Source organism: Streptomyces sp. NPDC085944 (assembly GCF_040686295.1).
In the GTDB taxonomy this organism is placed as follows: Bacteria; Actinomycetota; Actinomycetes; order Streptomycetales; family Streptomycetaceae; genus Streptomyces; species Streptomyces salinarius.
The window spans coordinates 1-115343 of the sequence record NZ_JBFBJX010000007.1; the positions used below are offsets into that span (position 1 = coordinate 1).

Annotated in this window: 102 protein-coding genes, 3 pseudogenes and 2 riboswitches (1 of these 107 running past the window's edge); of the genes and pseudogenes, 69 read left to right on the plus strand and 36 right to left on the minus strand. The window is 72.1% G+C overall.

The genetic code is table 11. The features are described 5' to 3' along the window. Positions 1–459: 459 nt before the first annotated feature. Positions 460–1533, minus strand: a complete 1074-nt coding sequence (gene cobT / locus AB0P07_RS15395) for a nicotinate-nucleotide--dimethylbenzimidazole phosphoribosyltransferase (protein WP_365550360.1) — start codon at positions 1531–1533, stop codon at positions 460–462. 173 nt (positions 1534–1706) lie between these two features. Between cobT and AB0P07_RS15400 the strand changes: the two genes are divergently transcribed. After that, positions 1707–2432, plus strand: coding sequence for a class I SAM-dependent methyltransferase (locus tag AB0P07_RS15400; protein WP_365550362.1), 726 nt, complete (start codon positions 1707–1709; stop codon positions 2430–2432). Here the strand turns inward: AB0P07_RS15400 and AB0P07_RS15405 are convergent. Then, complete coding sequence (locus AB0P07_RS15405) at positions 2421–3620, minus strand: bifunctional adenosylcobinamide kinase/adenosylcobinamide-phosphate guanylyltransferase (protein ID WP_365550365.1); 1200 nt, start codon at positions 3618–3620, stop codon at positions 2421–2423. The genes AB0P07_RS15400 and AB0P07_RS15405 overlap by 12 nt on opposite strands. Before the next feature lie 161 nt (positions 3621–3781). Between AB0P07_RS15405 and AB0P07_RS15410 the strand changes: the two genes are divergently transcribed. Next, on the plus strand, positions 3782–4018 hold the full coding sequence (locus AB0P07_RS15410) for a hypothetical protein (protein ID WP_365550368.1): 237 nt from the start codon (positions 3782–3784) through the stop codon (positions 4016–4018). 53 nt (positions 4019–4071) lie between these two features. On the opposite strand, the gene AB0P07_RS15415 is transcribed toward AB0P07_RS15410, so the two are convergent. The 3 genes from AB0P07_RS15415 to AB0P07_RS15425 all read right to left on the minus strand — a co-directional run bounded on the left by AB0P07_RS15415 (position 4072) and on the right by AB0P07_RS15425 (position 6904). Beyond that, positions 4072–5160 (minus strand): trypsin-like peptidase domain-containing protein, encoded by a 1089-nt coding sequence (locus tag AB0P07_RS15415; RefSeq protein ID WP_365550370.1) that lies wholly within the window; start codon positions 5158–5160, stop codon positions 4072–4074. Between the two features lie 320 nt (positions 5161–5480). Next, positions 5481–6182 carry a methyltransferase domain-containing protein gene (locus AB0P07_RS15420; protein WP_365550373.1) on the minus strand — a complete coding sequence of 234 codons (702 nt, stop codon included), beginning with the start codon at positions 6180–6182 and terminating at the stop codon, positions 5481–5483. A gap of 83 nt (positions 6183–6265) precedes the next feature. Further along, positions 6266–6904 carry a DUF3043 domain-containing protein gene (locus AB0P07_RS15425; RefSeq protein ID WP_365551263.1) on the minus strand — a complete coding sequence of 213 codons (639 nt, stop codon included), beginning with the start codon at positions 6902–6904 and terminating at the stop codon, positions 6266–6268. Positions 6905–7188: 284 nt separating this feature from the next. Between AB0P07_RS15425 and AB0P07_RS15430 the strand changes: the two genes are divergently transcribed. The 6 genes from AB0P07_RS15430 to AB0P07_RS15455 all read left to right on the plus strand — a co-directional run bounded on the left by AB0P07_RS15430 (position 7189) and on the right by AB0P07_RS15455 (position 14463). Further along, entirely contained in the window at positions 7189–7986 is a 798-nt protein-coding gene (locus AB0P07_RS15430; protein WP_365550376.1) for a PspA/IM30 family protein, read from the plus strand. A gap of 21 nt (positions 7987–8007) precedes the next feature. After that, the gene (locus AB0P07_RS15435) at positions 8008–8292 is read left to right on the plus strand and encodes a hypothetical protein (RefSeq protein WP_061445182.1); all 285 of its coding nucleotides are present in this window, start codon (positions 8008–8010) and stop codon (positions 8290–8292) included. Between the two features lie 233 nt (positions 8293–8525). Beyond that, positions 8526–9767, plus strand: a complete 1242-nt coding sequence (locus tag AB0P07_RS15440; RefSeq protein WP_365550378.1) for a sensor histidine kinase — start codon at positions 8526–8528, stop codon at positions 9765–9767. Further along, positions 9764–10447 carry a response regulator transcription factor gene (locus tag AB0P07_RS15445; RefSeq protein WP_102931935.1) on the plus strand — a complete coding sequence of 228 codons (684 nt, stop codon included), beginning with the start codon at positions 9764–9766 and terminating at the stop codon, positions 10445–10447. Before AB0P07_RS15440 ends, AB0P07_RS15445 begins: the two co-directional genes overlap by 4 nt. A 180-nt stretch (positions 10448–10627) precedes the next feature. After that, positions 10628–13753 carry an efflux RND transporter permease subunit gene (locus AB0P07_RS15450; protein ID WP_365550380.1) on the plus strand — a complete coding sequence of 1042 codons (3126 nt, stop codon included), beginning with the start codon at positions 10628–10630 and terminating at the stop codon, positions 13751–13753. Between the two features lie 311 nt (positions 13754–14064). After that, the gene (locus AB0P07_RS15455) at positions 14065–14463 is read left to right on the plus strand and encodes a hypothetical protein (protein ID WP_365550383.1); all 399 of its coding nucleotides are present in this window, start codon (positions 14065–14067) and stop codon (positions 14461–14463) included. 61 nt (positions 14464–14524) lie between these two features. Here the strand turns inward: AB0P07_RS15455 and nadA are convergent, their stop codons facing one another. After that, positions 14525–15709, minus strand: a complete 1185-nt coding sequence (gene nadA / locus AB0P07_RS15460; protein WP_365550386.1) for a quinolinate synthase NadA — start codon at positions 15707–15709, stop codon at positions 14525–14527. A gap of 324 nt (positions 15710–16033) precedes the next feature. Here nadA and AB0P07_RS15465 point away from each other — a divergent pair, with 324 nt between their 5' ends. Then, complete coding sequence (locus AB0P07_RS15465; protein ID WP_030405042.1) at positions 16034–16390, plus strand: iron-sulfur cluster assembly accessory protein; 357 nt, start codon at positions 16034–16036, stop codon at positions 16388–16390. A gap of 140 nt (positions 16391–16530) precedes the next feature. Here the strand turns inward: AB0P07_RS15465 and AB0P07_RS15470 are convergent, their stop codons facing one another. Beyond that, on the minus strand, positions 16531–18075 hold the full coding sequence (locus AB0P07_RS15470; protein ID WP_365550390.1) for a hypothetical protein: 1545 nt from the start codon (positions 18073–18075) through the stop codon (positions 16531–16533). Positions 18076–18271: 196 nt separating this feature from the next. Then, positions 18272–18481 (minus strand): hypothetical protein, encoded by a 210-nt coding sequence (locus tag AB0P07_RS15475; protein ID WP_365550392.1) that lies wholly within the window; start codon positions 18479–18481, stop codon positions 18272–18274. 132 nt (positions 18482–18613) lie between these two features. Between AB0P07_RS15475 and AB0P07_RS15480 the strand changes: the two genes are divergently transcribed. Further along, positions 18614–19588: a carbohydrate kinase family protein gene (locus tag AB0P07_RS15480; protein WP_365550395.1), complete on the plus strand. Its 975-nt coding sequence runs from the start codon at positions 18614–18616 to the stop codon at positions 19586–19588. A gap of 121 nt (positions 19589–19709) precedes the next feature. Here the strand turns inward: AB0P07_RS15480 and AB0P07_RS15485 are convergent, their stop codons facing one another. Then, complete coding sequence (locus AB0P07_RS15485; RefSeq protein WP_365550397.1) at positions 19710–21092, minus strand: aminotransferase class V-fold PLP-dependent enzyme; 1383 nt, start codon at positions 21090–21092, stop codon at positions 19710–19712. Between the two features lie 331 nt (positions 21093–21423). Between AB0P07_RS15485 and coxB the strand changes: the two genes are divergently transcribed. From coxB to AB0P07_RS15505, 4 genes are all read left to right on the plus strand, one after another. Then, positions 21424–22383, plus strand: coding sequence for a cytochrome c oxidase subunit II (gene coxB, locus AB0P07_RS15490; RefSeq protein WP_061445190.1), 960 nt, complete (start codon positions 21424–21426; stop codon positions 22381–22383). Further along, positions 22380–24116 (plus strand): cytochrome c oxidase subunit I, encoded by a 1737-nt coding sequence (gene ctaD / locus AB0P07_RS15495; RefSeq protein WP_365550402.1) that lies wholly within the window; start codon positions 22380–22382, stop codon positions 24114–24116. The genes coxB and ctaD overlap by 4 nt, the downstream gene beginning before the upstream one ends. Further along, the gene (locus AB0P07_RS15500; RefSeq protein WP_102927414.1) at positions 24113–24511 is read left to right on the plus strand and encodes a cytochrome c oxidase subunit 4; all 399 of its coding nucleotides are present in this window, start codon (positions 24113–24115) and stop codon (positions 24509–24511) included. The genes ctaD and AB0P07_RS15500 overlap by 4 nt, the downstream gene beginning before the upstream one ends. Before the next feature lie 131 nt (positions 24512–24642). Continuing rightward, the gene (locus tag AB0P07_RS15505) at positions 24643–25920 is read left to right on the plus strand and encodes an Ig-like domain-containing protein (RefSeq protein WP_365550405.1); all 1278 of its coding nucleotides are present in this window, start codon (positions 24643–24645) and stop codon (positions 25918–25920) included. 108 nt (positions 25921–26028) lie between these two features. On the opposite strand, the gene AB0P07_RS15510 is transcribed toward AB0P07_RS15505, so the two are convergent. Continuing rightward, positions 26029–26430, minus strand: a complete 402-nt coding sequence (locus tag AB0P07_RS15510) for a hypothetical protein (RefSeq protein WP_365550408.1) — start codon at positions 26428–26430, stop codon at positions 26029–26031. Positions 26431–26639: 209 nt separating this feature from the next. On the opposite strand from AB0P07_RS15510, the gene AB0P07_RS15515 reads away from it, so the two are divergent. From AB0P07_RS15515 to AB0P07_RS15540, 6 genes are all read left to right on the plus strand, one after another. Beyond that, on the plus strand, positions 26640–27260 hold the full coding sequence (locus AB0P07_RS15515; protein ID WP_003976664.1) for a heme-copper oxidase subunit III: 621 nt from the start codon (positions 26640–26642) through the stop codon (positions 27258–27260). A 65-nt stretch (positions 27261–27325) separates the two neighbouring features. Further along, positions 27326–28135 carry a c-type cytochrome gene (locus AB0P07_RS15520; RefSeq protein ID WP_365550411.1) on the plus strand — a complete coding sequence of 270 codons (810 nt, stop codon included), beginning with the start codon at positions 27326–27328 and terminating at the stop codon, positions 28133–28135. Then, entirely contained in the window at positions 28132–29187 is a 1056-nt protein-coding gene (locus AB0P07_RS15525) for a Rieske 2Fe-2S domain-containing protein (protein WP_365550414.1), read from the plus strand. The genes AB0P07_RS15520 and AB0P07_RS15525 overlap by 4 nt, the downstream gene beginning before the upstream one ends. Continuing rightward, a complete protein-coding gene (locus AB0P07_RS15530; RefSeq protein ID WP_365550417.1) occupies positions 29184–30821 on the plus strand; it encodes a cytochrome bc complex cytochrome b subunit in 1638 nt (545 codons plus the stop codon). Before AB0P07_RS15525 ends, AB0P07_RS15530 begins: the two co-directional genes overlap by 4 nt. 142 nt (positions 30822–30963) lie before the next feature. Further along, the gene (gene trpD, locus AB0P07_RS15535) at positions 30964–32028 is read left to right on the plus strand and encodes an anthranilate phosphoribosyltransferase (protein ID WP_365550420.1); all 1065 of its coding nucleotides are present in this window, start codon (positions 30964–30966) and stop codon (positions 32026–32028) included. An 89-nt stretch (positions 32029–32117) separates the two neighbouring features. After that, positions 32118–32234, plus strand: a riboswitch (SAM riboswitch). Positions 32235–32466: 232 nt separating this feature from the next. Beyond that, positions 32467–33855 carry an aminotransferase class V-fold PLP-dependent enzyme gene (locus AB0P07_RS15540; protein WP_365550423.1) on the plus strand — a complete coding sequence of 463 codons (1389 nt, stop codon included), beginning with the start codon at positions 32467–32469 and terminating at the stop codon, positions 33853–33855. On the opposite strand, the pseudogene AB0P07_RS15545 reads toward AB0P07_RS15540, so the two are convergent. The 5 genes and pseudogenes from AB0P07_RS15545 to AB0P07_RS15565 all read right to left on the minus strand — a co-directional run. Further along, positions 33798–34496, minus strand: a pseudogene (locus AB0P07_RS15545) (glycerate kinase); the annotation flags it as partial. The gene AB0P07_RS15540 and the pseudogene AB0P07_RS15545 sit on opposite strands and share 58 nt — an antisense overlap. Continuing rightward, a pseudogene (locus AB0P07_RS15550) lies at positions 34492–34755 on the minus strand (two-component sensor histidine kinase); the annotation flags it as partial. The pseudogenes AB0P07_RS15545 and AB0P07_RS15550, both read right to left, overlap by 5 nt. Further along, positions 34694–34987, minus strand: coding sequence for a small secreted hydrophilic protein (locus AB0P07_RS15555; protein WP_365550426.1), 294 nt, complete (start codon positions 34985–34987; stop codon positions 34694–34696). The pseudogene AB0P07_RS15550 and the gene AB0P07_RS15555, both read right to left, overlap by 62 nt. Before the next feature lie 164 nt (positions 34988–35151). Then, complete coding sequence (locus AB0P07_RS15560; RefSeq protein ID WP_031035777.1) at positions 35152–35433, minus strand: Lrp/AsnC ligand binding domain-containing protein; 282 nt, start codon at positions 35431–35433, stop codon at positions 35152–35154. After that, positions 35430–36200, minus strand: coding sequence for a rhomboid family intramembrane serine protease (locus tag AB0P07_RS15565; protein WP_365550430.1), 771 nt, complete (start codon positions 36198–36200; stop codon positions 35430–35432). Before AB0P07_RS15565 ends, AB0P07_RS15560 begins: the two co-directional genes overlap by 4 nt. Before the next feature lie 156 nt (positions 36201–36356). On the opposite strand from AB0P07_RS15565, the gene AB0P07_RS15570 reads away from it, so the two are divergent. The 5 genes from AB0P07_RS15570 (at position 36357) to AB0P07_RS15590 (ending at position 41948) form a co-directional block, all read left to right on the plus strand. Beyond that, the gene (locus AB0P07_RS15570; protein ID WP_164413536.1) at positions 36357–36596 is read left to right on the plus strand and encodes a hypothetical protein; all 240 of its coding nucleotides are present in this window, start codon (positions 36357–36359) and stop codon (positions 36594–36596) included. 62 nt (positions 36597–36658) lie between these two features. Further along, positions 36659–38002, plus strand: coding sequence for an NYN domain-containing protein (locus AB0P07_RS15575; protein WP_365550433.1), 1344 nt, complete (start codon positions 36659–36661; stop codon positions 38000–38002). Positions 38003–38232: 230 nt separating this feature from the next. After that, positions 38233–39273: an NlpC/P60 family protein gene (locus AB0P07_RS15580; protein WP_365551265.1), complete on the plus strand. Its 1041-nt coding sequence runs from the start codon at positions 38233–38235 to the stop codon at positions 39271–39273. A gap of 226 nt (positions 39274–39499) precedes the next feature. Further along, positions 39500–40516 (plus strand): NlpC/P60 family protein, encoded by a 1017-nt coding sequence (locus AB0P07_RS15585; protein WP_365550436.1) that lies wholly within the window; start codon positions 39500–39502, stop codon positions 40514–40516. A 241-nt stretch (positions 40517–40757) separates the two neighbouring features. Continuing rightward, positions 40758–41948 carry a hypothetical protein gene (locus tag AB0P07_RS15590; RefSeq protein WP_365550439.1) on the plus strand — a complete coding sequence of 397 codons (1191 nt, stop codon included), beginning with the start codon at positions 40758–40760 and terminating at the stop codon, positions 41946–41948. Here AB0P07_RS15590 and AB0P07_RS15595 read toward each other — a convergent pair. Continuing rightward, positions 41905–43176 (minus strand): glycosyltransferase family 87 protein, encoded by a 1272-nt coding sequence (locus AB0P07_RS15595; RefSeq protein WP_365551268.1) that lies wholly within the window; start codon positions 43174–43176, stop codon positions 41905–41907. The genes AB0P07_RS15590 and AB0P07_RS15595 overlap by 44 nt on opposite strands. Before the next feature lie 134 nt (positions 43177–43310). On the opposite strand from AB0P07_RS15595, the gene AB0P07_RS15600 reads away from it, so the two are divergent. Then, positions 43311–44453 carry a glycosyltransferase family 4 protein gene (locus AB0P07_RS15600; protein ID WP_365550442.1) on the plus strand — a complete coding sequence of 381 codons (1143 nt, stop codon included), beginning with the start codon at positions 43311–43313 and terminating at the stop codon, positions 44451–44453. A gap of 119 nt (positions 44454–44572) precedes the next feature. On the opposite strand, the gene AB0P07_RS15605 is transcribed toward AB0P07_RS15600, so the two are convergent. After that, positions 44573–46369, minus strand: a complete 1797-nt coding sequence (locus AB0P07_RS15605; protein WP_365550445.1) for an AMP-dependent synthetase/ligase — start codon at positions 46367–46369, stop codon at positions 44573–44575. A gap of 309 nt (positions 46370–46678) precedes the next feature. Between AB0P07_RS15605 and AB0P07_RS15610 the strand changes: the two genes are divergently transcribed. The 6 genes from AB0P07_RS15610 to AB0P07_RS15635 all read left to right on the plus strand — a co-directional run bounded on the left by AB0P07_RS15610 (position 46679) and on the right by AB0P07_RS15635 (position 52179). After that, on the plus strand, positions 46679–47476 hold the full coding sequence (locus AB0P07_RS15610; protein WP_365550448.1) for a metallophosphoesterase: 798 nt from the start codon (positions 46679–46681) through the stop codon (positions 47474–47476). A gap of 137 nt (positions 47477–47613) precedes the next feature. Further along, the gene (locus AB0P07_RS15615; RefSeq protein WP_061445209.1) at positions 47614–48051 is read left to right on the plus strand and encodes an SRPBCC family protein; all 438 of its coding nucleotides are present in this window, start codon (positions 47614–47616) and stop codon (positions 48049–48051) included. Between the two features lie 329 nt (positions 48052–48380). Beyond that, positions 48381–49553, plus strand: a complete 1173-nt coding sequence (locus AB0P07_RS15620) for an ArsA-related P-loop ATPase (protein WP_365550452.1) — start codon at positions 48381–48383, stop codon at positions 49551–49553. Between the two features lie 63 nt (positions 49554–49616). Continuing rightward, a complete protein-coding gene (locus AB0P07_RS15625; RefSeq protein ID WP_365550455.1) occupies positions 49617–50261 on the plus strand; it encodes a DUF5304 domain-containing protein in 645 nt (214 codons plus the stop codon). 54 nt (positions 50262–50315) lie between these two features. Beyond that, positions 50316–51269, plus strand: a complete 954-nt coding sequence (locus AB0P07_RS15630) for an ROK family glucokinase (protein ID WP_102930948.1) — start codon at positions 50316–50318, stop codon at positions 51267–51269. A 145-nt stretch (positions 51270–51414) separates the two neighbouring features. Continuing rightward, positions 51415–52179: an endonuclease/exonuclease/phosphatase family protein gene (locus AB0P07_RS15635; RefSeq protein WP_365550458.1), complete on the plus strand. Its 765-nt coding sequence runs from the start codon at positions 51415–51417 to the stop codon at positions 52177–52179. 11 nt (positions 52180–52190) lie between these two features. Here AB0P07_RS15635 and AB0P07_RS15640 read toward each other — a convergent pair whose 3' ends face one another. Continuing rightward, positions 52191–52808 (minus strand): hypothetical protein, encoded by a 618-nt coding sequence (locus AB0P07_RS15640; protein WP_365550461.1) that lies wholly within the window; start codon positions 52806–52808, stop codon positions 52191–52193. After that, on the minus strand, positions 52801–53604 hold the full coding sequence (locus AB0P07_RS15645; RefSeq protein WP_365550463.1) for an alpha/beta fold hydrolase: 804 nt from the start codon (positions 53602–53604) through the stop codon (positions 52801–52803). The genes AB0P07_RS15640 and AB0P07_RS15645 overlap by 8 nt, the downstream gene beginning before the upstream one ends. Before the next feature lie 152 nt (positions 53605–53756). On the opposite strand from AB0P07_RS15645, the gene AB0P07_RS15650 reads away from it, so the two are divergent. The 5 genes and pseudogenes from AB0P07_RS15650 to AB0P07_RS15670 all read left to right on the plus strand — a co-directional run bounded on the left by AB0P07_RS15650 (position 53757) and on the right by AB0P07_RS15670 (position 57878). Then, positions 53757–54488 carry a lysophospholipid acyltransferase family protein gene (locus AB0P07_RS15650; protein WP_180989103.1) on the plus strand — a complete coding sequence of 244 codons (732 nt, stop codon included), beginning with the start codon at positions 53757–53759 and terminating at the stop codon, positions 54486–54488. A 27-nt stretch (positions 54489–54515) separates the two neighbouring features. After that, the gene (locus tag AB0P07_RS15655) at positions 54516–55766 is read left to right on the plus strand and encodes a DUF5931 domain-containing protein (RefSeq protein ID WP_365550467.1); all 1251 of its coding nucleotides are present in this window, start codon (positions 54516–54518) and stop codon (positions 55764–55766) included. A 112-nt stretch (positions 55767–55878) separates the two neighbouring features. Beyond that, positions 55879–56526 carry a response regulator transcription factor gene (locus AB0P07_RS15660; RefSeq protein ID WP_365550470.1) on the plus strand — a complete coding sequence of 216 codons (648 nt, stop codon included), beginning with the start codon at positions 55879–55881 and terminating at the stop codon, positions 56524–56526. Between the two features lie 123 nt (positions 56527–56649). Further along, positions 56650–56799: pseudogene (locus AB0P07_RS15665) on the plus strand (6-phosphofructokinase); the annotation flags it as partial. An 83-nt stretch (positions 56800–56882) separates the two neighbouring features. Further along, positions 56883–57878 carry a 2-hydroxyacid dehydrogenase gene (locus tag AB0P07_RS15670; RefSeq protein ID WP_365550473.1) on the plus strand — a complete coding sequence of 332 codons (996 nt, stop codon included), beginning with the start codon at positions 56883–56885 and terminating at the stop codon, positions 57876–57878. Here the strand turns inward: AB0P07_RS15670 and AB0P07_RS15675 are convergent. The 3 genes from AB0P07_RS15675 to AB0P07_RS15685 form a co-directional block, all read right to left on the minus strand. Then, the gene (locus tag AB0P07_RS15675; protein WP_365550476.1) at positions 57830–59737 is read right to left on the minus strand and encodes an anthranilate synthase family protein; all 1908 of its coding nucleotides are present in this window, start codon (positions 59735–59737) and stop codon (positions 57830–57832) included. The genes AB0P07_RS15670 and AB0P07_RS15675 overlap by 49 nt on opposite strands. A gap of 106 nt (positions 59738–59843) precedes the next feature. Further along, entirely contained in the window at positions 59844–59975 is a 132-nt protein-coding gene (locus tag AB0P07_RS15680; RefSeq protein ID WP_125632419.1) for a trp operon leader peptide, read from the minus strand. After that, the gene (locus AB0P07_RS15685) at positions 59975–62803 is read right to left on the minus strand and encodes an N-acetylmuramoyl-L-alanine amidase (protein WP_365550479.1); all 2829 of its coding nucleotides are present in this window, start codon (positions 62801–62803) and stop codon (positions 59975–59977) included. The genes AB0P07_RS15680 and AB0P07_RS15685 overlap by 1 nt, the downstream gene beginning before the upstream one ends. A gap of 338 nt (positions 62804–63141) precedes the next feature. Between AB0P07_RS15685 and AB0P07_RS15690 the strand changes: the two genes are divergently transcribed. Both AB0P07_RS15690 and AB0P07_RS15695 read left to right on the plus strand, forming a co-directional pair. Continuing rightward, entirely contained in the window at positions 63142–64497 is a 1356-nt protein-coding gene (locus tag AB0P07_RS15690; protein ID WP_365550481.1) for a class II 3-deoxy-7-phosphoheptulonate synthase, read from the plus strand. Positions 64498–64662: 165 nt separating this feature from the next. Beyond that, on the plus strand, positions 64663–64896 hold the full coding sequence (locus AB0P07_RS15695) for a bacterioferritin-associated ferredoxin (RefSeq protein ID WP_030869393.1): 234 nt from the start codon (positions 64663–64665) through the stop codon (positions 64894–64896). A 10-nt stretch (positions 64897–64906) separates the two neighbouring features. Here the strand turns inward: AB0P07_RS15695 and bfr are convergent, their stop codons facing one another. Then, on the minus strand, positions 64907–65410 hold the full coding sequence (gene bfr / locus AB0P07_RS15700) for a bacterioferritin (protein WP_030402138.1): 504 nt from the start codon (positions 65408–65410) through the stop codon (positions 64907–64909). Positions 65411–65602: 192 nt separating this feature from the next. Between bfr and AB0P07_RS15705 the strand changes: the two genes are divergently transcribed. Further along, positions 65603–66250 carry a sulfite oxidase-like oxidoreductase gene (locus AB0P07_RS15705; RefSeq protein ID WP_365550485.1) on the plus strand — a complete coding sequence of 216 codons (648 nt, stop codon included), beginning with the start codon at positions 65603–65605 and terminating at the stop codon, positions 66248–66250. 31 nt (positions 66251–66281) lie between these two features. On the opposite strand, the gene AB0P07_RS15710 is transcribed toward AB0P07_RS15705, so the two are convergent. The 5 genes from AB0P07_RS15710 to thiO all read right to left on the minus strand — a co-directional run bounded on the left by AB0P07_RS15710 (position 66282) and on the right by thiO (position 71622). Beyond that, a complete protein-coding gene (locus AB0P07_RS15710) occupies positions 66282–67205 on the minus strand; it encodes a deoxyribonuclease IV (RefSeq protein ID WP_365550487.1) in 924 nt (307 codons plus the stop codon). Between the two features lie 34 nt (positions 67206–67239). Then, positions 67240–69183 carry a Stk1 family PASTA domain-containing Ser/Thr kinase gene (gene pknB / locus AB0P07_RS15715; RefSeq protein WP_365550490.1) on the minus strand — a complete coding sequence of 648 codons (1944 nt, stop codon included), beginning with the start codon at positions 69181–69183 and terminating at the stop codon, positions 67240–67242. Positions 69184–69404: 221 nt separating this feature from the next. After that, positions 69405–70199, minus strand: coding sequence for a thiazole synthase (locus AB0P07_RS15720; RefSeq protein ID WP_102931051.1), 795 nt, complete (start codon positions 70197–70199; stop codon positions 69405–69407). A 2-nt stretch (positions 70200–70201) separates the two neighbouring features. After that, positions 70202–70402: a sulfur carrier protein ThiS gene (thiS, locus tag AB0P07_RS15725; RefSeq protein WP_030402143.1), complete on the minus strand. Its 201-nt coding sequence runs from the start codon at positions 70400–70402 to the stop codon at positions 70202–70204. Continuing rightward, positions 70399–71622: a glycine oxidase ThiO gene (gene thiO, locus AB0P07_RS15730; RefSeq protein WP_365550494.1), complete on the minus strand. Its 1224-nt coding sequence runs from the start codon at positions 71620–71622 to the stop codon at positions 70399–70401. The genes thiS and thiO overlap by 4 nt, the downstream gene beginning before the upstream one ends. Next, positions 71620–71731: riboswitch (TPP riboswitch) on the minus strand. It overlaps the preceding gene by 3 nt. 147 nt (positions 71732–71878) lie before the next feature. On the opposite strand from thiO, the gene AB0P07_RS15735 reads away from it, so the two are divergent. The 5 genes from AB0P07_RS15735 (at position 71879) to AB0P07_RS15755 (ending at position 76577) form a co-directional block, all read left to right on the plus strand. After that, the gene (locus AB0P07_RS15735) at positions 71879–73159 is read left to right on the plus strand and encodes an FAD-dependent oxidoreductase (protein ID WP_365550496.1); all 1281 of its coding nucleotides are present in this window, start codon (positions 71879–71881) and stop codon (positions 73157–73159) included. A gap of 51 nt (positions 73160–73210) precedes the next feature. Beyond that, positions 73211–73576: an Rv2175c family DNA-binding protein gene (locus tag AB0P07_RS15740; RefSeq protein ID WP_102930715.1), complete on the plus strand. Its 366-nt coding sequence runs from the start codon at positions 73211–73213 to the stop codon at positions 73574–73576. A 232-nt stretch (positions 73577–73808) separates the two neighbouring features. Then, a complete protein-coding gene (gene thiE, locus AB0P07_RS15745) occupies positions 73809–74483 on the plus strand; it encodes a thiamine phosphate synthase (protein ID WP_365550499.1) in 675 nt (224 codons plus the stop codon). Positions 74484–74598: 115 nt separating this feature from the next. Beyond that, positions 74599–75522: a methylenetetrahydrofolate reductase [NAD(P)H] gene (metF, locus tag AB0P07_RS15750; RefSeq protein WP_365550501.1), complete on the plus strand. Its 924-nt coding sequence runs from the start codon at positions 74599–74601 to the stop codon at positions 75520–75522. A 56-nt stretch (positions 75523–75578) separates the two neighbouring features. Then, positions 75579–76577 carry a hypothetical protein gene (locus AB0P07_RS15755; RefSeq protein ID WP_365550504.1) on the plus strand — a complete coding sequence of 333 codons (999 nt, stop codon included), beginning with the start codon at positions 75579–75581 and terminating at the stop codon, positions 76575–76577. A 38-nt stretch (positions 76578–76615) separates the two neighbouring features. Here AB0P07_RS15755 and AB0P07_RS15760 read toward each other — a convergent pair whose 3' ends face one another. Both AB0P07_RS15760 and AB0P07_RS15765 read right to left on the minus strand, forming a co-directional pair. Continuing rightward, positions 76616–78136, minus strand: coding sequence for an NAD(P)/FAD-dependent oxidoreductase (locus AB0P07_RS15760; RefSeq protein WP_365550507.1), 1521 nt, complete (start codon positions 78134–78136; stop codon positions 76616–76618). A 494-nt stretch (positions 78137–78630) separates the two neighbouring features. Then, positions 78631–79260: a TetR family transcriptional regulator gene (locus tag AB0P07_RS15765; RefSeq protein ID WP_365550510.1), complete on the minus strand. Its 630-nt coding sequence runs from the start codon at positions 79258–79260 to the stop codon at positions 78631–78633. Positions 79261–79457: 197 nt separating this feature from the next. Between AB0P07_RS15765 and AB0P07_RS15770 the strand changes: the two genes are divergently transcribed. From AB0P07_RS15770 to AB0P07_RS15780, 3 genes are all read left to right on the plus strand, one after another. Then, the gene (locus tag AB0P07_RS15770) at positions 79458–80045 is read left to right on the plus strand and encodes an SAV_6107 family HEPN domain-containing protein (RefSeq protein WP_365550513.1); all 588 of its coding nucleotides are present in this window, start codon (positions 79458–79460) and stop codon (positions 80043–80045) included. Between the two features lie 168 nt (positions 80046–80213). Then, positions 80214–81041: a methyltransferase gene (locus AB0P07_RS15775; RefSeq protein WP_365550516.1), complete on the plus strand. Its 828-nt coding sequence runs from the start codon at positions 80214–80216 to the stop codon at positions 81039–81041. 276 nt (positions 81042–81317) lie between these two features. Further along, complete coding sequence (locus AB0P07_RS15780; RefSeq protein WP_365550519.1) at positions 81318–81725, plus strand: spore wall synthesis complex protein; 408 nt, start codon at positions 81318–81320, stop codon at positions 81723–81725. Positions 81726–81985: 260 nt separating this feature from the next. Here the strand turns inward: AB0P07_RS15780 and AB0P07_RS15785 are convergent, their stop codons facing one another. From AB0P07_RS15785 to AB0P07_RS15800, 4 genes are all read right to left on the minus strand, one after another. Then, positions 81986–84376 (minus strand): DUF3488 and transglutaminase-like domain-containing protein, encoded by a 2391-nt coding sequence (locus AB0P07_RS15785; protein WP_365550522.1) that lies wholly within the window; start codon positions 84374–84376, stop codon positions 81986–81988. Beyond that, positions 84373–85737: a DUF58 domain-containing protein gene (locus AB0P07_RS15790; protein ID WP_365550524.1), complete on the minus strand. Its 1365-nt coding sequence runs from the start codon at positions 85735–85737 to the stop codon at positions 84373–84375. The genes AB0P07_RS15785 and AB0P07_RS15790 overlap by 4 nt, the downstream gene beginning before the upstream one ends. Then, a complete protein-coding gene (locus AB0P07_RS15795; RefSeq protein ID WP_365550527.1) occupies positions 85737–86750 on the minus strand; it encodes a MoxR family ATPase in 1014 nt (337 codons plus the stop codon). Before AB0P07_RS15795 ends, AB0P07_RS15790 begins: the two co-directional genes overlap by 1 nt. Positions 86751–87077: 327 nt before the next feature. Then, a complete protein-coding gene (locus AB0P07_RS15800) occupies positions 87078–87629 on the minus strand; it encodes a carbonic anhydrase (RefSeq protein WP_365550529.1) in 552 nt (183 codons plus the stop codon). 422 nt (positions 87630–88051) lie between these two features. On the opposite strand from AB0P07_RS15800, the gene rsmH reads away from it, so the two are divergent. The 16 genes from rsmH to divIVA all read left to right on the plus strand — a co-directional run bounded on the left by rsmH (position 88052) and on the right by divIVA (position 106037). Continuing rightward, entirely contained in the window at positions 88052–89008 is a 957-nt protein-coding gene (rsmH, locus tag AB0P07_RS15805) for a 16S rRNA (cytosine(1402)-N(4))-methyltransferase RsmH (protein ID WP_365550532.1), read from the plus strand. A gap of 82 nt (positions 89009–89090) precedes the next feature. Then, positions 89091–89645, plus strand: coding sequence for a septum formation initiator family protein (locus AB0P07_RS15810; RefSeq protein WP_365550535.1), 555 nt, complete (start codon positions 89091–89093; stop codon positions 89643–89645). Further along, positions 89642–91606 carry a cell division protein FtsI gene (gene ftsI / locus AB0P07_RS15815; RefSeq protein ID WP_365550538.1) on the plus strand — a complete coding sequence of 655 codons (1965 nt, stop codon included), beginning with the start codon at positions 89642–89644 and terminating at the stop codon, positions 91604–91606. Before AB0P07_RS15810 ends, ftsI begins: the two co-directional genes overlap by 4 nt. Before the next feature lie 223 nt (positions 91607–91829). Beyond that, positions 91830–93350 (plus strand): UDP-N-acetylmuramoyl-L-alanyl-D-glutamate--2,6-diaminopimelate ligase, encoded by a 1521-nt coding sequence (locus tag AB0P07_RS15820; RefSeq protein ID WP_365550540.1) that lies wholly within the window; start codon positions 91830–91832, stop codon positions 93348–93350. Between the two features lie 43 nt (positions 93351–93393). Next, positions 93394–94824 (plus strand): UDP-N-acetylmuramoyl-tripeptide--D-alanyl-D-alanine ligase, encoded by a 1431-nt coding sequence (murF, locus tag AB0P07_RS15825; RefSeq protein ID WP_365550543.1) that lies wholly within the window; start codon positions 93394–93396, stop codon positions 94822–94824. Then, positions 94824–95915, plus strand: coding sequence for a phospho-N-acetylmuramoyl-pentapeptide-transferase (gene mraY, locus AB0P07_RS15830; protein ID WP_362344023.1), 1092 nt, complete (start codon positions 94824–94826; stop codon positions 95913–95915). Before murF ends, mraY begins: the two co-directional genes overlap by 1 nt. Positions 95916–95923: 8 nt before the next feature. After that, positions 95924–97339: a UDP-N-acetylmuramoyl-L-alanine--D-glutamate ligase gene (gene murD, locus AB0P07_RS15835; RefSeq protein WP_365550545.1), complete on the plus strand. Its 1416-nt coding sequence runs from the start codon at positions 95924–95926 to the stop codon at positions 97337–97339. A 77-nt stretch (positions 97340–97416) separates the two neighbouring features. Beyond that, positions 97417–98787: a putative lipid II flippase FtsW gene (gene ftsW, locus AB0P07_RS15840; protein ID WP_365550547.1), complete on the plus strand. Its 1371-nt coding sequence runs from the start codon at positions 97417–97419 to the stop codon at positions 98785–98787. A 6-nt stretch (positions 98788–98793) separates the two neighbouring features. Continuing rightward, positions 98794–99888 (plus strand): undecaprenyldiphospho-muramoylpentapeptide beta-N-acetylglucosaminyltransferase, encoded by a 1095-nt coding sequence (gene murG, locus AB0P07_RS15845; protein ID WP_365550550.1) that lies wholly within the window; start codon positions 98794–98796, stop codon positions 99886–99888. Between the two features lie 23 nt (positions 99889–99911). Next, positions 99912–100706 carry a cell division protein FtsQ gene (ftsQ, locus tag AB0P07_RS15850; protein WP_365550552.1) on the plus strand — a complete coding sequence of 265 codons (795 nt, stop codon included), beginning with the start codon at positions 99912–99914 and terminating at the stop codon, positions 100704–100706. 288 nt (positions 100707–100994) lie between these two features. Further along, positions 100995–102203, plus strand: coding sequence for a cell division protein FtsZ (gene ftsZ / locus AB0P07_RS15855; RefSeq protein ID WP_061445250.1), 1209 nt, complete (start codon positions 100995–100997; stop codon positions 102201–102203). Beyond that, positions 102200–102928: a peptidoglycan editing factor PgeF gene (pgeF, locus tag AB0P07_RS15860; RefSeq protein WP_365550555.1), complete on the plus strand. Its 729-nt coding sequence runs from the start codon at positions 102200–102202 to the stop codon at positions 102926–102928. Before ftsZ ends, pgeF begins: the two co-directional genes overlap by 4 nt. Before the next feature lie 6 nt (positions 102929–102934). Next, a complete protein-coding gene (locus AB0P07_RS15865; RefSeq protein ID WP_365550558.1) occupies positions 102935–103654 on the plus strand; it encodes a YggS family pyridoxal phosphate-dependent enzyme in 720 nt (239 codons plus the stop codon). 128 nt (positions 103655–103782) lie between these two features. After that, entirely contained in the window at positions 103783–104424 is a 642-nt protein-coding gene (gene sepF / locus AB0P07_RS15870; protein WP_102930922.1) for a cell division protein SepF, read from the plus strand. 82 nt (positions 104425–104506) lie between these two features. Continuing rightward, positions 104507–104791: a YggT family protein gene (locus tag AB0P07_RS15875; protein ID WP_007448661.1), complete on the plus strand. Its 285-nt coding sequence runs from the start codon at positions 104507–104509 to the stop codon at positions 104789–104791. Positions 104792–104846: 55 nt separating this feature from the next. Continuing rightward, complete coding sequence (divIVA, locus tag AB0P07_RS15880; protein ID WP_365550561.1) at positions 104847–106037, plus strand: apical growth/hyphal branching protein DivIVA; 1191 nt, start codon at positions 104847–104849, stop codon at positions 106035–106037. Positions 106038–106320: 283 nt separating this feature from the next. Here the strand turns inward: divIVA and ileS are convergent, their stop codons facing one another. Further along, positions 106321–109464, minus strand: a complete 3144-nt coding sequence (ileS, locus tag AB0P07_RS15885; RefSeq protein WP_365550564.1) for an isoleucine--tRNA ligase — start codon at positions 109462–109464, stop codon at positions 106321–106323. A 553-nt stretch (positions 109465–110017) separates the two neighbouring features. On the opposite strand from ileS, the gene AB0P07_RS15890 reads away from it, so the two are divergent. The 5 genes from AB0P07_RS15890 to AB0P07_RS15910 all read left to right on the plus strand — a co-directional run bounded on the left by AB0P07_RS15890 (position 110018) and on the right by AB0P07_RS15910 (position 114633). Further along, positions 110018–110749 (plus strand): TraR/DksA family transcriptional regulator, encoded by a 732-nt coding sequence (locus AB0P07_RS15890; protein ID WP_365550567.1) that lies wholly within the window; start codon positions 110018–110020, stop codon positions 110747–110749. 79 nt (positions 110750–110828) lie between these two features. Then, on the plus strand, positions 110829–111422 hold the full coding sequence (lspA, locus tag AB0P07_RS15895; protein ID WP_365550570.1) for a signal peptidase II: 594 nt from the start codon (positions 110829–110831) through the stop codon (positions 111420–111422). A gap of 96 nt (positions 111423–111518) precedes the next feature. Beyond that, positions 111519–112463, plus strand: a complete 945-nt coding sequence (locus AB0P07_RS15900) for an RluA family pseudouridine synthase (RefSeq protein WP_365550573.1) — start codon at positions 111519–111521, stop codon at positions 112461–112463. Then, positions 112460–112945, plus strand: coding sequence for a GNAT family N-acetyltransferase (locus AB0P07_RS15905; protein ID WP_365550576.1), 486 nt, complete (start codon positions 112460–112462; stop codon positions 112943–112945). The genes AB0P07_RS15900 and AB0P07_RS15905 overlap by 4 nt, the downstream gene beginning before the upstream one ends. Before the next feature lie 101 nt (positions 112946–113046). Continuing rightward, the gene (locus tag AB0P07_RS15910; RefSeq protein ID WP_365550578.1) at positions 113047–114633 is read left to right on the plus strand and encodes a Na+/H+ antiporter; all 1587 of its coding nucleotides are present in this window, start codon (positions 113047–113049) and stop codon (positions 114631–114633) included. Positions 114634–114657: 24 nt separating this feature from the next. On the opposite strand, the gene AB0P07_RS15915 is transcribed toward AB0P07_RS15910, so the two are convergent. Further along, positions 114658–115343: the 3' portion of a mechanosensitive ion channel domain-containing protein gene (locus tag AB0P07_RS15915; protein ID WP_365550581.1), read on the minus strand. It continues 520 nt past the right edge of the window; the window shows 686 of its 1206 coding nt (coding positions 521–1206); the start codon falls outside the window, past its right edge — the gene reads right to left on this strand; its stop codon occupies positions 114658–114660.

Consider the following 115343-nt stretch of genomic DNA (forward strand, 5'->3'; position numbering starts at 1 on the left):
GGCGGACACCCCCCGACCCGACCCCTCCTCGCCGTACGCGGCTGCCGGCCGCCCCACGTCACTGCCCCGTCCCCGCCGTACGCGGCTCCCCGCCGATGCCGTCGCCGCTGCGGGCAGTCGTGCCGCTGGGGCGGCACGGGTGGGCGGTGGGGGTACCTCCCAGGCCGTTCAGGTACTGGGGGAGGCACCCCGCCAGCGCCGGGCCGCGCTCCCCACCGCCCCTGCACCCGTGCCGGGTGACCGGGCACCCCGTGCCGGTGGCCCGCCCCGTACCCGTGCCGGGTGACCGGGCGACCCCGGGTCGGTGGGCCCGCCCCTGCACCCGTGTCGGGTGACCGGGCACCCCGTGCCGGTGGCCCGCCCCGTACCCGTGCCGGGTGACCGGGCGACCCCGGGTCGGTGGGCCCGCCCCCGTACCCGTGCCGGGTGACCGGGCGACCCCGGCGAACGGCGCCGCGTTCACTCGCCGGCGTTCACGGCCCCACCGTCGGAGACCTCCGGCAGCTCCGCCGCCAAGGACGCCGCCGCCTGCACCAGAGGCAGCGCCAGCAATCCGCCCACCCCCTCGCCCACCTTCACGCCCTGGGACAGCAGCGGCTCCAGGGCCATCCGGTCCAGAGCCTTCGCCTGCCCCGGCTCCCCGCTGTCGTGCGCGGCCAGCCACCAGTCCGGCGCCCGGAAGGCGACCCGCTGCCCGACCAGCGCGCACGCCGCCGTCACGACGCCGTCCAGGATCACCGGCATCTTCCGCACCGCGCTCTGCAGCAGGAAGCCCGTCATGGCGGTGAGGTCCGCGCCGCCGACCGTGGCGAGCAACTGCAGCTGGTCGCCGAGGACGGGCCGCGCCCGGCGCAACGCGTCACGGATCGCGGCGCACTTGCGCATCCAGGCCAGGTCGTCGATCGGCAGCCCGCCCCGGCCGGTGACGACCGACGCGTCCGTCCCGCACAGCGCCGCCACCAGAACGCCCGCCGCCGTCGTACCACCCACGCTGACGTCACCTAGCACCACCAGGTCCGTGCCCGAGTCGGCCTCCTCGTCGGCCACCGCCATCCCGGCCCGGAAGGCGGCCTCCGCCTCGTCCGGGGTCAGCGCGTCCTCGATGTCGATGCGTCCGCCGCCGCGCCGCACCCGGTGTCCCGCCACCTCGGCCGGCAGCGTCTCGGGGTCGCAGTCCAGGGCCATGTCGACGACGCGCACGGGGACGTCCAGACGCCGGGCGAGCACCGACACCGGCCGGGTCCCCTCCAGCACCTCGCGCACCAGTTCGCCGGCGCCGCCCGCGGGCCGCGCCGAGACGTCGAGCTCGGCGACCTTGTGGTCACCGGCGAAGAGCACCACCCGGGGCCGTACGACGGGGCGAACCGGTACGGCGGACTGCGCGGCCGCCAGCCACTCGCCGAGGTCGTCCAGGCGGCCCAGGGAGCCGGGCGGGACGGCCTGACGTTCCCGGCGCGCCTCCGCGTCGCGGCGTACCCCGCCGTCGGGGCGCTCGATCAGGTCGGTGAAGTCGTCGAGATTCAGCGAGCTCATTCGCCGAACAGTACCGGCCCCGGTCGAACGCGGTGGAAGGCCCGTGGGCGGCAGACCCGGGCTGCGTCGTTGCGCCTCGGAGCGCGATCACCTACGTAACGTTTTGCCTGGATTGTCGTATGTCCCTCGCGTACGTCCCCTCGTACGCCCTCGTCTCGTGTCGGGAGCCGCCCGTGTCCGGACCCCCCGCCCCCTCGGTGCCTCCCGTCCCCTCGTACGGGCCCTACCGCCGGGACTGCCCCTGGTGCGGTTCGCGGCGGCTGCGGGCCCGGCTGCGCGGAGACGGGCCGCGGCAGGGCGCACCCAACCGGTCGCCGGTCCAGCGGTGTGCGGACTGTCGGCACGTCTTCCGGAACCCGCCGCTCCCGCCCGGCACCGAACACCCCGTGATCCGGGCCGGCGTGCGGGTGCGGCACGGTCTGGCCGCGCGTGCGATGTTCCGCCGCTGTCCCGAGCCCGAGAGCTGGCTGGACGTCGGCACCGGGGACGCCGACTTCCCGCTGACCGCCCGCGCGCACTTTCCGTACACCTCGTTCGACGGCCTCGATCCCACCCATCGGGTGCTGCGGGCCCGCGCGGTGGAGCGGGTGGAGGAGGCGTTCGTCGGGCGGCTGACCGATCATCACATCGCGGTCCGGCTGCAGGAGCGCTACGACGTCGTCAGCCTCTTCCAGTACCTGGAGCGGGTCGCGGACCCGCGCGCCGAACTGCGCGGCGCGCTGCGGGTGCTGCGGCCCGGCGGGCATCTGCTCGTCGACGTGGCCGACCCGCGCCGGCTGTTCCCGGTCCACGCGGTCGGACTGAACGCCGAACTCGTGGCCCAGGGCTGCACCGTCCTCACCGGCGCCCGCGTCCACCGCGTCATCGCGCGCAAGGACGCCTCGGCCTCAGCCGCGTAGCACCAGCGCCTGGCCCGCCACCACGAGCAGCACCTGCTCGCACTCGGCGGCGAACGCCGCGTTCAGGCGGCCGAGTTCGTCGCGGTAGCGGCGGCCCGAGGCGGTGGCCGGGACGATGCCCGAGCCAACCTCGTTAGACACCGCCACCAGCGTGCGCCGGGTGGTGCGGACCGCCTCCGTCAGCTCCCGCACCCGGTCCCGCAGCGCCCGTTCGCCGCCGTCGGCCCACTCCGCGTCGTCCCACGCGCCGACCGCGTCCATCGCGTCCGTCAGCCACAGGGACAGGCAGTCGACGAGGAGGGGCGGGCCCTCGTCCTTCAGGAGGGGGACCAGGTCGCACGTCTCGGCGGTCCGCCATGAGACGGGGCGGCGCTCCCGGTGCGCGCCGACCCGGGCCGCCCATTCGGTGTCGCCGGCCCGGGAGCCGCCGGTGGCCACGTAGAGGACGTCGGGGAAGGGCTCCAGGCGGCGTTCCGCCTCCACCGACTTGCCCGACCGGGCGCCGCCCAGCACGAGGGTGCGCCGCGGTACGTCGGGCACGTCCTCGTACGAGCCCACCGCCAGCGTCGTGCCGTCCGGCACCGCCCGCGCGCCGGCCGCCGCGAGCCGCCGTCCCAGCTCCCGGCCCGGCGGTACGCCGTGGTCCAGGTGGACGGCGACGACGTCCGTCGTCGGGCCCGCCGCGCCCACCGCCCGCAGCCTCGCCAGCGCGTCCGGCCGCCCCACGACGTCCGCGAGGACCAGATCGTACGGCTCGGACGGCGCCTCCAGACCCGCCGGCGCGCCGCCCGGCGGCACGTACAGGAGCCGCCCGCCGTCCGGTCCCGTCACCGCGTACCCGGTACCCGGCGCGTCCAGCGCCACCGCCCGCACCCGGTGCCCGGTCAGCAGCGCCAGCTCCCGCCCGTCCGGCACCCGGCCCGGCTGCGGCAGCCCGGCCGGCACCTCCACGGCGGGACCGTCGTGCGGGTGGGAGAGCAGCACCTGCCGTACGCCGGCCAGGGAGCGCCCCGCCCGGGCCGCGGCGAACGCGGCGCCCGGCGTCAGGTCGAGCAGCAGCGCGCCGTCCACCAGCAGGGCGGTCGCCGCACGCGCGTCCGCGCCCTGCGCCGCGGCACAGGCCGCGCAGGGACAGTCGGGGCGGGGCAGTCCCGCGGGGGCACCGGTGCCGAGCAGAGTCACGTCCACGCACCGATTTTCCCCGGTCGCCCGGCGACGTGCGCGCCCGAGTCCCCCGAGGGGCGTGCGACGCCTTCTACGGTGCGCCCGCGTCAGCGCATAGGCTGCGGGCGGGGGCCGGACCGTGATCCGGCTTCCGCACTGCATGTGCTCACATCTGGGAGGCGTACATGGCGGCATGGACGTGGCGGTTCGAGACGGCCGACGGGACGGAGGTCCAGCCCGCGGTGGAGCCGGAGGAGTTCACCACGCAAGGGGACGCCGAGTCCTGGATCGGGGAGCACTGGAAGGACCTCCAGGAGGGCGGCACCGACCAGGTGCGGCTCTTCGAGGACTCCACGGAGATCTACGGCCCGATGAGCCTGCACGCCGAGGAGGCGGAGGTCGAGGCCGGGTCCGAGGCCTGAGGGGCCGGGGCCCGGGATCCGGGGCTCCTGGGCGGGCGGGGGCGGGCTCCCCGTCACTGCTCGCCCAGCGTCACCTCGGCGGTGTGCTCGTCGCCGTCCCGGGTGTACGTCACCTTCGTCCGGTCGCCCGGCCGCATCGACGCCAGCGCCTCGGACAGCGAGGTGATGGTGGTGATGTCCGTGTCCCCGAGCTTCACGATGACGTCCCCGGGCCGCAGCCCCGCCTTGTCGGCGGCCCCGCCGTCGCTCACCTCGACGACCGCCACACCGGCCGGCCGGTAGTTGTCGTCGACGACCGTCCGGGCGGTGATGCCCAGCGCGGCCCGGCCCGAGTCGGTGACCTTGCCGTCCTCGACGATCTGATCGGCCACCGTCGTCACCATCGACGCCGGGATCGCGAACCCGATGCCGGGCGCCGCGCTGTCGCCGAGCCCCGGGTCGGTCGCCGCCAGCGTCGGGATGCCGATCACCTGCCCGTCCAGGTTCACCAGGGCGCCCCCGCTGTTGCCCGGGTTGATGGCCGCCGACGTCTGCACCATGTTGCCGATCGTCGCGCCCGTGCCGCCCCCGCTGCTGCCCTCGGTGACGGTCCGCCCCGTCGCCGACACGATGCCCTGCGTCACGCTGGAGGACAGGCCGAGCGGCGAACCCATCGCAAGCACGAGCTGCCCGACCTCGACCTTCGAGGAGTCCCCGAAGCGGGCCGCCTTCATGCCGTCGGGCACCCGGTCCAGCTTGATCACGGCCAGGTCCTGCTCCGGGTAGGAGGAGACGAGCTTCGCGCCCAGGGCGCCCTCGGTGCGGGCCGTCGTCACCCGGAAGGACTTGCCGCTCCCCACGACGTGCGCGTTGGTGACGACGTGCCCCTTGTCGTCGTACACGATCCCGGAGCCCAGCGAGTCGCCCGCCTGGATCTGGACCACCGACGGCAGGACGTCCCTGATCACCCGGGTGTAGTCGGCCTGCAGATCGTTGGCCGCGCTCTGCGCCGCGGCCTGCGCCGTGTCGCCCTCCCGTGTGCTCCCCGAGCCCCGTTCCGTCCCCGAACCGGCGTCGGAACAGCCGCCCAGCAGCAGCGCGGAGCAGGCCAGGACGGTGATCGGAGCGAGCAGCCGGGACGGGCGGGCGCGGGAAGTGTCCATGGCCCGAGTCTCAGCGCGCCCCGGGCGCCCGGCCCCCGGTGCACACCCGAACGGGCGAAGCCGGGGCGGTGCCCCTGACCCGGGGGCGTCGTTTCGATCTTGTCGGGGTCGCGGGGTCCGGCACGCGCTCCCCCACTGCCTGAAGGGCGTGGGCGGTGCCCCCAGCGGCGTTGTCGTCGGTTGCCAGGGATCCGCCCTCGCGCCCGCTGCACGCTCCCCCACGCTCGGCTTCGCTCGCGCGGGAGGGGCCCCCATCGCCCCCGCTCGGGTCGGCCACACGGCACCGTTGCCTGGAGCCGACCCGATCCGAACGACGCCCCTTAGCCCCGCACCCCGCACAGGTGGAGCAGCGCCGCGATGGCGCGGTACGGGTCGGTCCGGCCGGCCCGCTCCTCGGCGGCCAGCAGCGTCTCCAGGTCGTCGGGCGGCGCGGCCCCGTCGGGTGCCGTGTCCGTGAAGACCCGTACGCCGTACCAGGTGTGCAGCGGCGCGCCGATACCCGCGAGCTTCGCCGTCAGCGTCGCCAGCCGGTCCGCGCGGACGTCGAGGCCCAGGCGATTGCGGTAGTTGACGGTGTCGAAGGCGGCCAGCGCGCCCGCCCAGTCACCGTGCAGGCCGGGGCGCAGCGCGAGCGCGTCGCCGTTGCGCACCACCAGCGACAGCAGACCGCCGGGCGCCAGCATCCGGGCCAGTCCCGCGAGCAGCGGGTCGGGCTCCTCGACGTACATGAGCACGCCGTGGCACAGCACCACGTCGAAGCTGCCCGGCAGGAAGTGCACGCCGGTGTCCCGGCCGTCGCCCTCCACGATCCGCATCCGCTCCCGGATGCCCTCCGGTTGCCCGGCCAGCGCCTCCCGGGCGGCCGCGATCATCGTCGCGTCCCGCTCCACGCCGGTCACCTGGTGCCCGGCCCGGGCCAGCCGCAGCGCCTGGGTGCCCTGGCCCATTCCGACGTCGAGCACGCGCAGCCGCCGCCCCACGGCGAAACGCCCTGCTATCTGCTCGTCCAGCTGCCGGGCCACCAGCTCCTGCCGTACGACGTTGCGAAGCCCGGACAGACCCGCTGTCCAGACCTCGGCCGCGCCCCCGGTGAACGGCGTCGTGCTCAGGGCCGCTCCCCGCGCTTGACCTGAGGCTTGGGCAGCCGGAGCCGGCGCATCTGCAGGGACCGCATCAGGGCGTAGGCGACCGCGCCGCGCCTGCGCTCGTCCGGGAAGCGCTCGGCGAGCCGCTTCTTCAGCCGGAAGCCGGTGACGATCGAGTCCAGCACGATCAGCACGATCACGATCAGCCACAGCAGCAGCGCGATGTTCTGCAGCGAGGCCACCCGGATCATGCTCAGCACGAGGATGATCACGGCCATCGGCAGGAAGTACTCCGCGATGTTGAACCGCGAGTCGACGAAGTCGCGCGCGAACCTGCGGACCGGACCCTTGTCACGGGCCGGCAGGTACCGCTCGTCGCCCTTGGCCAGCGCCTCGCGCTGCCGCGCCATCGCGGTCCGCCGCTCCTCGCGCTGCCGCTTGGCGGCGTCCTTGCGCGTCATCGGCGTATTGGCGACGCTGCGGCGCTGGGACTGGGCCGCACTGCGCTTGGGCGTGGGCCTTCCCTTGGGGGCCTGCGGGTCACGGGGCTGCTTGGAGTCGGTCACCGGCGCACTGACGGCGCTCTGGGCCTTCTCATCCTTGGCACGGCTACGGAACACAAAACCCAAGGGTACGGGGTACCGGGGTGTGGACCCCAGCCCGGTGGGGAACGATCCGGCAACGCCGGACGTCTGTAAGTGGACAGAGCGGAAGTACGGAGCGGATGGTGCGTACGCGCCCGGACACCTGGACTTTCCGGACAACCCCGGGAAGCACCTACTCCCTGCGCCGGACGGGGAACGTACGCAGTCGTCCTTGGGGATGAGCGCATCCGTCCCCGAACAGTGCGGTAATGGATGCAGGGCCCGTACTGTGGGTTCTGTTGCAGTCGCTGGAGCTGGAGTCGGTCAGAAGGGGGCGCGCGAAGCCCATGAGCGGTGTCATGAAGCGTATGGGGATGATCTTCCGCGCGAAGGCCAACAAGGCCCTTGACCGGGCCGAGGACCCGCGCGAGACCCTCGATTACTCGTACCAGAAACAGCTGGAGCTGCTGCAGAAGGTGCGCCGCGGCGTCGCCGACGTGGCCACCAGCCGCAAGCGCCTGGAGCTGCAGCTCAACCAGCTCCAGTCCCAGTCGGGCAAGCTGGAGGACCAGGGCCGCAAGGCGCTCGCGCTCGGCCGTGAGGACCTGGCCCGCGAGGCGCTCTCCCGCCGCGCCGCGCTCCAGCAACAGGTCACCGACCTGGAGACGCAGCACGCCACACTGCAGGGCGAGGAGGAGAAGCTCACCCTCGCGGCCCAACGCCTCCAGGCCAAGGTGGACGCCTTCCGCACGAAGAAGGAGACCATCAAGGCCACCTACACGGCGGCCCAGGCGCAGACCCGCATCGGCGAGGCGTTCTCCGGCATCTCCGAGGAGATGGGCGACGTCGGCCTGGCGATCCAGCGGGCCGAGGACAAGACCGCCCAGCTCCAGGCACGGGCCGGCGCCATCGACGAGCTGCTCGCCTCCGGCGCCCTCGACGACCAGTCGGGCATGCACAAGGACGACATCCAGGCCGAGCTGGACCGCCTCTCCGGTGGTACGGATGTAGAGCTGGAACTGCAGCGCATGAAGGCCGAGCTGGCCGGCGGCTCCACCGCCGACCGCCAGGCCATCGAGGGCGGCCAGAGTCAGGGCCAGGCCCCGTCGCAGTCCCAGCAGCAGCCGCAGGACACCCCGCGCTTCGACAAGCAGTAGCCCACGCCTAGGAGGGCCGACATGATCGTACGGATCATGGGGGAGGGACAGCTGAAGCTGGCCGACGGCCGGCTCACCCAGCTCAACGAGCTGGACGACGAACTCCTCGCCGAGATGGAGAACGGCGACGGGCCCGGCTTCCGCGCGACCCTCCAGGCCCTCCTGGCCAAGGTCCGCGAACTGGGCGACCCGCTCCCCGACGACGCCCTCGAGCCCTCCGACCTCATCCTCCCGTCCCCGGACGCCACCTTGGAGGAGGTCCGGGAGCTCCTGAGCGACGACGGGCTCATTCCGGGCGGGGCCTGACGAACGCGGGTGGCGTGTGCCGCGGCTCGTACGGTGCCTTGCTGACGCGGGTCTCGGTGCGTCCAGCCCGTCCGGTGCCTTCGCGACGTCGATCGGTGCATCCAGCCCGTCGGGCGTTTGAGGTCGGGGCCCGTCCAGGCCCGAAGGGGGCCGGGGGCACAGCCCCCAGCACGACGCCCCCTGCATGCGGGCCCCCTCATGAGGCACCCCCACTCCGGCTACCGTAAAAAAACGTGAGCACCCTCGCCCGCGCCCGCTGCACCATCGGCGCCCACCCCTCCCTCCTGGACGCCACCCTCGCCGCGGCCGTCCTGATCTGCATGGTCGCCGGCTCCTTCGTGGAACCGCACGGCCCGGAGGGCGTCAGCTGGGGCCTGCGCACCCCCGACGCGCTCAGTCTCGTCCTCATGACCGTCGGCGCCGCCGCCCTCGCCTTCCGCCGTCGGGCGCCGATGGCGGTGCTCGCCGTCACCGGCTGCGTCTCCGTCGTCGAGAGCGTCACCGGCGAGCCACGCGCCCCCGTCGTCATGTCCGCCGTGGTCGCCCTCTACACCGTCGCCGCCTCCACCGACCGGCCCACCACCTGGCGGGTCGGCCTGCTCACCATGACGGTGCTCACCGGCGCCGCCATGCTGGCCGGTCCGCTGCCCTGGTACGCGCAGGAAAACCTCGCCGTCTTCGCCTGGACCGGCATCGGTGCCACCGCCGGGGACGCCGTCCGCAGCCGCCGTGCCTTCGTGCAGGCCATCCGGGACCGGGCGGAGAAGGCCGAGCGCACCCGCGAGGAGGAGGCACGCCGCCGCGTCGCCGAGGAACGGCTGCGCATCGCCCGCGACCTGCACGACGTCGTCGCCCACCACATCGCCCTGGTCAACGTGCAGGCCGGGGTCGCCTCGCACGTCATGGACAAGCGGCCCGACCAGGCCAAGGAGGCGCTCGCCCACGTCCGCGAGGCCAGCCGCTCCGCGCTGGACGAGCTGCGGGCCACCGTCGGCCTGCTCCGCCAGTCCGGCGACCCGGAGGCACCGACCGAGCCCGCCCCGGGCCTGGCCCGCCTCGACGAACTCGTCGGCACCTTCCACCACGCCGGGCTGCGGGTCGAGGTGGCCCGCACCGACCAGGGCACCGAGCTGCCCGCCGCCGTCGACCTGGCCGCGTACCGGATCATCCAGGAGGCGCTGACCAACGTGCAGAAGCACGCGGGCCGGCAGGCGAAGGCCGAGGTCAGCGTCGTACGGGTGGGGCCGAACATCGAGGTGACCGTGCTCGACGACGGAACGGGCGACGGCGATGCCCCGGACGCCCCCGTCGAGGGCGGCGGGCACGGGCTGCTCGGCATGCGCGAGCGCGTCACCGCCGTGCGCGGCACCCTCACCACCGGCCCCCGCTACGGAGGGGGTTTCCGCGTGCATGCGATCCTTCCGGTCATGAGCCGCACCGACGCCGCCACCCAAGCCACGGGGGACCCCGTATGACCATCCGTGTCCTGCTCGCCGACGACCAGGCGCTGCTGCGCAGCGCCTTCCGGGTGCTGGTCGACTCCGAGCCCGACATGGAGGTGGTGGGGGAGGCGTCCGACGGCGCGGAGGCGGCCCGACTGGCCGCCGAACGGCGGGCCGACGTGGTGCTGATGGACATCCGGATGCCGGGCACCGACGGCCTCGCCGCCACCCGGATGATCAGCGCCGACCCGGCCCTCGCCCATGTCCGCGTGGTCATACTGACCACCTTCGAGGTCGACGACTACGTGGTGCAGTCGCTGCGGGCCGGCGCCTCCGGCTTCCTCGGCAAGGGCTCGGAGCCCGACGAACTGCTCAGCGCGATCCGCGTCGCGGCCGGCGGCGAGGCGCTGCTGTCGCCGACCGCGACCAAGGGGCTGATCGCCCGCTTCCTCGCCCAGCAGGGCACGGACGACGAGGACCGCGACCCGGCCCGCGCCGAGCGTCTCGAGTCGCTGACCGTGCGGGAGCGCGAGGTGCTGGTCCAGGTGGCCGGCGGGCACTCCAACGACGAGATCGCCGAGCGCCTCGAGGTCAGCCCGCTCACCGTGAAGACCCACGTGAACCGGGCCATGGCCAAGCTGGGCGCCCGCGACCGGGCGCAATTGGTCGTCATCGCGTACGAATCCGGGCTGGTACGTCCAAGGGTGGAGTGAGTACCGCCCGCGTGTACTGCGGAGGGAGTAGGCGCGGGATAAGGAAATGGACCTGGGGCCTAGGGATGCGGGGCCCCGCATGGCTCAGGGTGTTGGAGTGGGCGCTCACGTGTGTCGCCCGCGCCCGGCGCTGCCATGTGCCCCGTCCCCCGCTCGGCCACAGAAGAGAGACCCTGATCCATGTCCTGGCTGTCGAGGTTCAGCCTCGCGCAACGGGCCCTGATAGGGCTGATGTCGATCGTCGCGCTCGTCTTCGGGGCGATCGCGATCCCGCAGCTCAAACAGCAGCTGCTGCCCACCATCGAACTGCCCATGGTGTCGGTGCTGGCCCCGTACCAGGGTGCCTCGCCGGACGTGGTCGAGAAGCAGGTCGTCGAGCCGATCGAGGACAGCCTCGAAGCCGTCGACGGGATCTCGGGCGTCACCTCCACGGCCAGTGAGGGCAACGCCGTCATCATGGCGTCCTTCGACTACGGCCCGGACACCCAGCAGCTCGTCGCCGATGTCCAGCAGGCCGTGAACCGGGCCCGCGCCCAGCTCCCGGACGACGTGGACCCGCAGGTCATCTCCGGCTCGACCGACGACATCCCGACCGTCGTCCTCGCCGTCACCTCGGACAAGGACCAGCAGGCGCTGGCCGACCAGCTCGACAAGACCGTCGTCTCCGAGCTGAAGGACATCGAGGGCGTCGCCCAGGTCGTGGTGGACGGCGTCCGCGACGTCCAGGTCACGGTCACGCCGGACCCGGCGAAGCTGGCCGCGGCCAAGGTGAGCCCGCAGGCGCTGGCCCAGTCCCTCCAGGCGGGCGGCGCGACCGTCCCCGCCGGTTCCTTCGACGAGGCGGGTGCCAACCGCACCGTCCAGGTCGGCGGCGGCTTCACCTCGGTCCAGCAGATCCAGGACCTCATGGTCACCGGTGAGGGCGTCGACAAGCCGGTCCGCCTCGGCGACGTCGCCACCGTCAAGGAGGAGGAGGCCAAGGCCGACACCCTCACCCGTACCAACGGCAAGCCGTCCCTCGCGGTCGCCGTGACGATGGACCACGACGGCAGCGCGGTCTCCATCTCGAACGCCGTCGAGGACAAGCTCCCCGACCTGCGCGAGCAGCTCGGCTCCGGCGCGACCCTCACCGTCGTCAGCGACCAGGGACCGGCGGTCTCCAAGGCCATCTCCGGCCTGACCACCGAGGGCGGGCTCGGCCTGCTCTTCGCCGTGCTGGTCATCCTGGTCTTCCTGGCGTCCATCCGCTCCACCCTGGTCACCGCGGTCTCCATCCCGCTGTCGGTGGTGCTGGCCCTGATCGTCCTGTGGACGCGCGACCTGTCACTCAACATGCTGACGCTGGGCGCGCTGACCATCGCCATCGGCCGCGTCGTCGACGACTCGATCGTGGTCCTGGAGAACATCAAGCGGCACCTCGGCTACGGCGAGGAGCGGGGGAACGCCATCCTGGGCGCCGTCCGCGAGGTCGCCGGGGCGGTCACCTCGTCCACGCTCACCACGGTCGCCGTGTTCCTGCCGATCGGCCTGGTCGGCGGCATGGTCGGCGAGCTGTTCGGCTCCTTCAGCCTCACCGTCACCGCGGCGCTGCTCGCGTCCCTGCTGGTGTCCCTGACGGTCGTCCCGGTGCTGTCGTACTGGTTCCTGCGGCCCCCGAAGGGCACGCCGGAAGACGCGGCCGAGGCACGCAGGCTGGCCGAGGAGAAGGAGGCCAGGAGCCGCCTGCAGCGCTTCTACGTCCCCGTCCTGCGCTTCGCCACCCGCCGCCGGCTGATCAGCGTGGCCCTCGCGGTCGTCGTGCTGCTCGGCACCTTCGGCATGGCGCCGCTGCTGAAGACCAACTTCTTCGACCAGGGCGAGCAGGAGGTCCTCAGCGTCAAACAGGAGCTGAAGCCCGGCACCAGCCTCGGCGCGACCGACGAGCAGGCCAAGAAGGTCGAGAAGCTGCTCGGCGAGACCGAGGGCGTCAAGGACTACCAGGTCACCATCGGCTCGTCCGGCTTCCTGGCCGCCTTCGGCGGCGGCACCGACAGCAACCAGGCCTCGTACCAGATCATGCTGGAGGACTCGGCGTCCTCCGAGGACGTCCAGGACCACATCGAGGACGGGCTGGCCGAGCTCGGCGACGGCATCGGCACCACCACGGTGGCCGCCGGTGACGGCTTCGGCAGCCAGGACCTGAGCGTCGTCGTCAAGGCGGCCGACGCGCAGGTGCTCCGGGAGGCCTCCGAGCAGGTCCGCAAGGCCGTCGCCGGCCTCGACGACGTCTCCGACGTCACCAGCGACCTGGCGCAGAGCGTGCCGCGCATCTCGGTCAAGGCCAACGCGAAGGCGGCCGAGGCAGGCTTCACCGACCAGACCCTCGGCGCGGCCGTCGCCCAGGCGGTGCGCGGCACCCCGGCGGCCAAGGCGACGCTGGACGACACCGAGCGCGACGTCGTCATCAGGTCGGCCCGGCCGGCCACCACGATGGCCGAGCTGAAGGCCCTGAGCCTGGGCGCGGTGAAGCTCGGCGACATCGCCACCGTGCGGCTGGTGGACGGCCCGGTCTCGATGACCCGCATCGACGGTCAGCGCGCGGCGACCATCACCGCCAAGCCGACCGGCGACAACACCGGCGCGGTCAGCGCGGACCTCCAGTCGAAGATCGACGGCCTGGACCTGCCGGCCGGCGCCACCGCCGAGATCGGCGGCGTCACGGCGGACCAGGACGAGGCCTTCGTCAACCTGGGCCTCGCCATGCTCGCGGCGATCGCCATCGTCTTCATGCTGCTGGTCGGCACCTTCCGGTCGCTGGCCCAGCCGCTGATCCTGCTGGTGTCCATCCCGTTCGCGGCGACCGGCGCGATCGGCCTGCTGATCGCCACGGGCACCCCGATGGGCGTCCCCGCGATGATCGGCATGCTGATGCTGATCGGCATCGTGGTCACCAACGCCATCGTGCTGATCGACCTGATCAACCAGTACCGCAAGCAGGGCTACGGCGTCGTCGAGGCCGTCGTCGAGGGCGGCCGCCACCGCCTGCGCCCCATCCTCATGACGGCCCTGGCGACGATCTTCGCCCTCCTCCCGATGGCGCTGGGCGTCACCGGAGAGGGCGGCTTCATCGCCCAGCCGCTGGCAGTGGTCGTCATCGGCGGCCTGATCACCTCGACCCTGCTGACCCTCCTCCTGGTCCCGACCCTCTACGCGATGCTGGAACTCCGCAAGGAGCGCCGTGCGAAGAAGCGGGCCGCGAAGAAGGGCGGCGGCGACGTGCCGCCGCAGGAGGCAGCCTCGGACGAGCCGGAGCCGGCGCAGGTCTGAGCGACGCAGAGCGCCGTAGGGGTGCTCCCGCCGAGTCGCGGGAGCACCCGGCACCCGAACGGCCCGTCCCGGGCAGCCCCCTGGGACGGGCCGTTCGTCGTTCGACATCGCGGGCGGACGCTCCACCGAGGAAAAGGTTGTAACGGGAGTCGGGGGGAGTCGTATGGGATTAGGCACATCGTGAAGCCGTGACGGCTGCGGAGCGGCATCCGCTTGGTGGTGGGGAGGGGGGAGGGCCTCCGCCTCAGCATCGAGTGGAGGGGGTTGAACCCATGGCCGACGTGGGTGAACGCATGCCGAAAGCTCAGGAGATGCGGACGAGGGCAGCGATGTTCGTCCAGCGCGTCGGCAGGCGCGGCAGACTTCCGCTCGACTACTCCGTGGCCAGTCTCCGGGTCGCCGACTTCCTTCTCGACGGACTGCGCAGGAGCGGTGCCGAAGAGGCGCGAGGTGGTGAGGTGCTGCTCGATCTGGGGGCGTACGTGGGCGAGGTGCTCGTCCGCCGGGCGGGCGCGAGGTGGATCGACTTCGACGCGGACCAGCAGGCGTACTTCGGGCAGTCGGTCGGCGTGCGGATGCCGGACGGGCGGGTGTGGAACCCCCTGGGCAAGGTCCGCAACTGCTTCGCGGCGGGCAGTGCCCAGGAGTCGTTGCGCACCTTCTACTTGACGTTGCACGGCAGGGCGCGTGGTCGTCGGCCTGTCGCCTGACAGGGCGCCCCGCCCGGCACAGGTGTCGTGGCGGGGCGGGGCGTACACGCGCGGGGGCCGGTTACGGCAGTGCCAGCATCCGTTCCAGGGCCAGCTTCGCGAAGGCCTCCGTCTCCTTGTCGACCTCGATCCGGTTGACCAGGGTGCCCTCGGCCAGCGACTCCAGCGCCCAGACCAGGTGCGGGAGGTCGATGCGGTTCATGGTCGAGCAGAAGCAGACCGTCTTGTCGAGGAAGACGATCTCCTTGTCCTCGGCGGCGAAACGGTTCGCCAGCCGGCGGACCAGGTTCAGCTCGGTGCCGATGGCCCACTTGGAACCGGCCGGGGCCGCCTCCAGGGCCTTGATGATGTACTCGGTCGAGCCGACGTAGTCCGCCGCCGCCACGACCTCGTGCCTGCACTCGGGGTGCACCAGGACGTTCACGCCCGGGATGCGCTCGCGCACGTCGTTGACCGAGTCGAGGCTGAAGCGGCCGTGCACCGAGCAGTGGCCCCGCCACAGGATCATCTTCGCGGCGCGCAGCTCCTCGGCCGTCAGCCCGCCGTTCGGCCGGTGCGGGTTGTAGACGACGCAGTCCTCCAGAGACATGCCCAGGTCCCGCACCGCGGTGTTGCGGCCGAGGTGCTGGTCGGGCAGGAAGAGGACCTTCTCCCCCTGCTCGAAGGCCCAGTTGAGGGCGCGCTCGGCGTTGGAGGAGGTGCAGATGGTGCCGCCGTGCCGGCCGGTGAACGCCTTGATGTCCGCCGACGAGTTCATGTAGGACACGGGCACGACCTGCTCGGCGATCCCGGCCTCGGTCAGCACGTCCCAGCACTCGGCGACCTGCTCGGCGGTGGCCATGTCCGCCATGGAACAGCCGGCCGCCAGGTCGGGCAGGACCACCTTCTGGTCGTCCGAGGTCAGGATGTCGGCCGACTCCGCCATGAAGTGCACACCGCAGAAGACGATGTACTCCGCCTGCGGACGCGCCGCCGCGTCCCGGGCCAGCTTGAAGGAGTCGCCCGTGACGTCGGCGAACTGGATGACCTCGTCGCGCTGGTAGTGGTGACCGAGCACGAAGACCTTGTCGCCGAGCTTCTCCTTGGCCGCACGGGCACGCGCGACCAGGTCCGGGTCGGAGGGCGAGGGCAGGTCGCCGGGGCACTCCACACCGCGCTCGCTCCTCGGGTCGGCCTCGCGGCCGAGCAGCAGCAGGGCGAGGGGCGTCGGCTGAACGTCGAGCTCCTGGGGTTGGGCGGTGGTCACGACACGCACCCTTTCTACTTTTCGGTCGACCCTTTTCGTCGAATTGACGTTATCTATCATAACCGGTTCACGTCACTTTGACGATGCCCATAGTGTCGGTGTGACGTGAATCCCGGCGCCCGAGCCGCCGTCCCTGAGCCGTTCCCAGCCGCCGGACCCGCGCCGTTCCCGGCCGCCGTCCACAGCCGCTGACCGTCGGCGGGGGCGTGTGCGAGCATGAAGGGGACGCCGAGGCAAAGACTCGGCCGTGCCCGGAATGAATCCGCGGCTCCGTCGGTTGACACCGTCGGCAAGCAGTCTCCGTACAACCCGGGAGAGATGTAGATGTCCGTATCGGACGAGACCACCACCGTCACCGACGGCATCATCCTGACCGACGCCGCCGCGGCCAAGGTCAAGGCCCTGCTCGACCAGGAAGGCCGCGACGACCTGGCCCTGCGCGTCGCCGTCCAGCCCGGCGGCTGCTCCGGCCTGCGTTACCAGCTCTTCTTCGACGAGCGCTCGCTCGACGGTGACGTGGTGAAGGACTTCGGCGGCGTCAAGGTCACCACCGACCGCATGAGCGCCCCCTACCTCGGCGGCGCCACCATCGACTTCGTGGACACGATCGAGAAGCAGGGCTTCACGATCGACAACCCGAACGCGACGGGCTCCTGCGCCTGCGGCGACTCCTTCAGCTGACAGCCGACAGCCAACAGCCGAAAGGCGGCAGCCGACGGCTGACGGCTGAGGCGCGCGGCACCGAAGTGCGAGAAGGGCGGCGGCCCGGGATGCGTCCCGGGCCGCCGCCCTTCTGCCGCGCCCGTGTTCCGCCGTGGGCGTCACCGGCCCCCGGACGGGGCGGGCAGCCGCGCGCCCGGCTTGTGCACCGGGACATCCTTGCCGTCCGAGCCCACGACCGTCCGGTCGCCGAGCGGCTTGTCGAGCCGCACCGTCCGCTCGTACTCCTTGGCGATCAGGATGCAGACCTTGTCCGGATGCGGGGTCTCGGTCACCGTGACGGTCACCTTCCCGTCGCTCTCCTTCGCCTTCGCGTCGTAGTCGGAGCACACGCCGCCGGTGAAGTGCACGGTCAGCTCGCCGTCGGCGGCCGTGTAACCGCTCACCCGCACGTCCCGCGGCTCCCCGGGCTCCCCGGGCTTCGCGGTCGGCTCGTCGGACGGGGCCGGGGAGGCGGGGGACGCCGTCGTCAGGTACTTCGGGTCGATCGCCGGGTACGTGACCGTGACCGCGTCGTCCGCGCCCGGTGCCCGCACCTCGAAGAGCCAGGACGGCACCAGCGTCGGCCGCCCCCGTACCGGATGCGCGGCCAGTCCGAACACCGCGTCCTCGACGGTGGCGACCGGTTTCTTCCCCGCCCCGGGCTTCTCCGGCGCGCCCGTCGGCGGCGCGCAGGGCAGGTCCGCCCCGTCCTGATGCGGTACGGGACCCGTGCAGCCGCCGATGCCCCCGACGCCCCCGGCTCCGGTACCGGCGCCCGGCGCGTTCAGCAGCGCCAGCGTCTGCCCGGCGTCCAGGACGGGATACGTGTCCCCCTTGACCGGCGCCTTCACCTGGCCGCTGCCGCCGACCACCTCGCCCAGCGCACTGACGACCACCCCGGTCGTCCAGCCGGACGTGGGCAGCCCGCCCACCTCCGGCGCCGCGTTCACGGCCCGCCGGGCACCCATGACCTGGCTCGCGTCCAGCTTGGCGTCGTCCTGGCCCAGCGCCTTCAGCACCGGTGCCGCCGCCTTCTTCGCGGCCGCCTCGCCCACCGGGTCCCCGTCGGCCGACGGGGTCTTGCACTCGGCGCCCTTCTTGCAGTTGTCCGTGCGGGGCGTGTACCGGTGGAAGGTCCAGGTGCCCGGTGCCTGCCGGTCCACCGTGAGCAGCGGCCCCGAACCGTCCTTCGCGTTGCCGACCTTCCAGGCCCCGCCCTGGACCCGGGGCGCGCCCTCCAGTCCCAGTGCCTGGGCCAGCCGCGCCACCTCGGCCTCGGTGACGTCGCCCTTCGCCCGGTACACGGGCGCCGAACCGGGGCCCTCGGGGAGCGGCCCGTCGGCGCGGTAGGTGACGCCGTACGGGTTGGGCTCACCGGGCGCGATGCCGTTCGAGCCGTCCTCGGGGGACGCCGCGGCGTAGTCGTCGAGGGGGAGCGGCGGGGGAGTGTCGTCGCCCGGAGCCGGGTCCGCGCCGGACGAGGTAGCGCCGTCCGGGTCGTCCCCGGCGGCCGAGGTGGCCAGGTAGGCGCCGCCACCCCCCATGATCAGCACGGCGGCGGCGACCGACGCGACCGCGACCGCCCTGGGGCGCCGCCGCGCGGGACGCCCGGTGCCCGCCTCGTCGTCGGCGGCGTCGTCGTTGTCGGGTCGCTCGGTGTTCACCGCATCGCTCCTTCGGCTGTTGCTGGGGACAGCGATGGGACGCGGTGGACCGGGATCCGGTTCCCGGTGACGGAACACGTCGCCCGGACGGCCCCCGCGGAGTCACTCGAACGGTCCACGCGCCGCCCGAACGGTCCACGAGCGGCCCGAGCGGGGCCTCGCATCCCCGGAACGTGCCGGAGCCGCCCCGCGGTGCTCAGTCGCCGTAGTCCGACATCGCCTCCAGCAATCGGGCCGACGCCGGCGGCACCCGGACGCCGTGGATGAGGGCGAGCGGCACCGGCCGGACGGAGGCGTCGCCAGGCGCCGACCAGCGCGGAGTCATCCGGGCGCAGTCGCCGCGCAGCGACGCCAGGTCGCCGTCCAGGTCGGCCGGGGCGGGGTCGGCGGTCCTCTGGTTCGTCATGACAGAACCGTAGGCACGTCCCGTCCCGCGGAGAAAGTCGTACTACCGGGTAGTTTCGCCTGCTTCAGCCTGGGGGCGCCGCCGGGTAGCGTGAACCGTCAACCCGCCTCCCCTCAGGAGAGAGTCCACGCCGTGCGCATCGCAGTCACCGGCTCCATCGCCACCGACCACCTCATGACCTTCCCCGGCCGCTTCTCCGACCAGCTCATGGCGGACCAGTTGCACACGGTCTCGCTCTCCTTCCTGGTCGACCAGCTGGACGTACGCCGGGGCGGCGTCGCCGCGAACATCGCCTTCGGCATGGGGCAGCTCGGCACCCGGCCGATCCTGGTCGGCGCGGCCGGCGCGGACTTCGACGAGTACCGGGCCTGGCTGGACCGGCACGGAGTCGACACCGGCTCGGTCCGCATCTCCGAGACCCTGCACACCGCCCGCTTCGTGTGCACCACCGACGCCGACCACAACCAGATCGGCTCCTTCTACACGGGTGCGATGAGCGAGGCCCGCCTCATCGAGCTCAAGACCGTCGCCGACCGCGTGGGCGGCCTGGACCTGGTCTCCATCGGCGCCGACGACCCGGAGGCGATGCTCCGGCACACCGAGGAGTGCCGGACCCGGTCCATCCCCTTCGCCGCCGACTTCTCCCAGCAGATCGCCCGGATGAACGGCGACGAGATCCGCATACTGCTGGACGGGGCGACCTACCTCTTCTCCAACGAGTACGAGAAGGGGCTCATCGAGACCAAGACCGGCTGGACGGACGAGGAGATCCTCGGCCGCGTCGGCCACCGCGTCACCACCCTCGGAGCGCGGGGCGTGCGCATCGAGCGGGCCGGCGAGGAGACCATCGAGGTCGGTGTCCCCGACGAGGAGCGCAAGGCCGACCCCACCGGCGTCGGCGACGCCTTCCGTGCGGGGTTCCTGTCGGGGCTGGCCTGGGGCGTCTCGCTGGAGCGGGCGGCGCAGGTCGGCTGCATGCTGGCGACGCTCGTCATCGAGACGGTGGGGACGCAGGAGTACCAGTTGCGGCGCGGGCACTTCATGGAGCGGTTCACGAAGGCGTACGGGGACGAGGCGGCGGGGGAGGTCCAGGCGCACCTGGGCTGATGTTCGGGGGCGACTGTTCGGTTGCCTCGCGGGGACCGGTGTCGGTGCGGGTGGGTCGTGGTTGTTCGCGCCCACGCGGCGGAGCCGCACACGGATACAGCCCCGCGCCCCCTTCTCGGCGTCAGCCGGCCCGGCGGATCAAGTAGGCCGTTCCCTGTTCCGCCGGCTCCTCGCCCACGTACTCCTGGCCCCGCATCTCGCACCATGCCGGGATGTCCAGGCGGGCCGCCTCGTCGTCGGAGAGGACGCGGACGGTGCCGCCGACCGGGACGTCGCCGATGACCTTGGCCAGTTCGATCACCGGAACGGGGCAGCGCCGGCCCAGCGCGTCCACGACGAGGTCGGGGCCGGCCGTGCGGACGGTCTCCGTCGCGGCCGGCGCCCCCAGCTTCTCGCGCACCGCGGCCACCGTGCCCGGCAGCACCTCGAGGAACCGTTCGACGTCCTCGGCCGCGGTCCCCGGCGGCAGCGACACCCGGACGTTGCCCTCGCTCAGGACGCCCATCGCCTTCAGGACGTGGCTCGGTGTCAGCGTGCTGCTCGTGCAGGACGATCCGGACGAGACGGAGAAACCGGCACGGTCCAGCTCGTGCAGCAGGGTCTCTCCGTCGACATAGAGACACGAGAAGGTGACGACTCCGGGCAGCCGGCGCGCCGGATCGCCGACCACCTCCACCTCCGGCACCAGGGCCGGCACCCGGGTCCGGATCCGCTCCGTCAGCTCCCGCAGCCGGGCCGCCTCCGCCGCCGCCTCGGCCCGCACCGCCCGCAGCGACGCCGCCGCGGCCACGATCGCCGGCAGGTTCTCGAAGCCGGGTGCCCGCCCCGACTCCCGCTCGTCCCCGGGTCCTTGCGGCGCGAACCGGACACCCTTGCGTACGGCGAGCAGCCCCACCCCCGAAGGTCCGCCCCACTTGTGGGCGCTGCCCGTCAGCAACGACCAGTCGCCCTCGACCCGCCCCCAGCCCAGCGACTGGGCCGCGTCCACCAGCAGCGGTACGCCTGCCGCCCGGCAGGCCTGCGCCACCTCCGTCACCGGCTGTTCCGTGCCCACCTCGTGGTTGGCCGACTGGAGACAGGCCAGCGCGGTGTCCTCGCGCAGGGCCGCCGCGTACGCCGCCGGGTCCACCGCACCCGTGCGGTCCACACCCACGTGCGTGAGACCCCCGCCCTCGGCCTCGTGCGCCTCGGCCGCGTGCAGTACGGAGGAGTGTTCGACCGCTGACACGATCAGGTGCGATCCGACGCGCCGACGCCCGGCCAGCGCCCCCGCCACCCCTGAATGCACCGCCCGCGTCCCCGAAGGAGTGAACACCAACTCGTCCGGCCGACACCCCACGCATTCGGCCATCGCCTCCCGGGCGGCATCGAGCAGCAACCGGGCCCGCCGCCCCTCCCGGTACAGCCGAGCGGGATCGGCCCACCCCTCGTCAAGAGACGCCAACAGCGCCTGCCGGGCAACGGGATGAAGGGGAGCGGCGGAAGCAGCATCGAAGTAGGCCACGGGCCAACGCTAGAACGCCGGGGGCTGCGGCGCCCCGCCAGGGGCGCGGGGCTGTGACATGTGCGGGGCTCCGCCGCGCGGGCGCGACAAGCCACGACACACCGTCAGCCGCCAACGAAACCGCACCTCGCCGTCCCGCAGGCGCCCCCATCGCACCCTTAAGGAGTGACCCCCGGCGCGTATGCCACCCTCCCCGCGACCCCCCGGAGGGCGTCGGCTAGGGTTTGGTCCGCATAAACATCAAACCCCTGCCCGACGCAGGGCGGCGACCGACCAGCGAGAAGGCAGGCCGCAGCCAACCGCGCGGGCGAGACTCTCGGGAAGGCGCTACGTGAGTCCCAACGGCTCCGACCGCTCGCCGCGGCGCCCGATGCGGCGGAAGCTGCTGCAGGCACTGACCGCGGGCCTGGTCCTGGCGACCGCCACCGGTTGCACATACGAGGACTTCCCCCGCCTCGGCATGCCCACCCCAACCACGGAAGAGGCTCCGCGGATCCTCTCCCTGTGGCAGGGCTCCTGGGCTGCCGCGCTGGCCACCGGCGTGCTGGTGTGGGGCCTGATCCTGTGGAGTGTCTTCTTCCACCGGCGCAGCCGCACCAAGGTCGAGGTCCCTCCGCAGACCAGGTACAACCTGCCCATCGAGGCGCTGTACACCATGGTTCCGCTCGTCATCGTCTCGGTGTTGTTCTACTTCACCGCGCGTGACGAGTCCGATCTCATGAGCCTCAACAAGAAGCCCGACCTCACGGTCAACGTGGTCGGCTTCCAGTGGAGCTGGTGCTTCAACCACATCGAGGACGTCCCGGGCTCCACCGGCGACGCCAAGACCTCCAAGGAACTGGCCGGCATCCCGGACCGGTTCGTCGAGGACTTCCCGGCGAACGCCGGCGGTGTCTACGACTGCGGTACCCCCGGCACCCGGAACCCGCAGACCAACAACCCGGGCCCGACCCTCTGGCTCCCCAAGGGCAAGACGGTCCGCTTCGTTCTGACCTCGCGTGACGTCATCCACTCCTTCTGGGTGGTGCCGTTCCTCATGAAGCAGGACGTGATTCCGGGCCACACCAACGCCTTCGAGGTGACCCCCAACAAGGAGGGGACCTTCCTGGGCAAGTGCGCCGAGCTGTGCGGCGTGGACCACTCCCGGATGCTGTTCAACGTCAAGGTCGTCTCCCCGGAGCGCTACGAGCAGCACCTCCAGGACCTCGCGAAGAAGGGGCAGACCGGTTACGTTCCCGCGGGCATCGCTCAGACGAGCCACGAGAAGAACCGGGAGACGAACAACCTGTGAGCATCCTCAACGAACCCCAGGGTGCCTCGGCAGCGGAGGACTCGTACGAGAACGAGCTGCCGGTACGGCGCAAGCAGCCCGGCAACGTCGTGGTCAAGTGGTTGACGACCACCGACCACAAGACGATCGGCACGATGTACCTGGTGACGTCGTTCGCGTTCTTCGTGATCGGCGGCGTGATGGCGCTCTTCATGCGCGCCGAGCTGGCCCGGCCGGGTCTGCAGATCATGTCGAACGAGCAGTTCAACCAGGCGTTCACGATGCACGGCACGATCATGCTGCTGATGTTCGCGACGCCGCTGTTCGCCGGCTTCGCGAACTGGATCATGCCGCTGCAGATCGGCGCGCCGGACGTGGCGTTCCCCCGGCTGAACATGTTCGCCTACTGGCTGTACCTGTTCGGCTCGACGATCGCGGTGGGCGGGTTCCTGACCCCGCAGGGCGCGGCCGACTTCGGCTGGTTCGCGTACTCGCCGCTGTCGGACGCGGTGCACTCGCCGGGTATCGGCGGTGACCTGTGGATCATGGGTCTGGCCTTCTCCGGCTTCGGCACCATCCTCGGCTCGGTCAACTTCATCACCACGATCATCTGCATGCGTGCGCCGGGCATGACCATGTTCCGCATGCCGATCTTCACCTGGAACGTGCTGCTGACCGGTGTGCTGGTCCTGCTGGCCTTCCCGGTGCTGGCCGCGGCCCTGTTCGCGCTGGAGGCCGACCGGAAGTTCGGTGCCCACATCTTCGACTCGTCCAACGGCGGAGCGTTGCTGTGGCAGCACCTGTTCTGGTTCTTCGGGCATCCGGAGGTGTACATCATCGCGCTGCCGTTCTTCGGCATCGTCAGTGAGATCATCCCGGTCTTCTCCCGCAAGCCCATCTTCGGCTACATGGGTCTGATCGGCGCGACGATCGCGATCGCGGGTCTGTCGGTGACGGTGTGGGCCCACCACATGTACGTCACGGGCGGCGTGCTGCTGCCGTTCTTCTCCTTCATGACCTTCCTGATCGCGGTCCCGACCGGTGTGAAGTTCTTCAACTGGATCGGCACCATGTGGAAGGGCTCGCTGTCCTTCGAGACACCGATGCTGTGGTCCACCGGCTTCCTGATCACCTTCCTCTTCGGTGGTCTGACCGGTGTCATCCTGGCCTCGCCGCCGCTGGACTTCCACGTCTCGGACTCGTACTTCGTGGTGGCGCACTTCCACTACGTGGTGTTCGGCACCGTGGTGTTCGCGATGTTCGCCGGCTTCCACTTCTGGTGGCCGAAGTTCACCGGCAAGATGCTCGACGAGCGCCTCGGCAAGATCACGTTCTGGACGCTGTTCGTCGGCTTCCACGGCACCTTCCTGGTCCAGCACTGGCTGGGCGCCGAGGGCATGCCGCGCCGTTACGCGGACTACCTGGCGGCCGACGGCTTCACCGCCCTGAACACCATCTCGACGATCAGCTCGTTCCTGCTCGGCATGTCGCTGCTGCCGTTCTTCTACAACATCTGGAAGACCGCCAAGTACGGCAAGAAGATCGAGGTGGACGACCCCTGGGGCTACGGCCGTTCGCTGGAGTGGGCGACCTCCTGCCCGCCGCCGCGGCACAACTTCCTCACGCTGCCGCGCATCCGCAGTGAATCCCCGGCCTTCGACCTGCACCACCCCGAGATCTCCGCGCTGGACCAGCTGGAGAACGTCGGGCACGGTGAGAAGGCCCTCGCCGGCGGCAAGGAGGCCGGGAAGTGAAGATCCAGGGCAAGATTTTCATCTGGCTGAGCGTCTTCCTGCTCGCCGTGGCGATCGTCTACGGCTACTGGTCGAAGGAGCCCGCGGGCACCACGGCGCTGTTCCTGGCCTTCGGCCTGGCCATCATGGTCGGCTTCTACCTCGCCTTCACGGCGCGGCGGGTCGACGTGGGCGCGCAGGACAACACGGAGGCGGACGTCGCGGACGACGCCGGCGAGGTCGGGTTCTTCAGCCCGCACAGCTGGCAGCCGCTGGCGCTCGCCATCGGTGGAGCCTTCGCCTTCATGGGCATCGCCCTCGGCTGGTGGCTGATGTACTTCTCGGCACCGATCCTGCTGATCGGCCTGTTCGGCTGGGTCTTCGAGTACTACCGCGGTGAGAACCGCACCCAGTAGCACGCGCCGAGCCCGAAGGGGCCCGGACACTCCGTCAGGGGCGTCCGGGCCCCTTCGTCTGTCGTAACCGCCGCTCACTCGTCCGGCTTATCCACCGTGCCGCCGTTGACGTCTCTCCTTAGCGTGAGTCCATGAGCAACACGGTTCACTTCCAGGCGCGGGGGCGTACGGTCGTCGGCTGCACTCTGCTGGTGATCGCCCTCGGCGCGAGCGTCACCGCCTGCAGCGGCGACGCCGACGACCCGCTGTCCGCCACCCCCTACGACGCGGCCGGCCAGATCTCCTTCAACGGCCCCACGGACGCCGGGAAGAAGGCCGACCCGGACAGACCCCTTGAGGTGGTCGCCGAGGGCGCCGACGGGCGCATCACGGACGTCACAGCCGTGGACGCGACCGGACGCTACGTCGCGGGGGAGCTGTCCGCCGACGGCGCCCGCTGGCACAGCACCTCGCCCCTGGCCGCCAACGCCAGCTACACGGTGCGCGTCAGCACCGAGGACGGCGACGGGGCGCCGGGCCGCAAGGTGCTCACCTTCGAGACCGGGAAGCCCGGCGCCAAGAAGGCCCTGGACGTCGTCTTCGGGCCCAAGGCGGGCGCGTACGGCGTCGGCCAGCCCATCACGGCGGAACTCAGCCAGCCGGTCAAGGACCCGGCCCAGCGGGCCATAGTGGAGCGCGCCCTGAAGGTGGACTCCACACCCGCGGTGAGGGGCGCCTGGTACTGGGTGGACGACAAGAAGCTCCACTACCGGCCCGAGGACTACTGGCCCGCCCACGCCACCATCCAGGTCCACAGCACCCTCGACGGCATCAAGATCGGCGACCGGATGTGGGGCGGCAAGGCCAAACCCCTGAAGATCACCACCGACGACCGCGTCGTCGCCGTCACCGACGCCGCCGCGCACACGCTGACCGTCTACCAGGACGGCGAGGCGGTCCGGGAGATCCCGGTCACCACCGGCAAGCCCGGCTTCGAGACCCGCAACGGCGTCAAGGTCGTCCTCGGCAAGGAATCCTTCGTACGCATGCGCAGCAGCACGGTCGGCATCGCCGAGGGCTCCTCGGAGTCGTACGACCTGCCGGTCTACTGGGCCACCCGGGTGACCTGGAGCGGCGAGTACGTGCACGCCGCCCCCTGGTCCGTCGGCTCCCAGGGCATCGCCAACGTCAGCCACGGCTGCGTCGGAATGAGCACCGACAGCGCGGAGTGGTTCTTCAACACGGTCCAGGAGGGCGACCTCGTCGAGGTCGTCAACTCCGGCGGCGAAACGATGGAACCTTTCGGCAACGGCTTCGGCGACTGGAACATGGACTGGGCGAAATGGCGCACCGGCAGCGCCCTGACGGGCACCGCGGGGAACGCGTCCGGCACGGCAGAACAGGCCAGGCTGAGACCGGAGAGCGTCTAGAGAGGCGCCAAGGGGCAGCGGACCTCAGGGGCGCGGGGAACTGCGCGAAGGGCCACGATGGCGCCGCACCCGCCGAAACAACCCGCACCCCCGAGCTGGAAGGCGCCCTTAAACCCCCTGCAGCCGCTTCTCCCGCAGCAGCGCGGCCAGCGCACCCGCGAACTCCACCGGTTCCACCGGCGCCGTCACCGCCGCCTCCGCCCGGCTCCAGGTCGCCAGCCACGCGTCCTGCGGCCGTGCGATGAGCAGCAGCACCGGCGGGCACTGGAAGACCTCGTCCTTGATCTGGCGGCACATGCCCATGCCGCCCATGGGCACGGCCTCGCCGTCCAGGACGCAGACGTCGATCCCGCCCTTGTCCAGCTCCTTGAGCACGGCGGCCGGGGTGGCGCACTCCACGAACTCGACCACGGGCACGTCCGGAGCCGGCCGGCGGCCGGTCGCGAGCCGCACCTGTTCGCGGGTGTTGGAGTCGTCGCTGTAGACCAGCACCGTGGCGGTCGCCTGCATGCTTCCTCCGATACGCGGTGAGACCGGTGAAGGCTGTCGTAGCCCGTTGGGGCGGATGCTACTCCCTCGAACGTCCCGTCAGCACTGGTTCGGACAGGCCTTCGACAGGCCTCCGACGGGCCGTTCGATGGGCCATCCGGGCCGTACAAGCAGGGGGAACACACCGAACGGCACCCCCCGGGGTGAGGGCGGGATAAGCGACCGACATAATGTCGGTCGTGGCGACAGCAACGACAGTAGAAACCGGGCACGCGCACCCGTCGGTCAACCGGCCGAACCTCACCAGCGTCGGAACCATCATCTGGTTGAGTTCCGAGCTGATGTTCTTCGCGGCCCTCTTCGCGATGTACTTCACCCTGCGATCGGTGACCGGCCCGGACTTCTGGTCCGAGAAGGCCGACGCGCTGAACATCCCGTTCTCCGCGACGAACACCACGATCCTGGTGCTCTCCTCGCTCACCTGCCAGCTCGGCGTGTTCGCGGCCGAGCGCGGGGACGTGAAGAAGCTCCGGATGTGGTTCATCGTCACCTTCGTGATGGGTGCGATCTTCATCGGCGGTCAGGTGTTCGAGTACACCGAGCTGGTCAAGCACGAGGGCATCTCGCTCTCGTCGGACCCGTACGGCTCGGCGTTCTACCTGACCACCGGCTTCCACGGACTGCACGTGACGGGCGGACTGATCGCCTTCCTGCTGGTCCTCGGCCGCACCTACGCGGCCCGGAGGTTCACCCACGAGCAGGCGACCGCCGCCATCGTCGTGTCCTACTACTGGCACTTCGTCGATGTGGTCTGGATCGGCCTGTTCGCCACGATCTACCTGATCAAGTAGTCGCGGCACGCACCCGCGCAATACCAGAAGCATCGACGCAGAAGATCCTGACACCGGGGTAATCCGTGAAAAAGCTCTCCGCACGACGACGCCATCCGCTGGCGGCACTCGTCGTCCTACTCCTCGCGCTGGCATGCACAGGGGGGCTGTACGCCGCGTTCGCACCCGCGAGCAAGGCGCAGGCCGATGAAACCGCCCAGTCCCTCGCCATCGACGAGGGCAAGAAGCTCTACGCCGTCGGCTGTGCCAGTTGCCACGGCACCGGAGGGCAGGGCACCACCGACGGTCCGAGCCTGGTCGGCGTGGGCGCCGCGGCCGTCGACTTCCAGGTGGGCACCGGCCGCATGCCGGCCCAGCAGCCGGGCGCGCAGGTTCCGAAGAAGAAGGTCATCTACTCCCAGGCGGAGATCGACCAGCTCGCGGCCTACATCGCCTCGCTGGGTGCCGGTCCGGCCATCCCCTCGGAGGAGAAGTACGGCCCCGAGGGCGCGGACATCGCCAAGGGCGGTGAGCTGTTCCGCACCAACTGCGCGCAGTGCCACAACTTCACCGGCAAGGGTGGCGCCCTGACGCACGGCAAGTACGCGCCGAGCCTCGAGGGTGTCGACCCGAAGCACATCTACGAGGCCATGCAGACCGGCCCGCAGAACATGCCCTCCTTCCCCGACACCACGCTGTCGGAGCAGAACAAGAAGGACATCATCGCCTACCTGGACGCGGTCAACGGTGACGACACCGTGGACCCGGGCGGTCTGTCGCTCGGCGGCCTCGGGCCGGTCAGCGAGGGCCTGTTCGGCTGGATCTTCGGCCTGGGAGCCTGCATCGCCGTCGCCGTGTGGGTCGCCGCTCGGACCGCAAAGGCCAAGAAGTCATGAGTAGCCAAGACATTCCAGAAGAGAACCTGCCGGCTGAGCAGGGCAGCAGGCACGTGCCGAAGCCCGCGGACGACAAGCACCCGTTCGCGGACCCGGGGCTGCCGCCCCACGAGCACCGGATCCAGGACATCGACGAGCGGGCCGCCAAGCGGTCCGAGCGCACGGTCGCCCTGCTGTTCACGGTGTCCATGCTGGCCACCATCGGCTTCATCGCCTCGTTCGTCGCGATCCCGCAGGACAAGTCGATCTACGTCTTCCCGATCGGGCACATCAGCGCGATGAACTTCGCGCTGGGCCTGACACTGGGCGTGGCGCTGTTCACCATCGGCGCGGGCGCCGTCCACTGGGCGCGCACCCTGATGTCCGACGAGGAGGTCGCCGACGAGCGGCACCCGATCGAGGCCGACCCCGAGACCCGTGCGAAGGTCCACGCGGACTTCAAGCAGGGCGCCAAGGAGTCGGTGATCGGCCGGCGCAAGCTGATCCGCAACACGATGATGGGCGCGCTCACGCTGGTGCCGCTCTCCGGCGTCGTCCTGCTGCGCGACCTCGGTCCGCTGCCCGGGACGAAGCTCCGCCACACGCTGTGGTCCAAGGGCAAGCTGCTCGTCAACATGAACACCAACGAGCCGATGCGCCCGTCGGACATCGGGGTCGGTTCCCTCACCTTCGCCAAGCCCGAGGGCCTGGAGGAGCACGACCACGACTTCCAGAACGAGATCGCCAAGGCCGCCCTGATGATCATCCGGCTGGAGCCGGACTCCATCAAGGACAAGCGCGAGCTCGAGTGGTCGCACGAGGGCATCGTGGCGTACTCGAAGATCTGCACCCACGTCGGTTGCCCGATCTCCCTGTACGAGCAGCAGACGCACCACGCGCTCTGCCCCTGCCACCAGTCCACCTTCGACCTTGCCGACGGCGCCCGGGTCATCTTCGGTCCCGCCGGTCACCCGCTGCCGCAGCTGCGCATCGGTGTGAACGACGAGGGGTATCTCGAGGCGCTCAGCGACTTCGAGGAGCCCGTCGGTCCTGCATTCTGGGAGCGCGGATGAGTACTGCAGACAACGACGCACCCCGCTCTCGCGGGAAGGCACCGGCCGGCGAACGCGTCGCCGACTGGGCCGACGGCCGGCTGGGGATCTACTCCCTGGCCAAGGCCAACATGCGCAAGATCTTCCCCGACCACTGGTCGTTCATGCTGGGTGAGGTCTGCCTCTACAGCTTCATCATCATCATCCTCACGGGTGTGTACCTGACGCTGTTCTTCCACCCGTCGATGAACGAGGTCACGTACCACGGCTCGTACGTCCCGATGCAGGGACAGCTGATGAGCGAGGCGTACAAGTCGACGCTCGACATCAGTTTCGACGTGCGCGGCGGTCTGCTGATCCGGCAGATCCACCACTGGGCGGCGATCATCTTCCTCGCCGGCATGTTCGTGCACATGATGCGCGTCTTCTTCACCGGCGCGTTCCGCAAGCCGCGCGAGATCAACTGGCTGTTCGGCTTCCTGCTGTTCGTCCTCGGCATGTTCACCGGTTTCACCGGCTACTCGCTCCCGGACGACCTGCTCTCCGGCACCGGTGTCCGCTTCACCCAGGGCGCGATCCTGTCCGTGCCGATCGTCGGCACGTACATCTCGATGTTCCTGTTCGGCGGAGAGTTCCCCGGGACCGACTTCGTCGCCCGGTTCTACTCGATCCACATCCTGCTGCTGCCGGGCATCATGCTCGGGCTCGTGGTCGGCCACCTGATCCTGGTCTTCTACCACAAGCACACGCAGTTCGCGGGTCCCGGCAAGACCAACAAGAACGTCGTCGGCATGCCGCTGCTGCCGGTGTACATGGCGAAGGCGGGAGGCTTCTTCTTCCTGGTCTTCGGTGTCATCGCGGTGGTCGCCGGCATCGCCTCGGTCAACCCGATCTGGAGCATCGGCCCCTACCGCCCGGACCAGGTGTCGACCGGCGCCCAGCCCGACTGGTACATGGGCTTCGCCGAGGGACTGGTCCGCGCCATGCCGGGCTGGGAGATCAACCTCTGGGGTCACACACTGGTCCTCGGCGTGTTCATCCCACTGGTGATCTTCGGAATCTTCCTGGCGCTCATCGCCCTCTACCCGTTCATCGAGTCGTGGGTGACCGGGGACAAGCGCGAGCACCACATCCTGGACCGGCCGCGCAACGCCCCGACCCGTACTGCCTTCGGCGTCGCCTGGGTCACCGCGTACATGATCATGCTGATCGGTGGTGGCAACGACATCGTCGCCACGCACTTCCACCTGTCGATCAACGCGGTCACCTGGTTCGTGCGGATCGGGTTCTTCGTCGGACCGGTCATCGCGTTCGTCGTCACCAAGCGGATCTGCCTCGGCCTCCAGCGCCGGGACAAGGACAAGGTGCTGCACGGCCGCGAGTCGGGCATCATCAAGCGCCTGCCGCACGGTGAGTTCATCGAGGTGCACGAGCCGCTCAGCCAGGGCGCGCTGCACACGCTCACGGCGCACGAGCAGTACAAGCCGGCCGAGATCGGCCCCACGGTCGACGAGAACGGCGTCGAGCGCAAGGTCAAGGGCAGCGAGAAGCTCCGCGCCAAGCTCAGCGAGGCCTACTACGGCGAGGAGTCGCAGATTCCGAAGCCGACCGTCGAGGAGTACAAGGAGATCACGAGCGGCCACGGCCACCACTGACCCTCCAGCGTCGCCACACCACGATCGAAGGGCCCCGTCCGTTCCGCGGACGGGGCCCTTCGACCGTGTCCGGGCTGGATAGGGTGGAAGCGCAATCTCCCGTCCACGACTTTCCCCACGACACACGATGCAGGAGCGGCTCATGAGCGCTGTGACCCCCGCTGGAGGCGACACCGCGGCGGGCCGCTCCTGGCCCGCCCTGCTGAACGGACTGCTGGACGGCCGCGACCTGTCCGCGGACGACACCGCCTGGGCACTGGACGTGATCATGCGCGGCGAGGCGACCGACGCGCAGATCGCCGCCTTCGCGGTCGGCCTGCGGTACAAGGGGGAGACGGTCGAGGAGATCTCCGGCCTCGTCCGCACCATGTACGAGCACGCCAACGTGATCGAGGTGCCGGGGGAGACCGTCGACATCGTCGGCACCGGCGGCGACGGCGCCAAGACGGTCAACATCTCCACCATGTCCGCGATCGTCGTGGCCGGCACGGGTGCGAAGGTCGTCAAGCACGGCAACCGGGCCGCCTCCTCCGCGTCCGGTGCCTCCGACGTTCTGGAGAAGCTCGGGGTCAACCTGGAGCTGACGCCGAAGCGCGTGGCCGAGGTCGCCGAGGAGGCCGGCATCACCTTCTGCTTCGCGGTGAAGTTCCACCCGGCGCTGCGCCATGTGGCGGCGGCCCGCGGCCAGCTCGGCATTCGCACGGTGTTCAACTTCCTGGGCCCGCTGACCAATCCGGCCCGGGTGAAGGCCCAGGCGATCGGCGTCGCCCACGCCCGGATGGCACCGATCATCGCCGGCGTCTTCGCCGAGCGCGGCAACTCCTCCCTGGTCTTCCGCGGCGACGACGGCCTCGACGAGCTGACCACGACCGCCACCTCCCGGGTCTGGATCGTGCGCGACGGCCAGGTGACCGAGGAAACCTTCGACCCGCGCGACGTCGGCGTCGAGCTGGTGCCGGTCGAGGCGCTGCGCGGCGCCGACGCCTCCTACAACGCCGACGTCGCCCGCCGGCTGCTGGCCGGCGAGACGGGCCCCGTACGGGACGCGGTGCTGCTGAACTCGGCGGCGGCCCTGGTGGCCCTGGAGCCGGGTGCGGGACCGCTGGCCGAACAGATCCGGGCCGGGATGGACCGGGCCGCGGAGTCGATCGACTCGGGCGCGGCCAGGCGCGCCCTGGAGCGCTGGGTGGCGGCGACCCACGCGTAGTCGCCTCCTTGGCCCCCGCGTGTGACGTGCGTCCCGCGATCCGGACTCGGGTTGCGGGACGCCGATCACTTCCCCTAGGTTTTTCGACAGGTCATGAGTGACAGTCATGAGGCCCCGGCCGACTGTCCGGCAACCCTCCGTCCGTGGCGGGGTGCCCCGGGTGAAGACCAGGTCGTGGACAGCAAGGTCCACGGCAAGCGCGGACCCCTCGCGAAACCAGGGGTCCTGGGTCGTCCGAGGGAGTCTTCCGTGAACCGGCGAATGCGATAGGGCCTGTCCTTCGGACCGGCCCGACGCCCCCGAAGCGGTGCGTTCATGCCCCCGCGGCCCCGGCCGGGCCGAAGGAACAGGCCCTCGGCCGCAGAGCCCCGCCTCCGCACACACCCTTCTTGTCTTTCACAGCGCCCTGCCGCGCGCTGGTTCTCACGGGAGTCCGTCATGTCCGCAGCCGCCCCCGCCTCCGTCACCGCTGCCTCCGCCGTCGCCGCCCCGCTGCCCGTCCTCGGCCGGGACGTCACCGTCCCGCTGGTCACCGGCGGGGAGGTCACCTACGCCGCGCTCGACTACGCCGCCAGCGCGCCCGCGCTCCAGCGGGTCTGGGACGACGTCGCCGCCTACGCCCCGTACTACGGCAGCGTCCACCGGGGCGCCGGGTACCTGTCGCAGCTGTCGACCGACCTGTTCGAGAACGCCCGCCGGACCGTGGCCGACTTCCTCGGCTGCCGGGACGACGACCAGGTGGTGTTCACCCGGTCCACCACCGACTCCCTCAACCTGCTCGCCGCCGCGCTGCCCGCCGGGAGCCGGGTCTTCGTCTTCGAGACCGAGCACCACGCCTCGCTGCTGCCCTGGCGCGAGGCCGACGTGACGTACCTGGACGCCCCGCGCACCCCCGCGCAGGCCGTCGAGACGCTGGAGCGGGCCCTGGCCGCCCGCGAGCCGTACGGGCCCGCCCTGGTCTGCGTGACCGGTGCCTCCAACGTCACCGGCGAGCTGTGGCCGGTGCGCGAACTGGCCGCCGCCGCGCACGCGCACGGCGCCCGGATCGTGCTGGACGCCGCCCAGCTCGCCCCGCACCACCCGGTGTCGGTGACCGACCTGGACGTCGACTGGGTCGCCTTCTCCGGGCACAAGCTGTACGCCCCCTTCGGCTCCGGTGTGCTGGCCGGGCGGGCCGACTGGCTGCGCGAGGCCGAGCCGTACCTCGCCGGCGGCGGCGCCAGCCGCACGGTGAGCCGGCGTGCCGACGGCGGCGTGGACGTCCAGTGGCACGACAGCGCCGCCCGGCACGAGGCCGGGTCGCCCAACGTCATCGGTGCCTACGCGATCGCCTCCGCCTGCAAGGCGCTCACCGAGGCCGGCTTCGACACGCTGGTCGCCCGCGAGGAGTACCTGATCCGCAAGGTGCGCGAGGGCCTCGCCGACGTCCCAGAGGTCCGTGTCCTCTCGCTCTTCGGCGACGACGCGCCGCGTGTCGGGGTGCTCTCCTTCGTCGTCGAGGGCTGGAACAGCTCGCACTTCGCCGCGGCCCTCTCGGCCGAGTACGGCATCGGCGTGCGCGACGGCCTCTTCTGCGCCCACCCGCTGCTGCGCACCCTGCTCGGCAGCGACCCGCAGGCGCAGGGCGAGTGCGGCGCCCCCGAGGCGGCACCCGGGGAGAAGTCCCTCAACGCCGTCCGCGTGAGCTTCGGCGCGGGCACTGCGGACGAGCACGTCGAGCGGTTCGTGAACGCCGTCAAGGAGCTGGTGAGCGACGGCGCCCGGTGGAACTACCGCACCGAGGACGGCCGTTGCGTGCCCGACACCGGCTCGGCCGTCGACGCCTGAGCGGGCGGACCCGCCAGGCCCGCTCGATCCGCCCGACCCGGCAACCGCGAGCCCAGCAGGATCTTCCGCAGCGCCCGTTCCGTGGCGTCCGTCAGGAGTTCCGAGGCCCGCAGCAGCGCGTCCGCGAGGGCCATCGGCGCGGGCAGGACGCCGTGGCAGGCGTCCACCCCCGGCACGTCGTGCGCACCCTCGCCGAGCGTGCCGGCCAGGGCGAGGACGGGACGGCCGTACAGGGTGGCGCGGCGGGCCACCTCGGCCGGGACCTTGCCGCGCGGCGTCTGGTGGTCCAGCGCGCCCTCCGCGGTCAGGACCAGGTCGGCGCGGGCGAGCCGGACGTCCAGGTCGAGATGGTCGAGCAGCACGTCGAAGCGGGGCAGCAGCCGGGCCCCGACCGCGGCGAGTCCCGCGCCGGGACCGTCGGAGGCGCCGGTGCACAGGTCGGTGCCGACGACGCCGAGGTCGCGGACGACGACGCGCGCCCGGTTCTCCAGGCCGGTCGACAACTCCTCGACCTGTGCGGGCGTCGCCCCCTTCTGCGGTCCGAACACCCGGGCCACGCCGCGCTCTTCGCACAGCACGTTGAACGGGTCGCAGGCGACGAGCAGTTCGGTGTCCTTCAGCCGGGCGTCCAGGCCGGCCGGTCTCCGGGTCGAAGCCCTGTTCCTCGAAGTCGGCGAACTCGCCGGCCTCCTGGGCGAGCAGGCCGCTGATCCGCTGGTCGGTGTCGCGCAGCAGGATCGAACGGGTGGTCGTCGCGACCGGGGCCAGCGCGACGGCCGTCACGAGCAGCAGCCACAGCAGGATACGGACCCGGGCCGAGATCCGGCGGCGCTCGCGCTCACCCGTCGCCGGATCCGTCCCCGGGTCCGTCGTCGGCGTCGCCGCCCCGGTCGTCGTCATCGTCGTCGTCCGAAGGGCCGTCGGTGACCGGCGGCCGCGTCACCACCTGGGCGCTGGGCGTCGGCTCGGGCGAGGAGGTCGGATTCGGGCCGAGGGAGCCGCTCTCCAGCTCCACCTTGGCCGGGGCCCGGGGCTCCTGCGGGCTGTCGGTCAGGGCGAAACTGGGCGCGGCGATGCCGAGGGGAATCAGGACGACGGCCGCGAGGGCCGCCATGCGGCGGGAGAAGACCATGCGGTGGATTCTGCGCGAGGTTTTCGGCGGGCCGGATGAGCCCTGGATGAAGGCCCCTTCATGTCCATCGGCGGATTGCTGCGGGTCCGCTGTGGCTGGTCGCGCAGTTCCCCGCGCCCCTTGGGGCGCGCCCCCCTCCGGGGCGCTTCCCACTCGCCGGCGTCTCAGTTGTCCAGGCCGATGGCGAAGGCCGCTTCCAGGTCGTGCTGGGAGTAGGTGCGGAAGGCCACGTGGGTGTCCGTGCCCTCCACGCCCGGGATCTTGCTGATGCGGCCGGGGATGACCTCGGCCAGGTCCTCGTGCCGGCTCACCCGCACCATGGCGATCAGGTCGTAGGTGCCGGTGACGGAGAAGACCTCGCTGACGCTCTCCAGCGCGGCGATCTGCTCCGCGATCTCCGGAATGCGGTCCACGCTGGTCTTGATGAGGACGATCGCGCTGATCACGGCTGGTTCTCTCCCTCGGGCGCCGCCACTGGAACGCTCTTCACTCTAGCCGCAGGCCCGAACCGCACCCAGGCGAAGGCGAAGCCCAGACCGAAGCCCACCAGGTGCGCCAGGTAGGCCACCCCCGGACCGTCGCCGGCCCGCCCCGCCGCAATCCACTGCAGGGTCACCCAGAACGGCAGCACGACCCAGGCCGGGAAGCGCAGCGGCAGGAAGAAGAGGAAGGGCAGGAGGCTGGTCACACGGGCCCGCGGGAAGAGGAACAGGAACGCGCCGAGGACCGCGGAGATCGCCCCCGAGGCGCCGACCAGGGACTCCTGGGAGTGGGCGTTGGCGCCCGCGTAGCCCAGCAGGGCCAGGTAGCCGCAGCCGAGGTAGAACAGGGCGAACTGGAGCCGGCCCATCCGTTCCTCGGTCATCGCGCCGAAGACGTAGAGGAAGAGCATGTTGCCCAGCAGGTGCACCCAGCTGCCGTGGACGAACAGCGCCGTGGCCGGGGTGAGCGCCGACCCGGGGGAGTCCTCGAACAGTTCTGCGGGAATCACGCCCCAGCGCCGGAAGTAGGCGCGCTGCGCGGCCAGCAGCTCCTCCCCGGTGCCGTACACCGGATTGAGGCCGGCCGCCGGGCTGATCAGGAAGAGCAGGCAGCACAGGGTGATCAGCGTGTACGTCACCGGTGCCGCCCGTCGCCGGGACGGGCCGGCCGGGGCGAGCCTCCTGACCGCCGCGAGCGTGGTGCGGGCCGCCGTGCTCCAGTTGCGGATCATGAACACAGAGCATGACGCAACGGGCGCAAGGGGTCATAGTGCCTCGCCGCCGTGGACACGCGGGCGTCGGGTACCCGCCAGGCCGTAGGGTTACGAGCCACACGCACCGGGGGAGCTCGGCGCGTCACCGACACTGGAAGAGAGCGAACAGCCACGATGACGGTTCCCCTGCCGACCGGCACGACGCGATGGCGCTGCACCCTCTGCGGCAACCTCACCCGCTTCGACGTGACCCGGGCCTCGAAGGTCGTCGAGTACGTGCACCTCGATCTGGCCGGCGAGCCGACGGTGGAGGAGCGCGAGGTGCTCAGTGAGACCATCGAGTCGGTGCGGTGCCGCTGGTGCAACGCCGTGGACCAGGTGGAACTCGTGGACAGGCCGGATGCCGCCTCCTGAGCGGAGCGGCCCCGCACAAGGCGATTCCGGCCCGGGATCGCCCTGAGACATTGGGGTGACGGATGGTGGAGACACACGGCGGGGGGCCGGGCGACGGCGCCGCTGAGGTGCTCGACCGCCCGCTGCCCGACGGCGTGCGCCGCCGGGTCGTGCAGATCGTGTCCGACGGCTTCGGCTCGCTCACCCTCGGCGAGCTGCCCGCACAGCTGAGGCAGTACGCCAGGTTCGCGCCGAACCGCCGGGTCAAGTTCGCCGGCAACGCCATGGCCGCCGCCGTGGAGACCGACGCGCTCTTCCGGCAGCGCATCGGCGAGAAGCTCCGCGACGCCCAGCCCGAACTGGCCGGCGCCCTGGACGGCGGGTCAGCGCTCCCGGCCGCCGACCCCCTCGACGTGGCCGCCGCCGCCTACGTACTGCGCCCGCACGGCTGGGTGAAGCTGGTGACCGCCGCCGGTGAGGAGGCGCAGCGGGCGGACGCCGAGCGCGCCGACGAGGAGAGCCGCGCGGAGCTGGAACGGCTGCGCGAGGAGCTGTCCCGGGCCCGGGAACACACCAAGGACGAGACCGAGCGGCTGCGGGCCGAGCTGGACGCGGCGAAGCGGGAGACCGAGTCGCTGCACCGCAAGCTGCGCTCCGCCCTCAGCGACGTCAAACGAGGCGAGGCGGCCCTGCGCAAGCTCCGGGCCGAGACGGACGCCCTGCGCGCCGAGGCGCACACCCAGGTGTCCGCCGCCGAGAGCGAGACCCGGCGGCTCAAAACCCGTCTCGGGGAGGCGGAGGCAGCCCTGGAGGCCACCCGCAAGGCCGCCCGCGAGGGACGCAGCGTCGAGGACATGCGCGTACGGCTGCTGCTCGACACCCTCCTCGACGCCACCCAGGGGCTGCGCCGCGAGCTGGCGCTGCCCCCGGTGTCCGTGCGGCCCGCCGAGACCGTGGACGCGGTCGAGCCGGGTCGGATGACGCCCAAGGACATCGCCAACCGGGCCCTGTCCGAGAACGACCCGGCGATCCTGAACCAGTTGCTGGCGCTGCCCCAGGCCCATCTGGTCGTCGACGGCTACAACGTCACCAAGACCGGCTATCCGCAGATGCCGTTGGAGAAGCAGCGGCTGCGGCTGCTCGGCCAGCTCTCCCAGCTCGCCGCGCAGACCGGCGCCGAGATGACCTGTGTCTTCGACGGGGCCGAACTGGTGGCGCCCGTGCTGCTCGCGCCGCCGCGCGGGGTGCGGGTGCTGTTCTCCAAGCCCGGTGTCACCGCCGACGAGCTGATCCGCCAACTGGTGCGGGCCGAGCCGCCGGGCCGGCCGGTCATCGTCGTCTCCACCGACCGCGAGGTCGCCGACGGCGTGGCGCGCGCGGGCGCACGCCCGGTGGCGTCCGCGGTGCTCCTCAAACGGCTTTCCTAGCCTCTCACCACTTCCGTAACAACCGTAACGTAGGCGCTCTATGCCCGAATTGACGGAACCGTCACGCAACGTAGCGTCAGAGGGGCGTCACTGCAGGTGAGTTGCGGCAGATATCGCGGTGCGCAACCGTGATTTTTCGGCGGAGGATTTGAACTGATCACGAGTGGGTCACTAGGGTCACCCTTCGAACCCTCGAACGGGTGATCCCTCTCAAGAAGGAGCTCGTCTCCGTGGCGTCCCACCGTCGTCCCAAGCAGCCGAGCCGCACGCGTGTGACCGTGCTCACCACCGCTGCCGCCGCCGCTGTCGCTCTCAGCTCCCAGGCCGCCAACGCCGCCCCGAGCGAGAAGCCGAGCAAGGACGAGGTCAAGGCCAAGGTCGACAAGCTCTACGAGGAGGCCGAGCAGGCCACCGAGAAGTACAACGGCGCCAAGGAGAAGCAGGAGAAGCTCCAGAAGGAGATCTCCACCCTCCAGGACAACGTCGCCCGCGGCCAGGAGGAGCTCAACGAGCTGCGCGACGGCCTCGGTTCGATGGCCAGCGCCCAGTACCGCTCCGGCGGCATCGACCCCTCCCTCCAGCTCTTCCTGTCCGCCGACCCGGACAACTACCTGGACAAGGCCTCCACCCTGGACCAGCTGAGCGGTCAGCAGGTCGAGGCGCTGAAGAAGATCCAGGAGAAGCAGCGCGACCTCGCCCAGCAGCGCTCCGAGGCCTCCGAGAAGCTCAAGGACCTCTCCGCCACCCGCACCGAACTGGGCAAGAAGAAGAAGGAAGTCCAGGGCAAGCTCTCCTCCGCGCAGAAGCTGCTCAACACGCTGACCGCGCAGGAGAAGGCCGCCCTCCAGCAGGAGGAGCAGCGCGCCAACCGCACCAGCGAGCGCCAGGTGCTCTCCGGCAAGACGACCCCCGCCTCCGGCCGCGCGGGTGCCGCCTTCGCCGCCGCGCAGAGCAAGATAGGCACGCCGTACGTCTACGGCGCCACCGGCCCGTCCTCCTTCGACTGCTCGGGCCTGACCTCCTGGGCGTACGCGCAGGCCGGCGTCGGCATCCCGCGGACCTCGCAGGCGCAGGCCAACTACGGCACGCGGATCTCCTCGATGAGCCAGCTGCAGGTCGGCGACCTCGTCTTCTTCTTCAGCGACCTGCACCACGTCGGCCTCTACGCCGGCAACGGCCAGGTCCTGCACGCGCCGCGTACCGGCACGAACGTCCGCTACGAGTCGATGAGCACCATCGGCGGCCCGTTCATGTTCGGCGTACGGGTCTGACCCGAGGGCCCGAGAGCCCGAGGCCCGCGCCACCCGAAGTCACCCCTGCCGTACCGCCCGTTCGGGCGAATCGCGTCCGGGACCTGTGACCCCCGCCCCGCCGGTGACCTGCGTCAGCGGCGGGGCGTCGCGCTGCGCGGCCCCGGAGGTCGTTGGCCGGTGCCCCCCAGCGGGGTTACTGTCTGCCGCGTTTCCCCGTCCGCCAGCGGAAGGAGTGCGGCTTCCCGTGGGGTCCCATCGCCGCCTTGCACCATCCGGGTTCGACCGCGGCTCCACCGCCGCCGTCGGCCTGCTCTCCGTCGCCGCCGCACTCCTGGGCGCCGTACCGGCCACGGCCGCCCCGCACGACGACCGGCGGGCGGAGGTGGACCGGCTGCACGCCGAGGCGGAGCGGGCGACCGAGGCCTACAACAAGGCCGACGCGCGCACCGACCGGCTGCGCGAGGAGGTCGCGACCGCGCAGGACTCCATCGCCCGGCAGCAGCAGCACGTCAACACCCTGCGGGACGCGCTCGGTTCGCTGGCCGGTGCCCAGTACCGCTCCGGCGGCGTCGACCCGTCGCTGGCGCTGCTGCTCTCGGCCGAGCCGGACGACTACCTCGACCGGGCCTCGGTGCTGGACCGGATCACCACCCGCCAGGCCGGCGAGCTGAAGGAGCTTCAGCAGGCGATGCGCGACCTCGCCCAGGACCGTGCGGAGGCGGCCGCCAAGCTGACCGAGCTGGAGAAGGGCCGCAAGGCCGTCGCCGCCCACAAGAAGACCGTGGAGCGCAAGCTCGCCAAGGCCCGCACCCTGCTCGCCGCCCTGCCGGACGACGAACGCGCCGCCTACCGGCGCGGCTCCCGCTCCGGCCGCGAGGACCTGACCGCCCTCGCCGGTGCCGCCGTCCCCGCCTCCGGCCGGGCCGCCGCCGCCTTCGCCGCCGCCCGCTCCGCCCTCGGCAAGCCGTACGTCTGGGGCGCCAACGGCCCCTCCGGCTTCGACTGCTCGGGCCTGACCCAGTGGGCGTACGCGCAGGCCGGCGTCGGCATCCCGCGCACCTCGCAGGCGCAGACCGGCGCCGGACGGCACGTGTCCCTGGCCGAGGCGCGCCCCGGCGACCTGGTCGCCTACCGCGACGACGCCAGTCACATCGCCATGTACGCAGGCAACGGCCAGGTGATCCACGCCCCCTACCCCGGCGCACCGGTGCGCTACGACCCGGTCGGCATGATGCCGATCTCCTCGGTCACCCGGGTGTGACCGGCGCGGGCCCGCGGGCCGCCCGCCGAGGCCTCTCGCAGCCCGTGCCGCCTCTCGGCCTCCGGCGAGTGGCCGGGCCGCTCCCGGCGTCTTCGCCCCCGCCGCCGGTGTGGTTCCCCTGCGGCCCGGGCGGCGGCCCGCGCGAACCGCCCGGTGCCCGCTCCGCACGCCCGCCGCGTCCGCGGCCCCCACGCACCCTCGCCCGGTGCCTTCCACCGCCCCCGCCCGTACGATCGGGAAGGTGGCTGGTCGCAGGCGGGTGTCGGGGTCCTCGGTGGTGGTGCTGTGCCTGCTGCTGGCAGGGCTCGTGGGCTGCGGCGGCCGGAGCACGACCGACTCCGACCGGACCGACGTCCAGCGGGTGCTGGACCGGCGCGCGGCGGCCGTCCTCGCCCGCGACGCGACCGCCTACGCGCGCACCGGCACCGGCACCGGCTTCGGCAACCTGAGCGCGATCCCGCTGGCCGCCTGGTCCTACCGGGTGCGGGACGTGGAGCGCACCGTCGACCGGGCCACCGCCGACGTCGAGCTGCGCTACCGCGTCGAGGGCTACGACCGGGGCGCCGTCGCCACCGGCCGCACGGTCCGGCTGAGCCGGGACGGCGGCGGACGGTGGTCCGTCGACTCCGACCGACCCGCGAAGAAGTCCGGCCAGCAGCCCTGGGACCAGGGCGCGGTCCAGGTCGTCCGCGGGACGCACAGCCTCGTCCTCGGCGTCGGGCAGCCCACCGGCACTCTGCGTCGCTTCGCCGGCCTGGCCGACCGGGCGGTGCCCGCCGTCTCGGACGCCTGGGACGGCGACTGGGCCCGCCGGGTCGTCGTGGTCGTCCCCCGGTCCCTGGAGGGCATGGCGGGCCTGCTCGGTTCCCCCGCCTCCTCCTACCGGGGCATCGCCGCCGTCACCACCGGGGAGACGGGCGGCCGGGAGCGTGCCCCCGCGGACCGGATCATCGTCAACCCCGACGCCTACGGGCTCCTCGGCGACCTCGGCAGGCAGGTGGTGCTCACCCACGAGACCACCCACGTCGCCACCCGAGCCGACACGACCTCCGCCACTCCGCTGTGGCTCTCCGAGGGATACGCAGACTGGGCCGGCTACCGCGACAGCGGCCGCACTCCCGCCCAGGCCGCCCCCGAACTGGCCGGCGCGGTCGCCCGGGGTGAGCTGCCCGCGCGGCTGCCGACCGACGACGACTTCGGCTTCACCGCCGACGCCGAGGAACTGGCCCGGGCGTACGAGGGCGGCTGGCTGGCCTGCCGGATGATCGCCGAACAGTGGGGCGAGGACCGGCTCGACGCCTTCTACCGCTCCGTGGGCGCCCACGACGAGCGCGCCGGCGCCGTGGAGGACGCGATGAAGAAGGTGCTCGGGACGGTCCCGGACGACTTCACGGCGCGCTGGCGGGAGTATCTGCGGACGCGGCTCGGCTGAGCGGCTCCGGCTCCCCGCCCCCGGCCGGGGTCCCGCGCCGCCGCACCGTGTCCCGCCACAGGGCCCGGGCGCCGAGCACGGAGGCGGCCACCAGCAGGCCGTTGCGGACGGCCAGCAGCGCGATGCCGAGCGGGGTGCTCGTCACGACGTCGCCGAACAGGAGCGGGAACTCCAACACCGTCACCAGGCTCGCCACCAGCACCAGGGTGACCGGCACCCGCATCCGGCTCGCCCGGAAGCACCAGCAGACCGCACCGAGGCCGATCAGCCACACCAGATACTGAGGGCTGATCACCCGGCTGGTCACCGTGAACATCAGCACCGCCACGAAGGCCGCGTCCGCCGCCGTGTGCGCCGCGGACCGCGCGGCCACCGGCCGCCGGGCGGCCGCCAGCCGCCACAGCAGCAGCCAGCCGAACGCCACCGCGCTCAGCCCCAGCGAGACCGTGCCCACCGTGCCCACGTGCGGACCCAGGAACTCCATCGAGCCGTAGTTCAGCAGCACCCCGCCCTCCCAGCCGAAGTGGCGGGCGACGTGGAAGGCCAGCGAGCCCAGCGACTCGACCTCGATGCCCCGCTCGCGCTGGAACGTCAGGAACGCGAACCCGCCGGGCATCGACACGGCGAACAGCGCGGCGAGCCCCGCGCCGCTCAGCACGGCGGCGACCCACGGCGCCCGCCCCCGCATCCCGAGCAGCACCAGCGCCGGCCACACCTTCAGCAGCGCCCCCAACGCCGCCAGGCCCCCCGCCACGCGCGGATGCCGGGCGGCGGCGAGCAGCGCGGCCACCGCGACGGCGGTGACCATCACGTCGTAGCGGGCGTACACCGTGGGACCGAGCAGCGGCACGCCCACCACCCACACCCACGCACCGCGCGGCGAGCGCCCCGCCCCCCGCCCCGCGTGCCACAGCAGCGCGAGGACGGCGGCGTCCGTGACGCAGACGAGGACGAAGAACGCCGTCGGGTACGTCAGGAAGGGCAGCAGGGCGGGGGAGAGGATCGCGAGGGCCGCGGCCGGCGGGTACTGCCAGGTGACGTCGTCCAGCGGAAACGTTCCGGTGCCCAGGACGTCGTACCAGCCCCGGTAGATGACGGACACGTCGCTCGTGACGTCCGGGCCGGGGAAGACCAGCACCTTCAGCACGAACAGCAGCAGCACCAGCCGCGAGGCGCCCCAGGTCGACAGCAGCCACACCGGTGACCGCCTCGCGTCCTTCGTCTTCACGTGCTCCCTGCCCGTCCGTGCCCGCCGGTCCGTGCCGCCTTCTGGTGCGGACATGATGACCCGGACACCTGTGCGCGTGCCACAGGAGGCGGCCCCGCCCGGCACCCGGCGGCCCGTTCGGTAGGGTCGGCGACGTGCGCAAGACCTTGATCGTAACGAACGACTTTCCGCCCCGTCCGGGCGGCATCCAGGCCTTCCTGCACAACATGGCGCTACGCCTGGACCCCGAGCGGCTCGTCGTCTACGCCTCCACCTGGAAGCGCGGCCGCGAGGGCGTCGAGGCCACCGCCGCCTTCGACGCCGAGCAGCCCTTCACCGTCGTACGGGACCGTACGACCATGCTGCTGCCGACGCCGGGCGCCACCCGGCGGGCGGTGGGCCTGCTGCGCGAGCACGGCTGCACCTCGGTGTGGTTCGGGGCGGCCGCGCCCCTCGGCCTCATGGCCCCGGCCCTGCGCAGGGCGGGCGCCGAGCGCCTCGTCGCCACCACCCACGGCCACGAGGCGGGCTGGGCCCAGCTGCCCGCCGCCCGCCAACTGCTGCGCCGGATCGGGGAGTCGACGGACACGGTCACCTACCTCGGCGAGTACACCCGCTCCCGCATCGCGGGCGCGCTCACGCCCGAGGCCGCCGCCCGGATGGTGCAACTGCCGCCCGGCGTCGACGAGAAGACCTTCCACCCGGCCGGCGGCGGTGACGAAGTACGCGCCCGCCTGGGCCTGACCGAACGCCCCGTCGTCGTCTGCGTCTCCCGCCTGGTCCCGCGCAAGGGCCAGGACACCCTGATCCGGGCCATGCCCCGCATCCTCGCCGCGGAGCCGGACGCCGTCCTGCTCGTCGTCGGCGGCGGCCCCTACGAGAGGGACCTGCGCCGCCTCGCCGCCGAGACCGGCGTGGCCGACTCCGTCCACTTCACCGGCCCCGTGCCCTGGTCCGAACTGCCCGCCCACTACGGCGCCGGCGACGTCTTCGCCATGCCCTGCCGCACCCGCCGCGGCGGCCTCGACGTGGAGGGCCTGGGCATCGTCTACCTGGAGGCCTCGGCCACCGGTCTCCCCGTCGTCGCCGGCGACTCGGGCGGCGCCCCCGACGCCGTACTCGACGGCGAGACCGGCTGGGTGGTCCACGGCAACGACCCGGACGAGTCCGCCGACCGCATCACCACCCTCCTCGCCGACCCGGAACTCCGCCGCAGGATGGGCGAGCGGGGCCGGACGTGGGTGGAGGAAAAGTGGCGCTGGGACTTGCTGGCGGAGCACCTGAAGGCGTTGCTGTAACGCGGTCGCCTTCGCAGCACCGCGGACTGAAGACACCCGGGGGCGCGGGGAACCGCGCGAGCAACCACGACGCACGCGAAGCCGCCGACGAACCGAACCCGGCACCCCGGAAGGCGCCCCTACTTGGCGTAGATCGCCTCGATCTCGTCCGCGTAGTCCTTGGCGACAACATTCCGCTTCAGCTTCAACGACGGCGTCAAATGCCCCGAGTCCTCGGTGAACTGCGCCCCCAGCACCCGGAACTTCCGCACCGACTCCGCCTTCGACACCGCAGCGTTCCCGTCGTCGATCGCGTCCTGGATCGCCGCGAGCAGCTCCGGGTCCTCCCGCAACGACACCGCACTCGCGCCGGCCGGCTTCCCGTGCTCCGCGCACCAGCGGCCCAGGAACTCCTCGTCGAGGGTGACCAGCGCACCCACGAAGGGCCGCCCGTCGCCGACCACCATGCACTCCGCGACCAGCGCGTGCGCGCGGATGCGGTCCTCCATGACGGCCGGGGCGACGTTCTTGCCGCCGGCGGTGACGATGATCTCCTTCTTGCGGCCGGTGATCCGCAGGTAGCCGTCCTCGTCGAGGGTGCCGATGTCGCCGGTGTGGAACCAGCCGTCGGCCAGCGCCTCGGCGGTCGCGCCTGGGTTGTTCCAGTACTCCTTGAACAGGTGCTCCCCGTGCAGCAGCACCTCGCCGTCGTCCGCGATGCGCACCACGGAGCCGGGCAGCGGCTGGCCGACCGTGCCGATCTTCTGCCGGTCCCACGGGTTGAAGGCGGTGGCCGCGCAGGACTCGGTCAGGCCGTAGCCCTCCAGGACCGTGAAGCCGATGCCGCGGAAGAAGTGGCCGAGCCGCTCGCCGAGTGGCGCACCGCCGGAGATGGCGTACTCGCCGCGCCCGCCGAGGACCGTGCGGAGCTTGCTGTAGACCAGCTTGTCGAAGACCTTGTGCTTGATCTTCAGGCCGACGGACGGGCCCGACGGGGTGTCCAGAGCCTTGCTGTACGCGATCGCGGTGTCGGCGGCGCGGTCGAAGATCTTGCCCTTGCCGTCGGCCTGCGCCTTGGCGCGCGCCGAGTTGTACACCTTCTCGAAGACGCGCGGCACGCCGAGGATCAGCGTGGGCCGGAAGGCGGCCAGCTCGTCGGTGAGGTTCTTGATGTCCGGGACGCAGCCCAGCTTGATCGGCGCGATCATCGGTGCGACCTGCACCAGCCGTCCGAAGACGTGCGCGAGGGGCAGGAAGAGGAGGACCGAGCACTCACCGGTGCGAAAGAGCGGCCGCAGCCGTTCCACCACGTTCCCGCACTCGGCGAAGAAGCTGCGGTGGGTGAGGACACAGCCCTTGGGGCGGCCCGTGGTGCCCGAGGTGTAGACGATGGTCGCGGGGTCGTCGGCCTTCGCGATCGAGCCCCGCTCCTCGACGGTGCGGTCCGTGACGTCCTGGCCCAGGCGCCCCAGTTCCGCCACGCCGCCCGCGTCGATCTGCCAGACGTTCTTGAGGGCGGGCAGCTGCTCGCGCACCGACTCGACGGCGGCGGCGTGCCCGGCCGACTCCACGACGCACGCCGTGGCTCCCGAGTCGCTGAGGATCCACTGCACCTGCTCCGGCGAGCTGGTCTCGTACACCGGCACGGTGATCGCGCCCGCGCTCCAGATGGCGAAGTCCAGCAGGGTCCACTCGTACCGCGTACGGGACATCAGGCCGACCCGGTCGCCCGGCTGGACACCGGAGGCGATCAGGCCCTTGGCGGCGGAGTGCACCTCGGCGAGGAAGGCGCGCGCGGTCACGTCCTGCCAGGCGCCTCCCGCCTTCCGGGCGATGACGGCGACGTCGGGATGCTGCGCGGCGTTTCTGCGGACGATGTCGGTCAGGTTTCCGTCCGCGGGGACCTCGTACAAGGCCGGAAGGCTGAACTCGCGCAAGACTGCTGCTCCTCATAGGGCGCCGGCGCCACGACACTGTGTGATGCGACGGTGCGGTCCAAGGCTCGGGCAAGTGCTCGGGAAACTCATGCGGAATTCACATGTTGAAACCCAGAGCACGACTGGACTGCCCGGACGTTACCCGTCGGTATGCGTTCTCCGACAGGGGGTCCCTACGAGATGTTCGCTGCGTCACACGGATGGGGTTTGCTTTGCGCACAGTAGTCGACGGATCAACCGACCAGCCAGTAACCGCAGGTCCGGTCGCGACTGTTCACACCGGGCACGCGCTGCTTACGCTTGATCGCCATGGCACCCACACCGCCCCGTAACACGACCACGCGCGTCCACGTGGTCAGCGACGTCCATGGCAACGCTCGCGACCTGGCCAGGGCCGGCGAGGGCGCCGACGCCCTGATCTGCCTCGGGGACCTGGTCCTCTTCCTCGACTACGCCGACCACTCGCGCGGCATCTTCCCCGACCTGTTCGGCGTCGCCAACGCCGACCGCATCGTCGCGCTGCGCACCGCCCGCCGCTTCGACGAGGCCCGCGAGTTCGGGGCGCGGTTGTGGGCCGGGGTCGACGGGGACCGGCGGGAGCTGATCGAGCGGGCGGTGCGCAAGCAGTACGCCGAGCTGTTCGCCGCCTTCCCCACCCCCACCTACGCCACCTACGGCAACGTCGACGTGCCGCCGCTGTGGCCCGAGTACGCCGGTCCCGGCACCACCGTGCTCGACGGGCAGCGGGTGGAGATCGGCGGCCGAGTCTTCGGCTTCGTCGGCGGCGGGCTGCGCACCGCGATGAACACGCCGTACGAGATCAGCGACGAGGCGTACGCCGCGAAGATCGAGGCCGTCGGCGAGGTGGACGTGCTGTGCACGCACATCCCGCCCCAGGTGCCGGAACTGGTCTACGACACGGTGGCCCGGCGCTTCGAGCGGGGCAGCCTGGCGCTCCTCGACGCGATCCGCCGCACCCGCCCCCGGTACGCCCTGTTCGGGCACGTCCACCAGCCGCTGGCCCGGCGCATGCGCATCGGGGCGACCGAGTGCGTCAACGTCGGCCACTTCGCGTCGACGGGACGGCCGTGGGTGCTGGAGTGGTGAACGTGTGCGGCGAACCCGCGCAGGTGGGTGGTGGCATCCGCCGTCCCGGTGCGCGATAGCCTTCACGCGGCACACACGTGCGCGTCATGGGCGCACGACGACCTCAGTAGCGGCCCGCATCCGGAGGAGCCACGGCGATGGCGGAACACACCAGCTCGAGCATCACCATCGAGGCGGCACCCGCCGACGTCATGGCGGTGATCGCCGACTTCGCGCGCTACCCGGACTGGACGGGCGAGGTGAAGGAGGCCGAGGTCCTCGCGACCGACGCGCAGGGGCGTGCCGAGCAGGTCCGACTCGTCATGGACGCCGGCGCGATCAAGGACGACCAGACGCTGGGCTACACCTGGACCGGCGAGCACGAGGTCTCCTGGACGCTGGTGAAGTCCCAGATGCTGCGTTCCCTCGACGGTTCCTACCTCCTCCGCCCGGCGGGCACCGGCACGGAGGTCACCTACCGCCTCACGGTGGACGTCAAGATCCCCATGCTCGGCATGATCAAGCGCAAGGCGGAAAAGGTCATCATCGACCGGGCCCTGGCCGGCCTGAAGAAGCGCGTGGAGTCGGGAAAGTAACGTAGCTGCGGTCAGTCGCCACGCCGCCCGCGCCGCGGTCAGTCGCCACGCCGCCCGCGCTGCGGTCAGTCGCCACGCCGCCGTAGCTGCGGGCATTCGTGCCTCCCCCAGTGCCTGAACGGCCCGGGAGGTACCCCCAGGGCGGCACGGGTGGGCGGTGGGGGCACCTCCCGCTCACGGGGGTCCCTCCCGCGCGAGCGAAGCCGAGCGTGGGGGAGAAGCCGAGAGTGGGGGAGGCACCCCGCAACGCCGGGCTGCGAACTCCCCGGCCGGTCGTCCCAGCGCCGGTCACCAGCCAACCGGCGGAGCCCCAGGTACCGTTCACCCCCATGCGCACCCTCCTGCTCACAGGCCCCGGCGGCACCGGCCGTACCACCGTCGCCGCCGCCACCGCGCTCAAGGCCGCCCGTGAGGGCACCCGCACCCTCCTCCTCGGCACCGACCGCGACGACACCCTCGGCGCGGTACTCGGCGTGCCCACCGGCCCCGCGCCCACCCCCGTCGAACCCGGCCTCACCGCGTGGCGCCCCGACGCCGCCCAGGGCTTCCGGGACGCCCTCGCCGCCCTCCAGGACCGCGCCGCCTCCGCGCTCGACCTGCTCGGCGCCTCCCGCCTCGACCCCGAAGAGCTGACCCCGCTGCCCGGCGCCGACGACCTCGCCCTGCTGCGCGCCCTGCGCGAGGCCGCCCTCGCCGAGGCGCACGACCTCCTCGTCGTGGACCTGCCGCCGGCCCCCCGCGCCCTCGCCCTGCTCGCCGCGCCCGAGGAACTGCGCCGCAGCCTGCGCCGCCTGCTCCCGCCCGAGCGGCAGGCCGCCCGGGCCCTGCGCCCCGTCCTCGGCCGGCTCGCCGGCGTCCCCATGCCCGCCGAGGCGCTGTACGCGGCGGCCGCCCGCTGGGAGCTGGAACTGGCAGCCGCGGAGGCCGTCCTGGCCGACCGGAACACCACCGTCCGGCTGGTCGCCGAACCGGGGCCGGCCGGAGCCGACGCCGTCCGCGCCACCGCCCTCGGTCTCGCCCTGCGCGGCCTGCGCACCGACCTGCTGGTCGCCAACCGCGTCCTGCCCGAGGACGTCCCGGCGGACAGCTGGCTCGGCGGCCCCCTCGCCCAGCAGCGCAAGACGCTGGAGGAGTGGCACGGGACGCACGACGTCCACGCCGTCGCCCACCTCGGCCGCGACCCGCGCGGCACGGACGACCTCGCCGCCCTCGACGTGCCCGGCGTCAACCCGGCCGCCTCCCCGGTCGAGTGGCCCGTCACCGACCGGCTGGCCGAGGACGGCGTCCTGGTCTGGCGCATCCCGCTGCCCGGCGCCGTACGCGAGGAGCTCGACCTGGTCCGCCGCGGGGACGAACTGGTCGTCGCGGCGGGTCCGTTCCGCCGCGCCGTCCCGCTGCCCTCCGCGCTGCGCCGCTGCACCGTGGACGGGGCCGCACTGCGGGAGGACACCCTCGCCGTCCGGTTCGCGCCGGACCCGGGGCTGTGGCCGCGGGGACGATGACCCGACGGGGGCCGGGGCCGTTCGGGTAACGTCGTAAGGACGAACCGTAGTCAGGAGTCCGTCATGAGCGAAGAGCTCCCCCCGTCCGAGGCACCCCGCCCCGACGAGGCCGACACGGTCGACGAGACACGTGCGGCCGACGAGACACGTGTGACCGGTGAGACACGTGCGACCGGTGAGACGCGAGCGACCGGTGAGACGCGAGCGACCGGTGAGACGCGAGCGACCGCCGAGGCCCATGCCACCGACGCCGACGCCTGGGCGACGGCGTGCGCCGAGGACCTGGAGGCCGAGAAGGTCCGCCGCCGGGCCGAGTACGGGCCGCCGCCCGGCTCCGCCGCCGAGGAGCTGCGCCGGCTCGTCGACACCGTCGCCGACAAGCTGGCCGGCCTCCAGTCCCCGCTGCTCGGCCAGGTCGCCGGCCCCGCCGCCCAGCAAGTGGTCCGGCAGGTCGTCCAGCAGGCGAAGGCCGCCGTCGAACCGGTCATCGAGCGCAACCCGGACGTGTTCGACCACCTCGCTGCCGCCGGCGGCGAACTCCTCGCCGCCTACCGCTCCGCCGTCCAGAACCAGGAACGCCGCTGGACCACCGGCGACACCCCCGCCAAAGATCCGAGCGACCCCCGCGACCAGGGCGAACGCGGCACCGACGGCCGGGACGAGGACGACGGCGGCACCGGCCCGGGCCAGCGCATCGACCTGGACTGAGCCCCGCCTCGGGTACGGTTGCCCTTAGCGGGGCTCGACCGAACTGAGGGATTCATGGGACTCACCATCGGCGTCGACATCGGCGGCACGAAGATCGCGGCCGGCGTGGTCGACGAGGAAGGCAACATCCTCTCGACCCACAAGGTGCCGACCCCCACCACACCCGAGGCCATCGTGGACGCCATCGCCACCGCGGTGGAGGGCGCGCGCGTGGGGCACGAGATCGTCGGCGTCGGCATCGGTGCCGCCGGATACGTCAACCGCCAGCGCTCCACGGTCTACTTCGCGCCCAACATCGACTGGCGTCAGGAGCCGCTCAAGGAGAAGGTCGAGGCGCGCGTCGGCCTCCCCGTCGTCGTGGAGAACGACGCCAACGCCGCGGCCTGGGGAGAGTACAAGTTCGGCGGCGGCAAGGGCCACCGCAACGTCATCTGCATCACCCTGGGTACCGGCCTCGGCGGCGGCATCATCATCGGCAACAAGCTGCGCCGCGGTCACTTCGGCGTGGCCGCGGAGTTCGGCCACATCCGCATGGTGCCCGACGGCCTGCTGTGCGGCTGCGGCTCGCAGGGCTGCTGGGAGCAGTACGCGTCGGGCCGGGCGCTGGTGCGGTACGCCAAGCAGCGTGCCAACGCCACCCCCGAGCGGGCCGAGGTACTGCTCGCGCTCGGCGACGGCACCCCCGACGGCATCGAGGGCAAGCACATCTCCGTCGCCGCCCGCCAGGGCTGCCCGGTCGCCGTCGACTCCTACCGGGAACTGGCCCGCTGGGCCGGTGCCGGCCTCGCCGACCTGGCCTCGCTCTTCGACCCGTCCGCGTTCATCGTCGGCGGCGGCCTCTCGGACGAGGGCGACCTGGTCCTCGACCCGATCCGCAAGTCGTACAAGCGCTGGCTGGTCGGCGGCAACTGGCGCCCGGTCGCCGACGTGATCGCCGCCCAACTCGGCAACAAGGCCGGCCTGGTGGGCGCGGCCGACCTGGCGAGGGAACCCGACCCGATCATGTAAGGGCCGTCTTTCCGGAGACGGGACCCGTCCCACCCCAAGGGGCGCGGGGAACTGCGCGACAGGCCACGACGAACGGTCGGTCGCCCACGATCCCCGCGTCCCGAGCCATGAGGCGTCCGATCATGCGGTCCCGTAAATTGACGGCATGGCAACATCCCTCCCGGCGCTGCCCAACTCCCGCACCGAACCCGACGGTTCCGCAGTCGTCCGCGTCCTGAGCTACAACATCCGCTCGCTGCGCGACGACACCGACGCCCTCGCCCGCGTCATCAAGGCCTGCGCGCCCGACCTCGTCCTCCTGCAGGAGGCCCCCCGCTTCTTCCGCTGGCGCAAGAAGCTCGCCCGCCTGGCCCGCGCGGCGGACTTGGTGATCCTCTCCGGGGGCGGAACCGCCGCCGGTCCCGCGCTGCTCTGCTCCCTGCGGGCCACGGTGGAGCGCACCGCGGACGTGCTGCTTCCGCTCACCCCCGGTCAGCACCGCAGAGGCCTGGCCACCGCCGTGGTCCGGATCGGCGGGGCCCGTCTCGGCGTCCTCAGCACCCACCTGTCGCTGCGGCCGGAAGAGCGCCACGAGCAGGCCGGCCTGCTCCTCGACCACCTGGCCGGTCTCGGCGTGACGCACGCCGTGGCGGGCGGCGACCTGAACGAACGCCCCGGCGGCCGCACCTTCCGGCGGCTCGGCGACGGACTGCGCGACTGCTGGACCGCCGCACCCTGGGGCGGGGAGTACACCTTCCCCGCCACCGCCCCGGACCGCCGTATCGACGCGGTCTTCGTCACCGAGGGCGTCGAGGTGCTGGGCTGCGGGGTGCCCTCTGGACTGCCCGGAGTGGCCGAGGACGACCTGAGGGCGGCCACGGACCACCTCCCGGTCCTGACCGCCCTCCGCGTACCCTCGACCCCCGCCTGACCCGGGCCCGGCTACACCACCGCGCCCCGCCCCGGATCGTCGTCGTCCTCGTCGCCCGTCCGCATCCGCACGACCAGGGTGGCGAAGCCGCCGAGGAAGCCGCCGATGCTCAGGGTCGTCAGCCACCAGGTCATGTCCCAGCCGAGCAGGACCGCCAGCAGGAGCAGCACGGGGCCGCCGATCACACCCAGCCAGGCGAACTTCGCGGTGGGGTCGGCATCGGGCAGCGGCGGCGGCTCGGGCGGCACGAAGTGGCCCTCGTCGTCCGCGTCGAAGTCGTCGTCGGACGGCTCGGCGGGCGTGTGGTCGCGGGGACCGACACCGGGCGCGAACGCGACGGAGCTGCCCAGCGGCCGGTCCGAGGCGGGCCGGTCCGCCGACGGCTTCTCGTCGTTCACCTCCGGCTCCAGCAGCGCCAGGTCCTCGACCGACTTGAACGGCTTCGCGCCCGGCGGATCCGGGGGCTCCTCCCCGTACCCGGCGACGATCGCGTCCCAGGCGGCGTCCTCGTCGAAGGGCCCGTCCTGCGCCCCGGGCCCGCCGTCCGCGGCTCGCTCCCGCCCCTCGCGGTGCTCCCGCTCCAGGTCCCGCTCCTCGCGGTCCTCGCGGTCGGAGTCGTGCTCAGCCACCTGCGGCCGTCCCTTCCTTGCCGAGACCGGGCTCCGGTTCCCCGACGGAACCGGGCGCGAGCCGGCCGATGAACGCGACGCTCTCCGCGAAGATCCGGTCCGCATCGTGGTCCAACGTCGCCACGTGGTAGCTCTGTTCCAGCAGGATCTCCGTCACGTCCGTCGAGGACACCCGGCCCAGGATCCGCGCCGAGTCGGCGGGCGGCACCACATGGTCCTGCGGGCTGCGCAGCAACAGCAGGGGCTGGGTCACCTGGGGCAGGTCGCCGTCGGCCAGCCGGAAGAAGGCGCGCAGCGAGTGCGCCGAGTGCAGCGGCACCCTGTCGTACCCCAGCTCCGAGCTGAGCGGCTTGGCGATGTCGCTGGCGATGCCCTTCGTGGCCGGCACCAGATGGCGCAGGACCGGCAGGGCGTGCTGGGCGACGCCGTGCATGCGGTTCGCCGGGTTCACGACGACGACGCCCGCCACCGCGTCCCCGTGCTTCGCGGCCAGCCGCAGCGCCAGCGCGCCGCCCATGGACAGGCCGGCCACGAAGACCCGGGCGCAGCGCTCGCGCAGGGCGCGCAGCTCGCGGTCCACCTCCGCGTACCAGTCCTGCCAGCCCGTGACCTGCATGTCCTGCCAGCGGGTGCCGTGCCCGGGCAGCAGCGGCAGCGTCACCGTCAGGCCGCGCTCGGCCAGATACCGGGCCCAGGGGCGCAGCGACTGCGGGGAACCCGTGAAACCGTGACAGAGGAGGACGCCGACCTCCCCGCCCTCGTGGCGGAACGGCTCGGCTCCGGGCAGCACCGGCACGTCTCGGTCTCCTGTCGTCGGGGGGGGACTCGCGGGTCTTTCACCGTACGCGACCGCACTGACACCGACCAGGGCCGTCGGGGCCATTGACGGCGTCCCGGGATAGGGTCTGACCCACGGACACGGGAGGCACTGGGTTGTTGTACGGCACGATGAAGCTCACCATCGGAGGGTCGCTGAAGCTTGCCTTCCGGCCCTGGGTGGAGGGCCTGGAGTACATCCCGGCCGACGGCCCCGCCATTCTGGCGAGCAACCACCTGTCGTTCTCCGACTCGTTCTTCCTGCCCGCCGTCCTCGACCGCAAGGTGACCTTCATCGCCAAGGCCGAGTACTTCAACACGCCCGGGGTCAAGGGCAGACTGACCGCCGCCTTCTTCAAGGGCGTGGGCCAGCTCCCCGTGGACCGCTCCGGCGCGCGCGGCGCGGGGGAGGCCGCCATCAAGAGCGGCATAGAGGTCCTGGAGCGCGGCGAGCTGTTCGGCATCTACCCCGAGGGCACCCGCTCCCCGGACGGCCGCCTCTACCGCGGCAAGCCGGGCGGCCTCGCGCGCGTGGCCCTCGCCACCGGCGCGCCCGTGATCCCGGTCGCCATGATCGACACCGAGAAGATCCAGCCGCCCGGCCAGGTGATGCCGAAGCTGATGCGCCCCGGCATCCGCATCGGCAAGCCGCTGGACTTCTCCCGCTACCAGGGCATGGAGCACGACCGCTTCGTGCTCCGCGCGGTGACCGACGAGGTCATGTACGAGATCATGAAGCTCTCCGGCCAGGAGTACGTCGACATGTACGCGACCGCCATGAAGCGGCAGCTCGCGGAGGCGGCGAAGGCCGAGAAGGAAGCGGGCAAGGCGGCCAAGGCCGGGAAGGACCGGGCCGGGACGTAGCCCGGGGAAGGCTCGGGGAGGGGGGACATGGCCAGGCGCGAGAGAGTCATGAGGATGTCGGTCGAGCTGCCGCTGTGGCGCGCGCTCGCCGGCTACCGCGTGCTCACCATGCTGTACGCGATCGGGTTCTTCGCCACCGCCTACTCCGGCTTCGCCCGGCCCTGGCTCGCCGTCGCCTACTACGCGGTCCTGTTCGTGTGGACCCTGGTCACCCTCCCCAAGGTCACGAACGCCGCGAACTGCACCAAGCGGTTCCTCGCCGCCGACCTCACCGTCGCGCTCACCGGCATCCTGCTCACGCCCTTCGCCGACGCCCACGAGCGCGTCATGGACGGCGGTCCGACCCTGCCCTCGATATGGACCGCCGGTTCCGTGCTGGCCTTCGCCATCAAGGGCGGCTGGCGCTGGGCCGCCGTCGCCTCCACCCTCGTCGCCGTCGCCAACCTGGTCGAACGCGGCACCCCGGCCCGCGACACCGTCCACAACGTCGTCCTCGTCTGGGTCGCCTCCATCGCCATCGGCTACGTCGTCGAGGTCGCCCGCGCCTCCGAGCGCACCCTCGCCCGCGCCCTGGAGATCGAGGCGGCGACCAGGGAGCGCGAACGGCTCGCCCGGGACATCCACGACAGCGTCCTCCAGGTGCTGGCGATGGTGCAGCGCCGGGGCGCCGTCATCGGCGGCGAGGCGGCCGAACTGGGCCGGCTGGCCGGTGAGCAGGAGGTGGCCCTGCGCACCCTGGTCTCCGGGGGCCTGGTGCCCGTCTCCCGCGTCTCGGAGGACGCCGCGGAGGGCGCCGTCGTCCGGATGGTCGAGGAACCGGAGAGGGCCGACCCGGACGGTCCCGTCGACCTGCGCGCCCTGCTGGCCCCGTACGCCGGCTCGCTGGTGAACCTCGCCGAGCCGGGCGCCCCGGTCCTCCTCGCCCCGGCGGCCGCACGGGAGCTGGCGGCCGCGGTGGGCGCCGCGCTGGACAATGTCCGCGAGCACGTGGGCGAGCAGGCCCGCGCGTGGATCCTGGTCGAGGACGAACCGGACGAGGTGATCGTCACCGTCCGCGACGAGGGACCCGGCATCCCGGACGGGCGCCTCGCCGAGGCCGAGGGCGAGGGCCGGCTCGGCGTGGCCCTGTCGATCCGCGGCCGGCTGCGCGACCTCGGGGGCTCGGCCGAACTGATCTCGGTGCCCGGCCAGGGCACCGAAGTCGAACTGAAGGCACCGAAGAAGACCGCCGGTACCCGCGGTACCGGCGCACGGGGGAAGGCAGCGGACCATGAGTGAACGACAGGACCCGGGCCGGCGCGACCCGGGCCGACAGGATTCGGAGCGGCAGGAATCGGGTCGGCAGGAATCGGGTCGGCAGAATCCGGAACGGCAGAGCCCGATCAGGGTCATGGTGGTCGACGACCACCCGATGTGGCGCGACGCCGTGGCCCGCGACCTGGCCGAGTCCGGCTTCGACGTGGTCGCCACCGCCGGCGACGGCGACCAGGCGGTGCGCCGGGCCGCCGCCGCCGCGCCCCACGTCCTCGTGCTCGACCTCAACCTGCCCGGCAAGCCCGGCGTGCAGGTCTGCAAGGAGGTCGTCGGCACCGACCCGAAGCTGCGCGTCCTCGTGCTCTCGGCGAGCGGGGAGCACGCCGACGTGCTGGAGGCGGTCAAGTCCGGCGCGACCGGCTACCTGCTGAAGTCGGCCTCCACCGAGGAACTGCGGGACGCGGTGCGCCGTACGGCCGCCGGCGACCCGGTCTTCACCCCGGGACTCGCCGGACTCGTCCTCGGCGAGTACCGCCGCCTCGCCTCCGAGCCCGCGCCCGCCGCGGGCACCGACGACCCCGGCGCGCCCCGGCTCACCGACCGGGAGACCGAGGTGCTGCGCCTGGTCGCCAAGGGCCTGAGCTACAAGCAGATCGCCGAACGCCTCGTCATCTCCCACCGCACCGTGCAGAACCACGTCCAGAACACCCTCGGCAAGCTCCAGCTGCACAACCGCGTGGAGCTGGTGCGGTACGCGATAGAACGGGGTCTGGACGACGCGTGACCCGCGCGGGACAGTGGCCTGGCCTCAACCACCCACTGTGGCAAGGGGATTACGCGATGGAGGTCGGAGTGCTGACCGGAGGCGGCGACTGCCCCGGGCCCAACGCCGTCATCCGGGCCGTCGTCCATCGACTGCGTGCACGACGGGGACTTCGGCAAGATGGTCGCCCTGCGCGGCACGGCCATCGTCCGCGTCCCGATCGCAGCGGCCACCGCCCGGCTGAAGATCGTCGACCCGGCGCTGTACGACGAGGTCGGCGTCTTCTTCGGCTGACCGGCGAGGTACCTGCCGCTGACCGGCGGGGGCGGGCCGAGGGCCGTATATTCGGCCCGGAGCCCACCACCACGGGAGCGGTCATGGAGATCCTTGCCTTCGGCGTCCAGGCCGACGAGAAGCCCCTGATCGAGCGGGCCTTCGGCGACCACGAGGACGTCCGCTGCCTGGACGTCTTCCTCAACGAGGACACCGCCCCCATCGCGGCGGGCCACGAGATCGTCTCCACGTCCGTCAACGCCGAACTCGGCGCGGAGGTCCTGGAGATCCTCGCGGCCGGCGGCACCCGGATGGTGGCCCAGCGCTCCACCGGCTTCAACAACGTCGACCTGGCCACCGCCGAGCGGCTCGGCATGACCGTGGCCCGGGTGTCGCACTACTCGCCGTACTCGGTCGCCGAGTTCGCCTGGGCCCTCGCCATGGCCGTCAACCGGCGGATCGTGCGCGCCTCCATCCGCACCCGCGACTTCGACTTCCGCCTCGACGGCCTGATGGGTCGCGACCTGCACGGCCGCACCGCCGGCGTCCTCGGCACCGGCAAGATCGGCGAGGCCTTCGCCCGGATCGCCCACGGCTTCGGCATGCGGCTGCTGGGCTGGGACGTCGCCGAGAACCCGGCCTGCGCGGAGCTGGGCATGCGCTACGTCCCCAAGGACGAGCTGCTCACCCGCTCCGACCTGATCACCCTGCACGTCCCGCTGATGGCCGAGACCCGGCACCTGATCGACGCCGCCGCTCTGAAGGCGATGCGCGACGACGCCATCCTGATCAACTCCAGCCGCGGCGGACTGATCGACACCGCGGCCCTCGTCGGCGAACTGCGCGCGGGCCGGTTCTCGGGCGTGGGCCTGGACGTGTACGAGGCGGAGGCGGGCCTGTTCTTCCTCGACAAGTCCCTGCAGGCCGTCGAGGACGACACCCTGGCCCGCCTCGTCACCTTCCCGAACGTGCTGGTCACCTCGCACCAGGCGTACTACACCGAGGACGCCGTCGGCCAGATCGTCGACACGACCGTGCGCAACGTCCTCGACTACCGGGCGGGCCGCCGCTCGGAGAACGTGCTCGTCCCGCGCAGCTGACCGGCCAGCTCCCGCACGATCGCCGTGCCGTTCAGCGTCAGCACCGACTCCGGGTGGAACTGCACCCCCGCGAAGCCGTCGCCCCGCAGCGCGTGCACCTCGCCGCCCGCCGAGCGGCTCACCTCGACGCCGTGGGCGGCCAGCTCCAGAGCGGCCTCGTCGTCGCAGCGCGCCGTGAAGCTGTTGTAGAAGCCGACCGTCTCCCGCCGCCCGAACAGGTCGATCTCCGTCTGCGCTCCCTGGTACGGCACCTCCTTGCGGACGATGTCGAGCCCCAGCTCGGCCGCGATCAGCTCGTGCCCGAGGCAGACGCCGAGGACGCCGTGCCGGTGCGTCCCGAGCACCTCGGCGGTCAGGGAGCGCAGGAGACGCATCTTCCGGTCGGCCCGGTCCGAGGGGTCACCGGGTCCCGGCCCCAGCACCACCGGGCCGCCCTCGTGCCCCAGCACCGCCTCGCGCAGCCCCGGCTCGTCGTACCGCCGTACGCTCACCGTGAGCCCCGAGGAGCGCAGCACGTGCGCGAGCATCGCCGTGAAGGTGTCCTCCGCGTCGACGACCAGCGCGTGCCCGGTCAGCGCGGCCGACGGCTCCTGCATCCGCAGCCAGAACGGCGCCAGCGAGGCGCGGCGCCCGTCCAGCGCGGCCCGCACCCGGGGATCGTCGGCCAGCCTCGGCCGCCCGGCCTCCGCCCGCGGCCGGGACGGACGTACGCCCAGCGCCGCCAGTACGCCGGCCGCCTTGGCGTGGGTCTCGGCGACCTCACCCGCCGGGTCCGAACCCCGCACCAGCGTGGCGCCGACCGGCACCCGCAGCCGGCCCTCCGCGTCGATGTCGGCGGTGCGGATCAGGATGGGGGAGTCGAGCGTCTGGGGGCCGGCGAAACGCCCGGGGCCGTCTCCCGGGTCCCGCCCGAGCAGGGCCAGCGCGCCCGCGTAGTAGCCCCGCCCGCCGGTCTCGTGCCGCTCGATCACCCGGCAGGCGTTCTGCACCGGCGAGCCGGTGACCGTCGCCGCGAACATCGTCTCCCGCAGCACCTCCCGCGCGTCCAGGGAGGACTTGCCGCGCAGCTCGTACTCGGTGTGCGCGAGGTGCGCCATCTCCTTCAGCCGCGGGCCGACCACCACGCCGCCCATGTCGCCGACGGTGCACATCATCTTCAGTTCCTCGTCGACGACCATCGACAGCTCCTCGATCTCCTTGCCGTCGGCGAGGAAGCCGAGCAGGTGCTCGGGGGTCGGCCCCTCGGCGGGGTAGCGGTACGTGCCGCTGATCGGGTTCATGACGACCGTGCCCCCGGACATCCGCACGTGCACCTCCGGGCTGGCCCCGACCAGCGTGCGGTCCCCGGTGTGCACCACGAACGTCCAGTACGCGCCCCGCTCACCCTCCAGCAGCCGCCGGAACAGGGCCAGCGCGTCGGCCCGCCCGAACCCGGGGATCCGCCCCTGGTACGTCCGCCGGATCACGAAGTTGGCGCCCTCGCCGCGCCCGATCTCCTCGTCCAGGACCCGGCCGACGGTCCGCGCGTACTCCTCGTCGCCTACGTCGAAGCCGCCGCCCTCCACCCGCACCTCGTGCGCGGGCAGCTGCGCCAGCGCCTCGGCGAGCGGGATGCCGTACCGCTCGTCGGGGGTGAGCATCAGCAGCGGTGTGCCGTCGTCGCGGACGTCGAAGCCGCGTTCGCGGATCTGCCGGAACGGGACGAGCGCCAGGCCTTCGTCGGGCAGGCCGGCGAGTGTGTCGTGCTCCGTGACCGGGCCCAGCAGTAGTTCCACGAGGTCGTGGTCGTGGCCCGGGGCGCGGCGGCGCAGCAGGGCGAAGGGGCGGGGGTCGGTCAGGAGGCTGTCGAGCGGTGTCATGGTCCGTGTCCTTCTCGGTTCGTCGGAGAGGAGGAACGGACCCGGACTCTGAAACGCCGAAGGCCGCCCCTCGGGCGGCCTTCGCGGAGTCTTGCGTCGCGCGCAGTCAGTGGGCCGCCGGATGAGCGGTCCACCACCAGTTCTGGGTCGAGTGCGCGAACATGGCGTCGACCCTAGCGCATCCGCGCGCGGCGCCGCGGCACGTCCCGCGATGCGGGACGGCCGCGGCGCACCGCATCAGATGATCATGCCGTACGTGTTCCAGCCGCCGCCGATCCTGGTGCGGCCCTTGAACGGCGCCGAGGCGCTGCCGGTGCCCTGGTAGAACCAGAGCACGCCGTCCTTGTCGCGGGCGATCAGGTCCGGCACCCCGTCGCGGTTCAGGTCGCTCGGCCCGTTCAGCATGTCGTACACGTACCAGCCGCCGCCGACCCGGGTGCGGGCCTCGAACACGGCCGACGCGTCGCCCGTGCCCTTGTACAGCCACAGCACGCCGCTCTTGTCGCGGGCGACCAGGTCCGGCTTGCCGTCGCCGGTGAGGTCGCCGGTGTCGGTCAGCATGTTGTAGACGTACCAGCCGCCGCCGATCCTGGACTTGGTCTCGAAGGGCGCGGCGGTGTTGCCGGTGCCCTTGTAGAGCCAGAGCACGCCGCTCTTGTCGCGGGCGATCAGATCCGGCCTGCCGTCACCCGTGAGGTCCCGGGCGCCGGTGATCGTGTCGTAGACGGACCAGCCGCCGCCGACCCGGGTGCGGGACTCGAACGGCTCCGTCATGTCGCCGCTGCCCTTGTAGTACCAGAGCACGCCGCTCTTGTCGCGGGCCACCGCGTCGCCGGTGCCGTCGGCGCGCAGCGCCGTGAGCGTCGTCACCGCGTTGTAGGTGTTCCAGCCGCCGCCGATGCGGAAGCGGCCGAAGAACGGCGAGGACGCGCTGCCGGTGCCCTGGTACTGCCACAGCACGCCCGAGGAGTCCCGGCCGAGGATGTCGTAGCGGTCGGTGCCCGGGTCGGGCGTGGTGCCCTTGACCAGCTGGACGTCGGCCGTGCGGACGTAGCCGATGCGGTGGTTGAAGCGGATCGGGTAGTACGTGGTGTCGCCCACGACCACCGTGCGCGAGCCCTCGCCCGAGCCGTCGATGTTGCCGCTGTTGTAGTACGAGCCCTTCATGGCGCCGCCGGCCAGGGCGTACTTCTGTCCGGAGAGGACGCCGTACTTGCTCAGCGACTCGTTGTTCTTGTTCTGGACCGGCACTCCGGTGCCCGTGTACGCGCTGTCCTCGGGGTAGGCGCGCCCGTACACCGGTATGGAGCTCGCCCCGGCCTTGGCCGTGACCACGTCCGGCGTGCCGACGGCGGCGGCGAACTGGCCGCCCCGGTTGTAGAACCAGGCCTTCTTGCCGCCGTACCAGATGGCCGTCCAGTCCTGCCGTGCCTCGGCGACCACGAACTCGCCGCCGGCCAGGACCTTGTTGCCCCAGTTCCAGCCCTCGGACCAGGACTGGCTGCCCAGGTAGGGGTCGGTGAGCATGGCCGAGGAGGTGGACGGCGAGGAGTAGAGGTAGACGAAGTTCGCCGGCTGCTTGGGGACCGAGGAGCCGCCGTTGGTGATCTTCGGCTGGTTCGCCGTGGTGAACGGCGGGACGACGCGGATCACCTGGCCGGGCTTGTACGGGCCGCCCGGGCCCTCGGCGCCGGTCGGGGCGCCCAGCAGGTCCATGTAGTGGTTCCAGTCCCAGAACGGGCCCGGGTCCCAGTGCTGGGACCTCACGTTGCCGTCCAGGACGCCCGGGACCTCGTCGTGGCCGAGGATGTGCTCACGGTCCAGCGGGATGTCGTACTTGCCGGCCAGGTACTTCACCAGCGCGGCCGACGACTCGTACTGCGGCTCGGTGTACCAGCTGCCGTCCTTGATCGCGTAACCCTCGTGCTCGATGCCGATCGAGTGCATGTTGAGGGTCTTGTTGGCCGCGTGCCACGCCTCGTTCTTCGTCTCGACCATCTGGGTGACCAGACCGTCGGAGGCGCGGATCAGGTAGTGGGCGCTGGCGTACGAGTACGAGTTCTGGAAGACGCCCAGGGCGCTGCTGTAGCTGCCCTCGGTGTCGTGGATCACGATCGAGGTGATCTCGTGGCCGGCCGTGGGGCGGCTCGCGATGTTGTAGTTGCCCCAGTCGTCGATGCCGCCGTTCTGCTTGTAGGCGGCCGGACGGAAGTCGCAGTTCAGACCGGACGGGCACTCGGGGGCGGGGGCGGCGGAGGCCGCCGCCAGCTCCAGGTCCGTCGTCTTCTTCGGCTCGACCGCCGGGTCGGCCGGCAGCGTCAGGGACTGGCCGTCGGCGGTGACGCGCTTCTCACCGGTCTTGATCGACTCGAACACGCGCTTCGCGAAGAGCTGGGCGCCCTTGTGGTCCGGGGCCTGGCTGGCGCGGGCCACCGCCGGATACCAGGCGCCGGGGTCCTCGGGCAGCGAACCGGTCGCGTCCTTCTGGTACTTGGCCAGCAGCGCGGCGCCCGCCCGGATGCTCTCGCCGGTGTCGCTCTGCACCTTCTCGGCCGACGCGTCGATGAGGTCGGCCGCCTCGTCCAGGGTGTGCAGCCGCGGGTCCTCGGTGTCGACGGGCTTCTCGTCGAGGCTCTTGAGGGCCTTGTCGGCGTCGAAGTGCTTCTCGACGACGGGGTCGCCGCTGCGGTTCATGTGCTCGAGCCGGTGCTCGCGCTCCTCGGCGGCGCTGCCGTTCTCGAGGCTGTCCGCGTCGACGTCCGTGAGCCCCATGACGTTGTACGCGCCGGTGGTGCTCGGCAGGCCGTCGTGGTCCTCCCAGCGCGTCTGGCGGTACGAGACCGCCATCAGCACGCTCTGCGGGACGTCGAACTCCTCGGCGGCCTGCTCGAACTCGCTCTGCAGCCGGGCCCCCGGGGCCACGGCGGCCTGCGCCGGGTCCGAGCCGAGCAGGCCGGGCGAGGCCAGGGCCAGGCCGCCGGCGGTGGCGGCGACGGCCACTGCCGAGGCGACGCCGTAGACGAGCATTCTCTTCTTCTTGCGGTCTCTTCGATGGTCCGCGCTCAAAACCCCACCCCGGTATGCCCTCGATTATGTATATGTGTGTGAGTCCGCTGTGATCCGAACTACAGAGGCGCGTGAGGCTACCAACCCGGGCGCGGGCGCCTGCAGGGGGGGTCCCGTCGAGCCGTGTGGAGCCGTGTCCCAGACCCTGCCGCGTCGTTGACCCTTTCATGCTCCCCGCGCGCGGGGATGGCCCGAAGCTCAAGACGCTGCTTCGGACGGGCGCAGCTTGCTCCCCGCACTCGCGGGGCTGACGGGCGCACTCCGCACGACGGGGTACGCCCGTCTCACGGACTGAGCGTGGCGATGGACGGTCTGACCGACCGCGTACTGTTGGGCGCGTGACCGTGAACGCTGATTCCCGAAACGTCGCCGCTCAGGCGACATGGCGAAGCCTGCCCGCGGCGCAGCAGCCCGAGTACCCGGATGCCGAGGCTCTGCGCGATGTGATCGCCGAGCTCGAATCGTATCCGCCGCTCGTGTTCGCCGGAGAGTGCGACCAGCTGCGTGCTCGGATGGCCGCGGTCGCCCGGGGGGAGGCGTTCGTCCTCCAGGGCGGCGACTGCGCCGAGTCGTTCGACGCGGTGTCCGCCGAGCACATCAGGGCGAAACTCAAGACCCTCCTCCAGATGGGCGCCGTCCTCACCTACGCCGCCTCCGTGCCCGTGGTGAAGGTCGGGCGGATCGCCGGCCAGTACTCCAAGCCGCGCTCCAAGCCGACCGAGACCCGCGACGGCGTGACGCTGCCGACCTACCGCGGCGACTCCGTCAACGGCTTCGACTTCACCGAGGCGGCCCGGGTCCCCGACCCCGAGCGGCTCAAGCGCATGTACCACGCCTCGGCGTCCACGCTGAACCTGGTGCGCGCCTTCACCACCGGCGGCTACGCCGACCTGCGCCAGGTGCACGCCTGGAACCAGGACTTCGTGAAGTCCTCCCCCTCCGGCCAGCGCTACGAGCAGCTCGCCCGGGAGATCGACAACGCGCTGAACTTCATGCGGGCCTGCGGCACGGACCCGGCCGAGTTCCAGACCGTCGAGTTCTTCTCCTCGCACGAGGCGCTGCTGCTGGACTACGAGTCGGCCCTCACCCGCGTCGACTCGCGCACCGGGCAGCTGTACGACGTCTCCGGGCACATGGTGTGGATCGGTGAGCGCACCCGGCAGCTGGACCACGCGCACATCGAGTTCGCCTCGCGGATCCGCAACCCGATCGGCATCAAGCTCGGCCCGTCCACGACGGCCGAGGAGGCGCTGCAGTACATCGAGCGGCTGGACCCGGAGCGCGAGCCCGGGCGGCTGACCTTCATCGTCCGGATGGGTGCGGACAAGATCCGCGACAAGCTCCCGGAGCTGGTGGAGAAGGTCACCGCGTCCGGCGCGACCGTCGCCTGGATCACCGACCCGATGCACGGCAACACCTACGAGGCGGCCTCCGGTCACAAGACCCGCCGCTTCGACGACGTGCTCGACGAGGTCAAGGGCTTCTTCGAGGTGCACAAGTCGCTCGGCACCCACCCGGGCGGCATCCACGTGGAGCTGACCGGCGACGACGTCACCGAGTGCGTGGGCGGCGGCGACGAGATCTTCGTCGACGACCTGCACCAGCGCTACGAGACGGCCTGCGACCCGCGGCTGAACCGCAGCCAGTCGCTCGACCTGGCGTTCCTGGTGGCGGAGATGTACCGGGACCAGTGACGGTCCGCCCCGTGGCGGGCGGGTGAAATGGGGCGCGGGTCACACGGGATCCGCGCCCCTCCCACTTTTGCCGGCCTTGCGCGATGGGTAAGGTTAGGTTTGCCTCACCGATCAGTCGGGTCCTCCGGTCGTCGGTATGGCGCGACCTTGTACCCCGCTCGGGAGGTGAACCGCGTGTTCGTCTGCAGCTGCTTCGGTGTCACCGAGGAACAGGTGAAGAGTCACGCGGAGGCCGGCGCGTGCACGCCCCGGCAGATCGCCTCCGCCTGCAAGGCGGGCACCGACTGCGGCGGCTGCGTACGGCGCATCCAGGCCCTGCTCGGGCGCGGTGCCTGCCCCCGCCGGCAGCTGGCCGACCAGGGTGCCCCGGTGCTCGCGGAGCTTCCCGAGGCGGCCTAACCCCACCGCTCTAGAGGGAGCCCGGTCCCGACGGGTCCGGCTGGGTCTGCTCGATCACCGTCGACAGGTACAGCGACTCGCCCAGCTTCTCGACCAGGTCGAGCTGGGTCTCCAGGTAGTCGATGTGGTGCTCCTCGTCGGCGAGGATCGCCTCGAAGACGTTGGCCGACGTGATGTCGTGCTTGGCCCGCATCACCTCGATGCCCCGGCGCAGCCGGTCGATCGCCTCCAGCTCGATCTCCCGGTCGGCCTGGAACATCTCGGTCACGCTCTGGCCGACCCGCACGTGGAAGAGGCGCTGGTAGTTGGGCAGGCCGTCCAGGAGCAGGATGCGGTCGGTGAGTACCTCGGCGTGGCGCATCTCGTCGAAGGACTCCGCGCGCGTGTACTTCGCGAGCTTGTGCCAGCCCTTGTGGTCCTGCAGCTTCGCGTGCAGGAAGTACTGGTTGATGGCCGTGAGCTCGGCGGTCAGCTGCTCATTGAGGAACTCGATGACTTCCGGGTCGCCCTGCATCGCTTGACGCTCCTTCGAACGGGAACAGGCGTGTTGCGCGGCATGATTGCACCGGCGTCGAAGATCGTCCAGTAAGTCTTGACTTAGTAAGTAAGTACAGGCTCAGTAGCCTTGATGGCGATTGCGGGTGGTTTGCCCGAATGTAAGTGGGGTGGGTCAGGGGTATCGGTCCGGGTCTGTCAGGATGGAGGCATGGGTCAGCCGCTGGAACACGGATCGGGAGAAGACGGTTCGCAAGGAGCGTCGCGGTTCGAGCTCCCGCCCGGGCAGCGACTGCAGCGCGGCTGGCCCGTCACCCACTACGGACCGGTCCCCAAGTTCCGGCCGGAGCGCTGGGAGTTCCGGGTCTTCGGCGTCACCACCGACGACGAGAAGCACGGCTGGACCCACGACGAGTTCACCGCCCTGCCGTACACCACGGTCGTCGCCGACCTGCACTGCGTCACGAAGTTCAGCATGCTCGGCTCCGAGTGGGGCGGCGTCCCGGCCGCCACGATCCTGGAGCTGGCCCCGCCCGCGCCCGCCGTCACCCATGTGATGGTCTGGGCCGAGTACGGCTTCAGCTCCAACCTCAGGCTGTCCGACTTCGCCGCCGAACGCACCCTCTTCGCCACCCACAAGGACGGCGAGCTGCTCACCGCCGAGCACGGCTTCCCGCTGCGGCTGATCGTCCCGCACCTGTACGCCTGGAAGGGCCCGAAGTGGGTCCGCGGCATCGAGTACATGACCGCCGACCGGCGCGGTTTCTGGGAGGAGCGCGGCTACCACAACATCGGCGACCCGTGGCGCGAGCAGCGCTACTCCTACCAGGAGGAGCCCGGGGACGGCCCCGGGCTGTGAACCGGCGCGGCCCTCTCGGGGGCCTCGGGGGTCAGCCGTCGCGCAGCTTCTTCAGCCGCTCCACGTCCGCCGCGTGCCCCTCCTTGCCGCCGGGCGTCTCGATGACCAGCGGCACGCCCTCGGTCGCGGGGTGGGTCATCAGCGCGCGGAAGGGGTCCTCGCCGATGTGACCGGCGCCGATGTTCTCGTGCCGGTCCTTGTGCGCTCCCGCCACGTCCTTGGAGTCGTTGGCGTGGATCAGCTTCAGCCGGCCCTCGCCGACCGTGTCCACCAGCAGGTCGAGGGTCTGGTGCATGCCGGAAGGGCCGGTCAGGTCGTGGCCCGCCGCGAAGATGTGGCACGTGTCCAGGCACACTCCGAGCTTCGGATGGGCGTCCAGCGCCTCGAAGTACGGCCCGAAGTCCCAGGTCCGCGAGCACAGGGAGGCACCCTGCCCGGCGGTCGACTCCAGCAGCAGGTACGGGTCGTCGTCGTGGGTCAGCTCGTCGAGCAGCGGAAGCATGTGTTCCCGGACCTGCTTCAGCGCCACCGCCCGGTCCCGTCCGCCGGTCGCGCTCCCGGTGTGCACGACGACGCCGAGCGCCCCGATGGCCCGCCCGCGCCGCAGCGAGTGCCGCAGCGACTCCACCGACCGCTCCACCGTCGCCTCGGTGTGCGAGCCGAAGTTGATCAGGTACGGCGCGTGCACGTACGCCGGGATCGACTCGGCCGCGCAGGCCTCGCGGAAGGCCTCGTCCTGCTTCGGGTTGCCGACCGGGGTGGCCCAGCCGCGCGGGTTGGCGACGAAGACCTGCACGGTCTCCGCCTTCAGCTCACGGGCGTAGGTCAGCCCCACGGAGTGCAGCCCGCCGGCCACCGGGATGTGGCCGCCGACGGGGTTGCGGGGGAGGGCGGTGGGTGCGGGGGCCCCGGGGGAGGACGCCGTGGGTGAGGGGGCGGACCGTTGACTCTTCACCCGTCCAGGGTGTCATGCGGCCGACGGTGCCCCGTCACCTGATGGTGATCTTGATGGTGGACCCCTCGGGAGCCGTGTCCCCGCCGTCCACGGACTGCTTCTCGACGGTGTCGCCGAACAGTCCGAGCAGGCCGCGGTCCTCGTCCACGTCGAAGCCGGCGTCCCCGAGCTTCCTCTTGGCGTCGTCCACGCTGTCGCCGACCACGTCCGGGACCTCGATCATCCGGGGACCCTTGGACAGCGTGAGCGTCACCGTGTCGCCCTCGGCGGCACGCCCGCCCGCGTCCGGCGTCTGCCGGGCCACCTGGCCGCTGTCGTACTCCGAGTTCACCCGCTCGTCGGCGACCTTCACCTTCAGGCCGGCCTCCGTCAGCTCGCTCTTCGCGTCCTCCAGGTCGTCGCCGGTGACGTCCGGGACGTCGATCGGGCTGCCCTTGCTGACCACCAGGGCGACCGCGGAGCCCGCGCGCACGGTGGTGCCCGACCGCGGCTTGGAGGAGATCACGAAGCCCTTGGCCACCTCGCCGCTGAAGGCCTCGGTGACCATGCCGGGCTCCAGACCCTCGTCCTCCAGCAGCTTGCGCGCCTTGTCCAGCCTGTAGCCGGACACGTCCGGCAGCTTCACGGTGTCGGGGCCGTCGGAGACGGTGAGCGACACGGAGTCGTTCTTCCGGATGCGGTCGCCCACTCCGGGATCGGTGCTGATGACCTTGCCGCGCTCCACGGTGTCGCTGTAGGCGTGCTGCACCTTGCCGACGTCGAGACCGGCCTCGTCCAGCCGGTCCCGGGCCTGCGCCTCGGTCTTGGACAGCAGCGGCGGCACCTTGGTGAACTGGCCGGAGTTGATGTACCAGACGCCGGTGCCGACCCCGAGCACCAGCAGGACGGCCACGACGATTCCCAGCGGGCCGGGTCGCGGCCGCAGCAGGCGGGACCGGGGCGGGGCCGGCGGGGGAGCGGAGAGCCGACTGGTGCGGTCGACCCCGTCCGCGCCGAGCCCGCCGTCGCCCTCGTCCTCGTTGACGGGCAGCGGTCGGGGCATCGTCAGCGCGCGCGGGATGACGCTCGTACGGTCCTCGGCGTTGTCGTGTTCCGCGGCGAGGGCCTGCGGCGGCACCGCGTCCAGCTGGTCCGGGCTCAGCGCCGCACGTGCCTCGCGGGTCCGCGCGAGCAGTGCCACCGCCTCGTGGGGCCGGATCTCCGGGTTGCGTGCCGTCGCCGCGGCGACCAGCTCGTCCAGCTCGAACGCCATCCCCGGCACGGCGGCCGACGGCGGCGGCACGTCCTCGTGGAGATGCTTGTAGAGCACCGCCGCGGGCGAGTCCCCGTCGTGCGGTTTGGCGCCGGTCAGCATCTCGTACAGCACGACACCGCACGCGTACACGTCGACCCTGGGATCGGCCGTGCCGTGCTCGATCTGCTCGGGCGCCAGGTAGGAGACGGTGCCGAGGACGGCGCCGGTGGTGCTGGTGACGGTGTTCACGGCGCGGACCAGGCCGAAGTCGGCGACCTTGACCCGGCCGTCGTCTCCTATGAGCACGTTCTCCGGCTTCATGTCCCGGTGCACGAACCCCGCCCGGTGCGCGGCACCGAGCGCGGCGAGGACCGGCTCCAGGATGTCCAGCGCGGCCCGCGGCCGGAGCGCCCCGCGCTCGCGCAGCACGTCCCGCAGGGTGCAGCCCGCGATGTACTCCATCGCCAGGTAGACGTACGCCCCCTCGGCCCCCTGGTCGAAGACCTGGACGACATTGGGGTGGTCGAGCCGCGCCACCGACTTGGCCTCGCGGATGAACCGCTCGACGAAGGTGGCGTCGGTCGCGAGCGTCGGGTGCATCACCTTCAGCGCGAGCACGCGGTCCAGGCGGGTGTCCACGGCCCGGTAGACCGTGGCCATCCCGCCGACCGCGATCCGCGCCTCGACGCGGTACCGGCCGTCGAGCACCTGCCCGACGAGAGGGTCCTGAAGGGTCGTGTCCACGCAAGTGAGTCTACGAGCCGACACCGACACCCCGCGCCGCTGCCCGAATCCGGGGCGGTACTGAAGCGCAGCTGTGACGTAACGCACCCAGCTGCGGGCAGTCGTGCCTCCCCCAGTGCCTGAACGGCCTGGGAGGTACCCCCAGGGCGGCACGGGTGGGCGCAGCGGCAGCCCGCGGCGCCGGGCTGCGCACCCACCCCCGGGTAGCACGACGCCGGTGCCTAAAAAGCGGGCCGCTCCGGGTCCAGCACCGCCAAGCCCTCCGCAGGAGACGACGCCTCGGCGAAATGCCGCCGCGGAATCCGCCCCGCCCGCCGGGCCAGCCGTCCCGCCTCCACGGCGTACCGCATCCCCTCCGCCATCAGGACCGGCTCCTGCGCCCGCGTCACCGCCGAGGCCAGCATCACGCCCGCGCACCCCAGCTCCATCGCCAGCGCCACGTCCGACGCCGTACCGGCCCCCGCGTCCAGGATCACCGGCACGCGCGCGTGCTCCACGATCAGCTGGAAGTTGTGCGGATTGCGGATCCCGAGCCCGGAGCCGATCGGCGAGCCCAGCGGCATGATCGCCGCGCAGCCGACATCCTCCAGCTTCCGCGCGAGCACCGGGTCGTCGTTGGTGTACGGCAGCACCGTGAAGCCGTCGTCGACCAGCGTCTCCGCCGCGTCCAGCAGCTCGACCGGGTCCGGCAGCAGGGTGCGCTCGTCGGCGATGACCTCCAGCTTGACCAGGTCCGTGCCGAGCGCCTCGCGTGCCAGCCGCGCGGTCAGCACCGCCTCCCCGGCCGTGAAGCAGCCGGCCGTGTTCGGCAGCACCCGGATGCCGAGCCGCTCCAGCACGGACAGCACCGACCCGTGCACCGAGGCGTTCACCCGGCGCATCGCGACGGTGGTCAGCTCCGTCCCGGAGGCGACCAGCGCGCGCTCCAGCACGTCCAGGCTGGGCGCTCCGCCCGTACCCATGATCAGGCGGGACCCGTACGACGTACCGCCGAGGACAAAGGGATCGTCAGCCATGGTCAGCCTCCTTGGACGGCGGTGAGGACCTCGACACGGTCGCCGTCGGCCAGGGCGGTGGCGGACCACTGCGCGCGCGGGACGACGGTTTCGTTCAGGGCGGCGGCCACTCCGGACGGTGCCGCGGTGAGCGTGCCCACCAGCGCGTCCAGGGCCGTACCGGGAGCCACCTCGCGCGGCTCGCCGTTGACGGAGATGTTCATGCGGACTGCTCCGAGAGGTGCGGGAGTGGGGGAAGCGCGGGAGCGGCGTCGAAGCGGCGGGGCGTGAAGGGGCGCCCCTCCTCCGGCAGACTTCCCGTGGTCAGGGCGTGCGCCATGACGTCGCCGGTGACGGGAGTGAGCAGCACGCCGTTGCGGTAGTGGCCGGTGGCCAGCAGCAGGCCGTCCAGGGCGGTCGGGCCGAGCAGCGGGGCGTTGTCCGGGGAGCCGGGGCGCAACCCCGCGCGGGTCTCCGTCAGGGGCAGCTCCGTGATGCCGGGGACCAGCTCGTGCGCGTCGCGCAGCAGCTCGTAGACGCCGCCCGCGGTGACCGTGGTGTCCCAGCCCAGCTCCTCGCTGGTGGCTCCGACGACCAGCTCGCCGCTCTCCCGGGGCACCAGGTAGACGTGGTGGCCGCGCACCACGGCGCGCACCGTCCGGTTCAGCAGCGGTCCGTGCGTGCTCGGCATCGTCAGCCGCAGCACCTGCCCCTTCACGGGCCGCACCGGCGGCAGTACGGCCTCCGGCACGCCCGCGAGCCGCCCGCTGAGGCTGCCCCCGGCCAGCACCACCTGCCCCGCCTCCAGTGCCGTGCCGTCGGCGGTGACGACACCCGTGGCCCGGTCCCCGCGCCCGACGGTGAGCCGCTCGGCCCACACCCGGTGGAAGACCACGCCCGCCCGCTCGCAGGCGGTCACCAGCGCGTGGGCGAGGCGGCGGGGGTCGATCTGGTGGTCGCCGTCCACTCGGAGCCCCCCGCGCACGCCCGGCGCGAGCATCGGCTCCAGGCGTCGGCACTCGCGCCCCGACAGCCACTCCGACTCCAGGCCGGAGCGCTGCTGGAGCGCGTGCAGCTCACGCAGGTGGGCGCGGTCGTCGGCGTCCAGCGCGACGGCGAGCGTGCCGCAGCGGCGGTACCCGAGGTCCTGGCCGGTCGCCTCGGACAGCTCGGCCGCGAACTCCGGGTAGCGGCGGGCCGAGGCGAGGTTCAGCGCGAGCAGCGTCTCCTCGCCGTAGTGCAGCTCCGTGACGGCGGCCAGCATCCCGGCCGCCACCTGGGCCGCGCCGCCGCCCGGTTCGGGGTCCACCAGGGCCGTGACCAACCCGCGCTGCGCGGCCCGCCAGGCCGTGACCAGCCCGACGATCCCGCCGCCGACGACGAGCACGTCCGGTGTACGGGGGTTTCGGGGTGTGTGTGGAGGCGTGTGTGGTGGAGACGACATGGGCGTCCAGCCCCTCCCTTCGCCGGCATGACCCGGATCAGGTTCGTACGGTCGGAGGCCGCCAGCCTCCCTCTCAGCCCGGTGCGTCCGGGCTCCCGCGAGTGCCTTGCGTCGGCCACCCTAGCCCGCGGCGCGTCGCCCGGGTAAGGGAGCCGCCCCGACGGCGCAGGACCCCGTGGGCCGCCGATCCGCGCGGCTGCCCGCTCGCCGGGCAGGCGCACCGACCGGCGGAACGGCGGGTGTCTATGGTGATCGGGTGAGTGAGCAGACGCGGGAGCGGGGACAGGGACCGGCGGCGGACGCGGAGCGCCGGGTGGTCGTGGTGGGCGCCGGGATGGCGGGCGTGCAGACCGCGGTCGCCCTGCGGGAACAGGGCTTCACCGGCCCGGTGACCCTCGTCGGCGCGGAGCCGCACCAACCGTACGACCGGCCCCCGCTGTCCAAGGCCGTCCTGCTGGGCACCGCCGAGGGCTCCGCCTTCGACGTCGACTTCGAGGCGCTCGGCATCACCCTCCGGCTGGGCTGCGAGGCCCTGGGCGTCCGGCCCGGCGCCCACGTCCTGGACACCTCCGGGGGGCCCGTGCCCTACGACTCCCTCGTCCTCGCCACCGGCGCCGAACCCGTCCGCCTCCCCGGCACCGAGGGCGTGCCCGGCGTGCACCTGCTGCGCACCCTGGACGACGCCGAGCGGCTGCGCCCGGTGCTCGCGCGCCGGCACGACGTCGTTGTCGTCGGCGCGGGCTGGATCGGCGCCGAGTTCGCCACCGCGGCGCGCGAGGCGGGCTGCGCGGTGACCGTCGTGGAGGCCGCCGACCGGCCGCTGGCCGACGCGCTGCCCGCCGAGGTCGCCGCGCCGATGACCGACTGGTACGCCGAGGCGGGCGCCGAACTGCGCACCCGCGCGCGCGTGGAGCGCGTCGAACCCGGCGGTCCGGGCGAGTCCGCCCGTGTAGTCCTCGACGACGGCACCCGGCTGCCGGCCGACGCGGTCGTCGTCGGCATCGGCGCGCGCCCGGCCACCGGCTGGCTGGCGGGCTCCGGCATCGCGCTCGGCGCGCACGGCGAGGTGCTGGCCGACGACCGCCTGCGCACGTCCGCGCCGGACGTCCACGCGGTCGGCGACTGCGCCTCCTTCCCCTCCGCCCGCTACGGCGAGCGGCTCCTGGTGCACCACTGGGACAACGCACTCCAGGGCCCGCGCACGGTCGCCGCCGACATCGCCGGCGCCCCGGGGGGCGAGGAGCCGGCGGCCTACGACCCGGTGCCGTACTTCTGGTCCGAGCAGTTCGGCCGCTTCGTCCAGTACGCCGGTCACCACAGGGCCGCCGACACCACCCTGTGGCGCGGCGACCCGGCGAGCCCGGCCTGGACGGTCTGCTGGCTGCGCGAGGGCCGTCTGGCCGCCCTGCTGGCCGTGGGGCGCCCTCGTGACCTGGCACAGGGCAAACGACTGATCCAGGCCGGCACGACGATGGACCCGGACCTGCTGGCCGACCCGGCGAGGCCGCTGAAGGCGGCGACGGCCGCGTCGGCGTAGCCCGGCGCGGTCCGGTTTCCGACTGTCAGTGCCAGGTGGCAGGCTGGGGGCGTGACCGAGATTGACGCAAAGACCGATGCTCTCGTGCCTGCCTGGCTCACCGTCCCCGACATCGCCGAGAAGCTCGGCGTCGAGGTGACCCGGGTACGCCAGCTGATCAAGGAAGGCCAGCTCATCGCCGTCCGCCGCGGTGAGAACCGCGCGCTGCACGTCCCGGCGGTCTTCATCGACGAGGACAAGGTCGTCAAGGGCCTGGCCGGGACCCTGACGCTGCTGCGGGACGACGGCTTCACGGCCGAGGAGATGCTGGAGTGGCTCTTCACGCCCGACCCGAGCCTGCCCGGCACCCCCGCCCAGGCCCTGGCCGAGAACCGCGGTACGGAGGTGAAGCGCCGCGCCCAGGCGCTCGCCGTCTGACCGCCACGGCGCCGGCCCGTCACACCGCGTGATCGCGACGGATCCGCGACTCGCCGATCCGTGACTTCGCTCTGATCCGAGACCTCGCTGATCCGTCGCACGGCTGATCCGCCACACCGCCCGGCGTACGAGCCGCGGACCGCGGCCCGGGAGAGGCCCGGTCCGCGGCCGTATGCCAGAATCGCGCGGCCCGGTCCCGGGCCCGCCGCCACCGAACCGGGGGGACACCCACATGCCCGACACCGCCGCCCCGACCACCGCCCGCGCCCGGCTCGCCGACGCCCGGCTCTACCTGTGCACGGACGCCCGCCGGAGCCAGGGCGACCTGCCCGAGTTCCTGGACGCCGTGCTCGCCGCCGGGGTCGACATCGTCCAGTTGCGGGACAAGGAGATGGAGGCGGCCGAGGAACTGGAGCACCTGAAGGTGTTCGCCGACGCCTGCGCCCGCCACGGCAGGCTCCTCGCGGTCAACGACCGCGCGGACGTCGCGCACGCCGCCGGCGCCGACGTGCTGCACCTCGGCCAGGGCGACCTGCCGGTGCCCGCAGCCCGCGCGATCCTCGGCGGCGACGTCCTGATCGGCCGTTCCACGCACGCCGAGTCCGAGGCGGCCGCCGCCGCCGTCCAGGACGGCGTGGACTACTTCTGCACCGGACCGTGCTGGCCGACCCCCACCAAGCCCGGCCGCCACGCCCCCGGCCTCGACCTGGTCAGGTACACGGCGGCGCTGGGTACCGACCGCCCCTGGTTCGCCATCGGCGGCATCGACCTCGGCAACCTCGACGAGGTGCTGGAGTCGGGCGCCCGGCGCGTGGTAGTCGTCCGCGCGATCACCGGCGCCGACGACCCCGGCGCGGCGGCGGCCGAGTTCGCCAAGCGGCTGCGGCAGGTCCCGGCAGGGGAGTAGCCCCGCGGAGCCGCGAGCGGAGCCGGGTGTCCAAAAGGTGGACAACAACTCGACAATATGGACAAATGTCGCCCATCCGGTTGGGGGACCGCCGCGCCCTGGCTAACCTGCCGGTATGGCCCTCGGAACCGCAAGCACGAGGACTGATCGCGCCCGTACGGTGCGTGACATCCTCGCCACCGGTAAGACGACGTACTCGTTCGAGTTCTCGGCGCCGAAGACGCCCAAGGGCGAGAAGAACCTGTGGAGCGCGCTGCGGCGGGTCGAGGCCGTGGCCCCGGACTTCGTCTCCGTGACCTACGGCGCCGGCGGCTCCACGCGCGCGGGCACGGTCCGGGAGACCGAGCAGATCGTCGCCGACACCACCCTGACCCCGGTGGCCCACCTCACCGCCGTCGACCACTCCGTCGCCGAACTGCGCAACATCATCGGCCAGTACGCCGACGCCGGGATCCGCAACATGCTCGCCGTGCGGGGCGACCCGCCCGGCGACCCGACCGCCGACTGGATCGCGCACCCCGAGGGCCTGACGTACGCCGCCGAACTGGTCCGGCTCATCAAGGAGTCGGGCGACTTCTGCGTCGGCGTCGCCGCCTTCCCCGAGATGCACCCGCGCTCCGCCGACTGGGACACGGACGTCGCGCACTTCGTCGACAAGTGCCGGGCGGGCGCCGACTACGCGATCACCCAGATGTTCTTCCAGCCCGAGTCCTACCTCCGGCTGCGCGACCGGGTCGCCGCGGCCGGCTGCGCGACCCCGGTCATCCCGGAGGTCATGCCGGTGACGAGTGTGAAGATGCTGGAGAGGTTGCCGAAGCTCAGCAACGCCTCGTTCCCCGCGGAGCTGAAAGAGCGGATCCTCGCAGTCAAGGACGATCCCGCGGCGGTACGCTCGATCGGCATCGAGTTCGCCACGGAGTTCTGCGCGCGGCTGCTGGCCGAGGGTGTGCCCGGACTGCACTTCATCACGCTCAACAACTCCACGGCTACGCTGGAAATCTACGAGAACCTGGGCCTGCACCACCCACCGCGGGCCTAGACCGGCCGCACGTATTTGCGACACACTGCGTAACGGCCACTGGGAGAGGGGCGTACATGGGCTGGACGGTCCTCTACATCGCGTTCGGCGTCGTCGCGCTGTGGCTGCTCGGCGAGGTGCTGCTGCAGTACAAGGCGCGGCTGCGCTGGCGGCTGCTCGCCTTCGGCGGCTTCGTCGGCGTCGTGGCCGGTGTGCTGATGTCGAACGTGCTCGTCATCGGGGTCGGCGCGGCCGCCTTCGCGGTCGGCCAGACCTACGTCACCCTGTCGTTCCGCCGCGGCTTCGAGGCGGGCTGGGCGGTCAACGCCCCGGCGAGCCTCGTCGGCAGACGCGCACGTCCCGAACGGGACCGCCACGACCCGGCGTTCGAGACCCCGGGATCCGGACCCGCCGACGGCGACCGGGACCACCACGACGGCTACGACGAGCACGCCCAGGGGCCCGCCGCGGCCCAGGACGGCCCGCCCTACGGGTCCGACGACTACGACCGCGACGACGTCTTCACCCCCGCCCGCCCCACCGCCGATCCCACGGCCGCGGAGACCACCGCCGTCTACGCGCCGCAGCCCATGCCGGACGACACCGGCTCGTACGGCGTGTACGCCGACTCCGGTTACGGCACCGGCCAGCAGCAACAGGCGGCGGCCGCGCCGGGCGCCGACCAGGCCTACGCCTACGACTACTCGGGCTACGGACAGCAGCAGGGCTACGGCTACGACACCGGCGCGCAGCAGCAGTACGCGGCCTACTCCGACCCGTACATCGGCACCCACACCTACGACGGCGGGTCGTACGACACCGGCGCCTACGACACGGCCGGTGGGCAGCAGTACGGCCAGCAGGGTTACGGGCAGGATCCGTACGCCGCCGACGGCACCGGTGCTCCGGGCGGATACGGCGGCGAGACCCCGGCCGGCGGGGTGTGGGTCCCGCAGCAGCGCAGCACCGACGACCCCTACGGCGGCGAACTCCCGGCCGAGCAGCCGTATCCCTACCAGGGCAACGACCAGACGCAGGGCTCGAACCAGGGCTACGACGAGCAGTACCGCTTCTGAACCCCCGGCCGGTCTTCGCCGGCCGACCCCTCGGCGGCTCACTGGGAGCCGCGGAACTCCGGTCCCTCCACCACGAGTCCGGCGACCAGGGCGCCCGACATGCCCGCGTGCGGGAGACCCCCGCCGGGGTGCGACCAGCCGCCGACCGTGAACAGGCCGTCCGTGCGCGTCGAGTTCGCCGCGTGCAGCAGGCGTCCGGCGGCTCCCGCCAGCGCCGGCGCCGGGACGGCGCCGTCCGGCACACCGGTGTCCGCCGCGACCTCGGCCGGGCTGCGCACCTCGTGCCACAGGAGGCGGTCGCGCAGGCCGGGCACCGCCCGCTCGGCGACGTCGATCAACTGCTCGGCCCAGCCGGCGTACACCTCGGTCGTGGCCCCGTCGGACACGTCGCCCGGGGCGGGCACCACCGCGGAGAGAGCGACCGCCTCATGGTCCGCGTCCGGGACCAGCGCGGGGTCGTCGGGCCGCAGGACGGTGACGGTGGGCCGCGCGGCCATCCCGGGAGCGGCGCCGAACAGGCGGTCCAACTCGGCCGCACGGTCCGCCGCGTGCACCACCGTCCGGTGCGCCATGCCCCCGGGGCGCCCGCCCCGCAGCGCCAGCAGCACCGTCAGCCGGCTCGCTCCGCCGCGCTGTGCCGGCACCTCGCCGTCGGTGCGCACGGGCGATCCGCCGTGGATCCGGTCCAGCACCCCCGGCGCCACGCCGGAGACCACGAACTCGGCCTCCTCCACGGCCCCTTCGGACAGCTCCACGCCCGCCACCCGGCCGTCCTTCTCGACGATCCCGGTGACCTCCGCCTCGAAACGGAACTCGACCCGGCGGGCCAGGCACCGCTCGTACACCGCCCGCGCCAGCTCCCGCAGGCCGCCGCCGCGCACGTACCACATGCCGAACGCGTACTCCATGTACGGCAGTACGGCCGCGTTCGCCGGGGCGGTGCGGGGGTCCAGGCCGTACGCGAGGGCGTGGCTCTCCAGCAGGGCGGTGAGCCGGGGGTCGCGCAGCTCCCACGCGGCGACCTCGGCGAGCGTGCCGGCCCGGCGGGTGCGCAGCAGCCGCTTGCGCGGGACCGCCGGATAGGGCTCGCGCTCGGCCAGCACCCGCCAGTTCGGCCACAGCGGCTCCTCCAGGAGAGGGCGGCGGGTCCGGTCCCAGGTCTCCCGGGCCCGCACCAGGAAGTCGCCCCAGCGCTCCCCGGCGCCCGCACCGAGCGCGGAGTCCAGGGCGGCGACGACACCCGCCCGCGAGGCGTTCGGCAGCGAGACCTCCGTGCCGTCCGCGAAGACGTGCCGGGACGACGGGTCGACCTGGACCAGCTCGACGCACGACTCCAGCGGCTCCTTGCCGGTCTTCACGAACAGATCGCGCCAGACCGCGGGCAGCGGAAGCAGACCGGGGCCGGTGTCGAAGGAGAACCCGTCCCGCTCGAAGCGGCCCAGGGCTCCGCCGTAGGTCCGCGCCCGCTCGTACACCACCACCCGGTGGCCCGCGACGGCCAGCCGGGCGGCCGCCGCCATGGCGCCCGTCCCGGCGCCGATCACCGCAATCCGTGCCATGCCAGGGACTTTATCCGCCGCCACCGACACCCCCGTGCGAGGGCTGAGCACCGCGACGGACGTCCAGGTGACCGGTCGGCGGGGCCGCGCCGTGGGGCGGGGTGCGCAGAGCTGAGTAGGTGTACTCAGGCCGGCAGATGAGTACGTGCGCGGATGGGCTCCGACCTGCGCGAACGAGAGAGTGGAGACACGGAGAGGGGCACGGCTCCGGCACCGGCGGCACGGGGCGCCGGAACGGAGCCGGGCCCGCGATCCGCTCCTTCCGCCGGCCGCGGTCGGCGGGAGCGAGACGGGGGAGCCCGGAGGGACGACCGGCGACGGGAGTTCCGACGGGGGGACGTACGGGGGAGCAGGAGAAGGCGCCGGTTCGCGGCGGCCCGCGGGGGACGCGGCCACCACGGACCGGCGCTCTTCGTGCCCGGCCGACCGCCCGGCCGACCGGTCAGCGGTCCGCCACGGCCGCTCAGCCCCGTCCGGCCAGCCCCCGCCCGCGCTCAGCCCCGTCCGCTCACGCGGCCCTGGAGCAGCCGCGACAGCGCGGCGTGCACGTCATCCAGGGAGCGCTCCGGCTGGAACGCCTTCCAGTCCAGCGCGGCCACCAGGACCATGCCGACGAGCGCGGCGGCGGTCAGCGGCACGTCGATCTCCGCACTGAACTCACCACTGGCCATGCCCTCGCGCAGCACGCCCTCCACCACCGCCACGGCCTCCTGCCTGACCACCAGCAACGTGGACTGCCAGGCCCGGTTGGTGCGCCACAGCTCGGCCACGTACAGCTGGGTGAAGGCCGGGTACCGGTCGATGAAGACGAGCCCCGCGCGGATCATCGCGTCCAGGGCGTCGACGCGGCCGAGGCCCTCCCGAGCCGCTTGTTCCGCCGCCCGGCGCAGCGATGCGGTCAGGAGGCCGACGCCGTGCCGCAGCAGCTCCTCGAAGAGGACGGACTTGCTGGCGAAGTTGTAGTAGACCGTGCCCTTCGCGACCCCGGCCCGCTCGGCGATCTCGTCCACGGTGGTGGCGGAGAACCCCTGCTCGGCGATGAGGGTGACCGCCGCCTCGTACAGCTTCTGCCGGGTGGCCTCGCGACGACTGCCGCTCTGCGAGGCGGTGCTGCTGCTTTCCATGCTCCCGATTCTCACAGCACCCCGCCGACGGCCGTCACCGCAGCCCGGACCGGGGCCGTCCGCCGTCCGCCTTGCCGAACGGTTGATCGAAACAAAAGCCCAGGTCGGAACGGATTGTCAGTGGCATACCTCACGATGGGCACATACGGCACCTCCTGCCCGGAGCGTGCCGTCACGGAGACGACAGGAGGATCGTCATGGCCCACTCGTCCGCAGCCGCCGCCCGGCGGCGCCGCGCAGCCGGCCCTGCACCCTCACTGACCGGACCGGCGAGTGACGTGCATCCCGTGCTCCGCCGGACAACAGCCCCGCCCGCCGCCCTCGACCTGCTCGCCCAGGCCCGGGCCGGCCTGGAAGAGGCCGCCGTCCTCGAAACGCCGAACGAGCGGTACGCGACGGCCCATCTCGCCGCCCTGCGCACCGCCGCAGCGGTGCTGGCCGCGCGTGGCCGCCCGGAGACCAGCCCCCGGGCCAGGGCCCGTATCCGCAGCGCCTGGGAGGTGCTGCCCGAGATCGCGCCCGAGCTGTCCGACTGGAGCGCCCTGTTCGCCTCCGGGGCGCGCCGCCGGGCCCGGGCCGAGGCGGGCATCCAGGGCGCCGCGGGCACCCGGGACGCCGACGACCTGATACGCGACGTGGCGATGTTCCTGCGCCTGGTGGAGCGGATGCTGGTCCTCCAGCCCGTGCTGCCCCAGCCGCGCCCCGACACGGGCCCACCGGGCCCGGAGCGCTCCGGCCGCCCCGACGCCGGTCACCCGGGCCGGGACCTGCCGGACGTGGGCTGACCGGGGCGGGCACGGGTGACCGGGTGGTGAACGGGTGACCGGAGGGCGCGGTGGAGGCAATAGGGTGGGAGACGCCTGAAGCCTCCCCCTCCCCGCGCCGGGCGGGGGCGGCAGCCCGTTTCGCTCCGCCCGTTTCCGGGGCGGTGCCGCGCCGAGGAGTCAACAGCCGTGTCGGACCCGATGCGCCCGCCCGCCTCCCACCCCCGACCGCAGACGGCGTCGCCGCGCTCCGAGCCCTCCCGTTCCCGGTCGGCCCTTCGTACCGCCGTGGTCTGGGACGTCCTCCGGGACGCCCTGGACCGCCGGGTCAAGGCCACGGGCCGGCAGACGCTGGACGTCCTCGACACCGGCGGCGGCAGCGGCAACTTCGCGGTGCCCGTGGCCGGCCTCGGCCACCGCGTCACCGTCGTGGACCCGAGCCCCAACGCCCTGTTCGCCCTGGAGCGCCGCGCCGCCGAGGCCGGCGTCGCCGAGCGCGTGCGGGGCGTCCAGGGAGACGCCCGTGGCCTCTTCGACGTGGTCGAGCGCGGCGGCTACGACGCGGTGCTGTGCCACGGCGTCCTGGAGTACGTCGACGACCCCGCGGAGGGCGTCCGCAACGCGGTGGCGGCCCTGCGCGCCGACGGCGTCCTCAGCCTGCTCGCCGCCGGTCTGGGCGGTGCCGTGCTCGCGCGCGCCCTCGCCGGCCACTTCACGGAGGCCCGGCAGGCCCTGGCCGACCCGGACGGCCGCTGGGGCACGGGTGACCCGGTGCCGCGCCGGTTCACCGCCGAGCAGCTCACCGGTCTGGTCGAGGCCGCCGGGCTCCGGATCGGCGCCGTGCACGGGGTACGGGTCTTCGCCGACCTCGTTCCCGGCGTGCTGGTGGACACCGAGCCGGGCACCGTGGACGCGCTGCTGAAGCTGGAGGCCGCGGCCGCCGAACTCGCCGCGTTCCACTCCGTGGCCACGCAGCTCCATGTGCTTGGTGAGACACGAGGTGCGGAAGAGTCCTGAGCGTCCGCCGGGGTAAGCCGCTGATCAGGGACGCGACTGCAGATGGAGTACGCCACAGGCCCCCCGAACGGGGGGCAGTCGCCGTATGATCGAGGGAGACGGCCCGGCATGACGGGTCGGCCGCTGGGGAATGGGAACTTCAGCGAGCCGGCACGGCCATGACGGAGTCCGGTTGGTCAATTGGCGCAGAGGGGCGGGTTTCACGGGGGCGATTCCCTGCCTATCCTGAAGGGACCCCCCGGGTCGCCCCGGCGACTGCACGATGAGGAGGACTCCGTGCCGCTCTCGGAGCACGAGCAGCGCATGCTCGAGCAGATGGAGCGAGCGCTGTACGCCGAAGATCCCAAGTTCGCGACAGCGCTCGAGGGAAGCGGGCTGCGTACGTACACCCGGCGACGGGTTTACCAGGCGGTCGCGGGCTTCCTCGTAGGTATTGCGCTCCTCATGGCCGGAATGGTCGCCCAGCAGGTGTGGCTCAGTGTGGTGGGCTTCCTGGTCATGCTGGGCTGCGCGGTTCTCGCCGTGACCGGCTGGCGCAAGGCCCCCAAACCGGGCGAGCAGCAGCAGGCGGCCGGTGGCGGACCACAGGCCGTGCGCCGCCAGGGACGACAGAAACGCTCGATGATGGACCGCATCGACGAGCGCTGGCAGCGTCGCAGAGACGAGCAGCAGGGCGGCCAGTAGCGCCCCGGCAACCGCTCACCAGGACATCCGCGTGAGGGGGTGACCACCGTTCGGGTGGTCACCCCCTCACGCGTACCGGCGAGCGCCCGAGGGCCGCCACAAGCTCCCGAGGGGGTCGGCGGCCGCCGCGACGGGGGCCTGGGAGCGACCCGTGAGGCCAGGGGCCCCACGAGTGCCCAGGCAGCCCGGAGAGGTGCCCCGAGGGTCCGCGCCCGAGGGGACTGGAAGCGCCGCCCCGGCCGGGCCGGCGCCCGTTCGGCTCAGCCCCGCTGGTCCGACGCCCTGCGCCACACCGGGTGGGCCGTCGCGGCCCGCCGTTTCACGGCCGTCCACCGGGCCGACACCGCCCAGATCACCCGTACGGCCGAACGCGGCGCGAGCCGTGCACGCCACCGCTTGGCGCGGCCGGCCGTGGCCCGCAGGCCGGCGGTGGCCAGCCGGACGTCCTCCGCCAGCCCCGCCGTCGGACGCGGGCGCGGCGCGTAGAGGACCTGCTCCACGGCTTCCGCCACCCGGTGCACCGCCGCCGCCCCCGCCGCGTCGAGCCGGCCCAGCCGGACGACGCGGGCCGCCGCCTTGCGGGTGGTCTGCGACTCCTCCGGCAGGATCCCGAGATCCCACGCCGTGTCCGTCAGCTCCTGCCAGACCGTGAGGGTGTGCGGACCGGCGTCCGCCTCACCGCGGCCGTGCGCCCCGAGCCGTACCGCCCTGACGCGCAGCCGCCACAGCAGCGGCGCGATCGGGATCAGCAGCACGACGAGCCCGGCCAGGGCCCAGCCCAGCAGCGTGTACCACTTCGGTCCGTCGCCGCCGGTGACGGGCGCTGCCGCTGCCGAGTCGGTGGCGCAGGCGTCCAGCTTCTTGTCCTGCGGGGAACAGGTGTCGCTCTCCGAGGGCGCCGCCGACGGCTCCGCCTGGCTGTTTCGCGAGGGCAGGGCGGGGTCCGGCACCGTACTGCCCGGCCGGTCCGTGATGGTGTACGCCGGGGTCGAGCCACGCGTCGGCGTCGGCTCGAACCGGGTCCAGCCCACGCCCTCGAAGTACACCTCGGGCCACGCGTGCGCGTCCCGCAGCCCCACCGAGACCGAGCCATCCGCCTGCGGGGAGCCCGGCGCGAAGCCCACCGCGACCCTGGCCGGGATGCCCAGGGATCGGGCCATCGCCGCCATGGCGAAGGAGAAGTGGACGCAGAAGCCCTCCTTCTCCTTCAGGAACCGGGCGATCGCCTCCGAGCCGCTGCCGATGTCGACGTGCGTGTCGTACTCGAAGCCGCCGTTGACCGCGAAGTACTCCTGGAGCTTGACGGCCTGCTCGTAGGGGTTCGCGGCGCCGGCGGTGACCCCGCGGGCGGTCCGGGCGACCACCTCGGGCAGCGAGTCCGGCAGCTCCGTGTACTCGCGCCTGAGCGCCGCCGACGCCTGGGGCGCCGCGGCGAGCTGCTGCGCCGTCGGCTGCAGGCTCAGGCTCCGGACCTCGTACGTCAGCCCGCGGGTGTTCTGGCCGTGGTCGCCGACCAGGGTCATGCCGACGGGCTCGTAGCGCCAGTTGCCCGCGACGCGCACGCCGCTGGGCGGATAGGGCATCGGCAGCCAGTCCTGGGCGAAGTCGTCCGCGGCCGAGATCAGGGTTCGGATCTCCGTGCGCCTGATGTCCGGGCCGAGACCGGCCGGGGTGGGGAACGTGCCGTCCGGCACGGCGGTGATGTGCCGCTTGGACGGCTTCCAGGTCGTGCCGTCGAAGTCGTCCAGGGAGACGATGCGCAGGTACAGGTCGGACAGGCTCTCGGAGTCGGTCCTCAGGGTGAGGACCTCGCGGTCCTCGTTCACGTTGAGACTGTCCCGCAGGGAGACCAGCGGGTTCACCGCGGAGATCGTGCCGCCGCCCCCGGTCCCGGAACCCACGCCGCCGCCGGCGCTGTCCAGCAGCCCGCCGTCCATCGCGGGCAGGGCGAGCGGCACCACCAGGGCGATGCCCAGGGCGAACGCGCCGATGCGGCGTCCGGTGCGGACCGGGGCGAGCGCGCGCCCCTGGTCCGCACCCGGAGAACGCGGGGAGCCGCCGAAGACCCGTCCCCACTGCGAGAGCCGGTCACGTCCCTCGGCCAGCAGCAGCATCAGATAGCCGGCCGCCGCGACCAGGAACCACAGCCAGTCGGCGCTGCCCTCCGACAGCCCCGCGGCCACCGAGTACAGCGCGAGCAACGGCAGGCCGGCCGGGGCGGCGCTGCGGAAGGACACCGCGAGGGTGTCCACCAGCAGCCCGACCACCAGGACGCCGCCGACCAGCATCAGCCGGATGCCGTCCGACTCCAGCGGAGCCGGAATCGCGTACCGGGCGATGTCGTCGCCGCCCTGCCGCAGCAGATCGGCGAAGTGCTGGAAGGCCTGCGGGCCGGGGACCAGACCGGCGACCGCCTGCTCCCGGGCGAAGACCAGGGTCAGCAGCACCAACGTGACCAGGGCCTGGGCGGCGATGGTCAGCGGCCGCGCCAACGGCACCCGGCGTGCCACCGCGCCCACCCCGGACTGCGCCGCCAGCAGAACCGCCGCCTGCAGAATCCACGTGGCCGGGTCGACCAGCGGCAACAACGCGCACGCCGTCATCAAGGTGGCTGCCCAGGCACACAACGACAGCCGCGCCCGCCCGCTCATCGCGCCGCCTTTCCGCCGGTCGAAGTCGTGAGGGTGGTGCGTCCGTGGTCCGCCGTGCGCCACAGCTCCTCCACCGTGGCGCCCCGGGGGACGGTCACGGCGGTCCAGCCGGACTCGCGGAGCATGCGCAGCGGTTCCGCGCTCCTGTCCGACGGGCCGGGGACGTCGGCCGGTTCCCGGGACCAGGTCTCACTGTCCAGGAGGAAGGCGAGGGCGCCGCCGCTGCGCTGCCGCATCTTCGCGGCCACCGCGGCCTGCTCCTCGTCCAGATCGCCGAAGAAGGCGACCAGCAGCCCCTCGTTCCCGCCGCGCAGCGTGTCGTACGCCGGGGACAGGTCCGTGCCGTCGGAGTGGTCGATCACCGCGAGGGTGTCCAGCATCAGGCCCGCCGCGTCGGCCGTGCCCTGGCTCGCGCCCGCGAAGCCGTCGGCGCCGTCGCCCGGCACCGAGTCGCCGGTGTCGGTGACCAGCCGGACCGAGAAACCCCGCTCCAGCATGTGCACCAGCACGGACGCCGCGCCCGACACCGCCCACTCGAAGGCCGAGTCGGGACCCGCGCCCTCGAAGGCCACGACCCGGGTGTCCAGAAGCACCGTGCACCGCGCCCGCTGCGGCTGCTCCTCGCGGCGCACCATCAACTCGCCGTACCGCGCGGTGGAGCGCCAGTGCACGCGGCGCAGATCGTCGCCGTACCGGTACCCGCGCGGGATCACGTCGTCGTCGCCGGCCAGGGCGAGCGAGCGCTGCCGGCCCTCGCCGTACCCCTTCGCCTCCCCGCTCAGCCGCACCGGCGGCAGCGCCTCCACCCGCGGGATCACGGTCAGCGTGTCGTACGTCGAGAAGGAGCGGGTCAGCTCGCACAGGCCGAACGGGTCGGTCAGGCGCAACTGCAGCGGACCCAGCGGATAGCGGCCGCGCAGGTCGGAACGGACCCGGTAGGACACCTCGCGGCGGCCGCCGGGCTCGACCCGGTCGAGGACGAAGCGGGGCCGCGGGCCGAGCACGTAGGGCACCCGGTCCTGGAGCATCAGCAGACCGGTGGGCAGCCGGGAGACGTTGTCGACGCGCAGATGGACCCGTGCCTCACTGCCCGCGGGCACCCGCCCGGGGGAGAGCCGGCGACTGCCTGCGACCCGGTAGCGCGTGCGGTAGAGCACGGCCGCGCAGAGCAGGGGCAGCACGCCAAGCAGCAGCCCGACGCGCAGCAGATCGCTCTGTCCGAGCACATAGGCGCAGACCGCGGCCGCGATGCCGGCCGCCAGGAAGGAGCGTCCGCGGGTGGTCAGCCCGGCCAGCGCGGTCCGGACGCCGCCGCCCTCGCCCGGGTCCTCCCCGGCCCCGGCCGTCCCCCCGGCGTCCATCACAGCCTCCGCGGCGGCTGCTGACCGTACCCCGGCGTACCGCGGCCCACGCCGAGGCCCGTCTGCGGCCGGGGCTCGGCCGGCACCGGGGTGTGCTGCAGGATCTCCTGGACGACCTGCTCGGAGGTGCGGCGGTTGAGCTGGGCCTGCGCGGTCGGCAGCAGCCGGTGGGCCAGGACTGCGACCGCGAGGGCCTGCACGTCGTCCGGCAGCGCGTAGTCCCGGCCGCTCAGGGCGGCGGACGCCTTCGCCGCGCGCAGCAGATGCAGCGTGGCACGCGGCGAGGCGCCGAGCCTGAGATCCGGGTGGGTGCGGGTCGCCGCGACCAGCTCCACCGCGTACCGCCGGACCGGATCCGCCACGTGGACGCCGCGGACCGCCTCGATCAGCTTCAGGATCTCGTGCGCGTGCGCCACCGGCTGCAGATCGTCCAGCGGGCTGACCCCGCCGTGCACGTCGAGCATCCGCAGCTCGGCCTCCGCACTCGGATAACCGATGGAGACCCGGGCCATGAAACGGTCCCGCTGGGCCTCCGGCAGCGGGTACGTGCCCTCCATCTCGACCGGGTTCTGCGTCGCCACCACCATGAAGGGGCTGGGCAGCTCGTAGGTCTGGCCGTCGATGGTGACCTGGCGCTCCTCCATCGACTCCAGCAGCGCCGACTGCGTCTTCGGCGACGCGCGGTTGATCTCGTCCCCGATCACCACCTGCGCGAAGATCGCGCCCGGTTTGAACTCGAAGTCCCGGCGCTGCTGGTCCCAGATGGACACCCCGGTGATGTCCGAGGGCAGCAGGTCCGGCGTGAACTGGATCCGGCGGACCGAACAGTCGATGGACCGCGCCAGCGCCTTGGCCAGCATCGTCTTGCCGACCCCGGGGACGTCCTCGATCAGCAGGTGCCCCTCGGCCAGCAGCACGGTCAGCGAGAGCCGTACGACCTCGGGCTTGCCCTCGATCACGTCTTCCACCGCACCGCGGACCCGATCGACCACGGCGGTCAGATCTTCCCCCACGCTCCCGTACGCTCGCGCGGCGGCGCCCCCATGGCTCGCCTGATCGTCATAGGTCGTCACCCGGCCCTCCTCGGCCTTGCCCCGCACTCCTGAGAAATGGGGGTACCCCAACTTGCCGGGCGGGTCCCTCTCGACGGACCGGCCCACCCCGAATCACGGACGCCGCCCGGAAAAAGTTCCGGTGCGACACCACTTCCCGCATTCTTGCCGCCGTTACCGATTCGTGTCACTGCCTGTGGACAACTGGCCGCGACATGTCGGCCCTTACGGCCCGCGCGGCGCGCGGCACCTGCCCGGCGGGAGCGTCGGGGCGGGCCGGCCACCGGATCAGGCGGGGTCGACCTCGCGCAGCAGGCCCGTCTTCACGTCGAAGACGAAACCGCGCACGTCCTCGGTGTGCAGCAGGAACGGCGAGGTACGCACCCGCTTGATCGACTGCCGCACGTCCTGGTCGGCGTCCCGGAAGGCCTCCACCGCCCACACGGGACGCTGGCCGACCTCCAGCTCCAGGTCGTGCCGGAAGTCCTCGGTGATGGACTCCATGCCGCAGTTGGTGTGGTGGATGAGGGCCACGCTGCGGGTGCCCAGCGCCCGCTGGCTGATGGTCAGGGAACGGATCACGTCGTCGGTGACGACGCCGCCCGCGTTGCGGATCGTGTGACAGTCGCCGAGCTTCAGACCGAGCGCGGCGTGCAGGTCGATGCGTGCGTCCATGCACGCCACGACCGCGACGCGCTGGACGGGACGGGCGTCCATCCCGGGGTCGCTGAACGCCGAGGCGTAGCGCTCGTTCGCTTCGACGAGCCGGTCGGTGACGGTGTGGTCGACCGTGGCGGAGTCGGAGCCTGCGGGTACCGATGCAGAAGTCGTCATATCCATGACGTTACTGGCCGTCCCGGCCGGCGGCCCGCTGCGAAGCGGGACAAAGAATGTCATCGAGGCGCGTTGTGAGCCAATCCACAGGGTGGTGCGAAGGCGGCCGTACGGGTGAAAAGGCCCGCGGTGCCGGTTTGGGGGCGCCGTCGGCCGCGACGCGCAGGCCGGTTGATTGACCGGGCGACACCGTGGACTAAAGTGACGCGAAGCGGGAGACGAGGATCTCCCTGCTGGACTGAAATCCCCGGAGACCTGGGCGACGCCCCGCCAGATCTCCCCACGTGCGCGGCGCGTACGTACGGCTCGGCCTCCTCCCGCTCCCGGCCGGCCGACGCTTTTGGCGCCGGCAGGCCTCCCCTTCAGATGCGAGCGGGAGGGGACCCGGCGGTGCGTGACCCCGTGCCGGACCTGAGAGGCCGCCCCACTTGAGCCAGAGTCGACACGTCCCGGTGATGCTCCAGCGGTGTCTGGACCTGCTGGCGCCCGCCCTTCAGAAGCCGGGAGCCGTGGTCGTCGACTGCACGCTGGGACTCGGCGGGCACAGCGAGGCGCTCCTCGAACGCTTCCCCGAGGCCCGGCTCGTGGCGCTCGACCGCGACAAGGAGGCCCTGCGTCTGTCCGGCGAGCGGCTCGCGCCGTACGGCGAGCGCGCCACCCTCGTGCACGCCGTCTACGACGAGCTGCCCGACGTACTCGACCGGCTCGGCGTCCCGCGTGTCCAGGGCGTGCTGTTCGACCTCGGCGTCTCCTCCATGCAGCTCGACGAGGCCGACCGCGGGTTCGCCTACGCCCAGGACGCCCCGCTCGACATGCGGATGGACCAGAGCACCGGCATGAGCGCGGCGGAGGTCCTCAACACCTACCCGCCCGGCGAACTCGTCCGCATCCTGCGGGCGTACGGCGAGGAGAAGCAGGCCAAGCGGATCGTGTCCGCGATCGTGCGCGAGCGCGAGAAGGAGCCGTTCACGGGCAGCGCCCGCCTCGTCGAGCTGATCCGCGCCGCGCTGCCGCAGGCCGCCAAGCGCACCGGCGGCAACCCCGCCAAGCGCACCTTCCAGGCCCTGCGCATCGAGGTCAACGGCGAGCTGTCCGTGCTCGAGCGGGCGATCCCGGCGGCCGTCGAGTCGATCGCCGTCGGCGGGCGGATCGCCGTGCTGTCGTATCACTCGCTGGAGGACCGGCTGGTCAAGCAGGTGTTCGCGGCCGGCGCCGCCAACACCGCGCCGCCCGGTCTGCCCGTCGTCCCCGAACGCTACGCCCCGCGCCTCAAGCTGCTGACGCGCGGTGCCGAACTTCCCACCGAGGAGGAGATCGCCGAGAACCGGCGGGCGGCACCGGCACGGCTGCGCGGCGCCGAGCGCATCAGGGAGTCCCTCGGGTGAAGGGAGTCCCTCGGATGGACCGAGCGAGGCAGGCCAGGACCGGGCGGGTGTGGACGACCCCACCGGACCGCGGGGAGGGCGAGTGAGCAGGAAACCCGAGCTGAAGGGCAGGGCGGCCCGCCTCGCCCGGCTGCTTCCGACGGGCGGCACCCGCGGCCAGGCGGCCCGGGCCCCCTTCGTCCTCCTGGTCGTCGTCCTCCTCGGCGGCGGCCTCATCGGACTCCTGGTGCTCAACTCCGCCCTGAGCGAGGGCTCCTTCCAACTGGACGACCTCAAGCAGCGGACCAAGGAACTCACCGACGAGGAACAGGCGCTCCAGCGGGACATCGACGCCTACTCCGCCCCGCGGGCCCTCCAGCGCCGCGCCCGCGAACTGGGCATGGTCCCCGGCGGCGACCCCGCCTTCCTCGACCCCGACGGAAGCGTCAAGGGCTCGCCCAGCCCCGCGCCCGCCGCGGCCACCCCCCTCGTGCTCGCCCCCGAGGCGCTGACCGCGACCTCCGGCAGCCCGTCCGCGCCCACCCCGTCCGCCTACGCGGAACCGTCCGCGCCGGCTCCCACGTCCACCACCGCGGGCACGTCCGCCACCCCCATCCCGGCGGCGACGCCCACCCCGACTCCGACTCCCGGCAGGTGACGGAAGTGTCCGACAGGGAACCGCCGCGCCGCCGCGTGCCCGGACCCGCCAGGCCCGTCCGCCCCGGCGGCGGGCGCCGCCCGGGACCCGGCGCCCGGCCGGCCCGCAGGCCCAGGCCGCCCCGGCCGGCGCCCCGCGCCTTCCGGCCGGGCAGCCCGCGCCCCCGCCTGCGCATGATCGGCCTCGCGCTGACCCTGGTGCTGGCCGCCTTCGTCGTACGGCTCCTGCAGGTGCAGGCCGTCGACGCCGGCACGTACTCGGCGAAGGCCGAACAGAACCGCTACGTCGTGCACACCCTGCCCGCCGAGCGCGGCGGGATCACCGACCGCAACGGCGTCGCCCTCGCGACCACCGTGGACTCCTACGACATCACCGCCGACCCCACGATGTTCACCCGCGAACAGCTGAAGGTCGACGACGGACCCGAGCAGGCGGCGGCGCTGCTCGCGCCCATCCTCGGTCAGGACCAGGAACACCTGGCCGACGTGCTCCGCCCGAAGAACGAGAAACTGCGCTACGTCCGCCTCGCGCGCCGGCAGACCCCCCAGGTCTGGAACCAGATCAAGGATCTGAAGACCGCGCTCACCACCAAGGCGGAGACCGACAAGTCCGCCGTCAACGTGCTCGCCGGCGTCTTCGCCGACCCCAGCAGCAAGCGCGTGTACCCGGGCGGCGACCTCGCCGCCGGCGTTCTCGGCTGGGTCGGCGCCGACGGCAAGGGCGGCGGCGGCCTGGAACGGAAGCTGGACAAGACGCTGGCCGGTGAGGACGGCAAGATCCGCTACGCCCAGTCCGGCGGGCGCCAGGTGCCCACCGCCGGATCCACCGAGACGCCCGCCGTGCCCGGCAGCGACGTCGAACTCACCATCGACCGCGACATCCAGTGGGCGGCGCAGCACGCCATCAGCGAGCAGGTGGAGAAGTCCAAGGCCGACGGCGGCTACGTCATCGTCCAGGACACGCAGACCGGCGAGATCCTCGCCATGGCCAACGCGCCCGGTTTCGACCCCGGCGACCTCGCCCACGCCGACCCGGACGCCCTCGGCAACGCCGCCCTCCAGGACGCGTTCGAACCGGGCTCCACCGCCAAGGTGCTGTCGATGGCGGCCGTGCTGGAGGAGAACGTCGCCACCCCCGGCACCCACATCACCGTCCCCAACCGCCTCAAGCGCGGCGACCGGCTCTTCAAGGACGACATCGACCACCCGACCTGGTACCTCACACTCAACGGCGTGCTCGCCAAGTCCAGCAACATCGGCACCATCATGGCCACCGGCGAACTGGGCAGGACCCAGGCCGAGGCCAACAAGGTGCTCTACTCCTACCTGCGCAAGTTCGGCCTCGGCGGCTACAGCGGGCTCGGCTTCCCCGGCGAGACCAAGGGCATCCTCGCGCCGCCCGACCAGTGGTCGACCTCGCAGCAGTACACGATTCCTTTCGGCCAGGGCGTCTCCGTGAACGCGCTCCAGGCGGCCTCCATCTACTCGACCATCGCCAACGGCGGCGTTCGGATCGAACCCACGCTCGTGCGCGGCACCAAGGGCGCCGACGGACGCTTCACCCCGGCCCCCGAGCCCAAGAAGACCCGCGTGACCAGCGAGAAGACCGCGAAGACCCTCGCGCAGATGCTGGAGTCCGTCGTCGACGACGAGGAGGGCACCGGCACCAAGGCCCGCATCCCGGGCTACCGGGTGGCGGGCAAGACGGGCACGGCCAACCGCGTGGATCCGGCCACCGGCAAGTACCACGGCTACACCTCGTCCTTCGCCGGGTTCGCCCCCGCGGACAAGCCCCGCGTCACCGTCTACTGCGCCATCCAGAACGCCACCGAGGGCAGCTACTTCGGCGGCCAGATCTGCGGCCCCATCCACAAGCAGGTCATGGAGTTCGCCCTGAAGACCCTCCAGGTACCGCCGACCGGCGCCCACCCCGCGAACCTCCCGGTCACCTTCAAGCCCTGAGCCGCACCGCCCCGACAGCCACCGAGCCCGTACCGAGCCCAGCGCCGTTTCAGTACCGAGCCACCAGGAACCACCCGTGACGACGATCACCCCCGACCCCGGGAACCGTAACGCCCCCCAGGACCCTGCCCAGCCCTCGCTTCGCCCGCAGGCGGGTACTCCCGGTACGCTCACCGCCGTGCCACACCCTGATCAGTCCCAAACCACCCAGAAGGGCCACCCCGTGACATACCCGGGACCGCCCCGGCCGGTGCGGATCTCCGCCACACCCCTCGCGGAACTCGCCGATCAGCTGGGTGTCACCGCTGCGGACGGCTCCGCCGAGGTCACGGGCATCACCCACGACTCGCGCGCCGTCCGCCCCGGTGACCTGTACGCCGCCCTGCCCGGAGCCCGCGCCCACGGCGCCGACTTCGTCACCCAGGCCGTCGGTCTCGGCGCCGCCGCCGTGCTGACCGACCCGGCCGGCGCGGAGCGCGTCGCCGCCGCCGGACTGCCGGCACTCGTCGTCGACGACCCCCGCGCTCGGATGGGCGAACTGGCCGCGACGATCTACGGCCACCCCGGCCGCGACCTCCTCCAGATCGGCATCACCGGCACCTCCGGCAAGACCACCACGGCCTACCTGGTCGAAGGCGGTCTGCGTACGGCCAAGTCCACCGGGCTGATCGGCACCGTCGAGATGCGCATCGGCGACGAGCGCATCAAGTCCGAGCGGACCACCCCCGAGGCCACCGACCTCCAGGCCCTGTTCGCGGTGATGCGCGAGCGCGGCACCGAGGCGGTCGCCATGGAGGTCTCCAGCCACGCCCTGGTGCTCGGCCGCGTCGACGCCTGCGTCTTCGACATCGCGGTCTTCACCAACCTCAGTCCGGAGCACATGGAGTTCCACTCCGGCATGGAGGACTACTTCCAGGCCAAGGCGCAGCTCTTCACGCCGAAGCGGAGCAAGCTCGGCGTGGTCAACGTGGACGACGAGTACGGGCGGCGCCTGGCCAACGAGGCCACCGTCCCGGTCGTCACCTACTCCGCCGAGGGCCACCCGGACGCCGACTGGCGCGCCGACGAGGTCGAGGTCGGCCCGCTGGACTCCACGTTCACCGTGCTCGGGCCGAAGGGCGAGCGGATCTCCGCCAAGTCGCCCCTGGCCGGGCCGTTCAACGTGGCGAACACCCTCGCCGCGATCGTCTCCCTCGCCGCCGCCGGGCTCGACCCGCAGGCCGCCGCGGACGGCGTCGCCGCCGTACCGGGTGTGCCGGGCCGGCTGGAGCGCGTGGACGAGGGCCAGCCCTTCTTCGCGGTGGTCGACTACGCCCACAAGACCGACGCCGTCGAGTCCGTCCTGCGGGCCCTGCGCAAGGTCACCGGGGGCAAGCTGCACGCCGTGCTCGGCTGCGGCGGCGACCGGGACACCACCAAGCGGGAGCCGATGGGCGCCGCCGTGGCCCGGTTCGCCGACACCGCCGTACTGACCTCCGACAACCCGCGCTCCGAGGACCCCCTCGCGATCCTCGCCACCATGCTCCAGGGTGCGGCGTCCGTGCCCGCGCACGAGCGCGGCGAGGTGCAGGTCTTCGAGGACCGGGCCGCCGCCATCGCCGCCGCCGTCGCCCGGGCCGAGCCCGGCGACACCGTGCTGGTGGCCGGCAAGGGGCACGAGCAGGGCCAGGACATCGCCGGGGTCGTCCGCCCCTTCGACGACCGCCAGGTGCTGCGCGAAGCCATCAAGAAGACCCAGGGATGAAATCCCGAATGGTCCAGCCGATCCTGATCCAGGGGACGAACTTGTGATCACCCTCTCACTCGCCGAGATCGCAGAAGTCGTCGGCGGGCGGATGCACGACATACCGGACGCGTCCGCCGAGGTCACCGGGCCGGTCGTCCGGGACTCCCGGGAAGCCGGGCCCGGCAGCCTCTTCGTCGCCTTCGTCGGCGAACGGGTCGACGGCCACGACTTCGCCGCGCAGGTCGTCGAAGCGGGAGCGGTGGCCGTCCTCGGCTCCCGTCCCGTCGGCGTGCCCGCGATCGTCGTCGACGACGTCCAGGCCGCCCTCGGCGCCCTCGCCCGGCACGTCGTACACCGCCTCGGCACCACCCTCGTGGCCCTCACCGGGTCGGCCGGCAAGACCAGCACCAAGGACCTGATCGCCCAGGTCCTGCGCCGCAAGGCGCCCACGGTGTTCACGCCCGGCTCGATGAACAACGAGGTCGGGCTGCCGCTCACCGCGCTCACCGCCACCGACGAGACGAAGTTCCTCGTCCTGGAGATGGGCGCCCGCGGCATCGGCCACATCCGGTACCTGTGCGAGCTGACCCCGCCGCGCATCGGCCTCGTCCTCAACGTCGGCTCCGCGCACATCGGCGAGTTCGGCGGCCGGGAGCAGATCGCCCAGGCCAAGGGCGAACTGGTCGAGGCGCTGCCGCCGGCCGAGGAGGGCGGCACCGCGGTCCTCAACGCGGACGACCCGCTCGTACGGGCCATGGCCTCCCGAACGAAGGCGAAGGTGCTCCTTTTCGGAGAGTCCGACGAAGCGGACGTTCGCGCCGAGAACGTGCGACTCACGGACACCGGACAGCCTTCCTTCAGCCTTCACACACCCTCCGGTGCAAGCGATGTGACCATGCGCCTGTACGGTGAGCACCACGTGTCGAACGCGCTCGCCGCGGCCGCCGTCGCCCACGAGTTGGGCATGTCCGCAGACGAGATCGCCACCGCGCTCTCCGAGGCGGGCTCCCTCTCCCGCTGGCGGATGGAGGTCACCGAGCGCCCGGACGGCGTGACGGTCGTCAACGACGCCTACAACGCGAACCCCGAGTCCATGAAGGCCGCGCTGCGTGCACTCGTTGCCATCGGCGAGGCCGCACGGGCGAAGGGGGGCCGCACGTGGGCGGTGCTCGGCAAGATGGCCGAGCTCGGGGACGAGGCGCTCGCCGAGCACGACGCGGTCGGACGGCTCGCCGTCCGGCTCAACGTCAGCAAGCTCGTCGCGGTCGGGGGCAGGGAAGCCCAATGGCTGCAACTGGGCGCATATAACGAGGGTTCGTGGGGTGAGGAGTCGGTGCACGTGTCCGACGCACAGGCGGCGGTCGACCTGTTGCGCAGCGAGTTGCGCCCGGGGGACGTCGTGCTCGTGAAGGCGTCCCGTTCGGTGGGTCTGGAGAGCGTCGCCTCGGCGCTGCTCGAGACCGGCGCCGAGGGTGAGGTCGCCGCCCGATGATGAAGCAGATCCTGTTCGCAGGAGTCATTGGCCTCTTCCTGACGCTGGTCGGCACCCCGCTGCTGATCAAGCTCCTGGCCCGCAAGGGCTACGGCCAGTACATCCGTGACGACGGACCGCGCGAGCACGCCAGCAAGCGCGGTACGCCGACCATGGGTGGTATCGCCTTCATCCTGGCGACGGTCGCCGCGTACTTCCTCGCCAAGGGCATCACCAGCTACCTGGACCCGGACATCGACGCGGGGCCGACCTTCTCCGGCCTGCTGGTGCTCGGCCTGATGGTCGGCATGGGCCTGGTCGGCTTCCTCGACGACTACATCAAGATCGTCAAACGGCGTTCGCTGGGCCTGCGGGCCAAGGCGAAGATGGCCGGCCAGCTGATCGTGGGCATCGGCTTCGCCGTGCTCTCGCTGCAGTTCGCGGACAACCGGGGCAACACCCCGGCCTCCACCAAGCTGTCGTTCATCACCGACTTCGGCTGGACCATCGGCCCGGTGCTGTTCGTCGTCTGGGCGCTGTTCATGATCCTCGCGATGTCGAACGGCGTGAACCTCACCGACGGCCTGGACGGGCTGGCCACCGGCGCCTCCGTCCTGGTCTTCGGCGCCTACACCTTCATCGGCGTCTGGCAGTTCCAGGAGTCCTGCGCCAACGCGCTGACCCTGACCAACCCGGGCGCCTGCTACGAGGTGAGAGACCCGCTGGACCTCGCGGTGGTCGCGTCCGCGCTGATGGGCGCCTGCCTCGGCTTCCTGTGGTGGAACACCTCACCGGCCAAGATCTTCATGGGCGACACCGGTTCGCTCGCGCTCGGCGGTGTGCTCGCAGGTCTGGCGATCTGCTCGCGCACCGAACTGCTGATGGCCATCCTCGGCGGCCTGTTCGTCCTGATCACCATGTCGGTGGTCATCCAGGTCGGCTCCTTCCGCCTCACCGGCAAGCGGGTCTTCCGGATGGCGCCGCTCCAGCACCACTTCGAACTCAAAGGCTGGTCCGAGGTCCTTGTCGTGGTCCGTTTCTGGATCATCCAGGGCATCTGTGTGATCGTCGGACTCGGCCTCTTCTACGCGGGATGGGCAACGGACAAGTGACCTCCTCGGTGCCTTCGGAATTCACCGGCAAGCACGTCACCGTCGCCGGACTCGGCGTCTCCGGCGTCCCGGCCGCCAAGGTCCTGCATGGACTCGGCGCGCACGTGACCGTCGTCAACGACGGCGACGACGAGCGCGCCCGGACACAGGCGGCGGAGCTGGAGGCGCTCGGTGTCACCGTGCGCCTCGGCGACGGGGACACGCTTCCCGAAGGCACCGAGCTGATCGTCACCGCACCCGGCTGGACGCCCACCAAGCCCCTGTTCACGGCGGCCGGGCAGGCCGGCGTCCCGGTCTGGGGCGACGTGGAGCTGGCCTGGCGGCTGCGCGGCCTGGACGGCAGGGAGCCCGCTCCCTGGCTGGCGGTCACCGGCACCAACGGCAAGACCACCACCGTCCAGATGCTCGCCTCGATCCTGAAGGCGGCCGGTCTGCGCACCGCCGCCGTCGGCAACATCGGCGTCTCCCTGCTGGACGCGGTCACCGGCGACACCGAATACGACGTCCTCGCCGTCGAGCTGTCCAGCTACCAGCTCCACTGGGCGCCCTCGCTGCGCGCCCACTCCGCCGCCGTGCTCAACCTCGCCCCGGACCACCTCGACTGGCACGGCTCCATGGCGGCCTACGCCGCCGACAAGGGCCGTATCTACGAGGGCAACCGCGTCGCCTGCGTCTACAACGTGGCCGACAAGGCCACCGAGGACCTGGTCCGCGCCGCCGACGTGGAGGAGGGCTGCCGGGCGATCGGCTTCACGCTCGGCACGCCCGGACCGTCCCAACTCGGCGTCGTGGAAGGCCTCCTGGTCGACCGCGCCTTCGTCGAGGACCGGCAGAAGAACGCCCAGGAACTCGCCGAGGTCTCGGACGTCGACCCGCCCGCCCCGCACAACATCGCCAACGCCCTTGCCGCCGCGGGCCTCGCCCGCGCCTTCGGCGTCTCCGCCGCCGCCGTACGGGACGGGCTGCGCGCCTTCACGCCGGACGCCCACCGCATCGCGCACGTCGCCGACGTGGACGGGGTGGCATACGTGGACGACTCCAAGGCCACCAACACCCACGCCACCGAAGCTTCCTTGGCGGCCTACGAGTCGATCGTGTGGATCGCCGGCGGACTGGCCAAGGGCGCGACCTTCGACGAGCTGGTCGCGGGCGCGGCGAAGCGGCTGCGCGGCGCGGTCCTCATCGGCGCCGACCGCGCCCTGATCCGCGAAGCCCTGGCGCGACACGCCCCCGAAGTACCCGTGGTCGACCTCGACCGGACCGACACTGGTGCGATGCTCCAGGCCGTCCAGGAGGCACGGCGGCTCGCCCGGCCGGGTGACACGGTGCTGCTGGCCCCGGCCTGTGCCTCCATGGACATGTTCACCAACTACAACCAGCGCGGTGACGCGTTCGCGCAGGCCGTTCGCGAACTCGGCGCCTGACCCGGCCGCGCTCCCGCGCCGGGTGAACTCGGGAGGACGCGTGGGACGGTCCATGCCGACGTACAGCGGAGGCAGCGATGCCCGGTAGTCCCCAGAGCCGCACCGGACGTCCGCCCGTCCAGCGGGCCGTCAGGCGACCCGCCGCGCCGCGGCCGCCGCGCGAGAACCCGGTGCTGAGCCTGTACCTGCGTCTGCGCCGCGCCTGGGACCGGCCGCTGACCGCCTACTACCTGATCTGCGGCGGCAGCGCGCTCATCACCGTGCTCGGCCTGGTGATGGTCTACTCGGCCTCCCAGATCACCGCGCTCCAGCTGTCGCTGCCCGGCTCGTACTTCTTCCGCAAGCAGGCCCTCGCGGCGCTGATCGGCGCCGGGCTCCTGGTCGCCGCGATGAAGATGCCGGTCAAGCTGCACCGCGCCCTCGCCTACCCCATCCTCGCCGGGGCGGTCTTCCTGATGATCCTGGTCCAGGTGCCGGGGATAGGAGTCGCGGTCAACGGCAACCAGAACTGGATCTCACTGGGCGGCTCCTTCCAGATCCAGCCCAGCGAGTTCGGCAAGCTGGCCCTGGTGCTGTGGGGCGCCGACCTGCTCGCCCGCAAGCACGACAAGAAGCTGCTGACCCAGTGGAAGCACATGCTGGTGCCGCTGGTGCCCGCCGCGTTCATGCTGCTCGGGCTGATCATGATCGGCGGCGACATGGGGACCGCGATCATCCTGACGGCGATCCTGTTCGGCCTGCTGTGGCTGGCCGGCGCGCCCACCCGGCTGTTCGCGGGCGTGCTGTCCATCGCGATGCTGCTCGGCTTCATCCTCATCAAGACCAGCCCCAACCGGATGGCCCGGCTCAACTGCCTCGGCGCCACCGACCCCGGCCCCGGCGACTCCTGCTGGCAGGCGGTGCACGGCATCTACGCCCTCGCCTCGGGCGGGCTGTTCGGTTCCGGGCTCGGCGCCAGTGTGGAGAAATGGGGTCAACTCCCCGAAGCGCACACCGACTTCATCTTCGCCGTCACCGGTGAGGAACTGGGCCTGGCGGGGACGCTGTCGGTGCTCGCCCTGTTCGCGGCTCTAGGCTATGCGGGTATCCGCGTGGCCGGACGCACGGAGGACCCCTTCGTGAGGTATGCCGCGGGAGGCGTGACCACCTGGATCACGGCCCAGGCCGTGATCAACATCGGTGCGGTCCTCGGGCTGCTGCCGATCGCCGGCGTCCCGCTCCCGCTGTTCTCCTACGGGGGTTCCGCCCTGTTGCCGACCATGTTCGCCGTCGGTCTGCTGATCGCCTTCGCGCGTGACGAACCCGGTGCGCGGGCGGCGCTTGCGCTGCGGCAACCTCGCTTTGGTAGAAAGCGGGGAGCCAGGGGACCCGCGGCCAAGCGGAGCCCTGGGAGTTGGAACACGATGAGACGGCGCGCCTCGGCGGCGCGCTCGTCCGGAGAGCGGTGAATTTCGGTGCATGTCGTACTCGCCGGCGGAGGAACCGCGGGCCACATCGAGCCCGCGCTCGCCCTCGCGGACGCCCTGCGCAGGCAGGATCCGACCGTGGGGATCACGGCCCTGGGCACGGAACGCGGCCTGGAGACCCGCCTGGTGCCCGAGCGCGGATACGAGCTGGCGCTGATCCCGGCCGTACCGCTGCCCCGCAAGCCCACCCCCGAGCTGATCACCGTCCCGGGCCGGCTGCGCGGCACCATCAAGGCGACCGAGCAGATCCTGGAGCGCACCAAGGCGGACGCGGTCGTCGGCTTCGGCGGCTACGTCGCGCTGCCCGGCTACCTCGCGGCCAAGCGGCTCGGCGTGCCGATCATCGTGCACGAGGCCAACGCCCGCCCCGGCCTGGCCAACAAGATCGGCTCGCGCTACGCCGCGCAGGTCGCCGTCTCCACCCCCGACAGCAAGCTGCGCAACTCCCGCTACATCGGCATCCCGCTGCGCCGCTCCATCGCCACCCTCGACCGCGCCGCCGCCCGGCCCGAGGCCCGCGCCATGTTCGGGCTCGACCCCAACCTGCCGACGCTGCTGGTCACCGGCGGTTCGCAGGGCGCCCGCCGCCTCAACGAGGTGATCCAGCAGGTCGCGCCGTGGCTCCAGCAGGCCGGGATCCAGATCCTGCACGCGGTCGGTCCCAAGAACGAACTGCCGCAGGTCCACCAGATGCCGGGGATGCCCCCGTACGTCCCGGTAAGTTATCTGGACCGGATGGACCTCGCGTACGCCGCCGCCGACATGATGCTCTGCCGCGCGGGCGCGATGACCGTCGCCGAACTCTCCGCCGTCGGGCTCCCGGCCGCCTACGTCCCGCTGCCCATCGGCAACGGCGAACAGCGGCTCAACGCCCAGCCGGTGGTCAAGGCCGGTGGCGGACTGCTGGTCGACGACGCGGACCTCACGCCCGAGTGGCTCCAGCAGAACGTCCTGCCCGTGCTGGCCGACCCGCACCGGCTGTACGAGATGTCCCGCGCCGCCGCCGAGTTCGGCCGCCGGGACGCCGACGACCTCCTCGTCGGCATGGTGTACGAGGCGATCTCCGCCCGTGCACACCGCTAGACACTGACGGAAGGCAGGGGAGCGTGGCCGGACCGACCACCGCCGAACGCGGTGCACGCCAGCAGGAGTCGTCCGGCCCGCCCCGCGCGCGCCGCTTCCGCCCGCCCCGCCTTCGTACGATCATCATTCTCGCCATGGCGCTCGTGCTCGTCGCGGGCGGAACCGTCTGGGTGCTCTACGGCTCGAACTGGACGCGGCTGGAACAGGTGTCGGTGTCGGGAACGCGCGTCCTGACGCCCGCGCAGGTGCGCGAGGCCGCCGACGTGCCGGTCGGGGACCCGCTGGTCTCGGTCGACACGGAAGCGGTCGAGGCCCGACTGCGCCGGAAATTGCCCCGCATTGACGAGGTCGAGGTGGAGCGTTCCTGGCCGCACGGAATCGGGCTGAAAGTGACGGAGCGTACTCCGGTCCTGATTGTGCAAAAGGGTGGAAAGTTCGTGGAAGTGGACGATGAAGGCGTCCGTTTCGCCACGGTTTCCCGCGCTCCGAAAGGCGTGCCCGAGCTGGAATTGGAACCCGCCCGTTCCGGTTCCGCCGCGGCGAGTCTGCGCCGCTTCGACGACGACCGCTTGGTCCGCGAGGCGGTACGGGTGGCCGGCCGGCTCCCGGACCGGGTCGCCCGGGGCACACGGGTCGTCAAGGTCCGTTCCTACGACGACATCTCGCTGGAGTTGAGCGGCGAGCGGGCCGTGTCGTGGGGCAGTGGTGAGCAGGGTGCGCGCAAGGCGCGCGCGCTCACCGCGCTCATGAAAGCGACGCCGGACGCACGGCACTTCGACGTGAGTGTTCCCACCGCCCCGGCGTCATCCGGGAGTTGACGCGTATACGTGCAGGCCAGCACCCTGGTTGGGCAGCGCTACGGCTGATCACATAGGGTGAAAAGAAAAACGGGAGGTTCGGCGTGTTCGTTGAACGTGCGCCACTTGTCGACTTAGTGTCCTGTTCGGAAGAGTCCAAGGAACAGACACACTGGTAACCCTAAACTTCAGCGTTAGGGTTCGGGTCGGCGCTACGGACCGTCCCAATCGGCATCAGTCGTCGGGTCGCGGGGGCATCAGTGCTTCGGCGGTCGGGCGACACGTAACTCGAGGCGAGAGGCCTTCGACGTGGCAGCACCGCAGAACTACCTCGCAGTCATCAAAGTCATCGGTGTCGGCGGCGGTGGTGTCAATGCCATCAACCGGATGATCGAGGTCGGTCTCAAGGGCGTCGAGTTCATCGCCATCAACACCGACGCACAGGCGCTGTTGATGAGCGACGCCGACGTCAAGCTCGACGTCGGCCGCGAACTCACCCGCGGACTCGGCGCCGGAGCCAACCCGGCCGTCGGCCGCAAGGCCGCCGAGGACCACCGCGAGGAGATCGAGGAGGTCCTCAAGGGGGCCGACATGGTCTTCGTGACAGCCGGTGAAGGCGGCGGCACCGGCACCGGCGGCGCACCCGTCGTGGCCAACATCGCCCGCTCGCTGGGCGCCCTCACCATCGGCGTGGTCACCCGCCCGTTCACCTTCGAGGGACGGCGCCGGGCCAACCAGGCCGAGGACGGCATCGCGGAACTCCGCGAAGAGGTCGACACCCTCATCGTCATCCCCAACGACCGGCTGCTGTCCATCTCGGACCGCCAGGTCAGCGTGCTCGACGCGTTCAAGTCCGCCGACCAGGTGCTGCTCTCCGGTGTGCAGGGCATCACCGACCTCATCACCACGCCCGGCCTGATCAACCTGGACTTCGCCGACGTCAAGTCGGTCATGTCCGAAGCCGGTTCCGCCCTCATGGGCATCGGCTCCGCCCGCGGTGACGACCGCGCGGTGGCCGCGGCCGAGATGGCCATCTCCTCCCCGCTGCTCGAGGCGTCCATCGACGGCGCCCGCGGGGTGCTGCTCTCCATCTCCGGCGGCTCCGACCTCGGCCTGTTCGAGATCAACGAGGCCGCCCAGCTGGTCAGCGAGGCCGCCCACCCCGAGGCCAACATCATCTTCGGCGCGGTCATCGACGACGCCCTCGGCGACGAGGTGCGGGTCACCGTGATCGCGGCCGGCTTCGACGGGGGCCAGCCGCCCTCCAAGCAGCGGGACAACGTCCTCGGCGCCTCCTCCCAGGCCAAGCGCGAGGAGCCCGCTCCGGCCCGGCAGCCCGAGAGCCGGCCGTCGTTCGGCTCGCTCGGCAGCGTCAAGCCGAAGGAGGAGCCGGAGCCGGCCCCCGCGCCGGAGCCGGTGAGCGACCTGCCGCCGGTCTCCCCGCCGCCGGTCCCGCCGTCCCGCACCTACTCGGACAGCGCGGCCGAGGAACTGGACGTGCCGGACTTCCTGAAGTGATAGGACAGCGCGACACCGTGAACGGCGCGCACTTCGGCTTCACCGACCGGTGGGGCGGAGTGAGCGCCGTTCCGTACGAGGAGCTCAATCTCGGCGGCGCGGTCGGCGACGACCCCGCCGCCGTCACGGCCAACCGGGAGCTGGCGGCCAAGGCACTGGGCGCCGACCCGGCCCGGGTGGTCTGGATGAACCAGGTGCACGGTGCCGACGTCGCCGGGGTCGACGCACCCTGGGGGGCCCGGCCGGTGCCGCGGGTCGACGCCGTCGTCACCGCCGAACGCGGTCTCGCCCTCGCCGTCCTCACCGCCGACTGCGTGCCCGTCCTGCTCGCCGACCCGGTCGCCGGCATCGCCGCCGCGGCCCACGCGGGCCGGCCCGGACTGGTCGCCGGGGTCGTCCCCGCCGCCGTACGGGCCATGACCGAACTCGGCGCCGACCCCGCCCGGATCGTCGCCCGCACCGGACCCGCCGTGTGCGGCCGGTGCTACGAGGTGCCCGAGGCGATGCGCGCGGAGGTGGCCGCCGTCGAGCCGGCCGCGTACGCCGACACGAGTTGGGGCACGCCGGCCGTCGACGTGAGCGCCGGAGTGCACGCGCAGCTCGAGCGCCTCGGGGTGCGCGACCGGGCGCAGTCGCCGGTGTGCACCCGGGAGTCGAAGGACCACTTCTCGTACCGACGCGACCGCACCACCGGGCGGCTCGCGGGCTATGTCTGGCTGGACTGATGGGGCATGACGGACCGTAAGCAGGAACTCGCCGCCAATCTGGCGACAGTGGAAGAGCGCATCGCCGCCGCGTGTGCGGCCGCGGGCCGCCCGCGCGAAGACGTGACCCTCATCGTGGTCACCAAGACCTACCCGGCGGACGATGTGCGCATTCTCTCCGAACTGGGGGTGCGCCACGTCGCGGAGAACCGCGACCAGGACGCCGCGCCGAAGGCCGCCGCATGCTCGGATCTGCCGCTTTCGTGGCATTTCGTCGGCCAGTTGCAGACGAACAAGGTGCGTTCCGTGGTCGGTTACGCGGACGTCGTGCAGTCCGTGGACCGGGCCAGGCTCGTCACGGCCCTGTCCAAGGAGGCCGTACGGGCCGGCCGCGAGCTGGGCTGCCTGCTCCAGGTCGCGCTCGACGCGGGGGAGAGCGGGCGCGGGGAGCGCGGCGGCGTCTCGCCCGAAGGAATCGAAGAGTTGGCCGACCTGGTCGCCGGATCGGACGGGCTCAGGTTCGACGGGCTGATGACCGTGGCCCCGCTCACCGGCGAGTACGCGGGACGCCAACAGGCGGCGTTCGAGCACCTCATGGATTTGTCGACCCGCGTGCGCCGAACCCATCCGGCTGCGAACATGGTCTCCGCAGGGATGAGTGCGGACCTCGAACAGGCCGTGGCCGCCGGAGCGACACATGTACGCGTCGGCACTGCGGTACTCGGAGTCCGCCCCGTGCTCGGGTAACGTCGCCAAGAAGTCGGACCACAGCAGAAAATATGGTCATTACCGCCGAAAGGCGGACGCAACGACCTCGTGGATCGCAGGCACTTGGAGTCGTCAGCAGATCCACCACAGAGCGGAGGACTCAGAGCATGGCCGGCGCGATGCGCAAGATGGCGGTCTACCTCGGCCTCGTGGAGGACGATGGGTACGACGGCCGGGGGTTCGACCCCGACGACGACTTCGAACCCGAACTGGATCCGGAACCCGAGCGGGATCACCGACGCCACGAACCGGCGCACCAGTCACATGGTTCACATCAGCCCCAAAGGGACGAAGAGGTGCGAGTCGTCCAACCGCCCGCGCAGCGCGAGCCCATGCCCCGTTCCTCTTCGCTCGCGGCGGAATCGAGTCGTCCGGCGCGCATCGCGCCCGTGGCGTCCATCACACAAGAACGCGCAAGCCTGGAAAAGAGCGCACCGGTCATCATGCCCAAGGTCGTGTCCGAACGAGAGCCCTACCGGATCACCACGCTTCACCCCCGGACCTACAACGAGGCCCGTACCATCGGGGAACACTTCCGCGAGGGCACTCCGGTGATCATGAATCTCACTGAGATGGATGACACAGATGCGAAGCGACTTGTCGACTTTGCGGCCGGTTTGGTGTTTGGTCTTCACGGCAGTATCGAGCGGGTGACGCAGAAGGTGTTCCTGCTGTCTCCTGCTAACGTCGATGTCACGGCGGAGGACAAGGCCCGCATCGCAGAGGGCGGGTTCTTCAACCAGAGCTGAGACGCACCACCGGCAGTGAGCAAGACACACGGATCCGACAACGGGTCCGAGAGATGGTTCAGGGGAGAGGGAAGCAAGGGTCATGAGCGTGGTCCTGGATGTCGTCTACATCGCGCTGATGTGCTTCCTCATCGTGCTCATCTTCCGGTTGGTCATGGACTACGTCTTCCAGTTCGCCCGCTCGTGGCAACCCGGCAAGGCGATGGTGGTCGTTCTGGAGGCCACCTACACTGTCACCGATCCACCGTTGAAGCTTCTGCGGCGGTTCATCCCGCCGCTGCGTCTCGGGGGCGTGGCGCTCGACCTGTCCTTCTTCGTGCTGATGATCATCGTCTACATCCTGATCTCGATCGTGAGCCGGCTGTGATCGATGAGAGAGATACGGGCTTGCCGAATGCCGACGACAACGTTGAGGTGAAGAGATGCCGTTGACCCCCGAGGACGTGCGGAACAAGCAGTTCACGACCGTCCGCCTCCGAGAAGGCTATGACGAGGACGAGGTCGATGCCTTCCTCGACGAGGTCGAAGCCGAACTGACCCGACTGCTCCGCGAGAACGAGGACCTGCGCGCCAAGCTGGCCGCCGCCACGCGCGCGGCCGCGCAGAACCAGCAGAACATGCGCAAGCCTCCGGAACCGCCGCAGGATCAGCAGCAGCAGCAGCACCAGCAGCAGCAGGGTCCGCCGCAGCAGGGCGGCATGCCCCAGCAGGGCATGCGAGGTCCCGGCGCTCCGGTGCCCGCCGGCATATCGGGCCCGCCGCAGCAGCAGATGGGTGGCCCCATGGGTGGCCCGCCCCAGCTGCCGAGCGGTGCCCCGCAGCTGCCCGCCGGCCCCGGCGGCCAGGGTGGCCCGCAGGGTCCCGGCCCGATGGGCCAGGGTCCGGGGCCGATGGGCCAGGGTCCGGGGCCGATGCAGGGCCAGATGGGTCCCGGTCCGATGGGCGGCCCCATGGGCGGCCCGCAGGGTCCCGGCGGCCCCGGTGGTCCCGGCATGCCCGGTCAGGGCGGTCCGGGTGGCGACAGCGCCGCCCGTGTCCTCTCGCTGGCCCAGCAGACCGCCGACCAGGCGATCGCCGAGGCCCGTTCCGAGGCCAACAAGATCGTCGGCGAGGCGCGTTCGCGTGCCGAGGGTCTGGAGCGGGACGCCCGTGCCAAGGCGGACGCCCTGGAGCGGGATGCGCAGGAGAAGCACCGCGTCGCGATGGGCTCCCTGGAGTCCGCCCGCGCCACGCTGGAGCGCAAGGTCGAGGACCTGCGCGGCTTCGAGCGCGAGTACCGCACGCGGCTGAAGTCCTACCTGGAGTCGCAGCTGCGCCAGCTGGAGACGCAGGCGGACGACTCGCTCGCCCCGCCGCGTACGCCCGCGACGGCCTCTCTGCCGCCGTCCCCGGCGCCCTCGATGGCACCGGCCGGCGCGAGCGCCCCGTCCTACGGCGGCAACCAGTCGATGGGCAGCGGTCCGAGCCAGTCGGGTCCGTCCTACGGCGGTCAGCAGCAGATGTCGCCGGCGATGACCCAGCCGATGGCGCCGGTGCGGCCGCAGGGGCCGTCGCCGATGGGGCAGGCGCCTTCGCCGATGCGCGGGTTCCTGATCGACGAGGACGACAACTGAGTTGTAGTACGGCGTAGCCGTCGGCAGCGTTCAGGGCGGGCCCCGGGTTTCTGACCCGGGGCCCGCCCTTTGGTGTGCGCGGTTCGAGGTGCGGGGCGATGGTGCGGGCGCGGAGGTGGGCGCGCTGCCCGGCGTTGCCGGGTGCCGCTGCGCCCACCCGTGCCGCCCTGGGGGTACCTCCCAGGCCGTTCAGGCACTGGGGGAGGCACGACTGCCCGCGGCTGCGGAGGGTACGGCAGAGGGCCCGCATCTCCCGGATGCGGGCCCTCTGAGCTTTCCTTGGCTACTGCTTGCGCAGGCGGAACACCAGGGACAGGCCCTCGTCCGTGAACGGGGCGCCGTACGCGTCGTCCGCCTCGCCCCGGGCGAAGTCCGTCGCCAGGACCTCGTCGGCGATCAGGCCCGCGTGGTCGGTCAGCGCCGCGATCGTCGCCGGGTCCGTGGCCGTCCAGCGCAGGGCGATCCGGTCGGCGACGTCGAGGCCGCTGTTCTTGCGGGCCTCCTGGATCAGCCGGATGGCGTCCCGGGCGAGGCCCGCCCGGCGCAGCTCCTCCGTCAGCTCCAGGTCGAGCGCCACCGTCGCGCCCGAGTCGGAGGCGACGGACCAGCCCTCGCGCGGCGTCTCCGTGATGATCACCTCGTCCGGAGCGAGGGTGACCGTCTCGCCGTCGACCTCCACCGAGGCCGCGCCCTCGCGCAGGGCGAGGGACAGCGCGGCGGCGTCCGCGGCCGCGACGGCCTTCGCCACGTCCTGGACCCGCTTGCCGAACCGCTTGCCCAGCGCCCGGAAGTTGGCCTTCGCCGTCGTGTCGACCAGGGAACCGCCGACCTCGCTGAGCGAGGCAAGGGACTCGACGTTCAGCTCCTCCGTGATCTGCGCGTGCAGCTCGGGGGAGAGCGCGTCGAAGCCCGCCACCGCGATCAGGGCGCGGCTGAGCGGCTGCCGGGTCTTGACACCCGACTCCGCGCGGGTGGCACGGCCCAGCTCGACCAGGCGGCGGACCAGGACCATCTGCTTCGACAGCTCCGGGTCGATCGCCGTGAGGTCGGCCTCCGGCCACGAGGACAGGTGGACCGACTCGGGAGCGCCCGGGGTGACCGGCACGACCAGGTCCTGCCAGACCCGCTCGGTGATGAACGGGGTGAGCGGCGCCATCAGCTTGGTGACCGTCTCGACGACCTCGTGCAGGGTGCGCAGCGCGGCCTTGTCGCCCTGCCAGAAGCGGCGGCGGGAGCGGCGCACGTACCAGTTGGACAGGTCGTCGACGAACGCGGAGAGCAGCTTGCCGGCCCGCTGGGTGTCGTACGCGTCCAGCGCCTGCGTGACCTGGTCGGTCAGCGCGTGCAGTTCGGAGAGCAGCCAGCGGTCCAGGACCGGGCGGTCGGACGGGGCCGGGTCCGCCTCGCTCGGCGCCCAGCCCGTGGTGCGGGCGTACAGGGCCTGGAAGGCGACCGTGTTCCAGTACGTGAGGAGCGTCTTGCGGACGACTTCCTGGATGGTGCCGTGGCCTACCCGGCGGGCCGCCCAGGGCGATCCGCCGGCCGCCATGAACCATCGCACCGCGTCGGCGCCGTGCTGGTCCATCAGCGGGATCGGCTGCAGGATGTTGCCCAGGTGCTTGGACATCTTGCGGCCGTCCTCGGCGAGGATGTGGCCGAGGCAGACCACGTTCTCGTAGGACGACTTGTCGAAGACCAGGGTGCCGACCGCCATCAGCGTGTAGAACCAGCCGCGGGTCTGGTCGATGGCCTCGGAGATGAACTGCGCCGGGTAGCGGCTCTCGAACAGCTCCTTGTTCTTGTACGGGTAGCCCCACTGCGCGAACGGCATCGAGCCCGAGTCGTACCAGGCGTCGATGACCTCCGGCACGCGCGTGGCCGTCTTCCCGCAGCCGTCCTGCGGGCAGGCGAAGGTGACCTCGTCGATGAACGGGCGGTGCGGGTCCAGGGCCGACTGGTCGGTGCCGGACAGCTCGGTCAGCTCCGCGCGGGAGCCGACGACCGTGAGGTGGTCCTCCTCGCAGCGCCAGATGGGCAGCGGGGTGCCCCAGTAGCGGTTGCGGGACAGGGCCCAGTCGATGTTGTTGTTCAGCCAGTCGCCGTACCGGCCGTGCTTGACCGCCTCCGGGAACCAGTTGGTCTTCTCGTTCTCCTGGAGGAGACGGTCCTTGATCGCCGTGGTGCGGATGTACCAGGACGGCTGCGCGTAGTAGAGCAGGGCCGTGTGGCAGCGCCAGCAGTGCGGGTAGCTGTGCTCGTACGGGATGTGCTTGAAGAGCAGGCCCCGGGCGTCCAGGTCCTCGGTCAGCTTCTCGTCGGCCTTCTTGAAGAAGACGCCGCCGACCAGCGGGACGTCCTCCTCGAAGGTGCCGTCCGGGCGGACCGGGTTGACCACCGGAAGGCCGTAGGCGCGGCAGACCTTGAGGTCGTCCTCACCGAAGGCGGGGGACTGGTGGACGAGGCCGGTGCCGTCCTCGGTGGTGACGTAGTCGGCGTTCACCACGTAGTGGGCCGGCTCCGGGAACTCGACCAGCTCGAAGGGGCGCCGGTACGTCCAGCGCTCCATCTCGGCACCGGTGAAGGACTGCCCGGTGGTCTCCCAGCCCTCGCCGAGGGCCTTCCCCACCAGCGGCTCGGCGACGACGAGCTTCTCCTCGCCGTCGGTCGCGACGACGTAGGTGACGTCGGGGTGCGCGGCGACCGCGGTGTTGGAGACCAGGGTCCACGGGGTGGTCGTCCAGACGACCAGCGCGGCCTCGCCGGCCAGTGGGCCGGAGGTCAGCGGGAAGCGGACGTAGACGGAGGGGTCGACGACCGTCTCGTAGCCTTGGGCCAGCTCGTGGTCGGACAGGCCGGTACCGCAGCGGGGACACCAGGGGGCGACGCGGTGGTCCTGGACCAGCAGGCCCTTGTTGAAGATCGTCTTCAGCGACCACCAGACGGACTCGATGTACTCCGGGTCCATCGTGCGGTACGGGTCCTGGAGGTCGGCCCAGTAGCCCATGCGGGTCGTGAGCTCTTCGAAGGCGTCGGTGTGGCGGGTCACCGACTCGCGGCACTTCGCGTTGAACTCGGCGATGCCGTACGCCTCGATGTCCTGCTTGCCGGAGAAGCCCAGCTCCTTCTCCACCGCCAGCTCCACGGGCAGGCCGTGGCAGTCCCAGCCGGCCTTGCGGCCCACGTGGTAGCCGCGCATCGTGCGGAAGCGGGGGAAGACGTCCTTGAAGACGCGCGCCTCGATGTGGTGGGCGCCGGGCATGCCGTTGGCGGTGGGCGGGCCCTCGTAGAACACCCACTCGGGGCGGCCCTCGGACTGCTCCAGGCTCTTGGCGAAGATCTTCTGCTCGCGCCAGAAGTCGAGCACCGCGTGTTCGAGCGCGGGCAGGTCGACCTGGGCGGGTACCTGGCGGTACTGAGGCGTTGTCATCAGCGAGCTTCCTCCGGCGGACGTGCTGCCTTCCGTCGGAGGGACGAGAGCCGTGCTCCCGCGGTACCACCCTCCTTGGCCCGGCCGGTGCGTCGTGTGCTCCGGTGAGCCCCCTCATTGGGGTCGCGAGCCGGTTCTACTCGCCGCGACTGTCCTGCCACGGCATTCTTCCGGCGGCTCCGGGGTGATCTTCACGTCGCGCTCGCCCCCGGGCTCACACCGTCCCCGGGTCGCTCTGGGCTGCTGACGCCGCTACTCGTCCCCATCCACGCTTTTCGCTGCGCCCAGTGTACGGCGCCGCGCGGACAGCGGCCGACCGGTTTTGGCGTGACCCGAATGCCGCCGTCCGAGGTCCGTTCCCGGACGGACCGGCCGGGGGACCTTCCGGCGGATTACCCGGCGGGGAGCTGGGCACAACGCATGCATGCTCGCCGCGCGGCGCACGGTGGGCGGGCGAGTCGGGCGGCGTGCCCCGTTGCCGCGGGACCGGAGTCGATTTATCGTCCCAGCACGATTCGCGCGCAAGATCACAATATGTGAAGGGGCCGCGGCCATGGTGGCGAAGAAGAAGACGACGGCCGCGCAGCAGGGCGCCGCCGAGGAGAGCGCCGCGGAGCAGGACCCGGAGAAGAAGGCGGCGAAGAAGACGGCGGCGAGGAAGAGCCCGGCGAAGAAGACGGCGGCGAGGGCGGCCCCGGCGAAGAAGTCCGCGGCGAAGAAGACCGCGGCGAGCGGCAGCACGGCGAAGAAGAGCACGGCCAAGAAAGTGGGCGCGGCCGAGGCCGCGGAGCAGACGGGAGCCACGACGGTGGTTGCGAAGAAGACTCCTGGCACGGCCACGGCGGCCAAGACCGCTGTCCCCAAGGCCCGCGGCACCGCCGCGGACCCCGGCGAACTCGCGGTACGCCCCGGCGAGGAACCCTGGACCCCGGAAGAGGTCGAGGAGGCGCGAGGCGAGCTGCAGTCCGAGGCCGACCGGCTGCGCACCGAGATCGACTCCTCCGAGCGGTCGCTGCAGGGCATGATGCGGGACTCCGGCGACGGCGCGGGCGACGACGAGGCCGACACCGGCAGCAAGAACATCACGCGGGAGCACGAGCTGGCGCTGGCCGCCACCGCGCGCGAGGTGCTCACCCAGACCGAGCGCGCCCTGGAACGCCTGGACGCGGGCACCTACGGCCTGTGCGAGAACTGCGGCAACCCGATCGGCAAGGCGCGGATGCAGGCCTTCCCGCGGGCCACCCTGTGCGTCGAGTGCAAGCAGAAGCAGGAGCGGCGGTACTGAGCCGGTACTGGCCAGCAGCCGGGACGGGTGGCGTGCCGTACCCTCGTCCTCAGTCAAGGACCTAGGCTGAGGGACTCACGTGGCAGAGGCGGAGCGCATCATCGGTACTCCGGACACCCCGGACGCGGCGGGGGACGGGCAGGAGCGGCCCGACGCCGAGCAGGAGCCGGCTCCGGAGCGCCCTCGGGGCAAGCGTCGGGTCGCCGTGCTGTTCGCGGTCGCGGTGTTCGCGTACCTGCTCGACCTGGTCAGCAAGATGATCGTGGTCGCGAGGCTGGAGCACCACGAGCCGATCGAGATCATCGGGGACTGGCTGCGGCTCGCGGCCATCCGCAACGCGGGCGCGGCCTTCGGCTTCGGCGAGGCCTTCACGATCATCTTCACGGTGATCGCGGCGGCCGTGATCGTCGTGATCGCCCGCCTCGCGCGCAAGCTGCGCAGCCTGCCCTGGGCGATCGCGCTCGGCCTGCTGCTCGGCGGTGCCCTGGGCAACCTCACCGACCGGATCTTCCGCGCGCCCGGCGTCTTCGAGGGCGCGGTCGTGGACTTCATCGCGCCCAAGCACTTCGCCGTGTTCAACCTCGCCGACTCGGCGATCGTCTGCGGCGGCATCCTGATCGTGATCCTCTCCTTCCGGGGCCTGGACCCGGACGGGACCGTCCACAAGGACTGACCCGCAAGAGGAGCCCGGTTGTCCACAGGGACCCGATCGTCCACAGGGACTGAGCGCGCGTTCGGGTGGGCCCGGGCCGTCCGGCATACTCGACGGGTGAGCACGATTCCCGAGATCCGTACCCTGCCCGTGCCCGACGGCCTGGAGGGCGAGCGCGTCGACGCCGCCATCTCGCGCATGTTCGGCTTCTCCCGCACCAAGGCCGCCGAGCTGGCGGCGGCGGGGAAGGTACAGGTCGACGGATCGGTGGTCGGCAAGTCCGAGCGGGTCCACGGCGGCGCCTGGCTCGAGGTCGAGATGCCGCAGGCGCCCGCGCCGGTGCAGGTGGTCGCCGAGCCCGTCGAGGGCATGGAGATCGTGCACGACGACGAGGACGTCGTCGTGGTCGTCAAGCCGGTCGGCGTCGCCGCCCACCCCTCCCCGGGCTGGGACGGCCCGACCGTCATCGGCGGCCTGGCCGCCGCCGGGTTCCGCATCTCCACCTCCGGCGCCGCCGAGCGCCAGGGCATCGTGCACCGCCTCGACGTCGGCACCTCCGGCCTGATGGCGGTGGCCAAGTCCGAGCGCGCCTACACCTCGCTCAAGCGCCAGTTCAAGGAGCGCACGGTCGACAAGCGGTACCACACGCTGGTGCAGGGCCACCCCGACCCGACCAGCGGCACCATCGACGCTCCCATCGGCCGCCATCCCCAGCACGACTACAAGTGGGCCGTCACCGCCGAGGGCAAGCCCTCCGTCACCCACTACGACCTCATCGAGGCCTTCCGCGCCGCCTCCCTGCTCGACGTGAAGCTGGAGACCGGCCGCACCCACCAGATCCGCGTCCACATGGCCGCCCACCGCCACCCCTGCGTCGGTGACCTGACCTACGGGGCGGACCCCACCCTCGCCAAGCGGCTGCGGCTGACCCGCCAGTGGCTGCACGCCGTACGCCTCGGCTTCGAGCACCCCGGCACCGGCGACTGGGTCGAGTACGCCAGCGACTACCCCGAGGACCTCCAGCAGGCCCTCGACCAGGTCCGCGAGGAGACCTACGGATGAGCACCCCGAGCCCGGCCCCGGCCTACGAGATACGCGTCGCCGAGGACCCCGCCGACCGGGACGCCTGCTTCGCGGTGCGCAAGGACGTCTTCGTCGCCGAGCAGCAGGTCCCCGAGGACATCGAGTACGACGCCCATGACGCCGGCGCCGTGCACGTGCTGGCCGTCCGAGCGGACGGCGTTCCGCTCGGCACCGGTCGCCTGCTGCACGGCGCGGCGGCCGCCGCGAAGAACGGCGACGGCGACCCGGCCGTCGGCTCCCTGGGGCGGCTCGCGGTGACCGCGGCGGCCCGCGGTCTCGGCGTCGGGGCCGCGCTGGTGCGGGCCGTGGAGGACGCCGCACGCGCGCGTGGACTCACCACGGTGGACCTGCACGCGCAGACCCACGCCCTGGGTTTCTACGAACGGTTGGGGTACCAGGCGTACGGGCCCGAGTTCTCCGACGCCGGGATCCCCCACCGCGCGATGCGCCGCTCCCTGTAGCCAGGGTGCCGAACCGGCCGACGGGGCCGGTGGCGTGGCAGGCTGGGGCCGCCGGGTGAACGCCCAGACCACAGCCCCTAGACCCCACCGGAGCGGTGACCGTGGATCAGCTGGCCCTGTTGTTCATGCTGTTGCTCGGGGCCCTGCTGAGCGTCCCGATCGGTGCCCGGCTCGGACTGCCGGCCCCGGTGCTGATGACCGTCCTCGGGATCGTCCTGGCCCTGCTCGACTTCGTGCCCAACGTCGACATCCCGCCCGAACTGATCCTGCCCGGGCTGCTGCCGCCGCTGCTGTACGCCGCCGTGCGGCGCACGTCCTGGCGGCAGTTCGCGGCCAACAAACGCCCGATCTTCCTGCTGGCCGTCGCGCTGGTCTTCGTCACCATGGTCTGCGTGGCCTCAGTGGTTCACGCGATCGTGCCGGGGCTGCCGCTCGCCGCCGCCTTCGCGCTGGGCGCGCTGGTGGCGCCGCCCGACCCGGTCGCCGCGACCGCCGTCGCCGGACAGCTGGGACTGCCGCGCCGCCTGGTGTCCATCCTGGAGGGCGAGGGGCTCTTCAACGACGTGACGGCCATCGTCCTGTACCACGTGGCCATCGCCGCGGCGGTCGGCGGTTCCTTCTCGCCGTGGGAGGCCGGGCTCGACCTCGTGCTGTCCGCCGTCGTCGCCGTCGCGGTCGGGCTCGCCCTGGGCTGGGGCTCCAACAAGCTCATGAGCGTGCTGGGCGACCCGACCCTCCAGATCGGGCTGACGCTGCTGGTGCCGTTCGTGAGCTACGTCGCCGCCGACGAACTGCACGGCTCGGGCGTCCTCGCCGTACTCACCACCGCCATGTTCCTCGCCGAGTACGCCTCGGACGCCGACGACGTGATGACCCGGCTCGGCGGTCACACCGTCTGGGACGTGGTCGACACCCTGGTCACCGGGGTGGCCTTCGGACTGATCGGGCTCGAACTGCACAACGCCGTCCGCACCGCCTCCGGCCGCTGGACCCAGCTGCTCGGCTGGGCGGCGGCGATCCTGGTCGTCGTCGTCCTGGTCCGGCTGCTGTGGCTGCTGCCGGCCACCTGGCTGACCCAGCGGCTGCACGCCCGGCGCGACCAGGACGAGGACATCCCGACCAGCTGGCGGGAGACGGTGGTCATGTGGTGGGCGGGGATGCGGGGCGTGGCCTCCGTCGCGCTGGCCCTGGCGATCCCGCTGGAGACCGACGACGGGGCGCCCTTCCCGCACCGGGAGGAGATCGTCTTCATCGCGTTCGGCGTGATCATGGGCACGCTGCTGTTGCAGGGCCTGACACTGCCCTGGCTGGTGGGCCGGCTCGGGGTGCGGGCGGACACCGAGCGTGAGCAGGAGTTCGAGCGGGGCCTGGCCCTGCGGGCGGCCAAGGCGGCCAAGCAGCGGCTCAAGGAGATCGAAGCGGTCGAGGAACTGCCGGAGGAGCTGTCCGAGCAGATGCTGCGGCGCGCCTTCGACATCGGCATACGCATCAGCCCGGACCTCGGGGACGAGGAACGCCGGGAGGCCCAGGAGCAGCGGGCGCGGCGGATCAAGCGGGTCCGGCGCATCCAGGGCGAGATGCTGAGCGCCGCCCGGCACGAGGTGCTGGCCGCCCGCAGCGAGCCCGGCGCCGACCCGGAGGTCGTCGACCGGGTCCTGCGCCACCTCGACGTGCGCAGCCTGCGCTGACCCGTGTGCGCGGGCCCGTGCCGGTCACCGGCTCCTGCTCTTGGTCGGCCGCTGGGTGAAGTGGCGGGACGCCGCGTTCGAGGGGCGGTGGTGGTCCGGGTCCGGGGAGTGGTGGGAGTCCGCGTCCGGGACGTGCGGGCGGGAGTCGGCGTCGGGGGAGCGGCGGGCGTGGGGCACGTCGTCCTGGAGGGGGCGCAGGACCGCCTCCGCCGTGTTGATCCGCGGCAGCGCGTACGGGTGCTCGTCGGCCAGCCAGCGGATCATGCCCTCGCGGACCGTGACCCGTACCGTCCAGATGTCGTCCGCGTCCTTCGCCGTCACCAACGCCCGCACCTCCATGGTGTTCGGGGTGGTGTCCGTGACGGTCAGGTTGTAGCTGCGCCCGTCCCAGGCCGGGCACTGGCGCAGCAGGTCGCGCAGCCGCTCCCGCATCGCCTCCAGCGGCGCCGTGTGGTCGAGGTGCCAGAAGACCGTCCCGGTCATCTGCGGGGTGCCGCGCGACCAGTTCTCGAACGGCTTCGAGGTGAAGTACGACACCGGCATCGTGATCCGGCGCTCGTCCCAGGTGCGCACCGTCAGGTAGGTCAGAGTGATCTCCTCGACGGTGCCCCACTCCCCGTCCACCACGACCGTGTCGCCCATGCGCACCATGTCGCCGAAGGCGATCTGGAACCCGGCGAACAGGTTGCCCAGCGTGGACTGGGCCGCCA

Excerpts from the sequence above, each read along its gene's own strand:
- AB0P07_RS15755 (WP_365550504.1), top strand. The coding sequence starts at position 75,579 with ATGGGCTGGACGGTCCTCTACATCGCGTTCGGCGTCGTCGCGCTGTGG.
- AB0P07_RS15540 (WP_365550423.1), top strand. The coding sequence starts at position 32,467 with ATGTCCGCAGCCGCCCCCGCCTCCGTCACCGCTGCCTCCGCCGTCGCC.
- AB0P07_RS15615 (WP_061445209.1), top strand. The coding sequence starts at position 47,614 with ATGGCGGAACACACCAGCTCGAGCATCACCATCGAGGCGGCACCCGCC.
- thiO (WP_365550494.1), bottom strand. The coding sequence starts at position 71,622 with ATGTCGTCTCCACCACACACGCCTCCACACACACCCCGAAACCCCCGT.
- bfr (WP_030402138.1), bottom strand. The coding sequence starts at position 65,410 with ATGCAGGGCGACCCGGAAGTCATCGAGTTCCTCAATGAGCAGCTGACC.
- AB0P07_RS15525 (WP_365550414.1), top strand. The coding sequence starts at position 28,132 with ATGAGTAGCCAAGACATTCCAGAAGAGAACCTGCCGGCTGAGCAGGGC.
- AB0P07_RS15475 (WP_365550392.1), bottom strand. The coding sequence starts at position 18,481 with ATGACGAACCAGAGGACCGCCGACCCCGCCCCGGCCGACCTGGACGGC.
- AB0P07_RS15450 (WP_365550380.1), top strand. The coding sequence starts at position 10,628 with ATGTCCTGGCTGTCGAGGTTCAGCCTCGCGCAACGGGCCCTGATAGGG.
- divIVA (WP_365550561.1), top strand. The coding sequence starts at position 104,847 with ATGCCGTTGACCCCCGAGGACGTGCGGAACAAGCAGTTCACGACCGTC.
- AB0P07_RS15800 (WP_365550529.1), bottom strand. The coding sequence starts at position 87,629 with ATGGATATGACGACTTCTGCATCGGTACCCGCAGGCTCCGACTCCGCC.
- AB0P07_RS15455 (WP_365550383.1), top strand. The coding sequence starts at position 14,065 with ATGCGGACGAGGGCAGCGATGTTCGTCCAGCGCGTCGGCAGGCGCGGC.
- AB0P07_RS15765 (WP_365550510.1), bottom strand. The coding sequence starts at position 79,260 with ATGGAAAGCAGCAGCACCGCCTCGCAGAGCGGCAGTCGTCGCGAGGCC.
- AB0P07_RS15785 (WP_365550522.1), bottom strand. The coding sequence starts at position 84,376 with ATGAGCGGGCGGGCGCGGCTGTCGTTGTGTGCCTGGGCAGCCACCTTG.
- AB0P07_RS15430 (WP_365550376.1), top strand. The coding sequence starts at position 7,189 with ATGAAGCGTATGGGGATGATCTTCCGCGCGAAGGCCAACAAGGCCCTT.
- AB0P07_RS15790 (WP_365550524.1), bottom strand. The coding sequence starts at position 85,737 with ATGGACGCCGGGGGGACGGCCGGGGCCGGGGAGGACCCGGGCGAGGGC.
- AB0P07_RS15680 (WP_125632419.1), bottom strand. The coding sequence starts at position 59,975 with ATGCGGTGCGCCGCGGCCGTCCCGCATCGCGGGACGTGCCGCGGCGCC.
- ileS (WP_365550564.1), bottom strand. The coding sequence starts at position 109,464 with ATGACAACGCCTCAGTACCGCCAGGTACCCGCCCAGGTCGACCTGCCC.
- AB0P07_RS15620 (WP_365550452.1), top strand. The coding sequence starts at position 48,381 with ATGCGCACCCTCCTGCTCACAGGCCCCGGCGGCACCGGCCGTACCACC.
- AB0P07_RS15655 (WP_365550467.1), top strand. The coding sequence starts at position 54,516 with ATGGCCAGGCGCGAGAGAGTCATGAGGATGTCGGTCGAGCTGCCGCTG.
- cobT (WP_365550360.1), bottom strand. The coding sequence starts at position 1,533 with ATGAGCTCGCTGAATCTCGACGACTTCACCGACCTGATCGAGCGCCCC.
- AB0P07_RS15625 (WP_365550455.1), top strand. The coding sequence starts at position 49,617 with ATGAGCGAAGAGCTCCCCCCGTCCGAGGCACCCCGCCCCGACGAGGCC.
- sepF (WP_102930922.1), top strand. The coding sequence starts at position 103,783 with ATGGCCGGCGCGATGCGCAAGATGGCGGTCTACCTCGGCCTCGTGGAG.
- ftsW (WP_365550547.1), top strand. The coding sequence starts at position 97,417 with ATGCCCGGTAGTCCCCAGAGCCGCACCGGACGTCCGCCCGTCCAGCGG.
- AB0P07_RS15570 (WP_164413536.1), top strand. The coding sequence starts at position 36,357 with ATGACGGTTCCCCTGCCGACCGGCACGACGCGATGGCGCTGCACCCTC.
- AB0P07_RS15635 (WP_365550458.1), top strand. The coding sequence starts at position 51,415 with ATGGCAACATCCCTCCCGGCGCTGCCCAACTCCCGCACCGAACCCGAC.
- AB0P07_RS15660 (WP_365550470.1), top strand. The coding sequence starts at position 55,879 with ATGGTGGTCGACGACCACCCGATGTGGCGCGACGCCGTGGCCCGCGAC.
- thiE (WP_365550499.1), top strand. The coding sequence starts at position 73,809 with ATGCCCGACACCGCCGCCCCGACCACCGCCCGCGCCCGGCTCGCCGAC.
- trpD (WP_365550420.1), top strand. The coding sequence starts at position 30,964 with ATGAGCGCTGTGACCCCCGCTGGAGGCGACACCGCGGCGGGCCGCTCC.
- AB0P07_RS15575 (WP_365550433.1), top strand. The coding sequence starts at position 36,659 with ATGGTGGAGACACACGGCGGGGGGCCGGGCGACGGCGCCGCTGAGGTG.
- AB0P07_RS15770 (WP_365550513.1), top strand. The coding sequence starts at position 79,458 with ATGGCCCACTCGTCCGCAGCCGCCGCCCGGCGGCGCCGCGCAGCCGGC.
- AB0P07_RS15675 (WP_365550476.1), bottom strand. The coding sequence starts at position 59,737 with ATGACACCGCTCGACAGCCTCCTGACCGACCCCCGCCCCTTCGCCCTG.
- AB0P07_RS15760 (WP_365550507.1), bottom strand. The coding sequence starts at position 78,136 with ATGGCACGGATTGCGGTGATCGGCGCCGGGACGGGCGCCATGGCGGCG.
- metF (WP_365550501.1), top strand. The coding sequence starts at position 74,599 with ATGGCCCTCGGAACCGCAAGCACGAGGACTGATCGCGCCCGTACGGTG.
- AB0P07_RS15890 (WP_365550567.1), top strand. The coding sequence starts at position 110,018 with ATGGTGGCGAAGAAGAAGACGACGGCCGCGCAGCAGGGCGCCGCCGAG.
- AB0P07_RS15565 (WP_365550430.1), bottom strand. The coding sequence starts at position 36,200 with ATGATCCGCAACTGGAGCACGGCGGCCCGCACCACGCTCGCGGCGGTC.
- AB0P07_RS15465 (WP_030405042.1), top strand. The coding sequence starts at position 16,034 with ATGTCCGTATCGGACGAGACCACCACCGTCACCGACGGCATCATCCTG.
- AB0P07_RS15530 (WP_365550417.1), top strand. The coding sequence starts at position 29,184 with ATGAGTACTGCAGACAACGACGCACCCCGCTCTCGCGGGAAGGCACCG.
- mraY (WP_362344023.1), top strand. The coding sequence starts at position 94,824 with ATGAAGCAGATCCTGTTCGCAGGAGTCATTGGCCTCTTCCTGACGCTG.
- AB0P07_RS15410 (WP_365550368.1), top strand. The coding sequence starts at position 3,782 with ATGGCGGCATGGACGTGGCGGTTCGAGACGGCCGACGGGACGGAGGTC.
- AB0P07_RS15650 (WP_180989103.1), top strand. The coding sequence starts at position 53,757 with ATGAAGCTCACCATCGGAGGGTCGCTGAAGCTTGCCTTCCGGCCCTGG.
- thiS (WP_030402143.1), bottom strand. The coding sequence starts at position 70,402 with ATGAACATCTCCGTCAACGGCGAGCCGCGCGAGGTGGCTCCCGGTACG.
- AB0P07_RS15610 (WP_365550448.1), top strand. The coding sequence starts at position 46,679 with ATGGCACCCACACCGCCCCGTAACACGACCACGCGCGTCCACGTGGTC.
- AB0P07_RS15875 (WP_007448661.1), top strand. The coding sequence starts at position 104,507 with ATGAGCGTGGTCCTGGATGTCGTCTACATCGCGCTGATGTGCTTCCTC.
- AB0P07_RS15515 (WP_003976664.1), top strand. The coding sequence starts at position 26,640 with ATGTCGGTCGTGGCGACAGCAACGACAGTAGAAACCGGGCACGCGCAC.
- AB0P07_RS15555 (WP_365550426.1), bottom strand. The coding sequence starts at position 34,987 with ATGGTCTTCTCCCGCCGCATGGCGGCCCTCGCGGCCGTCGTCCTGATT.
- AB0P07_RS15445 (WP_102931935.1), top strand. The coding sequence starts at position 9,764 with ATGACCATCCGTGTCCTGCTCGCCGACGACCAGGCGCTGCTGCGCAGC.
- AB0P07_RS15505 (WP_365550405.1), top strand. The coding sequence starts at position 24,643 with ATGAGCAACACGGTTCACTTCCAGGCGCGGGGGCGTACGGTCGTCGGC.
- AB0P07_RS15510 (WP_365550408.1), bottom strand. The coding sequence starts at position 26,430 with ATGCAGGCGACCGCCACGGTGCTGGTCTACAGCGACGACTCCAACACC.
- AB0P07_RS15630 (WP_102930948.1), top strand. The coding sequence starts at position 50,316 with ATGGGACTCACCATCGGCGTCGACATCGGCGGCACGAAGATCGCGGCC.
- AB0P07_RS15865 (WP_365550558.1), top strand. The coding sequence starts at position 102,935 with ATGACGGACCGTAAGCAGGAACTCGCCGCCAATCTGGCGACAGTGGAA.
- AB0P07_RS15435 (WP_061445182.1), top strand. The coding sequence starts at position 8,008 with ATGATCGTACGGATCATGGGGGAGGGACAGCTGAAGCTGGCCGACGGC.
- AB0P07_RS15415 (WP_365550370.1), bottom strand. The coding sequence starts at position 5,160 with ATGGACACTTCCCGCGCCCGCCCGTCCCGGCTGCTCGCTCCGATCACC.
- AB0P07_RS15705 (WP_365550485.1), top strand. The coding sequence starts at position 65,603 with ATGGGTCAGCCGCTGGAACACGGATCGGGAGAAGACGGTTCGCAAGGA.
- AB0P07_RS15905 (WP_365550576.1), top strand. The coding sequence starts at position 112,460 with ATGAGCACCCCGAGCCCGGCCCCGGCCTACGAGATACGCGTCGCCGAG.
- AB0P07_RS15670 (WP_365550473.1), top strand. The coding sequence starts at position 56,883 with ATGGAGATCCTTGCCTTCGGCGTCCAGGCCGACGAGAAGCCCCTGATC.
- AB0P07_RS15720 (WP_102931051.1), bottom strand. The coding sequence starts at position 70,199 with ATGGCTGACGATCCCTTTGTCCTCGGCGGTACGTCGTACGGGTCCCGC.